The sequence below is a fragment of the Martinezella rhizogenes genome (genome assembly GCF_027460065.1).
Classification (GTDB): Bacteria; Pseudomonadota; Alphaproteobacteria; order Rhizobiales; family Rhizobiaceae; genus Agrobacterium; species Agrobacterium rhizogenes_C.
The window spans coordinates 1-115,343 of the sequence record NZ_JAPYZZ010000013.1; the positions used below are offsets into that span (position 1 = coordinate 1).

101 protein-coding genes, 1 tRNA gene and 2 pseudogenes (1 of these 104 running past the window's edge) are annotated in these 115,343 nt (G+C 59.6%); 63 read left to right on the top strand and 41 right to left on the bottom strand.

Going from position 1 to position 115,343, the window contains the following annotated elements; translation table 11 throughout:
- The first annotated feature begins 89 nt into the window (after window positions 1–89).
- Window positions 90–166 (top strand) — tRNA-Met (locus O8B93_RS18730).
- 493 nt (window positions 167–659) lie between these two features.
- Here O8B93_RS18730 and ggt read toward each other — a convergent pair.
- Together ggt and O8B93_RS18740 are read right to left on the bottom strand one after the other, a co-directional pair.
- Window positions 660–2,417, bottom strand: coding sequence for a gamma-glutamyltransferase (ggt, locus tag O8B93_RS18735; protein ID WP_269711428.1), 1,758 nt, complete (start codon window positions 2,415–2,417; stop codon window positions 660–662).
- 392 nt (window positions 2,418–2,809) lie between these two features.
- Window positions 2,810–3,652, bottom strand: coding sequence for an NADPH-dependent oxidoreductase (locus tag O8B93_RS18740; RefSeq protein ID WP_405049073.1), 843 nt, complete (start codon window positions 3,650–3,652; stop codon window positions 2,810–2,812).
- A gap of 398 nt (window positions 3,653–4,050) precedes the next feature.
- Here O8B93_RS18740 and O8B93_RS18745 point away from each other — a divergent pair, with 398 nt between their 5' ends.
- The 4 genes and pseudogenes from O8B93_RS18745 to O8B93_RS18760 form a co-directional block, all read left to right on the top strand.
- Window positions 4,051–5,658, top strand: a complete 1,608-nt coding sequence (locus O8B93_RS18745; protein ID WP_269711429.1) for an ABC transporter substrate-binding protein — start codon at window positions 4,051–4,053, stop codon at window positions 5,656–5,658.
- A gap of 37 nt (window positions 5,659–5,695) precedes the next feature.
- Window positions 5,696–6,787, top strand: a complete 1,092-nt coding sequence (locus O8B93_RS18750) for a rhodanese-like domain-containing protein (protein WP_269711430.1) — start codon at window positions 5,696–5,698, stop codon at window positions 6,785–6,787.
- 46 nt (window positions 6,788–6,833) lie between these two features.
- Window positions 6,834–7,383: pseudogene (locus O8B93_RS27955) on the top strand (pyridoxal-phosphate dependent enzyme); the annotation flags it as partial.
- A 127-nt stretch (window positions 7,384–7,510) separates the two neighbouring features.
- Window positions 7,511–8,124: pseudogene (locus O8B93_RS18760) on the top strand (ABC transporter permease); the annotation flags it as partial.
- A gap of 89 nt (window positions 8,125–8,213) precedes the next feature.
- Here the strand turns inward: O8B93_RS18760 and O8B93_RS18765 are convergent.
- Window positions 8,214–9,632, bottom strand: a complete 1,419-nt coding sequence (locus tag O8B93_RS18765; RefSeq protein ID WP_269711431.1) for an LLM class flavin-dependent oxidoreductase — start codon at window positions 9,630–9,632, stop codon at window positions 8,214–8,216.
- Window positions 9,633–9,941: 309 nt separating this feature from the next.
- Here O8B93_RS18765 and O8B93_RS18770 point away from each other — a divergent pair, with 309 nt between their 5' ends.
- The 4 genes from O8B93_RS18770 (at window position 9,942) to mgrA (ending at window position 15,248) form a co-directional block, all read left to right on the top strand.
- A complete protein-coding gene (locus O8B93_RS18770) occupies window positions 9,942–11,357 on the top strand; it encodes an FAD/NAD(P)-binding protein (protein ID WP_269711432.1) in 1,416 nt (471 codons plus the stop codon).
- A gap of 216 nt (window positions 11,358–11,573) precedes the next feature.
- A complete protein-coding gene (locus O8B93_RS18775) occupies window positions 11,574–12,842 on the top strand; it encodes an SfnB family sulfur acquisition oxidoreductase (RefSeq protein WP_269711433.1) in 1,269 nt (422 codons plus the stop codon).
- Window positions 12,843–12,852: 10 nt separating this feature from the next.
- The gene (locus tag O8B93_RS18780; RefSeq protein WP_269711434.1) at window positions 12,853–14,115 is read left to right on the top strand and encodes an SfnB family sulfur acquisition oxidoreductase; all 1,263 of its coding nucleotides are present in this window, start codon (window positions 12,853–12,855) and stop codon (window positions 14,113–14,115) included.
- Between the two features lie 89 nt (window positions 14,116–14,204).
- Window positions 14,205–15,248, top strand: coding sequence for an L-glyceraldehyde 3-phosphate reductase (gene mgrA, locus O8B93_RS18785; RefSeq protein WP_269711435.1), 1,044 nt, complete (start codon window positions 14,205–14,207; stop codon window positions 15,246–15,248).
- A 67-nt stretch (window positions 15,249–15,315) separates the two neighbouring features.
- Here mgrA and O8B93_RS18790 read toward each other — a convergent pair whose 3' ends face one another.
- From O8B93_RS18790 to O8B93_RS18805, 4 genes are all read right to left on the bottom strand, one after another.
- Complete coding sequence (locus tag O8B93_RS18790) at window positions 15,316–16,569, bottom strand: LVIVD repeat-containing protein (protein ID WP_269711436.1); 1,254 nt, start codon at window positions 16,567–16,569, stop codon at window positions 15,316–15,318.
- 67 nt (window positions 16,570–16,636) lie between these two features.
- Window positions 16,637–17,680 carry a substrate-binding domain-containing protein gene (locus tag O8B93_RS18795; protein ID WP_269711437.1) on the bottom strand — a complete coding sequence of 348 codons (1,044 nt, stop codon included), beginning with the start codon at window positions 17,678–17,680 and terminating at the stop codon, window positions 16,637–16,639.
- A gap of 32 nt (window positions 17,681–17,712) precedes the next feature.
- On the bottom strand, window positions 17,713–18,747 hold the full coding sequence (locus O8B93_RS18800) for an ABC transporter permease (protein WP_269711438.1): 1,035 nt from the start codon (window positions 18,745–18,747) through the stop codon (window positions 17,713–17,715).
- The gene (locus O8B93_RS18805) at window positions 18,747–20,228 is read right to left on the bottom strand and encodes a sugar ABC transporter ATP-binding protein (protein WP_269711439.1); all 1,482 of its coding nucleotides are present in this window, start codon (window positions 20,226–20,228) and stop codon (window positions 18,747–18,749) included. Before O8B93_RS18805 ends, O8B93_RS18800 begins: the two co-directional genes overlap by 1 nt.
- Window positions 20,229–20,596: 368 nt before the next feature.
- Here O8B93_RS18805 and O8B93_RS18810 point away from each other — a divergent pair, with 368 nt between their 5' ends.
- Window positions 20,597–21,643, top strand: coding sequence for a substrate-binding domain-containing protein (locus O8B93_RS18810; RefSeq protein ID WP_269711440.1), 1,047 nt, complete (start codon window positions 20,597–20,599; stop codon window positions 21,641–21,643).
- 124 nt (window positions 21,644–21,767) lie between these two features.
- Here O8B93_RS18810 and O8B93_RS18815 read toward each other — a convergent pair whose 3' ends face one another.
- Both O8B93_RS18815 and O8B93_RS18820 read right to left on the bottom strand, forming a co-directional pair.
- Entirely contained in the window at window positions 21,768–22,088 is a 321-nt protein-coding gene (locus O8B93_RS18815; protein ID WP_269711441.1) for a 4Fe-4S dicluster domain-containing protein, read from the bottom strand.
- The gene (locus O8B93_RS18820; protein ID WP_269711442.1) at window positions 22,088–23,704 is read right to left on the bottom strand and encodes an FAD-binding protein; all 1,617 of its coding nucleotides are present in this window, start codon (window positions 23,702–23,704) and stop codon (window positions 22,088–22,090) included. Before O8B93_RS18820 ends, O8B93_RS18815 begins: the two co-directional genes overlap by 1 nt.
- Before the next feature lie 89 nt (window positions 23,705–23,793).
- Between O8B93_RS18820 and O8B93_RS18825 the strand changes: the two genes are divergently transcribed.
- On the top strand, window positions 23,794–24,600 hold the full coding sequence (locus tag O8B93_RS18825) for a phosphate/phosphite/phosphonate ABC transporter substrate-binding protein (protein ID WP_269711443.1): 807 nt from the start codon (window positions 23,794–23,796) through the stop codon (window positions 24,598–24,600).
- On the opposite strand, the gene O8B93_RS18830 is transcribed toward O8B93_RS18825, so the two are convergent.
- From O8B93_RS18830 to O8B93_RS18850, 5 genes are read right to left on the bottom strand one after another with little or no spacing between them, the layout of a single operon-like run.
- Window positions 24,582–25,556, bottom strand: a complete 975-nt coding sequence (locus O8B93_RS18830) for an oligopeptide/dipeptide ABC transporter ATP-binding protein (protein ID WP_269711444.1) — start codon at window positions 25,554–25,556, stop codon at window positions 24,582–24,584. The genes O8B93_RS18825 and O8B93_RS18830 overlap by 19 nt on opposite strands.
- A complete protein-coding gene (locus O8B93_RS18835) occupies window positions 25,553–26,530 on the bottom strand; it encodes an ABC transporter ATP-binding protein (RefSeq protein ID WP_269711445.1) in 978 nt (325 codons plus the stop codon). Before O8B93_RS18835 ends, O8B93_RS18830 begins: the two co-directional genes overlap by 4 nt.
- Window positions 26,527–27,360, bottom strand: coding sequence for an ABC transporter permease (locus O8B93_RS18840; protein WP_269711446.1), 834 nt, complete (start codon window positions 27,358–27,360; stop codon window positions 26,527–26,529). Before O8B93_RS18840 ends, O8B93_RS18835 begins: the two co-directional genes overlap by 4 nt.
- The gene (locus O8B93_RS18845) at window positions 27,357–28,337 is read right to left on the bottom strand and encodes an ABC transporter permease (protein ID WP_269711447.1); all 981 of its coding nucleotides are present in this window, start codon (window positions 28,335–28,337) and stop codon (window positions 27,357–27,359) included. The genes O8B93_RS18840 and O8B93_RS18845 overlap by 4 nt, the downstream gene beginning before the upstream one ends.
- Window positions 28,338–28,379: 42 nt before the next feature.
- Window positions 28,380–29,942 (bottom strand): ABC transporter substrate-binding protein, encoded by a 1,563-nt coding sequence (locus O8B93_RS18850; protein ID WP_269711448.1) that lies wholly within the window; start codon window positions 29,940–29,942, stop codon window positions 28,380–28,382.
- 241 nt (window positions 29,943–30,183) lie between these two features.
- On the opposite strand from O8B93_RS18850, the gene O8B93_RS18855 reads away from it, so the two are divergent.
- A complete protein-coding gene (locus tag O8B93_RS18855; RefSeq protein ID WP_269711449.1) occupies window positions 30,184–31,158 on the top strand; it encodes a fatty acid desaturase in 975 nt (324 codons plus the stop codon).
- Between the two features lie 349 nt (window positions 31,159–31,507).
- Entirely contained in the window at window positions 31,508–32,260 is a 753-nt protein-coding gene (locus O8B93_RS18860; protein WP_269711450.1) for a FadR/GntR family transcriptional regulator, read from the top strand.
- Between the two features lie 58 nt (window positions 32,261–32,318).
- Here O8B93_RS18860 and O8B93_RS18865 read toward each other — a convergent pair whose 3' ends face one another.
- The gene (locus tag O8B93_RS18865) at window positions 32,319–33,116 is read right to left on the bottom strand and encodes a carbohydrate-binding protein (RefSeq protein ID WP_269711451.1); all 798 of its coding nucleotides are present in this window, start codon (window positions 33,114–33,116) and stop codon (window positions 32,319–32,321) included.
- A gap of 10 nt (window positions 33,117–33,126) precedes the next feature.
- Window positions 33,127–34,914 (bottom strand): heparinase II/III domain-containing protein, encoded by a 1,788-nt coding sequence (locus O8B93_RS18870; protein WP_269711452.1) that lies wholly within the window; start codon window positions 34,912–34,914, stop codon window positions 33,127–33,129.
- A gap of 246 nt (window positions 34,915–35,160) precedes the next feature.
- Between O8B93_RS18870 and O8B93_RS18875 the strand changes: the two genes are divergently transcribed.
- The 8 genes from O8B93_RS18875 to O8B93_RS18910 all read left to right on the top strand — a co-directional run bounded on the left by O8B93_RS18875 (window position 35,161) and on the right by O8B93_RS18910 (window position 44,911).
- The gene (locus O8B93_RS18875) at window positions 35,161–36,090 is read left to right on the top strand and encodes a carbohydrate ABC transporter permease (protein WP_405049074.1); all 930 of its coding nucleotides are present in this window, start codon (window positions 35,161–35,163) and stop codon (window positions 36,088–36,090) included.
- 3 nt (window positions 36,091–36,093) lie between these two features.
- On the top strand, window positions 36,094–36,930 hold the full coding sequence (locus O8B93_RS18880; RefSeq protein WP_174009308.1) for a carbohydrate ABC transporter permease: 837 nt from the start codon (window positions 36,094–36,096) through the stop codon (window positions 36,928–36,930).
- A 4-nt stretch (window positions 36,931–36,934) separates the two neighbouring features.
- Window positions 36,935–38,107, top strand: coding sequence for a glycoside hydrolase family 88 protein (locus tag O8B93_RS18885; protein ID WP_269711454.1), 1,173 nt, complete (start codon window positions 36,935–36,937; stop codon window positions 38,105–38,107).
- 13 nt (window positions 38,108–38,120) lie between these two features.
- Complete coding sequence (locus O8B93_RS18890) at window positions 38,121–39,230, top strand: ABC transporter ATP-binding protein (protein WP_269711455.1); 1,110 nt, start codon at window positions 38,121–38,123, stop codon at window positions 39,228–39,230.
- An 18-nt stretch (window positions 39,231–39,248) separates the two neighbouring features.
- On the top strand, window positions 39,249–39,953 hold the full coding sequence (locus O8B93_RS18895; RefSeq protein WP_269711456.1) for a DUF624 domain-containing protein: 705 nt from the start codon (window positions 39,249–39,251) through the stop codon (window positions 39,951–39,953).
- Between the two features lie 48 nt (window positions 39,954–40,001).
- Window positions 40,002–41,282 carry an ABC transporter substrate-binding protein gene (locus tag O8B93_RS18900; protein ID WP_405049071.1) on the top strand — a complete coding sequence of 427 codons (1,281 nt, stop codon included), beginning with the start codon at window positions 40,002–40,004 and terminating at the stop codon, window positions 41,280–41,282.
- Between the two features lie 69 nt (window positions 41,283–41,351).
- Window positions 41,352–43,217, top strand: a complete 1,866-nt coding sequence (locus tag O8B93_RS18905) for a DUF2264 domain-containing protein (protein ID WP_269711457.1) — start codon at window positions 41,352–41,354, stop codon at window positions 43,215–43,217.
- 5 nt (window positions 43,218–43,222) lie between these two features.
- Window positions 43,223–44,911, top strand: a complete 1,689-nt coding sequence (locus O8B93_RS18910) for an acyltransferase (RefSeq protein ID WP_269711458.1) — start codon at window positions 43,223–43,225, stop codon at window positions 44,909–44,911.
- A 106-nt stretch (window positions 44,912–45,017) separates the two neighbouring features.
- On the opposite strand, the gene O8B93_RS18915 is transcribed toward O8B93_RS18910, so the two are convergent.
- Window positions 45,018–45,278, bottom strand: a complete 261-nt coding sequence (locus tag O8B93_RS18915) for a hypothetical protein (protein WP_269711459.1) — start codon at window positions 45,276–45,278, stop codon at window positions 45,018–45,020.
- Between the two features lie 136 nt (window positions 45,279–45,414).
- Here O8B93_RS18915 and O8B93_RS18920 point away from each other — a divergent pair, with 136 nt between their 5' ends.
- On the top strand, window positions 45,415–45,846 hold the full coding sequence (locus O8B93_RS18920; protein ID WP_269711460.1) for a PucR family transcriptional regulator: 432 nt from the start codon (window positions 45,415–45,417) through the stop codon (window positions 45,844–45,846).
- Here O8B93_RS18920 and O8B93_RS18925 read toward each other — a convergent pair.
- From O8B93_RS18925 to O8B93_RS18940, 4 genes are all read right to left on the bottom strand, one after another.
- Window positions 45,839–46,567, bottom strand: coding sequence for an ABC transporter ATP-binding protein (locus O8B93_RS18925; protein WP_269711461.1), 729 nt, complete (start codon window positions 46,565–46,567; stop codon window positions 45,839–45,841). The genes O8B93_RS18920 and O8B93_RS18925 overlap by 8 nt on opposite strands.
- Window positions 46,564–47,433, bottom strand: coding sequence for an ABC transporter permease (locus O8B93_RS18930; RefSeq protein WP_269711462.1), 870 nt, complete (start codon window positions 47,431–47,433; stop codon window positions 46,564–46,566). The genes O8B93_RS18925 and O8B93_RS18930 overlap by 4 nt, the downstream gene beginning before the upstream one ends.
- Window positions 47,430–48,425 carry an aliphatic sulfonate ABC transporter substrate-binding protein gene (locus tag O8B93_RS18935; protein ID WP_269711463.1) on the bottom strand — a complete coding sequence of 332 codons (996 nt, stop codon included), beginning with the start codon at window positions 48,423–48,425 and terminating at the stop codon, window positions 47,430–47,432. Before O8B93_RS18935 ends, O8B93_RS18930 begins: the two co-directional genes overlap by 4 nt.
- Before the next feature lie 149 nt (window positions 48,426–48,574).
- The gene (locus O8B93_RS18940; protein ID WP_269711464.1) at window positions 48,575–49,903 is read right to left on the bottom strand and encodes an LLM class flavin-dependent oxidoreductase; all 1,329 of its coding nucleotides are present in this window, start codon (window positions 49,901–49,903) and stop codon (window positions 48,575–48,577) included.
- 383 nt (window positions 49,904–50,286) lie between these two features.
- Between O8B93_RS18940 and O8B93_RS18945 the strand changes: the two genes are divergently transcribed.
- The 9 genes from O8B93_RS18945 to O8B93_RS18985 are packed head-to-tail and all read left to right on the top strand — an operon-like array spanning window position 50,287 to window position 59,780.
- Entirely contained in the window at window positions 50,287–51,786 is a 1,500-nt protein-coding gene (locus tag O8B93_RS18945) for a flavin-containing monooxygenase (protein ID WP_269711465.1), read from the top strand.
- Window positions 51,779–52,423 carry a 2-hydroxychromene-2-carboxylate isomerase gene (locus tag O8B93_RS18950; protein WP_269711466.1) on the top strand — a complete coding sequence of 215 codons (645 nt, stop codon included), beginning with the start codon at window positions 51,779–51,781 and terminating at the stop codon, window positions 52,421–52,423. The genes O8B93_RS18945 and O8B93_RS18950 overlap by 8 nt, the downstream gene beginning before the upstream one ends.
- On the top strand, window positions 52,420–53,421 hold the full coding sequence (locus O8B93_RS18955) for a dipeptidase (RefSeq protein ID WP_269711467.1): 1,002 nt from the start codon (window positions 52,420–52,422) through the stop codon (window positions 53,419–53,421). Before O8B93_RS18950 ends, O8B93_RS18955 begins: the two co-directional genes overlap by 4 nt.
- Window positions 53,422–53,451: 30 nt before the next feature.
- Window positions 53,452–54,525, top strand: coding sequence for an ABC transporter substrate-binding protein (locus O8B93_RS18960; RefSeq protein ID WP_269711468.1), 1,074 nt, complete (start codon window positions 53,452–53,454; stop codon window positions 54,523–54,525).
- Window positions 54,526–54,545: 20 nt separating this feature from the next.
- Window positions 54,546–55,601, top strand: a complete 1,056-nt coding sequence (locus tag O8B93_RS18965; RefSeq protein ID WP_269711469.1) for an ABC transporter ATP-binding protein — start codon at window positions 54,546–54,548, stop codon at window positions 55,599–55,601.
- Window positions 55,601–56,476 (top strand): ABC transporter permease, encoded by an 876-nt coding sequence (locus O8B93_RS18970; protein WP_269711470.1) that lies wholly within the window; start codon window positions 55,601–55,603, stop codon window positions 56,474–56,476. Before O8B93_RS18965 ends, O8B93_RS18970 begins: the two co-directional genes overlap by 1 nt.
- An 8-nt stretch (window positions 56,477–56,484) precedes the next feature.
- Complete coding sequence (locus O8B93_RS18975) at window positions 56,485–57,273, top strand: ABC transporter permease (RefSeq protein WP_269711471.1); 789 nt, start codon at window positions 56,485–56,487, stop codon at window positions 57,271–57,273.
- A 1-nt stretch (window position 57,274) separates the two neighbouring features.
- The gene (locus O8B93_RS18980) at window positions 57,275–58,783 is read left to right on the top strand and encodes a carboxylesterase/lipase family protein (protein WP_269711472.1); all 1,509 of its coding nucleotides are present in this window, start codon (window positions 57,275–57,277) and stop codon (window positions 58,781–58,783) included.
- A 49-nt stretch (window positions 58,784–58,832) separates the two neighbouring features.
- A complete protein-coding gene (locus O8B93_RS18985) occupies window positions 58,833–59,780 on the top strand; it encodes a LysR family transcriptional regulator (protein ID WP_269711473.1) in 948 nt (315 codons plus the stop codon).
- A 493-nt stretch (window positions 59,781–60,273) separates the two neighbouring features.
- Here the strand turns inward: O8B93_RS18985 and O8B93_RS18990 are convergent, their stop codons facing one another.
- On the bottom strand, window positions 60,274–60,768 hold the full coding sequence (locus tag O8B93_RS18990) for an Lrp/AsnC family transcriptional regulator (RefSeq protein ID WP_269711474.1): 495 nt from the start codon (window positions 60,766–60,768) through the stop codon (window positions 60,274–60,276).
- Between the two features lie 92 nt (window positions 60,769–60,860).
- Between O8B93_RS18990 and O8B93_RS18995 the strand changes: the two genes are divergently transcribed.
- Complete coding sequence (locus tag O8B93_RS18995; protein WP_269711475.1) at window positions 60,861–61,775, top strand: EamA family transporter; 915 nt, start codon at window positions 60,861–60,863, stop codon at window positions 61,773–61,775.
- Window positions 61,776–61,807: 32 nt separating this feature from the next.
- Complete coding sequence (locus tag O8B93_RS19000) at window positions 61,808–63,199, top strand: M20/M25/M40 family metallo-hydrolase (RefSeq protein ID WP_269711476.1); 1,392 nt, start codon at window positions 61,808–61,810, stop codon at window positions 63,197–63,199.
- A gap of 48 nt (window positions 63,200–63,247) precedes the next feature.
- Here O8B93_RS19000 and O8B93_RS19005 read toward each other — a convergent pair whose 3' ends face one another.
- A complete protein-coding gene (locus O8B93_RS19005) occupies window positions 63,248–65,284 on the bottom strand; it encodes an NADH:flavin oxidoreductase (RefSeq protein WP_269711477.1) in 2,037 nt (678 codons plus the stop codon).
- 144 nt (window positions 65,285–65,428) lie between these two features.
- Between O8B93_RS19005 and O8B93_RS19010 the strand changes: the two genes are divergently transcribed.
- The 4 genes from O8B93_RS19010 to O8B93_RS19025 all read left to right on the top strand — a co-directional run bounded on the left by O8B93_RS19010 (window position 65,429) and on the right by O8B93_RS19025 (window position 69,193).
- Window positions 65,429–66,061 (top strand): TetR/AcrR family transcriptional regulator, encoded by a 633-nt coding sequence (locus tag O8B93_RS19010; RefSeq protein ID WP_269711478.1) that lies wholly within the window; start codon window positions 65,429–65,431, stop codon window positions 66,059–66,061.
- Between the two features lie 149 nt (window positions 66,062–66,210).
- A complete protein-coding gene (locus O8B93_RS19015; protein ID WP_269711479.1) occupies window positions 66,211–66,885 on the top strand; it encodes a response regulator transcription factor in 675 nt (224 codons plus the stop codon).
- The gene (locus O8B93_RS19020; protein ID WP_269711480.1) at window positions 66,882–68,318 is read left to right on the top strand and encodes a sensor histidine kinase; all 1,437 of its coding nucleotides are present in this window, start codon (window positions 66,882–66,884) and stop codon (window positions 68,316–68,318) included. The genes O8B93_RS19015 and O8B93_RS19020 overlap by 4 nt, the downstream gene beginning before the upstream one ends.
- 239 nt (window positions 68,319–68,557) lie before the next feature.
- Complete coding sequence (locus tag O8B93_RS19025; protein ID WP_269711481.1) at window positions 68,558–69,193, top strand: outer membrane protein; 636 nt, start codon at window positions 68,558–68,560, stop codon at window positions 69,191–69,193.
- Window positions 69,194–69,327: 134 nt separating this feature from the next.
- Here O8B93_RS19025 and O8B93_RS19030 read toward each other — a convergent pair whose 3' ends face one another.
- Together O8B93_RS19030 and O8B93_RS19035 are read right to left on the bottom strand one after the other, a co-directional pair.
- Window positions 69,328–69,717, bottom strand: coding sequence for a hypothetical protein (locus O8B93_RS19030; RefSeq protein WP_269711482.1), 390 nt, complete (start codon window positions 69,715–69,717; stop codon window positions 69,328–69,330).
- A 133-nt stretch (window positions 69,718–69,850) separates the two neighbouring features.
- Window positions 69,851–70,282, bottom strand: coding sequence for a MarR family winged helix-turn-helix transcriptional regulator (locus O8B93_RS19035; RefSeq protein ID WP_269711483.1), 432 nt, complete (start codon window positions 70,280–70,282; stop codon window positions 69,851–69,853).
- A 205-nt stretch (window positions 70,283–70,487) separates the two neighbouring features.
- Between O8B93_RS19035 and graD the strand changes: the two genes are divergently transcribed.
- The 7 genes from graD to O8B93_RS19070 all read left to right on the top strand — a co-directional run bounded on the left by graD (window position 70,488) and on the right by O8B93_RS19070 (window position 77,128).
- Entirely contained in the window at window positions 70,488–71,027 is a 540-nt protein-coding gene (graD, locus tag O8B93_RS19040) for an FADH(2)-dependent resorcinol hydroxylase reductase component (protein WP_080824349.1), read from the top strand.
- Between the two features lie 37 nt (window positions 71,028–71,064).
- A complete protein-coding gene (gene graA / locus O8B93_RS19045) occupies window positions 71,065–72,294 on the top strand; it encodes an FADH(2)-dependent resorcinol hydroxylase oxygenase component (RefSeq protein ID WP_269711484.1) in 1,230 nt (409 codons plus the stop codon).
- A 46-nt stretch (window positions 72,295–72,340) separates the two neighbouring features.
- The gene (gene tsdA / locus O8B93_RS19050; protein WP_269711485.1) at window positions 72,341–73,324 is read left to right on the top strand and encodes a gamma-resorcylate decarboxylase; all 984 of its coding nucleotides are present in this window, start codon (window positions 72,341–72,343) and stop codon (window positions 73,322–73,324) included.
- A 3-nt stretch (window positions 73,325–73,327) separates the two neighbouring features.
- Window positions 73,328–74,383 (top strand): maleylacetate reductase, encoded by a 1,056-nt coding sequence (gene graC, locus O8B93_RS19055; RefSeq protein WP_269711486.1) that lies wholly within the window; start codon window positions 73,328–73,330, stop codon window positions 74,381–74,383.
- A 15-nt stretch (window positions 74,384–74,398) separates the two neighbouring features.
- Complete coding sequence (gene graB / locus O8B93_RS19060) at window positions 74,399–75,286, top strand: hydroxyquinol 1,2-dioxygenase (protein ID WP_269711558.1); 888 nt, start codon at window positions 74,399–74,401, stop codon at window positions 75,284–75,286.
- Window positions 75,283–75,621 (top strand): YciI family protein, encoded by a 339-nt coding sequence (locus tag O8B93_RS19065; RefSeq protein WP_269711487.1) that lies wholly within the window; start codon window positions 75,283–75,285, stop codon window positions 75,619–75,621. Before graB ends, O8B93_RS19065 begins: the two co-directional genes overlap by 4 nt.
- A gap of 220 nt (window positions 75,622–75,841) precedes the next feature.
- Window positions 75,842–77,128 (top strand): MFS transporter, encoded by a 1,287-nt coding sequence (locus tag O8B93_RS19070; RefSeq protein ID WP_269711488.1) that lies wholly within the window; start codon window positions 75,842–75,844, stop codon window positions 77,126–77,128.
- A gap of 45 nt (window positions 77,129–77,173) precedes the next feature.
- On the opposite strand, the gene telA is transcribed toward O8B93_RS19070, so the two are convergent.
- The 3 genes from telA to mprF all read right to left on the bottom strand — a co-directional run bounded on the left by telA (window position 77,174) and on the right by mprF (window position 82,671).
- Entirely contained in the window at window positions 77,174–78,502 is a 1,329-nt protein-coding gene (gene telA / locus O8B93_RS19075; RefSeq protein WP_269711489.1) for a telomere resolvase TelA, read from the bottom strand.
- Window positions 78,503–78,703: 201 nt separating this feature from the next.
- Entirely contained in the window at window positions 78,704–80,074 is a 1,371-nt protein-coding gene (acvB, locus tag O8B93_RS19080) for a lysyl-phosphatidylglycerol hydrolase AcvB (protein WP_269711490.1), read from the bottom strand.
- Complete coding sequence (mprF, locus tag O8B93_RS19085) at window positions 80,071–82,671, bottom strand: bifunctional lysylphosphatidylglycerol flippase/synthetase MprF (protein ID WP_269711491.1); 2,601 nt, start codon at window positions 82,669–82,671, stop codon at window positions 80,071–80,073. The genes acvB and mprF overlap by 4 nt, the downstream gene beginning before the upstream one ends.
- Window positions 82,672–82,948: 277 nt before the next feature.
- Between mprF and O8B93_RS19090 the strand changes: the two genes are divergently transcribed.
- Window positions 82,949–83,242 carry a hypothetical protein gene (locus tag O8B93_RS19090; protein WP_269711492.1) on the top strand — a complete coding sequence of 98 codons (294 nt, stop codon included), beginning with the start codon at window positions 82,949–82,951 and terminating at the stop codon, window positions 83,240–83,242.
- 58 nt (window positions 83,243–83,300) lie between these two features.
- Here the strand turns inward: O8B93_RS19090 and O8B93_RS19095 are convergent, their stop codons facing one another.
- Entirely contained in the window at window positions 83,301–84,341 is a 1,041-nt protein-coding gene (locus O8B93_RS19095; protein WP_269711493.1) for a dipeptidase, read from the bottom strand.
- Window positions 84,342–84,578: 237 nt separating this feature from the next.
- On the opposite strand from O8B93_RS19095, the gene O8B93_RS19100 reads away from it, so the two are divergent.
- From O8B93_RS19100 to O8B93_RS19135, 8 genes are all read left to right on the top strand, one after another.
- A complete protein-coding gene (locus tag O8B93_RS19100) occupies window positions 84,579–86,174 on the top strand; it encodes an ABC transporter substrate-binding protein (RefSeq protein WP_269711494.1) in 1,596 nt (531 codons plus the stop codon).
- Between the two features lie 2 nt (window positions 86,175–86,176).
- Window positions 86,177–87,190: an ABC transporter permease gene (locus O8B93_RS19105; RefSeq protein WP_269711559.1), complete on the top strand. Its 1,014-nt coding sequence runs from the start codon at window positions 86,177–86,179 to the stop codon at window positions 87,188–87,190.
- Window positions 87,187–88,089 (top strand): nickel transporter permease, encoded by a 903-nt coding sequence (nikC, locus tag O8B93_RS19110; protein WP_004433196.1) that lies wholly within the window; start codon window positions 87,187–87,189, stop codon window positions 88,087–88,089. Before O8B93_RS19105 ends, nikC begins: the two co-directional genes overlap by 4 nt.
- 3 nt (window positions 88,090–88,092) lie before the next feature.
- The gene (locus O8B93_RS19115; protein ID WP_269711495.1) at window positions 88,093–88,923 is read left to right on the top strand and encodes an ABC transporter ATP-binding protein; all 831 of its coding nucleotides are present in this window, start codon (window positions 88,093–88,095) and stop codon (window positions 88,921–88,923) included.
- Window positions 88,920–89,660, top strand: coding sequence for an ABC transporter ATP-binding protein (locus O8B93_RS19120; protein ID WP_269711496.1), 741 nt, complete (start codon window positions 88,920–88,922; stop codon window positions 89,658–89,660). Before O8B93_RS19115 ends, O8B93_RS19120 begins: the two co-directional genes overlap by 4 nt.
- A gap of 213 nt (window positions 89,661–89,873) precedes the next feature.
- On the top strand, window positions 89,874–91,385 hold the full coding sequence (locus O8B93_RS19125; RefSeq protein ID WP_269711497.1) for a serine hydrolase domain-containing protein: 1,512 nt from the start codon (window positions 89,874–89,876) through the stop codon (window positions 91,383–91,385).
- A gap of 71 nt (window positions 91,386–91,456) precedes the next feature.
- Entirely contained in the window at window positions 91,457–91,918 is a 462-nt protein-coding gene (locus tag O8B93_RS19130) for a hypothetical protein (protein ID WP_269711498.1), read from the top strand.
- 131 nt (window positions 91,919–92,049) lie between these two features.
- Window positions 92,050–92,946, top strand: a complete 897-nt coding sequence (locus tag O8B93_RS19135) for a LysR substrate-binding domain-containing protein (RefSeq protein ID WP_269711499.1) — start codon at window positions 92,050–92,052, stop codon at window positions 92,944–92,946.
- 65 nt (window positions 92,947–93,011) lie between these two features.
- On the opposite strand, the gene O8B93_RS19140 is transcribed toward O8B93_RS19135, so the two are convergent.
- The 9 genes from O8B93_RS19140 to O8B93_RS19180 all read right to left on the bottom strand — a co-directional run bounded on the left by O8B93_RS19140 (window position 93,012) and on the right by O8B93_RS19180 (window position 101,936).
- Window positions 93,012–93,878, bottom strand: a complete 867-nt coding sequence (locus tag O8B93_RS19140) for a D-amino-acid transaminase (RefSeq protein ID WP_065114128.1) — start codon at window positions 93,876–93,878, stop codon at window positions 93,012–93,014.
- A gap of 20 nt (window positions 93,879–93,898) precedes the next feature.
- A complete protein-coding gene (locus O8B93_RS19145; protein ID WP_269711500.1) occupies window positions 93,899–94,957 on the bottom strand; it encodes a P1 family peptidase in 1,059 nt (352 codons plus the stop codon).
- Between the two features lie 143 nt (window positions 94,958–95,100).
- Complete coding sequence (locus O8B93_RS19150) at window positions 95,101–96,060, bottom strand: sugar kinase (protein WP_269711501.1); 960 nt, start codon at window positions 96,058–96,060, stop codon at window positions 95,101–95,103.
- A gap of 20 nt (window positions 96,061–96,080) precedes the next feature.
- A complete protein-coding gene (locus O8B93_RS19155; protein ID WP_269711502.1) occupies window positions 96,081–97,139 on the bottom strand; it encodes an ABC transporter ATP-binding protein in 1,059 nt (352 codons plus the stop codon).
- A gap of 27 nt (window positions 97,140–97,166) precedes the next feature.
- A complete protein-coding gene (locus tag O8B93_RS19160) occupies window positions 97,167–97,988 on the bottom strand; it encodes a carbohydrate ABC transporter permease (RefSeq protein WP_170985890.1) in 822 nt (273 codons plus the stop codon).
- Between the two features lie 14 nt (window positions 97,989–98,002).
- Window positions 98,003–98,941 carry a carbohydrate ABC transporter permease gene (locus tag O8B93_RS19165; protein ID WP_065114124.1) on the bottom strand — a complete coding sequence of 313 codons (939 nt, stop codon included), beginning with the start codon at window positions 98,939–98,941 and terminating at the stop codon, window positions 98,003–98,005.
- Window positions 98,941–100,272 carry an ABC transporter substrate-binding protein gene (locus tag O8B93_RS19170; RefSeq protein ID WP_269711503.1) on the bottom strand — a complete coding sequence of 444 codons (1,332 nt, stop codon included), beginning with the start codon at window positions 100,270–100,272 and terminating at the stop codon, window positions 98,941–98,943. Before O8B93_RS19170 ends, O8B93_RS19165 begins: the two co-directional genes overlap by 1 nt.
- Window positions 100,273–100,374: 102 nt before the next feature.
- Window positions 100,375–101,031, bottom strand: coding sequence for a GntR family transcriptional regulator (locus O8B93_RS19175; RefSeq protein WP_269711504.1), 657 nt, complete (start codon window positions 101,029–101,031; stop codon window positions 100,375–100,377).
- 20 nt (window positions 101,032–101,051) lie between these two features.
- Window positions 101,052–101,936: a dihydrodipicolinate synthase family protein gene (locus tag O8B93_RS19180; RefSeq protein ID WP_269711505.1), complete on the bottom strand. Its 885-nt coding sequence runs from the start codon at window positions 101,934–101,936 to the stop codon at window positions 101,052–101,054.
- Window positions 101,937–102,237: 301 nt separating this feature from the next.
- Between O8B93_RS19180 and O8B93_RS19185 the strand changes: the two genes are divergently transcribed.
- From O8B93_RS19185 to rutF, 7 genes are all read left to right on the top strand, one after another.
- A complete protein-coding gene (locus tag O8B93_RS19185) occupies window positions 102,238–102,849 on the top strand; it encodes a biliverdin-producing heme oxygenase (protein WP_269711506.1) in 612 nt (203 codons plus the stop codon).
- Between the two features lie 397 nt (window positions 102,850–103,246).
- Entirely contained in the window at window positions 103,247–104,338 is a 1,092-nt protein-coding gene (gene rutA / locus O8B93_RS19190; protein WP_269711507.1) for a pyrimidine utilization protein A, read from the top strand.
- Window positions 104,335–105,075: a pyrimidine utilization protein B gene (gene rutB, locus O8B93_RS19195; protein WP_006312121.1), complete on the top strand. Its 741-nt coding sequence runs from the start codon at window positions 104,335–104,337 to the stop codon at window positions 105,073–105,075. Before rutA ends, rutB begins: the two co-directional genes overlap by 4 nt.
- 24 nt (window positions 105,076–105,099) lie before the next feature.
- Window positions 105,100–105,486: a pyrimidine utilization protein C gene (gene rutC, locus O8B93_RS19200; protein ID WP_003492069.1), complete on the top strand. Its 387-nt coding sequence runs from the start codon at window positions 105,100–105,102 to the stop codon at window positions 105,484–105,486.
- Between the two features lie 12 nt (window positions 105,487–105,498).
- Window positions 105,499–106,290, top strand: a complete 792-nt coding sequence (gene rutD / locus O8B93_RS19205) for a pyrimidine utilization protein D (protein ID WP_269711508.1) — start codon at window positions 105,499–105,501, stop codon at window positions 106,288–106,290.
- A gap of 17 nt (window positions 106,291–106,307) precedes the next feature.
- Window positions 106,308–106,916 (top strand): malonic semialdehyde reductase, encoded by a 609-nt coding sequence (locus O8B93_RS19210; RefSeq protein WP_269711509.1) that lies wholly within the window; start codon window positions 106,308–106,310, stop codon window positions 106,914–106,916.
- A 41-nt stretch (window positions 106,917–106,957) separates the two neighbouring features.
- Window positions 106,958–107,482, top strand: coding sequence for an NADH-dependent FMN reductase RutF (gene rutF, locus O8B93_RS19215; RefSeq protein ID WP_269711510.1), 525 nt, complete (start codon window positions 106,958–106,960; stop codon window positions 107,480–107,482).
- A gap of 174 nt (window positions 107,483–107,656) precedes the next feature.
- Here rutF and O8B93_RS19220 read toward each other — a convergent pair whose 3' ends face one another.
- From O8B93_RS19220 to O8B93_RS19230, 3 genes are all read right to left on the bottom strand, one after another.
- A complete protein-coding gene (locus tag O8B93_RS19220) occupies window positions 107,657–109,102 on the bottom strand; it encodes an NAD(P)(+) transhydrogenase (Re/Si-specific) subunit beta (protein ID WP_269711511.1) in 1,446 nt (481 codons plus the stop codon).
- A 20-nt stretch (window positions 109,103–109,122) separates the two neighbouring features.
- A complete protein-coding gene (locus O8B93_RS19225; RefSeq protein ID WP_269711512.1) occupies window positions 109,123–110,697 on the bottom strand; it encodes a Re/Si-specific NAD(P)(+) transhydrogenase subunit alpha in 1,575 nt (524 codons plus the stop codon).
- A gap of 189 nt (window positions 110,698–110,886) precedes the next feature.
- Entirely contained in the window at window positions 110,887–112,770 is a 1,884-nt protein-coding gene (locus O8B93_RS19230) for an MFS transporter (RefSeq protein ID WP_269711513.1), read from the bottom strand.
- Window positions 112,771–112,937: 167 nt separating this feature from the next.
- On the opposite strand from O8B93_RS19230, the gene O8B93_RS19235 reads away from it, so the two are divergent.
- From O8B93_RS19235 to O8B93_RS19245, 3 genes are all read left to right on the top strand, one after another.
- A complete protein-coding gene (locus tag O8B93_RS19235; RefSeq protein ID WP_269711514.1) occupies window positions 112,938–113,168 on the top strand; it encodes a hypothetical protein in 231 nt (76 codons plus the stop codon).
- 112 nt (window positions 113,169–113,280) lie between these two features.
- The gene (locus O8B93_RS19240) at window positions 113,281–114,315 is read left to right on the top strand and encodes an aspartate-semialdehyde dehydrogenase (protein WP_080824385.1); all 1,035 of its coding nucleotides are present in this window, start codon (window positions 113,281–113,283) and stop codon (window positions 114,313–114,315) included.
- Between the two features lie 214 nt (window positions 114,316–114,529).
- Window positions 114,530–115,343 carry the 5' portion of a lytic murein transglycosylase gene (locus O8B93_RS19245; protein ID WP_269711515.1) on the top strand. 2 nt of this gene lie beyond the right edge of the window, so only the first 814 of its 816 coding nucleotides appear in the window; its start codon is at window positions 114,530–114,532; its stop codon straddles the right edge of the window (only 1 of its three bases is visible, at window position 115,343).

Sequence of the window (115,343 nt, forward strand, 5' to 3'; positions counted from 1 at the left end):
ATCGCCTTCGGCAATTTGCTCCAGCAGTATGCATCACAGCGTCCCTGTGATGCTATCGCGATAAATCCCATAGGGATTTACGCTGGTAACGCGGGGTGGAGCAGCCCGGTAGCTCGTCAGGCTCATAACCTGAAGGCCGCAGGTTCAAATCCTGCCCCCGCAACCAAATTCTACGCTACACTATCCCACATTATCCCAAAGCCACGATCCAGTACGCTAAACAGCTACGATCAAACAGGCTAAATCCCCCGACACAAAACACAAATTCCAAAACCCGCAGGCGCAAAGCGGGCAGGCCGCCGGCGCGGCCATGCTATATGGTCGAGGTACATACAACGTCGCTGTATGCCAATGCCGCTTCTCGATAGGCCGAAAACGCCAACGCCGAATGCATATCTCTTCCCGATGACGCCACAGATGCTCTCGTGAGAATGCGCTGAAACTCGACATCATGCTGGACCTGCAACTTGTCGCGGATCGCGATCAGAATCTGATCGCTGATGTCGGCTCCGCATATAAATTAGGAGTCGTTGGTCCTGACAAGCACCATACGCTCGATTGGCTTGACTCGCGTCTTTTCAAGGCGTGATCAAATTTCCCTTGGCGAAGCACACCTTTCGCACTGGCGCTGCGCTCATGCCATTCAGCGGTCGGAGCGTTCACTCCCCTACAACCACTCCCTCGCGTCGTGGATCGGCGCTGCCGGCCAAGCCTCGCGCGGTCATCTCGATAGCATGCAAACCGGAATTCATCTCACCCGGTTTCACCTCGTAACCCAGCGCCTTCAGCGGCCCGACCAGATCTTCCGCGCTGGTGCCGGCCTCGATGTCGTAGGTGCCGAACCGGTTGATGAGGTGCGGCTGGGCGACTATCACTTCCACCGGCATACCCCAGTCAATATAGGCGATCAACGCCTGTGCCAGGTAGCCGATGATCTGGCTGCCGCCCGGCGAACCAATGGCGAGCAGTGGCTTGCCATCCTTCATCACGATGGTCGGGGCCATGGAGGAGCGCGGTCGTTTACCGGGCTCGACACGGTTGGCGATCGGCAAGCCGCCATCATGAGTCTTGAAGGAAAAGTCCGTCAACTCGTTGTTGAGCAGGAAGCCATTCGTCATTAGACGCGATCCGAAGCCGTTTTCGATCGTCGTCGTCATCGAGACCACGTTGCCATCCTTGTCGACAATGACAAAATGGCTTGTGGAAGGCAACTCGAGCGCGGTATCCCGGCCAAAAAGCAGTGCATGGTCCCATTCCGGCTCGCCGGCCTTGACGACGTCTTTGGCCAAGGCCCTGTCGCCATCGAGCAGCTTTGCCCTTTCGCCGAGATAGGTCTTGTCCAGCAAGCCTTTGATCGGTAGCGGCACGAAATCGTTATCGGCGACGTAACGCTCGCGGTCGGCGAAGGCGAGACGCTGCGCATCGCCGATAATGCGCCAGCTCTCGACGTTTTTCGGTCCTAAGGATTTGAGATCGAAATTCTCCGCCATGCCGAGCATCTGGCCGATGGCGATGCCGCCTGACGACGGTGGCCCCATGCCGCAAACGTCAAGAGCACGATAGATAAAGCAGACCGGCTCCCGCTCGATGACGCGATAGTTGGAAAGATCGGAAAGCGACAGCACGCCGGGATTATCGGTGGCCTCACGCGCAGTCTTGACGATAGCCTCGGCAATTCTCCCCTTGTAAAAGGCGTCTGCGCCGCCTTTGGCAAGTACCGCAAGCGTCTCGGCATAGGCCGGATTCTTCAACAGGGCGCCGGTCTGCAGGGCCGCTCCGGAGGAGTCAAAGAAATAGGAGCGGGCTTCTGGATATTTCTTCAGCCGGTCGCCCTCGGACGCGATGAGGGCGGCAAGACGCGGCGACACTTTGAAACCCTCGGTCGCCAGCTTTTCCGCCGGTTTCAGCAGGCTTGCCCATTCCGCCTTTCCATAACGCTTGTGGGCTTCCTCCAGAAGTCGCACCGTTCCCGGTGTGCCAACGGAACGGCCGCCGACCACTGCATCCATGAATTTTAGCGGCTGACCTTTGTCATCCAGGAAGAGCTTGGGCGTGGCCTCCATCGGCGCCGTCTCCCGGCCGTCAAACGTCGTCAGCTTGCCGCTTTTGGCGTGGTAATAAACGAGGAAGGCACCGCCGCCGAGACCAGAACTCTGGGGTTCAACGAGGCCCAGCACGGTCTGCACCGCCACCATCGCATCGATAGCGTCACCGCCTGCGGCGATCACGTCGCGTCCCGCCTCGGCCGCCAGCGGATTGGCCGCCGCAACCATGAAGCTGCTTGCCTCGACGCGTCTCGCAGTCGCGACACCCGCCGCTTTCTCCGGTGCAACCGTATCGGAGGCCTGCTGGGCGGAGGCGATTGCGGTGGAAAGCAACAAGGCGAGAACAGCCTCAACGAGAAATCTCATTTTCATTCACCTTATCCTCCATACAGGCACACTACTGAGCCAGCGGGCAGGTCTCTTCGATTGACTTGCGACTTTGTTTCAGGCTGATCTGCTCGCAGACGCACTGCGCGACTTGCCCTGCCACGCAGTTTTGATCGGTACCGGATCCTCGCCGGATTTGCCTGTAACACTATTGGGCACACCGCTCTGGGGCGTACCTCTTTTTCGGCACTATGATGCCTGTTTCCCTGCATGTCCATCATGTGGAGTGTCAACATGTCATGGGAAAATGGAAATCCATTGAGGGCATATCGACTTTTTCTGAAATACTTTGAGCCTCTGTTGACAGCGGTGTCGCCGATTGGATTGGTAATGGCTCAGATCAGCCGCTTCGTTGATCCCGGCAGCCACAACAAACTTTATTTGATACCGAAACCGAGGCGGCGCAATGTCTTGCTGAGCTCCGTGCGCCCCTTCAGCGCGGCGGCGTTCTCCACACGCTGGGCAATGGGGGCTGTCCAGCCGTTTTGCGGCAGGCCCTGCTTTTGCTGAAACACCTTCAAGACCTCATCGTAAGAATTGATATCATCGCGTTCCGGTTCCGAATAGGTTTCATGAAATAGAATGGATGATTGCGGCAGGCGCGGTTTGACATCTGTTTTCACCGCCGGGTCGGGATAGCCGACCGTGAGGCCAAAGACGGCCACCGTCTCGGGGGGAAGATTCAGTTCGTGGGACACGTCCTCCGGTCTGTTGCGGATACCGCCCACGTAGCAGGAGCCAAGGCCGAGTGAATCAATTGCGGCAACAGCATTCTGCGCTGCCAGCGCCGCGTCGATGGCGCCGATCAGGAAGCTTTCCAGATAATCCAGTCCTTCGCCCGTGTTCCCTTGGTTTGAAGCGACCGTGCGCAGCCGCTTCAGGTCGATAAGCCAAATGAGGAAAACAGGCGCGCCCTTTATATGGGCGTTGCCGCCCGTGAAGTCCGCAAGACGTGCCTTGCGGTCCTTGTCCTGCACCGCAACCACGCTCCAGGCCTGAAGATTGGAGGATGTGGGCGCAGATTGTGCGGCTGCGACCAGAAGTTCCAAGCTACCCTCCGGCAAAGCTTTCGGCAGATAGGCGCGGGCGGTGCGGTGGTTCAGCAATGCGTCTATGGTGTCATCCCAGAAAGGCGGAGAAAAATAGGCCTGTGCTCCGTAGCGGGCTTCAACACGCTGCTGCGGGATTTCCAATTTGGTGATCGGACTAGACAGGCTGATTGTGTGAAGCTCCGTAATATTGGCGATGAACCGCGAGACCTGCGGCGGGGATTGGAAGGCCGTGCAAGGCGTATCATTTGATATGCTTCCTCAGCCCATCTGCCGAGCAATGTCCTACTCAATCTCGATTTTTCAGTGAAACAACATTTCCAGCGGAGTCCAAAAACAGAACGCCAGTGAGATTTTCTCGCATTCGCGATCGGTCGCGGGGACGCAACGGGGATTTGGAGAAAATAGACGATTCAGCACAAATTTTAGCGGATAGTCGTATACGTACTGGAATAAAATTCTGCAAGAAATGTTTTCTTTGATAGGCGAGAAGAATTTTCTTCTTAAGAACACGCCGCTTTGCCCCGATGCTTTCATCATCGAAACGACGTTTTCCAACGGGGATTTTCATGACGATAGGACGCCGCCAGTTCAACAAGATGCTTCTTCTGGCAACGGCAGGAACGGCCCTGCCGGGTTCGGTATTCGCAGCGAGTGGCGACGCGAGCCGGCCCGTCTCCGGCGGCACGCTCAAGCTGCTCTATCGTGTCGATCCCGGCAACGCGCTTTTCGCCATCAACACATCCTCGGGCACGGGGCAGGCGATTGGCCCGAAGATCGTGGAAGGTCTTCTGACATTCGATTTCGACCTCAATCCGCAGCCTCTGCTGGCCACGGAATGGTCCGTTTCCGACGACCATCTTCGCTATACGTTCAAGCTCCGCTCGAATGTGAAATGGCACGACGGCCGGGATTTCACGTCGGAAGATGTCGCTTTTTCGATTTTCCGCCTGAAGGAGGCCCATCCACGTGGCCGCATCACCTATCAGAACGTCGAGGCGGTGGAAACGCCGGATTCCCTCACCGCCATCATCGTTCTGTCCAAACCGGCGCCGTTCCTGATCGCCGCGCAATCGAGTTCGGAATCGCCGATCGTGCCGAAGCACATTTTCGAAAAACTGAAGCCCGCCGATGGCCAGACGCTGCAGACCGCGATCGGCACCGGTCCCTTCAAACTGACGGAATGGACGCCGGGCAGCCACCTGATCTTCGAAAGAAATCCAGATTACTGGGATGCGGGCAAACCCTATCTCGACCGCATCATCCTGCGCATCATCACCGACCCCGCCGCGCGGGCGGTGGCTCTGGAAACGGGGGAGGTGGATATTGGCGACAATCCGGTTCCGCTGGCGGATCTTGAGCGGCTGAAGCAGAACCCCGATCTCGTTCTGGACACCAACACCTATGCCTATGCGGGGCCACAGCAGCAGTTGTTCTTCAATTACGATAACGAGATCTTCCGCAAGAAATATGTCCGCCTCGCCGTTGCAAAGGCGATCAATCTCGATGAAATCGTCAATGTGGCGCTCTTCGGTTATGCGCAGATTTCGCCAAGCCCCGTCAGCACGGCCCTGCCGAATTGGTACGACGCGTCGGTCAAGGCCCATGCATACGACCCGAAGGAGGCGGAAAAGCTGCTCGATGCGGCGGGATATCCGCGCAAAGATGGCGGCAAGCGTTTTCCAGTGCGGTTGACCTATAATTCCTATCTGACGCCCGGTTATGCCGATGTTCTTCGCAGCCAGCTTGAAAAGATCGGCATCGCGGTCGAAATCCGGAAATACGATCTGCCGACCTATCTGAAGACGGTTTACACGGACCGCGCGTTCGATCTGGTGGTGGAATCCCTTTCCAACACCTTCGATCCGTCGCTCGGCATCCAGCGCGCCTATTGGAGCAAGAATTTCAAGATCGGGTTGCCTTTCTCCAACGCGGCCAACTACGCCAATCCGGAGGCGGATGCGCTTCTGGAGGCGGCGGCCATCGAGTCCGATCCTAAGAAACGCTGGGTGATATGGAGCAAGTTCCAGCGCCTCATCCATGACGAAGTCGCCTCGGTCGATCTTGTGGCGGCGGGCAGCCAGATCGTGGCGCACAAGCGGGTCAAGAATTACGTCACCGGCGCGCAGGGCCTCAACTGGAGTTTCGGTGATCTCTGGCTCGACCCGACGGCCTGAACCTTCACGTAAAACCAATCTTTCAGGAGGAAATGCGATGTCTGTACAGGCACTAACCAAGGATCGTTTCATCGAATGGCTGGGAGATGGCAGGGAGCTTGCCGTTCTCGATATCCGCCCCACTGAAGAGGTGGGATATGCATCGCCGCTATTTGCGACCAATCTTCCGGCAGAACGGCTTGAGGCGGAAATAGACCGCTTCATCCCGCGCCCTGCCGTACGGACCGTCCTGGTGGACGATGGAAAAGGAAGCGCGGAGCAGGCCGCGGGACGGCTTGCCGCAAACGGCTGGAGCGACATTCATTTTCTGCTTGGTGGAATTCCGGCATGGATCGAGGGCGGCGTCGATAACCTGCCGACATTCGATGTTCCTGGCGTTCCTTTCGTCCAGAAGGTGCGGCAGGAAAAGGATACGCCGGTCGTTTTCGCGCGGGAACTGAAGGCCTGGAAGGACGCCGGCGAGGATGTCGTCGTCATCGATACCCGCACGATCGCGGAATATGAAAAGGCGCATGTGCCGGGCGCCATCGGCGTGCCGGGTGCGGAACTTCTGCTGCGTTTCGCCGATGTCGTGCCATCACCGAAAACGAGGGTCGTCGTTTCCTGCGCGGGTTTGCCCCGCGCAATTCTGGGTGCGCAGACATTGATCGATGCCGGTGTCGAAAACGCGGTCAGCTATCTGCACGACGGGACGCGCGGCTGGACGGATGACGGGTTTGAACTGGAAACGGGGCGTTCACAGACATTTCCATCCGCCAGTGACGATGCCAAAGATATTGCGAAGGTGCGGCTCGAAACATTCTCCCGTGACGACGATCTGCTGTTCATCGACCGTCCGACGGCTGAAACATGGCTGCGGGACAAGGCGCGAACGACCTATTTTCTTGATGTGAGAACGCCGGAAGAATTCGCGTCTTCGCATCTTGAAAGTTCTGTTTCTTCGGAGGGCGGGCAGCTTCTCGGTGTCGCCTATCGGACCGTTGCCGTGCGCGGCGCCCGGATCATTCTCGTGGATGACCTGCTGGGCGCCCGCGCCCGCGTCGTGGCGCATTGGCTGAAACGGCGGGGTTTTGAAATCGCTGTTCATCTGCATGATTTCGAACAGGGTGTCGAAGCCGCCGCGGCATAAGCGCGGCTCGAATTTCGCCAGGTCGCTCTACAGACAGGGATTTGTAATGACCAATGCCAGCCAGGCCTGGGGTTCCGCGCCCAGCAAACGCTTCGACACGATAGCTGAGAGATTTCGGGGGGTCCGATATCGGCAGAGACGCCATACGACATGATCTTGGCCGCGAGCTTCGTTTCAATGATTATGATGTTTTGAAAAAGGCCGGCTTTTCCAGGCTGCGCCTCCCGGGAAAATTTGGTGGCCTCGGCCTGACATTGCCTGAACTTTTCGGCTTGATCATCGAACTGGCGGAGGCCGACCCTAATCTCACCAATGCTTACCGCAGCAGACTGAAGCCGGGCGATCTTCTTTTCGATCTCACCAGCGGCAATACGGGCATCGGAATTGCGGCGGTCGCGTCCGCGCGGGGATACCGTACGAAATTTTACCTTCGCAATACGATCAGTGAGGACAAGATCAATATTCTGCGGCAATTCGGATCCGAAATCGAATTGATCGGAAACGAGGAATTGTTCCAGCCCGATGCAATCCATCGCATCATCGACCGGATCAAGGCTGAAAATCCTGGCGCCTTTTATACCGGGCAGCGGTCCAATGATCGAGCCGGTCGTCGACACGGCTGGCACGACCCAGAGCAAGGGTGGGGGAGGAAACTTCGGGGTCGATCTCGGGCAGCGGTCCGTCCGGATCGTAGGAGGACAGATCGCGATTCCATACCTGCTCCACGCCATTCTCATCGCAGGCGTCGGTATTTCGCCGTTTCTCGCCACACTCGGCACGCTGTCTGTTGGTCGCAGCATCCAGCAATTGCTGACCAATGGCGGAAATCCCATCTATCTGCCTCCAGCCGGCGTTCCTGAAACCTTTCGGTTCCTCGGCCATGTAAGCCTGTTCGGCGTCTCCGTCTCTCTGATTGTCGCGCTTGCTGTGGTCATCGCCGCGTGGGCGATCCTGTCTGGCACGCGCTCGGCCGTGTTGCCGTCTCCTCCGGAACCCAGGCCAGCGTCGTCCGTTATTCGGGCATCCGGCTCTCACGTCATGTGGCGGCCATCGCAGGGCTCATCATCACCTCGACGGTCACCGTCTATATTCCTTCATCCGGCAACGCCTTTCTGCTGAACGCCATCGGCGCGACATTCATCGGCACGACCCTTGATGCAAGGGGACGACCGAATGTGCCGGGCACCGTTCTCGGCGTGCTGCTGCTCAGCATTGTCGCCAACGGCCTTCTGCTGTCCGGCCTTAACTTCTACTGGCAACAGGTCGGCACGGGATTGCTGATCTTTCTGGTGCTCGCCATTGGTTTTGCCAATCGCAAGGCCGCCGCAAACGCATGAACCGCCCCTGTGGAACAGGGGCGGGCGCAAGGTGAATGAAACTCTGGTTTACGCCATTTGTAGTGTCGCCGGAAGGGCGACAGCCGCCGTCAGATCGCAGCGCTCTTCGGCAGCGCGCTGGCGGCTTCCGCCTCTTCACGCTTGACGGCTTCGATGTCGCGGTAGCGGTTGGCCGGATGGTTGTCCGCCAGATAGTCGCCATCGCCGAAAAGCTTTTCACGTAATGTGCCCGGCTTGTACGTTGTGGGATAAACGCCGCGTCTCTGGAGTTCGGGCACGATATAGCCCACCACATCCTCGAAACTGTCGGGCGTTACCGCATAGGCGAGGTTGAAGCCGTCGACATCCGTATCATCCACCCATTCCTGCAGGATATCGGCGATGCGGGAGGGCGAGCCGACGAAGACCGGCCCAAGGCCGCCGATGCCGCCGAATTTCGCCAGCTCGTCGATGGTCCAGGATTTGTCGCCGCCAGCGATGTGCTCGACGAAGGAATGGATCGCATTGGTTTCGACCTTTTTGACTTGGTCCGTCGGTGAATATTGGCCGAAATCGATACCGCTCCAGCCGGACATGAAGACCAGCGAGCCGTCATAGGAGACGTAATCCCGATATTCCTCGAACTTCTTCTGCGCCTTTTCGTCCGTCTCATCGGTGATGATGGTGACCAGCGTGTAGATGTAGACCTTTTTGGGATCACGCCCGGCTTCGGCAACGCGGCGCCGGGTTTCCGCGACATGCTGCTTGAGAACGGACCGGGTCGGTGCGGCGACGAAGATGCATTCCGCGTGTTCGGCGGCGAAGGCCTTGCCGGGGCCTGAAGCGCCTGCCTGATAAAGAACCGGCGTGCGTTGCGGGGAGGGCTCGCTCAGATGGTAGCCCGGCACCTCGAAATATTTGCCCTTGTGGCCGATTTCGTGAACCTTGGCGGGATCGGTGAAGATGCGCCGGTCACGATCGCGCAGCACCGCGCCTTCTTCCCAGCTTCCTTCGAAAAGCTTGTAGAGCACCTCGATATATTCGGCCGCGACTTCATAGCGGTTGTCATGGCGGCGCAGACCGCCCTGACCGATATTCTTCGCCCCGCTTTCCAGATAAGAGGTCACGATGTTCCAGCCGATCCGGCCCTTGCTATGGTGATCGGCGGTCGAGAGCCGACGCGCAAATGTGTAGGGATGTTCGAACGAGGTGGAGGCCGTTATGCCGATGCCCAGATGTTCGGTTGCCAGCGCAATGGGGGCGGCAAGCTGCAGCGGATCGTTCACCGGTATCTGTGCGGCCTGATGAAGGGCGTGATAGTTTGACCCCTTATAGACGTCGTAGTAGCCGATGACGTCGGCGATGAAGATGCCGTCGAATACGCCGCGTTCCAGCGTGCGGGCGAGATCCTGCCAATAATCGAGATCCTTGTACTTCCAGGATTTATCACGCGGATGCGCCCAGAGGCCTGGCGACTGGTGGCCAACGCAATTCATGTCGAAGGCGTTGAAGCGAATGGTCTTGCTCATGCTGAACTCCCGGATGTGTCGCAGCCGAGAATAAAGAGCACAGCAGCAGGGTGATAGTTTGTTGATGTTTTTTATGGACTAACTAGAGGAATAAAATTGCGTGCCAGCAGGGACAGGCAGCAGCCTCATCCCGACACCTACTGAAAGAGGTGGAACGGGTGCCGGGATGAAACCGGCGCCGTATGACAGGCGTGGCGGACGAATTTTCCGCACTCAGCGCCAAAATTGGAACTTCAGCAGGCTACTAAATCAACAAATGTTGTAGATTTTTTCAGGGGTCGAAGCGCCGATGGGATTACACGAGTTCAAATGTCAGTAAACGGGAAGAATGCCATTGTCGCCATTATCGGGGGCGGATTTAGCGGCGCGGCGCTTGCCGTTCATCTGCATCGTGCCATTGAAGGGCAGGACGTTAAAGGACAGGAAGAGGCACGGATCATCGTCTTTGAACCGAGGGAGACACTCGGCTCGGGGCTTGCCTATTCCACGCCGGAGCCTGCCAACCGGATCAACGTGCCGGCCGGGCGCATGACGCTTTACCCTGACGATCCCGATAGTTTCGTCCGTTATATCGAGAAAACCAATGCGCTGACGGGTGATGCGGCTGCGGTTCTGCCGGATGGTCAGGCCTTTCCCCAGCGCCGTGTCTTCGGCGCCTATGTCGCCGCCGAGATCGCTCCCTTGCTGGAGGCGGGCGTCATCGAACACAAGCGTAGCCGGGTGGAGCATGTCGCCCGCCACGGTGAAGGCTGGGAGCTGCATACCGCAGATGGAGATAGTCACGTTGCAGATATCGTGGTGGTGGCGACAAGCCATCCGCCGCCGGCCCTTCCGCGGGCGCTGAAGCCGCTTGCCAGCCACCCGAAGCTGGTCGCTGATGTGAATGCGGATGCCGCGCTGGACACTATCGCAGCGTGTGACCGTGTTCTGATTGTTGGCAATGGTCTGACGGCCGCCGATGCTTTTGCCGCGCTGAAGCGGCGCGGCCACCACGGACAGGTCGTTTCACTGTCGCGCCGGGGCTTGCGGTCACGCGGTCATCCGGCCGTGCCGCAGGAGCCCTATGGGGATTTCGTCGATCCGCCATCGACAAGCGCATCTGAGTTATTGAGACGGATTCGTCTGGCTTTGCGAGCGGCGCAGGCCAGCGGGGCGAGCTGGCATGGCGTTCTGGATGCCGTCCGCCTGCAGGGGCGCGATATATGGCGGAATCTTCCCCTCCAGGAACGGCGCAGGATCGTGCGTTGGCTGCGCCCCTTCTGGGATGCGCATCGCTTCAGGATTGCGCCGCAGGTGGAGACATTGCTGGATACGGCCGTCATTGCCGGACAGTTGCAGATCGTCGCCGGTTCGCTCGTTTCCGCACGGCTTGGCCAAAGCGGGTCGTTGCATATCGATCTCAGATATCGTGGTGAAAAGGACGTCACGCCGATTGATGTCGATGCGGTCATTGTCACGACTGGTCCCGCCCACGGCGGAATATTGAAATCGCAGGTCTTTCTTGTCGGTCTGGAGCAGGAGGGACTTCTGACCCTCTGCCCCACGGGGCTGGGAATCCGTTGCGATGAGCAATCGCGCGCCATCGACCAACAGGGTCACGCAATCGAAACATTGCTGATCAGCGGTCCGCTGGCGCGCGGAACCTTCGGAGAATTGATGGGTCTGCCCCAGGTCACGGAACATGCGGTGTTTTTGGCGCAGGAGATAGCGCGCAGTCTTTTGTAGATAGGGGCGAACCCTCGGCTGGCGCCGTCGCAGGCGGTCTCGGATTAGATATTTCACTCTCCAAGGATGGCCTGCTGCTCTTTCCATCTTTTATTTTTTCCCAATTACAGAGAAAAACCTTCCCTTTTTTATAGCATAAAAAACATAGAATTACTGTTCAGTGCCGCGCCTTATGCGATGCTCACGCCATCATTCACCTTGTTTGCGAGGCGTCCCATGGGCACGATTTCCGAGACCAAGATCGACTATAGTGTTCATCCCCGCGTCAATTCGGCGGACCCGATTGCGCCGCGTCCGCGCCCGTCCACGCCGGCACATATCGTTTCCTCGGACGCGGAAGCGATAGAAATCGCGCAGCGGCTGGCGGAAAAATTTAAGGTCGGTGCGGCGCTGCGCGATCGTGAAGGCCTGTTGCCCATCGACGAACTGGACGAATATTCCCAGAGCGGTCTCTGGAGCATCAACGTTCCCAAGGCCTATGGCGGGCCGGAAGTGTCATACGCCACGCTCGCCAGGGTCATCGCGACGATTGCGGCGGCCGACCCTGCGATTGCCCAGATCACCCAGAATCATCTGGCAATTGTCGCCACTGTCGAACTTGATGGAACGGAAGGCCAGAAGAAGCTGTTTTTCGGCTTGGCGCTTCAGGGCATTCGTTATGGCAACGCCTTTTCCGAGCTGAAAAGCAAGACCGTCGCGGATTTCGAGACGAAAGTGGCCCATGACGGCGACAGCGTCATCGTCAATGGCGAGAAATTTTATACGACCGGTGCGCTTCTCGCGCATATCGTGCCGATTGTCGCTCTCGATGAGACGGGGCAGGGATACCTCGTTTTCGCCGACCGTGATGCTCCCGGCCTGACGGTGACCAACAACTGGTCGAGCTTCGGTCAGCGCACCACGGCATCGGGATCGGTGAAGATCGAAAATGTCCGTGTTCCCAGCGAGAGGGCGGTGAAGGTCACGTCCTTCGATCACCCCACCATCGGCGGCCCGGTCTCGCAGATCATCCAGTCGGCAATCGATGTGGGCATCGCGCGGGGAACGATCGACGACACCATCGCCTTTATCGGCAAGCACAGCCGGCCATGGCTCGACAGCGGCAAGCAGACGGCCGGCGAGGACCTCTTCACCATCGCCGCCATCGGCGATCTGAAAATCCGCCTCCACGCAGCCGAGGCGCTTCTGGAAATCGCCGGTCACAGCATCGATGCCGCAAAGCGGAATACGACGCTTGAAACCGTTTCTGAAGCGACGATCAGGACCGGGGAATCGAAGGTTCTGACCACCGAAATCGCCATTCTCGCAACCAACAAGCTGTTCGAACTTGCCGGCACCCGCTCGACGCTTGCCGAGCACGGGCTGGACCGGCACTGGCGAAACGCCCGCGTCCACACGCTGCACGATCCGGTGCGGTGGAAATATTTCCATGTCGGAAATTATTATCTGAACGGCGCGCATCCCCCGCGCCATGCCTGGAATTGAGGCCGTTTCCATGACAACGAACGACCGGAAGCTGCATCGCGAGGCCGCGTTGACCTCGGGAAAACCTGCGCCGCATATCCCGCCGCGCCGGACGAAGGCCCACATCATAAAGGACGATGCGGAAGCGATTGCCGTTGCGCAGGAGCTTGCGCGCGGCTTTGCTGCCGGGGCGGCGGAACGCGACAGGGAGCGGCGGTTGCCGCTCGCCGAAATCGAGCGTTTCTCGCAAAGCGGGTTGTGGGCCATTACCGTGCCGAAGGACTATGGCGGTGCCGGCGTTTCGGCCGTAACGCTGGCGGAAGTGACCGCGATCATTTCCGCCGCCGATGGCAGCATCGGGCAAATTCCGCAAAACCACTTCTACATGGTCGAAGCGTTGCGGCTTGCGGGCAGCGAAGAACAGAAGCGTCATTATTTTGAGCGCATTCTCGACGGAGACCGGCTGGGCAATGCCTTTACCGAAATCGGCACGAAAACCCCGGTCGACTACAAGACGCACTTCGCCGAGCGGGACGGCAGGCTGCTGCTGAACGGACAGAAGTTCTATTCCACCGGTTCTCTGTTTGCCCATATCATCGTTGTCGTCGCCAAGGGGCCGGATGGGCGGGTGAACATCGTCTTTATCGACCGCGCAACGGCTGGTCTTTCCCTTGTTGACGACTGGACGTCCTTTGGCCAGCGCACGACGGGCAGCGGCACAGTCACCTTCGATGAGGTTGAAATCATGCCCTTTCAGGTCGTGGATCACGATATCGTCTTCGAGCGGCCCACGGCCATGGGGCCTTTTGCGCAGATCATTCATGCCGCCGTTCAGGTCGGTATCGCGCGCGGAGCCCTGGCGGAGACGATCTCCTATGTTCGCGCCCATGCCCGGCCGTTTTTCGAACTGAGCATCGAGCACGGTTACGAAGACCCGCATACCATTCACGCCGTCGGAGACGTTTCCATCCGCGTGCATGCGGCCGACGCGCTTCTTGCGAGAGCCGGCCGTATTCTTGACATTGCGAGTGCGGTACCGGACGAAAAATCGGTGGCGGCGGCGTCCATTGCGGTGGCGGAGGTCAAGTCGCTCGGCACTGAAGTCGCTCAACTTGCGTCCACGAAGCTCATCGAACTCGGCGGGGCGCGTTCCACGCTGGAAAGCTACGGGCTGGACCGTTACTGGCGCAATGCCCGAACCCATTCGCTGCATGATCCCGTCCGCTGGAAATATCACCATATCGGCAATTTTTATCTGAACGGCGCGCTACCGCCGCGACACGGGGCCATCTAGCGTCCGGTTTCACAATCACAAATCTCCCACCCGAACCGGCGATCATCAACCGACGGAGCGCCGTTCAACGCCACCAGGAAACACAGACCATGACGTATCATCCAGATCCCAACCGCTATGAAGACGCCACCTTCCGCCGTGTCGGACGCAGCGGCCTGAAACTGCCGGCGATTTCTTTTGGCCTCTGGCACAATTTCGGCGATACGACGCCGCTTGAAACGCAACGTTCCATTCTTTTCAAGGCTTTCGATCTCGGTATCACCCATTTCGACCTCGCCAATAATTACGGCCCGCCCGCCGGCAGCGCCGAACTGAATTTCGGCCATATATTGAAACAGGATCTTGCCAATTACCGTGACGAACTGATCATCTCCACGAAGGCCGGATGGGACATGTGGCCCGGCCCCTATGGACGCGGCGGCGGTTCCAAAAAAGCCCTGCTTTCCAGCCTCGATCAAAGCCTGACACGGCTGGGGCTGGACTATGTCGATATTTTTTATTCGCATCGTTTCGATGCGGAAACGCCGCTCGAAGAAACTGCCGATGCGCTGGCACAGGCCGTTCGTCAGGGCAAGGCGCTCTATGTCGGCGTATCGTCCTATTCCGGCGTGAAGACGCGTGAAATTGCGGCTCTGCTGAAGGAGCGTGGTGTGCCGCTCCTCATCAACCAGCCCGCCTATAATCTCTTCAACCGCTGGGCTGAGAAGGACCTTCTGGACGCGACCGACGAGGTGGGCGCGGGGGTGATCGCCTTCACGCCGCTGGCGCAGGGGCTGCTGACCAACAAATATCTTGATGGTGTGCCGCAGGATGCGCGCGTTAACCGTCCGGGCGGGGATTTCCTGCGGCCGGAGCATCTGAAGCAGGAAAACATCGAACGGGCTCGTGCGCTGAACGACATTGCCAAAAACCGCGGGCAATCGCTGGCGCAGCTAGCCATCGCCTGGGTGTTGCGCGACCAGCGCGTTACCTCGGCACTGATCGGTGCAAGCTCTGCCAGGCAGGTGGAGGAAAATGTCGCCGCACTCAACAACCCGTATTTCACGACGGAAGAACTGGCGGAAATCGATCGTTATGCCGTCGAAGGCGGCATCAATCTGTGGGAGAAACCGTCCCACGACGAAGTGGTTTGATGCATTCTGTTTTACCAGCAATCGCCCGGGTTTTCCCGGGCGATTTCCTTTAAGAAGTCACGCCGTCTCAACCGCCATATTCGATGATTTCCAGCCCGGCATTATAGTCGGTCGCGTAGATCAGACCGTTGGCGTCAACAAAGACATCGGCCGACTGGATGACCTTTGGCCGGCCCGGTCGCCGGTCCGTCATCGTTGTGGGCCCTGCCGGAACGAGCGCGCCGGTTTCAACGGGACGATAGGGATCGGAAATATCGAAGGCGCGGATGCCGGCATTTTGCCAGGTGGCGAAGATCAGCGTTTCCGATACGAAGGAACCCGGCCGGTTTTCATGCAGGTTGTGCGGGCCGAAATGGCCGCCCTTCTTCGCGTAATCGATCTCGTTCGGGATCGGGAATGTCGAGATGCTGACCGGATTTTCCGGAACGCGGATATCAAAGATCCAGGTATGTTTGCGCCCATCCTCCTCATTATCAAGCACGGCCTCGTCGGCGACGACCAGCAGGTCGCGGCCCGGCAGGGGCAGGGGGGAATGGGTGCCGCCGCCATAGGGCGGTGACCAGTTGCGGTGAGCGATCAATCTGGGAGCTGAATGATCGCTGACATCGAGCAGGGTCAGCCCGCCATCACGCCAGCAGGCATAGGCGGTGTCGCCATGCACCAGCGCGTGATGCAGGGCATAGCGTTTTCCCTCGCCCCATGCCGGTTTTTCACCCGCGGCCGTGTTCATGCCCGGCAGCCACCAGCGGCCCAGCAATTGCGGTTTTGTTGGATCGGCAAGATCGATGGTGACGAAGATATAATCGGAAAAGCCGTCCAGCAGCGCCGACGCGTAGGCGTAACGCCCGCCCACATACCACAGGCGGTGGAAACCGATGCCGTCGACATCCAGCTGGCCGATTTTCCTGGGCTTGTCGGGTGTCGAGATGTCGAACACCGTCATGCCCGCAGTCCACACCCGCTCCCTCTTTTCCGCAGCGACCGTCTCACCGACTGATTTGGTGTAATAGGCTCTTTCATCGGTGAAGGACTGGACATCGGCGAAAAGATCGAGCGCATTGATGACCAGCAGCAGGTCGTCATGGGTCTGGAGGTGAATGTTCCAGGTGTTCGCCGGGGCCTGCACGTAGTTGACGGTGACAGGGTTTTTAGCGTCGCGCACGTCGATGATCGAAAAACCCTGCGACCATGGATGCGCCACATAGGCGTAACCGCGATGGACCATCAGTTGCAGGCCATCGCCACGGCCGCCGATATCGCTGTGGCCGATGAGTTTCATGTTGTGGGCAAAATCGGGTGTCGGAAGGTCTGTGGCGGCCATGGTGTGCTCTTGCGTTGCGACGGGAAAAGCGCCGCCTGTGGGCGGCGGCGCATATTGGCGAAGGCGGTCAGTGCTTGACGGCGGGAATCCAGGTGGTGGTGGCAGCATCGCTTTTCAGGAATGCCGGGAATTTCTTCTGGAGATCCTCGATGGTGCTGATGTCGTTTTTCACCAGATCGTCGCGGGTGATGAGGGTCGGCTGCAACAGCACCGACCGGCCGGGGAACTGGCCGGCGATGGAAAGCGCGGCGGCGCGCACCGATACTTCGCCGACGACCGCGGCGTTGGTTGCGGCGGTGGCGACCCATGCGCTGTCCGGCTCGGTGATGAGCTGGATGTCGGCCGTCGAAATATCGACGCCGTAAATCTTCACCTGCTGCGAAAGGCCAAGTTCGTCGATAGCGAGTTTAGCGCCCTTGGCGAACTCATCCCAAGGGGTGAAGATGACGGAAATATCCGGATTGGCGCGCAGGATGGCCTTTGTCTGATCGGCGACTGAGGCCGGCACCGTATCGTTGACGACGCCCCAGACGGCCTTTTCCTTCAGATTGTGTTTGGCGATGAAGTCTTTCCACACGGCGTAACGCCGGTCGAGTGGTGCAAAGCCGGCGACGTAGACCGCTCCGCCGACAAAACCGTCGCCCTTGTCCTTCACAGCCTGGTCCAGCACCAGCCTCGCCATGTCCTTGTCGCTCTGCTCGATCTGCGGGATTTGCGGATTGTCGAGGTCCACATCATAGGCAACGACCTTGATACCCTTATCGAGCGCCTTTTGCGCCACGTCCTTCAGTACTTCCGGGCGGCCATTGTTGATGATGATGCCGTCGACGCCGAGATTGATCGCCTGCTCGACGAGGTTTCTCTGCGTGTCGTTGTCGTTGCGGGCCTGGGAGACGGTGAGCTTGACGCCCAGCGTATCGGCCTGCCGCTTGACGCCGGCCTCAAAGGCCTGCAGCCAGTCGCCGCTGCCGAGGAAGCTGACGACGGCAATATTGACCGTCTTCTTGTCGAAGGGCGCAGGCGCGCCGTCGATGCCGGCGGAAAAGGCGCCGGTGGAGAGGAGGGTAAGCGAGATGACGGCCGCGGCCAGTTTCTTGACGGTCTTGAACATGGTTTCCACTTCTCTGGACGGATATTGAATGGTCAGATTTTCGAGCGGGCAACGCCGTAGGTCAGCGCCAGCGCGCCAACCAGAACGGCGCCCTTGATGAAGTCCTGCGTGTAATAAGGCGCGTTCAGCATGGTGAGGCCATTGAGCAGCACGCCGACGAAAACGGCGCCGACAAGCGTGCCGAGAACGTTTGGACGGCGCAGCGCCAGAACCGCAAAGCCGATCAGCGCGGCGGCGACCGAATCCATCAGCAGCGACGCGCCGGAGGAAACGTCACCCCGGCCGACGCGGGCGGCGACGATGATGCCGCCAAGCGCCGCGAGCGTGCCGGAAAGCACGTAAGCGAAGGTCTTGATCCTGTCGACATTGGCGCCTGCAAGTCGCGCTGCCGTCTCATTGCCGCCGGTGGCGTAGATCAGGCGGCCCAACCTCGTTTTTTCGGTGAGAATGAACAGAACGACGGCGACGATGGCCATCAGCACCACGGGCAGGGGGATGAAGCCGAACAGGCTGGAGCGCCCGATCGTCAGAAAGGCGGGATCGTATTTGCCGCTGGCCGTCGAACCGTCAGGCAGGATGAGGCCGACGGAGATGGAGCGGCCGGCTGTTGGAATGAGCTGGAGGCCGGTCAGCAGGAACATGGTGGCGAGTGTCGCCAGCAGGTCCGGCACCTTGAGCCTGACGATCAGGAAGGCATTGGCAAGGCCGACAAGTGCGCCGAAGGCCAGCACCAGCGGCACCGTCTGCCAGACGTTCAGCCCCAGCACGATCATCGCATAACTCGCGGCCATGACGCTGGATGCCGCCACCGCCCCGACCGACAGGTCGAAACCGTTGATGGCAAGCGTGATGCTGACGCCCGCACCGATGATGGCGACCACGGAGACCGCCTGCAGGATGCTCATGAGATTGTTGATGTTGATGAAGGCGGGCTGCGCGAGCGAAAAGCCGACGACCATCGCCGCCAGCAGCAGGAAAACCGCGCCGCGTCTTATCGCGTTTCGCAGGGTTTCCAATGTCGCCGTTTCTTTTGTTTGTTCTGAAATCTCTCGGGTGCCGTCGACCATCAGGCGGGTTCCTTGTGAAGATGCGGCGTTCCGGCATCGTTGGTTTGTTCGAGAAGGGTGTGGCTATCCATTACGAGAACCCGGTCCGCCACCTCATAGGCTTCTTCCGGGTCGGACGTGGCGATGAGCGTGGCGCGCGCGGAATGGCGGCGGATGGCGGCAATGATGTCCTGCCTCGCGCCCACATCGACGCCCTGGAATGGCTCATCCAGCAAAAGCAGGCGGCTGGGCTCGGCTTCCCAGCGGCCGATCACGACCTTCTGCTGGTTGCCGCCGGAAAGCGACCAGACGGAGGCCTCGGCCGATCGCGCCTTGATTGACAGGCGGTGGATCGCTTTCCGGCCCTCTTCTTTTTCCCGGTTAGATAACAGGAAACCGGAGGGATACCATTGTTTGAGATGCGGCAGGCTGATCGTTGCGGCAATGCTTTCGCCCGGCCAGTCGGCGTGGATGAAGGAGGATCTGTGCCGATCTTCGGCGGCCATCACCACACCGGCGGCGATCGCTTCGGCGGGGCTGCCCGGCGCATAGGCCTTTCCATCCACAAATGCCTGTCCGCCCGAAAAGGCGCCAAGGCCGAACAGCGTGGACAGAAGACGGCTTTTGCCGGCGCCCAGAACACCGGTGATGGCAACCACCTCTCCCTCCCGGACGGAAAGGGAAAAGGGCGCGCTTTCCGGCAGCAGACGGGTATTTTCCAGCCGCAGCACCGTCTTTTCGAAATCGCGTCGCCGGTCCGGGCGCGCCGCATTCAGCGAACGGCCGATCATGGTTTCAATGGCGGCGTTGAAATCGACGGGCCGGACGAATGAACCGACATTGCGCCCGCCGCGCAGGATTTCGACCCGGTCCGCGAGCGCTTCGAGATCGGCAGTTCGATGCGAGATATAGAGCACACCGATCCCGCGCGCCTTCAGGGATCGCACGAGATCGTAGAGACGAGCGGATTCCCGGGCGGAGAGGCTGGCCGTCGGTTCGTCCAGGATGATCAGCCGGGCCTTGTTTGCCAAAGCGCGGGCAATGGCGACCTGCTGCCGGTCGGCGGCGCTCAGCGTTTCGAAATCCCGGTCGAGCGGCAGATCGAAGCCGGTTTCGGCAAGAATGGTCGCCGCCTGCCGACGGACCGATTTTTTCGACAGGAAGAAGGGATGACGGCCATCGACGAAATGGTTGAGAAGCAGCGCGTCCGCGACCGTCAGGCCCGGGATGCCGACGACATCCGTTGATTGGTGAACCGTCACGATGCCCTGTGATGCCGCATCCGCCGGGCTTTGCGGCGAAAATGGCTTGCCTTGCCATATCATCGTTCCGGCATCGGGCGGATAAAGCCCGGAGAGGATTTTGACGAGCGTGGATTTTCCAGCACCGTTTGCGCCCATCAGTGCGACGACTTCACCTGCCTCGATCGTCAGGCGTGCATCGGTGAGGGCCTTGGTGGAGCCGAACGCATGGGAAATGTTCTGAACGTCGAGAAGGGGCATGTGCGGAAATCCATCCTGGAACAATCCAGTTTGGTAATACTTTTGCAGCCGCAGACAAGAATGGGCCTTCTATTGTGTCGCCAAAGCATGGAATAAATTTCCCCGCTCGCCGGTGTATGCTCCAAGGTTTTGAAATTCATCAGTTTTACGCCGTATCGGCCGTCAGTCATCAGTTGTCCTTCAAAGCCACAGGGGGGAACACCCGCCGTCACGGTCATGAGCAAAACCTCTTCCCGCACGCCTCTTGCGGACAAAAGAAAACTCGTTATCCCGAGCAAAATAGCAATTTTAAACCCATAAAAACGATAGATTATATGCTCTTAATTTGATGGCTGATACAGGCGCCATCCAATTGGAGAAAAATCCCGATGTCTTTTAAACCCGGTCATATTGCCCTTGCGGTTTTGCCTTCGCTTCTGGCCGCCGGTGCCGTAAGCGCGGAAGGGCTGAAAGGCGCACCCGATCCCTTCGACAAGGGCGGCGTTAAGATTGCATTGATCAGCTATATTTCCGCCGGCGATTTCTTCCAGGCCTATCAGTCGGGTGCAGAGGCGCAGGCCAAGGCGCTGGGCGCAGACCTCAGGATATTCCCCGGCAGGCAGGATGCGGCGCAGCAGCGTGAGCAGATCCTGCAGGCGATCAATCTCGGTGTTAAGGCCATCATCATCGATCACGGCCAGCCGGAATCGCTGACGGATGTGGTTCAGCAGGCGCTGAACAAGGGCATCAAGGTCGTCGCTTTCGACGTGAATCTCAATAATCCGAAGATCCCTCAGGTCGAGCAGTCGGATCATCGTCTGGCCGAGCTGGCGCTTGATCAGGCCCTGAAGGATAACGGCACGAGCTTTGCGGCCGGTTATGCCTACGTGGCGGGCTTTGCGCCGCTCGACCGCCGCAACGAGGTGTGGGACAAGGTGAAAACAGCCAATAAGGGCATTGTCGAGAAAGCCCGTTTCGGCACGGTGAGCGACACGACCGCGGCAGCCACCGCCGATCAGGCCAAGGCCGTTCTGCGCGCCAACCCTGATATCGCGGTGATTTTTGCACCCTATGACGAGTTTGCGCGTGGCGTGAAACTGGCCGCGGCGGATATTGGCATCAGCGATAAAATCAAGATTTATTCCGCCGATATTTCCACGGCCGATATTCAGGAAATCGTCGAGCCCGGCAGCCCCTGGGTTGCAACTGCGGCGACCAATCCGGCTGTCGTCGGTGCAGTATCGGTGCGCGCCGCTGCACTTGAAATCGCCGGCGAGACCGTGCCGAGAAACATCGTGGTCGATCCGGTGCTGGTCACCCAGGAGCAGCTGCGGACCGCAGACGTGAAAACCATCGAGGAACTTGCGAAGAAAATCCCCGCCTTCTCGACCAGCACGGCCGCCACGGCGAGCTGGATACCGGCAGCAGCCTTCTGAACTGCCTGAAAACGGACATGGGAACGCTTCGACCCGCCGTGTCGGGGCGGTTTCATGCCGGAATATGCGTTGAAAGCGTAGTCGCCAATTGTCAGGTGCACATCTTTGGTGCTGTGACGCCAGATTATGGCGGAAGGCGGAAGTGATCGTCGATGTGGCGGCGTTGACGCGTGTCCTTGTGCCAGCCGATGGCCTTTCTGTAACTGCCGAAGAGGTTACTCTCCCGCACGCTGTCCAGTGTCAGGCCATGCACGGTTTCGGCATCCGGATCGACATAAAGAGCATCCACCGGGCAATAGGCCTCGCACATGAAACATGTCTGGCACGAATCCTGCCGCAGGATGACGGGTGGGCCTTCCGGCATCGCCTCGAAGACATTGGTCGGGCACACCTGAACGCACAGATTGCAGTCCGTGCAGGCATCGTTGTCCAGAACCTCGATCATTATTCCGCCGCCTCCTTGTAAATGCCGGGATCAACGCTTTCCCGCCGGATGGCGATTGCATCGAGGCCGCTGAGAATGAGCCGGTGATGCTGGGCCGGATCCTGCTTCGGAAAATCCTCGCGCCGGTGCATGCCGCGCGTTTCGGTGCGCGCAAGGGCAGCGCGATACATGAAGCGCGCGGTGGCGACCATTGCTTGCGCCTGGCGCAGCGCCAATATCTGGCTTTCATCGGCGGCCGTTGCCGTAGCGATACTCGCCCACAAAGTATCAAGCCGTGCCAGTGCTGCCGAAAGACCGGATTGGGTGCGGAAATAGTTGATGTCGAGAGGAAAGACCTCGTCCTGTACCGCCTTGATGATGGCTGCGGGGTCGGTGGGTTCCTGGGGCAATGCGGTCTGGGCGGTGAGCTGCGGAAGGTTGCTTTCCGGCAGTTCCGACTTCTCGCGGGCAAAGGCCGCGGCCGCGGCGCCGGCGAAGGCGCCCGTGGAAATCGCCCAGGCTGCATTGTGGCTGCCACCGCCGGTGAAACCACCGCAGATCGGCTCGCGCGTGGCATTGTCGCCGGCGGCATAAAGGCCGGTGACCGTCGTTGCGCAGTCGAGCCCAGTCAGCCGCAATCCACCGGTGCCGCGCACCGTGCCTTCCAGCCGGAGCTTCACTTCAAAGAATTCGGTGAAGGGATCGATGCCGCGGCGATCGAATGGCACGAAGAAGTTAGGCTGGGCGCGCCGCAGGATCGCCCTCACCTCGTCGGTTTCCGCAAGGTCGAGGCGGGCATAGACGGGTTGCGAAAGCAGGGTGCGGGCAATGATCGAGCGACCCCTGGCGGAGCCTGCGCCTTCTATGAGGCTGTGGTCCTTGCGATAAAACTGCGCGAAACGGTAGAGCGCCGTCTTGGTAATCGAGGCGAAAGCTGGCGAAATCGCATAGGCCGACGAGAATTCCATGCCGGAAAGTTCTGCGCCCGCCTCGGCGCCCATCAGATAGCCATCTCCAGTCAGGACATCGCAGCCGAGCGCCTTGCTCATGAAGGCGCAGCCGCCCGTTGCCAGCACCACCGCTCCGGCGGCGATGCGCCACTGTCCGCCCTGTTGCCGCCGCAGGCCGGTTGCGCCAACCACCTGCGCATCCGCCATCAGTAGGCCCGTTGCGGGGTGGTGATCGAGAATGGTGACACCGGCGTTTTTCACCCGGCGACGCAAAAGCCGCATATATTCCGGTCCCTGAACGGAGATGCGCTGTTGTTCGCCTTTGTCGTCACGGGGGAAGGGGTAGCCCCAGTCGGCCAGCCGGTTGACGCTTTCGAAAGTCTTGTCGAGGACCGGCGCCATCCATGACCGTTCGGAAAGATAACCGCCCATCGCCTCGCGACTTGCCATGGCGGCGTCCCGCGCGTCCTCATCCGGCGGCACATACCATATCTGTGTACCAGCCGAGGCGGTTGCGCCGGAACTGCCGCAATAGCCCTTATCCACCAGAACAACCCTTGCTCCCGCACCGGCGGCTTCCATCGCCGCCCAGCAGCCGGCCGGGCCGCCGCCGATGACAAGCACGTGGCATGCGATATCGGTTGTGGCTGAAAGCGACGCGTGGGTCTCTTCCAAAGGCAGGCTCATGGCAGGCTTCCTTTCTATGAAGAAATCGCATTGCGATTTAAATCTATGTATTGCATAGGTTTTTGAGTTGCTTCCCCGGAGTTCCGCCCATGCCGCTCGCCAGCCTTGCCATGTATGCCAGCCCTTCGCCGGTCAAGGAGGCGACGACGCTGTTCTGGGCGGCGCTGGGCAAGCGTCTTCGTGCCGGTGGCATTGATGCGCCGGAGGCTCTGGATGATAAAATCCGCTATGATGAGGCTTGGTTGCGGTCGGATCTGCTGTTCGGCCAAACCTGCGGCTATCCCTATGTGCGACATCTGCGTGGCAAGGTTCAATTGGTGGCAACCCCGGTCTATAATCTGCCCGGCTGCGACGGCCCGCTCAAATGCAGCTTCATCATCGTCAATGCGGCGTCGCCGGCGCAGTCGATCGAAGAGCTGCGGGGCGCCCGGGCTGCCATCAACGAGCCGGGCAGCAATTCCGGCTATAACCTCTTCCGTGCTTTCGTAGCGCCAAATGCCAGGGACGGCCGTTTTTTTTCTTCCGTGCAGGAAACCGGCGGCCACTTGGCAAGTATCGATGCGGTTTCCAGCGGAAAGGCCGATATCGCTTCCATAGACTGTGTCACCTTCGGCAATACCCTGCGTTTCGATCCGCAACGGGTTGCAGGGGTGCGCGTCCTTGCCGAGACTGCCAGGGGACCGGGCTTGCCCTTCATCACGGCCGCTGCGACACCGGCAAGGGAGCTGGTGGCCCTGCGGCGGGCGGTGGCGGAGACCATCGCCGACCCCGAACTCGCCAGCGTGTGCGATACGCTCTCCCTGCGTGGCATCAGTCTGCTCGGGGATGCCGACTATGAGGTGCTGGCCGAGTTTGATCGGGATGCCGCGCGTCATGGTTACCCCGTTATCGCCTGAGGCAGGGCTTCCACTTCCGCTGTGAGCGGGAAGTGGCAGGCGACACTACGGCCGGATGAGCCGGCGGAGAGAAGTACTGGAACTTCGGTTGCGCAGCGTGGGCGCGCCAGCGGACAGCGTTTATGGAAACGGCAGCCCGAGGGCGGGTTGCCCGGGCTCGGGAGCTCCCCGGAAAGCACGATGCGCTCCCGCCGGCGACTGGAATCCAGTGTGAGGTTGGCGGAGAGCAATGCCTGTGTATAGGGGTGAGCCGGATCGCGAAAAAGATCGGCCGTCGGTCCGCTCTCGACGATCTGGCCAAGATACATCACCGCGACACGATCGGTAACGCGGCCGACCACATTGAGATTGTGGGAGATGAGCAGATAGCTGAGCTTCAGACGATCGCGAAGCACGCGCAGGAGGTTGAGCAATTCGCCCTGAATGGAGATATCGAGGCCGGCCGTCGGTTCATCGGCAACGATGATCGAGGGTTCGGCCGCAAGCGCGCGCACCAGCGCCACACGTCGCGCCTGCCCACCGCTCAACTGATGCGGATAACGTGAAAGAAGTTGCTCGCCGAGACCGATGCTTTCTGCAAGCGCTGATATCCGCGCCCAGCTCTCGGCCGAATGCACTTTGCGGATTTTAAGCGGTTCTGCCAGAAGCGCGCGCACCTTCATGCGGGGAGAAAGCGAGGCGGCGGGGTCCTGGAACAATAGCTGAATGCGGCGCTGCAGATCGTTGCGGCGGGCCGCCGTCACATTGGCGAGCGTCTCTCCCGCGATGGAAAGAGTACCGGCGGCAAGCGGCTGAAGCCCGACGATGGCCCGGGCGAGAGACGATTTTCCGCACCCGCTTTCTCCGACAAGGCCGAGGGTTTCGCCGGAAAACAGATCCAGCGACACGCCATCAACGGCGGTCAGCCGGTCATAACGGATCACCGCGTTCTTCAGGGAAAGGGCAGGAGTATTCATCGTGCCGCCTCCAGCCAGCAGAAGAAGTTCTGCCCGCTCTTCGCCTGCCGACGCGGCGGTTTTTCGCTACAGCGGTCGTGGCGGGAGGGACATCGCTCGGCAAAGATGCAGCCTTGCGGTCGCTTGGCGGGATCGGGAACGGTACCGGGAATGGTGGCAAGATCCTGCCGGCGGTCGAACGCGGCGTAAGGGTCTATCTCGCAGTTGAGCAAGGCGCGGGTATAGGGATGGTGCGGATGATGCAGGACGTCTGTTACCCGACCGCTTTCCACCACCGTTCCCGCATACATCACGATGACGCTGTCACAGAGTTCGGCAATCAGCCCCATGCTGTGACTGACGACCAGCATGGAAGCGACAGTCCGCTGTCGCAGCCGATGCAGCATCTCCACCACCTGCGCTTCGACAGTGGCATCGAGCGCGGTCGTCGGTTCGTCGGCAATCAACAATTTCGGTTCGACCAGAAGCGCCATGGCGATCACGACACGTTGCCGCATACCGCCTGAAAATTCGTGCGGATATCGATGCATGCGCTGCGCCGCATCCTGCAAACCGACATCGGAGAGCACCGCTTCGGCCCGTGCCCAGAGCGCCCGACGGTTTTCCTTCGGGAATCGCCGGCGCTGGATGTCGACGAGCTGCGTGCCGATCGTGAACATCGGGTTCAGCGCGGTCATGGGGTCCTGAAACACCATCGCTATATCGGTGCCGCGCAGCCTTGCTGTTTCCGCTGATGTCAGGTTCGTCCCGCGTCCGTCGAAAGCTGCGCGGTTCGCGGAGATTTCCGCATTATCGGCAAGCAGGCCGAGCAGGGTGAAGGCGACAGTCGACTTGCCGCTGCCGCTTTCCCCGACGAGGCCGACGGACTGGCCGCGGCCAATGGTGATATCGACGCCGTCGATGATATGCGCTTTCTGCCCGGCGCCCCTGTAAGACACGTTGAGATTTTCGATGAGGAGGAGGGCGTCTGTCACAGGCTTTTCCTCAGTTTCGGGTCAAGCGTGTCACGCAGGGCTTCACCGAGAAGCGCAAAACCGAGTGTCGCGAGGATCAACGCCAGACCCGAAAAAGTGGCGAGCCATACCGACTGGTCGAGATAGGTGTAGCCGTCATTGAGCAGGTTACCCCAGCTCGCAAGCGGCGGGCGCACGCCGAGACCGAGAAAGCTCAACCCCGCCTCGATGGTGATGACGACAGGGATATCCATGCATGCCAGCACGAAAATCGGGCCAATGATGTTGGGCGTGACATGATGCAGGACAACCCGCCACGTTTCCGCACCGAGAACCCTTTCCGCCTCGATGAAAGGGCTGTTGCGGATCGCGATCGTCTGGGCGCGTGCGACCCGGCCGAAATGCGGGATGAAGACGATGCTGACAAGCAGGACGACATTGCCAAGGCCCGGGCCGAATACGGCGACGAGCGCGAGAGCGAGGATGATGCTTGGAAACGACGTCACGACATCGAAGATACCGACGACGAAGAGATCTACGACGCGTGAGGAAAGGGCGGCCGCCACGCCGAGTGCGACACCCGTTGTCAAAGAAATGGCGATGACGGAAAGAGAAATGCCGAGTGCGACCCGTGCGCCGTAGATAAGTCGGCTTAATATGTCGCGCCCGAGATGATCGGTTCCCAGAAGATGTTGCAATGACGGGTCCATGAACCGGCTCGACGGCGCGATTGCGTTCGGCCCATAGGGCGCGATCAACGGCGCAGCGATTCCCACCAGACAAAGCAGCGTGACCGCAAAGAGAGCGAAGGTGCCGCCGGGCCGGCGGGAAAGGTCGTGGAGGACGGTCATGGCTGTTGCCTCCCGGACAAGAGCCGGCCACGCTCGCGCGGATCGAGCAGGCTCTGGGAGAGGTCCGCAATGAGATTGGTCAGGACGTAAAGCAGCACGATGGTGAAGACGCCGCCCTGAACCACCGGGTAATTGCGGGTGCGGATGGCGTCATAGATCAACGAACCGAGGCCGGGACGGTTGAAAATGACTTCGGCAAAGACCGCCCCGCCCAGAAGCTCTCCAAAACCCATGCCAAGCACCGCGACAGTGGGCAATATTGCCGGTTTGAGGGCGTATTTTACCAGGATTTTCGTCTCGCTGACCCCATAGGCCCGCAATGTGCGTATCTGGTTTTCGCCAAGCACTTCCAGCAAGGAGGCGCGCAGCAGACGGGCGATATAACCGATCCAGCCTGCGGCCAGCGCCGCCGTCGGCAGGGCGAGATGCCAGAGCTGGTCGCCGATGTCGCCGGCCTTTCCGGCGCCCAACACCGGAAACCACCGCAGCTTTACCGAAAACATCATCAGAAGAAACACCGAGATGACAAAGCTCGGCGTCGAGATGAAGCCGACACTCAGGAAGGCGACAAGCCGGTCTGTCTTGCCGCCCGGCCAGCGCGCGGAGATGAGGGCAAGCGGTAAGCCGAGCGCGATCGCGCAGAGCATGGCGGAAACTGCCAGCGCCACCGTATTTGGTAATGCTGCCGCGACAAGGCTGATGACCGGGCGGCCGTTAAAGACATCTTCGCCGAGATCGCCGGAAACAAGCCGGCCGAAAAAACTGAACACCTGCTCGATCAGCGGCTTATCGAGACCGATGCGGGCGTTAAGCGCGGCAACGGCCTCGGGCGTTGCGCGTGAACCGAGAATTACCGTTGCGGGATCGCCGGGGATCAGCCGGGTAAGCGCCATCAATAAGACGACGGAGCCGGCCACGGCGAGCAGCGCCGTAACCAGCTTGAAGGCGAGATGAATGTGCAGGGATGCGCTCCTCATCGCAGCGTATCCCTGTCTGTCATTGCGAAAACACGCACCGGATCAGGCCGTCGCTTCCGTAAAGGCTGTATAGAGCCAGTTGTTGCCATTCGGGAGAACACCGGGCTTCAGCCATTTGCGCGAGGCAAAAGCATTCAGATTGTGCGTGATCCAGATGAAGGCTGCGGATTCGTCGAGCAGTTTCTGGGCTTCGATGTATATCTTTTCACGCTCAGCGGGATCGACCGTGACACCCCCCTTTTCGTGCAGCGCATCGTAATCAGCGTTCTTCCAGCGCTGCCAGTTCCATTGGCCGACCTGCGCCGAGGTGAACCATTGTGTCTGGAAGCCAGGGTCAAACTTTCCGTTGAATTTGACCAGCGAGAGTTCGAGATCCTTGCTGGCGTCGTTTTTGCCAAGCGCCCAGTAGGCGGCGGATTCCAGCGCCTCGATCTCCACTTCGATGCCGACTTCGGAAAGGTTGGCCTGAATGATCTGGGCAATGGCCTCATAACGTGCCGTTGCTTCGATGGTGAGTTTGGTCTTGAAGCCGTTCGCATGCCCGGCTTCCGCAAGCAATGCCTGCGCCTTTTCCAGATCACGGGCATAGACCGGGGCTTCTTTCCAGTATCCGAGCAGGCTTGGTGCCAGCAGCGAATTGGCGCGCGGATAGATGCCGGAATAGGCGCCCTGCAGGATCGCGTCGACGTCTACGGCATAACGGATCGCCTGGCGGACGCGGATGTCGTTGAAGGGAGCCTTCTCGATATTGGGGCCGAACCAGACGTAATCGATGGCCGGAATTTCCGTCACGCTTGCATCGGGCAGGTTCGCCAGGGCCTTGCCGTTTTCGGGATCGATCGCGGTGAAGTCGATCTCGCCGGACTGGAAGGCGATTTCCGAGGTCTTCTGTTCTCCGATCGGTTTGCCGACGATCTCTTGGAAATGCGGTTTGATCGGTCCCTTGTAGTTGGGGTTGATTTCCAGAGTGAAATGCTCGCGCGGAACCCATTCCTTGAGAACATAAGGGCCGCTGCCGATCAGTTTCGTGGCAATATCCTTGCCCAGTGCTTCGAACGCCTTTTTCGAAATGATCCGGCCAGACCCATCGGCGAGTGCGATCGTATAGAGCGCCGGTGCCGGCTGCTTCAGGATGATGCGGCCTTCAAGCGGGCCGGTGACCTCGACGCGATCAAGGGCCGACCAGTCCTTGGCATAGGTAACGGGCTTGCCTTCGGCATCGGGCTTGAGGAAACGCTCGAAGGAGAATTTCACGTCTTCGGCGGTCAGTTCGCCATAACCGTCGGTAAAGGTGAGGCCACTGCGCAGTTTGAAACGGATTTCGGTGTCGCTCACCTGTTCCAGTTCTTCGGCGGCATCGAGTTCCCAGTCCGTCGAGCCCGGCTTGAAGGAGATCAGGCCCTGCTGTACCGACCAGAGGACGTTGAGATCGATCGGGCCTGAACGATTGGCCGGATCGAGATTTGAAAGGTCTTTCTCGACGCGGACGACAATCCTGGAGCGGTCGGTATTGGCGAAGGCGGGATGAATCCCGGCAAGAGCAGCAAGGCCCACAATGGAGGCGCCGCCGACGAGTACCTGCCGGCGTGTGGTGTTGAATGTCACGTAATGTCCCTCCGGTATGGAGCACTTGCCAACGGTTGGCGGCGCTCATGAATTCGATGGAGGGATTAAAGCCAATAGCCTACAAATTTTATAGAATAAATATTTTCCGTATAACGCTGCCGCAAAACCATTTTTCCCTTTTTAGCGTCTCTGCTGCAAACCCGTGCGGCGCGGCATCCGGGACCTGTCTTTATAGTGGTGCGCGAAACCCATTGCTTATCGCTCCAGCCGGAACCTCTTCATGTCCCGTCTCCCACTCCCCGATCCTTTTCGCTCGCCATCTACGCCCTTTGCCATAGCCCGTATCGAATGGCAGACGGTGGCCTTGGCGGTTGTTATTTACGGTGGTTTCCTTACGGTGACATGGTTCTGGCAATCTTTGCCGGTTGTCGTGGTTATCGCCGTTGGCGGATGGCTGATCGCCTGGCATGGATCGCTCCAGCACGAGGTCATTCATGGGCATCCGACCCGCTATCGCACCATCAACGACGCAATCGGCTGGCCGCCTTTATCCCTGTGGTTGCCCTATGCCATTTACCGGGAAGGACACCTGACCCACCACCGGGACGAACATCTGACCGATCCGATCGAAGATCCGGAATCCTCTTATTTCACCCAGGCCGCCTGGGAGAAAATAGGGTTGATCGGTCGATATCTGGCACTCTGGAACACCACCTTGCTCGGGCGACTGACGCTTGGCCCGCTGGTCATGATCGTTAATTTTCTGGCGCAGGAGGCTTATCTGGTCTTTAAGGGCGACAGGCCACGCGCGGCACTTTGGGCGCGGCACGCGATTGGAGTTGCGGGTGTTCTGATCTGGGTGGTGGGGATTTGCGGAATGCCGCTCTGGCTCTATCTCTTCGGCTTTGTTTATGTCGGCGCGGCGCTGAGCAGGCTCCGGTCCTATGCGGAGCACCGTTATGCCGACAATCACGATGAGCGCACCGCGATCGTTGAGAATAGTCCGCTGTTCGGGTTGCTGTTTCTCTACAATAATCTGCATGTGCTGCATCACAAATTGCCTGCGGCCCCCTGGTACAGCATCCCCGTTCTCTACCGTCGCCATCGAAACACTCTTGTTACGATCAATGGCGGTCTCGTTTATAATGGTTATCTCGATGTCGCCCGCCGCTTCTTCCTGAAACCCCATGACGATCCCCGTCATCCTCGCCATCTTGACGCATTGCCCGTTGATGCTGCGACGAAGGATGTTTGATTGTAACGGGTAAGAGGAACATCACCCACCCCAACAGGCGGCATCAAAATCAATGCGTGCCATCAAGGTCATTGTTGCGGAAGCCGGCTACCGCCCACCGATTGATCCCCCGATGACCACAACCTGATAGTATAGTAATGGATCGATTGCTCGAAATGCGTGTTTTTAGAAAAGGCAATTGCTTATTTTTTGAATTGTCGGCACGGCGTTGCTCTTGACGGAAGTGATGGCTTCGCTGGCCTCTTTTTCCGCGCCACGCCTTGCGGGTAAAATTGGTATGATCATTGAGTTTTCTTAGAATTCATCATACATATTTTGCAGGCTTCGCGCCTGACCCCTATTTTAATGCATGGTGATCGACGTGGCTGAACAGCAAAAACAGCGCAGCAAATCTTCCGGCTCTCTGGTTACCAAAGTCAGCCTGAGCCTTAGACATGCGATCGCGTCAGGGCAATATGGCCCCGGCGACCGCTTGCCCAGCGAGATCGAAATGACCGAAACCCATGGTGTCAGCCGCACAGTGGTGCGCGAGGCGGTCACGGCCCTGCGCTGCGACGGGCTGGTGGAAGTTCGCCAGGGGGCGGGCATTTTTGTGCTGAAGCGTGAAAAGGAGACGTTACCCACGCCCGGTATCGATCGTGCCCGGCTATCGTCCGATCTGGAGGTTCTGGAAATCAGAACGCCGCTTGAAATCGAGGCGGCGGGGCTGGCCGCCCTCCGTCGTTCACCGTCGCAGGAAGAAGCCATTTTCGACTGTCACGCCCGGCTTCTCAGATGTATCGACGAAAATCGGTCCATTCGCGAGGCGGATCTGGCGTTGCATCTGGCCATTGCGGCGGCCACCAACAATCCGCTCTTCACGCAGTTCCTTGAGTTGCACGGTCAGGCCGTGATCCCGCAATCCCGCGTGGTGCCCGAGACCCGGGAAAACGACCAGACGGCCTATCGACGGCTGATCCATAGGGAACATGAGGCCATCGTCATCGCCATATCGGACAGGAATGAACAGGATGCCAAACTGGCCATGCAGGCGCATCTGCGCGGCAGCCAGAACCGCTATCGCGACATGATGCGTGACCTTCGCGGCATTTCGCACAGCTAGAGCATTTCCTGCGAAGCCGCATCGCGGGTTGCGGCCAAAAACCCAGGTAATCAGGGATTTATGATGCTTCCCGCAAATCCGCGCCCCAGACCTCGATTTGTGTCAGTGCGGGGAAAGGCGAGGGGTCATCCGCTTTTTTCAGATCGTGCAGGCGGATCCATTCCACCCGACGCGGCGCGACCGGGAACGTCTGGGCGGCGCCGGTTTTCTGCAGGGTGAAGCGCACGCTCTCGCCGTCGGAAAATGTGACGCTCGCTTCTTCCCACCAGGCGTCATGGGGAAAATCCGCCCTCAGATAAAATGTCAGCTGGTCGATCAGAACCGCGCGACCGAAAACAAGCGTCAACGAGGCTTCAGGATCACGGTTGATGCCCCAGCTGGTATAGGGCCAGAAACCATGGCCAGCGCTGACCTTTTCGCCATCGATGACATTACGGGCCGCAAACGCGGCTTCCCCCCGCGTTTCGGTACTCGCGTGGACATGCGGAAACAGCGCGGTGTTTTCGGAATCGTCGAACGGGTTAAGGGCAAGGTTCCTGCGAGCGCCGATCTCACCTGCAAGCGCACAACGCGCCGCAATCCGGTGAATATTCCCGTTGAAAGCCTGCGGCGGATAGGACTTGCGCTTCGCCGCGAAAGGAACCGGCAGGACAAATTTGGCCTTCTGCAAAAAAACCAGCGTGGGCGGCATGCCGGCATCAAGGCCAAGCCAGATATGGCCCGGCTGCGAAGCTTCGACGACGAGCCTGTCGCCTTCGCAATATTCGGCACGATAGACGAGGAACACCTCGTCCTCCGCCCTGGCCTCCGCCAGAATAGCGCCAGCCGCATTGATGACCTTGAGTGTAAGCTTCATCGGCATTTCCTTAACTGATTGTCAGACACAGACGCTCGGCTTTGATGGGAACAAGAATGCGATAGATCATCGGTGGCAAAGACTGGCGAAGCCTGATGTCGTCGATGGTGATGGTCTCGATGGCAGGCTCGCCCGCGCCTTCGCAGACCACCTCTCCGAGATCCGGAAAGATCAGGCTTCCCGGCGTGACATTAGGCTTTTCGGCAACCATCAGTGACAGAACCGCGTCTCTCGTGCCCCGATAATCATCGGTGACCTCGACGCGGCTGCCGCGCAGCAACCGGACACGCCGACGGTAATGTTCGACACCCGCGTCGGCCGGATAAGCTCCCGCTATGTCGAAGGTAATTTCCGCCTGTTTTTCCGAAAACTCCGCGACAAAATCCCGTGCCGCAAACTGTGGCCCTGCGGCCTGCATGACGCCGCCGAAGGTCGGCAGATTGTGAAAGGCCGACTGCATCGTCCAGATTTCGTACCGTCGCGGTGAAAAGGTTTTTGCGGTGTAGGTTTCCACCCCCGCATCGATGATGAATGCCCGGCCATTCTTGTAAAGCGTGAAACTGCCGACATCATTGTGGTTGTGGCTCTCGCCATTATTGCCCGCCTTCACGGCAAGATCGAAAACCCCGTCACGGGCGATCGCCAATCCGATGCCGGGATAGGCAATGTCGGTCTTCGTGGGGTCTGCAACCGCAAGTGCGGACAATTCCGGCGTGGTGAGGGCCGCCTGAACGCGATACCAAAGGTTCCACTCTTTCCCGATCAACCTGTCCGGCGAGCGGTTCCAGCAGGCGGCGGCGAAAGCCTGAAGCGGCAGCGAAGAGACGGCTTTACCGAAGAGATATTCACGAACGCCTGATATCGCGACCTTCGCCGGTGCATCGGCGAAGTTGAAAAAACTGTCTCCCGCTATATGCATGTTGAGGATGAATTCGGCCATGTTGCGCAGTTTCGGCGTTTCGAAAAGCGGCGTCATCGAGCCGGGCGCGCTGGCCTCCAGAATGCTCATCGCGCCGAACAGACACAGCGCCGCATGGCCGTAATAAAGGACGCCTTCTTCGCAGGCTCCGTCTTCCGCATAGTCCTTCTGAAACGCATCGAGACTCTTGAGCGCCTTTTCCACGACCGAACGCCGCGTCGGCTGGTCGATGGGCAACAATAGAGTGGAAAGCAGGACGTTCTGGGTGATCCAGGCGGTCCAGTTATTCATTCGCTCGTCGCCATTCCCCATCCACCAGAAATGCCGTGCAAGATAGGGCTGCGTGATCCGTCGGTCGATCTCGGCGCGGATACGGGATAAGAGTGTCGCATTTGTCCGTTCAAGTTCCGGTGTGAGCAGGTGCAGGCACAAGGCAAGATTGGCGCCCGTTTCGGCGGCGAACAGGTCGATCACCGGATTTTGCGGATCGGGCAGAGAATCTCTTGGGCCGCCGCGAACATGGGAATTATGGGCAGGCAATTGCCAGCCGCTCTCTTCGCATATCAGCCAGAGACCATCGATGATCGCATCGAGAAAACGGCCCTGTCCCTCGGCGCATTCTGCCAAAACCAACGCGTTCAGCTTCAGCCGGCGGGAAAAATAGAGCGCTTCGAAACGATCGCGATTGCCGCTTCGGCCGTATTCCCGGTAATCGCCCGCCAGAATGACGGACCAGGGTTCGCCAAGGGCCTGTTTCGCAGCCTCGACGAAACTGTCGCGAACCGCATCCGGCATTGAGGAGCGAATTTTTTCCGCCGTCAGTTCCGAGCCGAAATCGGCGAACCGATTGGGTAGAAACCGCATCATTTCGACAAACACGCCCGCAAACCTCCCGCGCGTTCCGTAATCCGATATGGCCTCCTATCATACGTATTTTTGAAAAACCAGAAAATTTGTCTGACTTTGTGCAAAGTTGTTTGACCAATATCGATATTATGTTATCCAGAGCGCGGGAGGCGGCAGGGAGAAAATCCGGGTCGCAATGGGAAATGCAGGCTACCGGCGCCAATGCAGTGGTGAAACGGCAGCAATGGGAGGTATGCTGTGGCAATCGCAACCGCGACCATGTCCGACAAGCAGGCGGCTCCGTATCGCAGGAAGAAAGTCCGTATCGTTTCCAGACGGCGGCGCAGGATCGAAAACGCGCTTGTCGCCTATTCTTTCATTGCGCCCAATTTTTTGGGCTTTGCGATTTTCACGCTCGGACCAATCGTCTTTGCCTTTGCGCTGGCCTTCATGCACTGGGACGGCTCCAATGCGATGCGTTTTGCCGGTCTCGATAATTTCTGGCGGCTGTTCGAAGACAAGGCGTTTATTGCGGCCTTCTGGAATACGGTCATTTACACCGTCGCATCGGTGCCGGCCACGCTTGCCTGCGCGCTGGGGCTTGCGATCCTGCTCAACCAGAAAATCCGCGGTCGCAATTTCTTCCGCACGGCCATGTTCTTTCCCTATGTCGCATCGCTGGTCGCGGTGGCCGTCGTCTGGAACATGATTTTCAATCCGGAAATGGGTCCGGTCAACATGCTGCTCTATACGCTCGGCCTTGATCCCGCCGACATGCCGGGATGGGCGGCAGACCGGCACTGGGCCATGGTGACGGTCATCCTTTTCGGCGTGTGGAAGAGCATGGGTTATTACATGGTCATCTATCTCGCCGGGCTGCAGGGCATCAATGCGGAGCTTTATGAAGCGGCGGGGCTGGATGGCGCCAATGCCTGGCAGAAATTCATCCACGTCACCCTGCCGCAGCTTGCGCCGACGACCTTCTTCGTCACCGTCATGCTGACGATCCAGTCCTTCAAGGTTTTCGATCAGGTCTACATGATTACACAGGGCGGCCCCGGCACCTCGACGCTGGTTCTCGTCTACCACATCTACAATGAGGCCTTCATTTCCTGGGATCTCGGCTATTCCAGCATGATCGCGCTCGTCCTGTTCTTCCTGGTTCTGATGGTCACCATCATCCAGTTCAAACGGCAGCGGGAGGATTGATCCATGCGCATCATGGGCCGGAAAATCCCCGCCGCCACTGTTGGCATCTATCTGACGGTCATAGTCGTCACCATCGTCATGCTTTTGCCCTTCGCATGGATGCTGTCGGCGTCGCTGAAACTCAGCCGCGACGTTTTCGCGTTTCCGATAGAGTGGGTCCCCTCCCAGCCGCGCTGGGAGAACTACGTGGAAATCTGGACGAAAATCCCGCTGGCGCTGTTCATCTACAATACGTCGAAGCTGACGATCATCGTCACTTTGCTGCAATTGCTGACGTCAAGCTTTGCGGCTTATGCCTTCGCCAAGCTGCATTTTCCCTATAAGAATACGCTGTTCCTCGGCTATATCGCCACCATCGCCATGCCCTGGCAGGTCTATATGGTGCCGCAATTCCTGCTGATGCGTGAATTCGGGCTCAACAACACCCATCTCGCACTGATTTTCCTGCAGGCCTTCACCGCCTTCGGCGTTTTCCTGATGCGGCAATTCTACATGTCGATCCCGAACGAGCTTTGTGAGGCGGCGCGCATCGACGGTATGAACGAATACCAGATCTGGGCGAAGATCATGCTGCCGCTTTCCAAGCCGGCGCTCTCCACACTCACGATTTTCACCTTTGTCACGACCTGGAACGACTTCATGGGTCCGATGATCTATCTCACCAAGACCGAGCTGAAGACCATCCAGATCGGCCTGCGCATGTTCATTTCGCAATATTCGGCGGAATACGGGCTGATCATGGCCGCTTCGGTCGTGGCGCTCATTCCGGTTCTCGTCGTTTTCCTGGCATTGCAGCGCTTCTTCGTTGAAGGCGTCGCCTCCACCGGCCTCAAGGGTTGATTTTATGCTCGATTTGACCACGTCCGTTCCAGCCCCGATCACAACAGCGGAAATCGATGCCGCGCTTGAGGCCGCCGTCGCGCAGGTCAGGCGCAACCTGCCGCAGTTCACCTACGCGGCACAGAACCATTCGAGCGTGAAGAATTTTTATCCGGCCGTCGCCAACGACCAATGGACCGCCGGTTTCTGGCCGGGGCAGATATGGCTTGCCTTCGAACATACCAGCGACAGGACCTTCCAGCATGCGGCGCAAATTCAGGTGCAGAGTTTCTTGCATCGTATCGAAAACCGTATAGAGACCGATCACCACGACATGGGCTTCCTCTATTCGCCCTCCTGCATCGCCGCATGGAAACTGGTGGGAGATGAGGACGGCAGACGCGCGGCGCTGATGGCGGCCGACCAACTGATGGAGCGCTTCCAGCCGGTCGGGCAATTCATCCAGGCCTGGGGTCGCAGGGACAACCCCAACGAATATCGCTACATCATCGACTGCCTTTTGAACCTGCCACTGCTTTATTGGGCAAGCCGTGAAACGGGCCGGGAAGAGTACCGTACCGTAGCACTTGCCCATGCCCGCACCACGCTTGCCCATTCCGTCCGGCCGGACGATTCCACCTATCATACATTTTACATGGACCCGGAGACGGGGGCACCGGTGCGCGGTGTGACAAAGCAGGGTTATAGCGACGAGAGCTACTGGGCGCGCGGGCAGGCCTGGGGCATTGCCGGCATGGCCATCTCATACCGTTACGAGCGCCTGCCAGCCTATCGAGACACCTTCGAGCGGCTTCTTTCCTTCTACCTCAAACGACTACCGGACGATCTCGTGCCCTATTGGGATCTGATCTTCTCGGACAGCGATGGGGAACCGCGCGACAGCTCGGCAGCAGCCATCGTCGCCTGCGGTCTTCTGGAAATGGCGGAGTTGGAGATGCCGGAAAAGGCGGAGGAATACCGCGAACTGGCAAAACGCATGGTGAAAAGCCTTGCCGATATCTACGCCGTCCGGGATCCGGAAATCTCCAACGGGCAGCTTCTGCACGGCACCTATTCCAAGAAGACGCCGCACAATACCTGCCGGGGCGAAGGCGTCGATGAGTGCGTCTCCTGGGGCGATTATTATTATCTGGAAGCGCTGATCCGGCTTTCGCGCAACTGGTCTTCCTATTGGTGAGCGCGAGGAACAGATGGCAAGCATTTCCCTGAAAAAACTCAACAAGACCTTCGGCGCGCTCAAGGTCGTTCACGATATCGATCTGGATATTGCCGACAAGGAATTCATCATTCTCGTCGGCCCTTCCGGATGCGGTAAATCCACGACACTTCGGATGATCGCCGGGCTGGAGGAAATTTCCGGCGGCGAATTGCGCATCGGCGAGGACGTGATGAATGACGTACCCTCCAAGGATCGCGACATCGCCATGGTGTTCCAGAATTATGCGCTTTATCCGCATATGACGGTCTATAAGAACATGGCCTTTGGTCTGGAACTCAGAAAAGCGCCGCGCGATCTCATCGACAGCAAGGTCAAGGATGCGGCGAAAATTCTCGACATCACCCATCTCTTGAACCGCAAGCCGAAGGCACTGTCCGGCGGTCAGCGCCAGCGTGTCGCCCTCGGCCGGGCCATGGTGCGCAATCCGGAGGTCTTTCTGCTCGACGAGCCGCTTTCCAATCTGGATGCCAAGCTGCGCGGCACGATGCGGTCGGAAATTTCCAAACTGCACAAGCGGTTGGACGCCACCTTCATCTACGTCACCCACGATCAGGTGGAAGCCATGACCATGGCGGACCGCATCGTGGTGATGAAGGACGGCCACATCCAGCAGGTGGATACGCCGCAAAATCTCTATGACCGGCCCATCAACATGTTCGTGGCGGGTTTCATCGGCGCGCCGCAGATGAACATGCTGCCCGTAACGCTGCGCCGCGATGGCGATCGCTTCATCGCCCTGTTCGATGGCAATCCTCTGCCTTTGCCAGCTGATATCGATGCCGGGCGTCTGCAGCCTTTCGAGGGAAAAGACCTTGTTCTGGGCATTCGCCCCGAAAATTTCCATGAATTTGCCCCGGCGGATATCGATGCCGCCAATGTCTCCCCCTTCAGGGCGACGGTGGAGCTCGCGGAGCCCATGGGGTCGGAAGTGCATATCAACCTTGTCTCCGGCGGCCGAAACCTCGTCGCACGGGTCTCACCGCGTTTCAGGGCGAAGATCGGCGATTCCGTCGAACTGGTGGCTGATCTGACGAATGCGCAGCTTTTCGATCCCGTCACCGAACGATCGATCCTTTACTGAGACGGTGGGGAGAGCGCGATGCAATGGCTGGAAGGGTTATGGACGAAAGAAGGAGCGGGGATCGACAAGAACGCCCCGCCGCTGACCGGCCTTGCCCAGTTCCTCGATATCATCAAGCGCGAATGGTGGGAGATGGTGAAGCTCAATCTCCTCTTCATCATCGCCAGCCTGCCGGTGGTGACGATGCCGGCGGCGATGCTGGCCATGGCCCGTATCTGCGTTTCCTTCGCGAAGGACGAAAATACCTATCTGCTGCGCGATTTTCTCGAAGCCATGCGGAAATTCGCCCTGCGCGGCACCGCACTAACAGCTGTTAGCGGGCTGCTGGTCAGCGGCGGTGTCTATGCGACCGTCAGTTATGCCGGGGCCGTCCGGCTTCAACTCATCTATAGCCTGCCCTTTGCGATCAGTCTGGCGGCAACGCTGTTCCTCATTCTCGTCTTTGCTTACGCCACGGTTCTCATGGCGAGACAGGACCTGCCGCTTCGGGAGACGCTACGGCGGGCAGCATTTTTTGCCCTCACCAGGCCGCTGCCGATGCTGGCGGCACTTGGTTTCGTCGCCGCGCTCTGGATCGCGCATATCCTGTTTTATCCGGTGTCCGTGTTCATGCCGGCAACCATCAATTTTTCGCTCGGCATGTTCGCCCTGTGCTTTGCGGCAAGAAACGCCGTCGCGCAAAAGCGCCTGCGGGTGCCCGAACCGGCGGGGAGCAGCACTTAAAGCATACCGAAAATCAAACGACATCAGTCAGGGAAGGAGAAACGGGCTATGGAGTTCAAGACAACCAGACGTGCATTTGCTCTCGCAACCGCCGGTCTCGGCATTGCCATGGGCATGGGAGGAACGGCATTCGCTGCGGGCGATGCACCAGTCACGCTCAAATGGGCGCTGTGGGATCTGGATAAGGGCGCTTATTTCAAGCCCTTGATGGAGGCCTACAAGCAGAAACATCCGAATGTGACGTTCGAGGTGGTGGACCTCGGCTCGCAGGACTATACGCAGATGATATCCACGCAGCTGACCGGTGGCTCCAAGGATATCGATGTCGTCACCATCAAGGATGTGCCCGGTTACGCCAATCTGGTGCGCGCCGGCAACATCATCGATCTCAGCGGCTTCATCAAGGACCAGAAGATCGAGACGGCTCCCTATGGCGGCCTGATCGAGGAACTGACCATCGACGGCAATATCTACGCCCTGCCGTTCCGCTCGGATTTCTGGGTGGTCTATTACAACAAGGATATTTTCGACAAGGCAGGTGTGCCTTACCCCACCAATGACATGACCTGGGCGCAGTTTGATGAAATCGCCGGCAAGCTGAAGGGCGGCATGGGCGCCAACCGCATCTATGGCGCGCTCTTGCACACATGGCGTTCGACGGTGCAGCTGCCCGGTATTCAGGATGGCAAGCACACGCTGGTGGATGGTAATTACGAATTCCTGAAACCCTGGTATGAGCGGGCGCTCGCCCTGCAGAAGAGCGGCGCGATACCGTCCTATGCCTCGCTGAAAACATCCAACACCCATTATTCCGCCCTGTTCTTCAACGGAACGATTGGCATGCTGCCGATGGGCACATGGTTCGTCGGAACCCAGATCGCCAAGGTGAAATCGGGCGAGTCGAAAAGCGTCAACTGGGGCATCGTCAAGTTCCCGCATCCGGATGGCGTGGCGGCAGGCGCGACCGCCGCTCAGATTGCCGGATTGTCGGTCAATGCCAATTCCGGTCATAAGGAAGCGGCTCTGGATTTCATCAAGTTCGTCACCGGCCCTGAGGGTGCGGCCATCGTTGCCTCCACCGGCACTTTCCCCGCGCTCAGAACCGATGACGTGAGCGAGAAGATCGCAGCGCTGCCGGGCTTCCCGCAGGATCAGGCCAGCAAGGACGCGTTGCAGGCGGGCAAGGCCTATCTGGAAATGGCGGTCAATCCTAATGCGGCCAAGATCGAAGTCGTCCTGAACCGCGTGCATGATGCGCTGATGACCGACAATATATCCATTGATGACGGCATCAAGGACATGAATGACGGCGTCAAGGCCATCAAATAATTGCCACGGGGCCGCAGGTGATGAGCCTGCGGCCTTTCCCTTTGACCATGATTCCGGACATTCGTAACCGTGCCTCACGAGACCGCAGCAGCCAATCCGCTCTTTCACAATCCGCTTCTCAGCAGGGATGATCTCGCAAAGGCGGTGATTGATCTTTTCAACCCGCTGCTTGGCTGTTTTTCCCGGGGTGGGGCGCGTGTCCGGCTTGGTGCGACGGGAGCGATTTTCGATTTTCCTGCGGCGGAACTTGAGGGCTTTGCCCGGCCACTATGGGGCATCGTCCCCCTTGCCGCCGGCGGTTATGACTTTCCGCACTGGGATCTCTACCGACGCGGGTTGGCCAACGGCACCAACCCGGCCCACCCCGAATATTGGGGTGACACGGCCGACCGGCACCAGAGGCTGGTTGAGCTGGCGGCCATAGGATTTGCGCTTGCCATGGTTCCCGAACACATCTGGGAGCCGCTTGCCGAAACGGACAAAAAGACTGTCGCCGCCTATCTTCTGGCCGCACGCGAGCGGGAATTCGTCGACAATAACTGGAAATTCTTCCGTGTCCTGATCGATCTCGGGCTGGAGCGCGTCGGTGTGGAGTTCGACCTTACCAAGACCCAGACCTATCTCGACGAGCTTGAGGCTTTCGATATAGGCAACGGCTGGTATCGCGACGGGCCGGTGCGGCGCGTTGACCATTATATTCCCTTCGCCATGCATTTTTACGGCCTGATCTACACGGTGCTGGCTAAGGACGACGAGGCCCGCAAGACACGACTTATCGAACGCTCGCGTATTTTCGCCCACGACATGCGGCACTGGTTCGGACCGGACGGCGCCTCGCTCGCCTTCGGACGCAGCCAGACCTATCGTTTTGCGGCCGGCGGTTTCTGGGGCGCTCTCGCCTTTGCCGATCTAGAGGCACTGCCATGGCCGGAGATTAAGGGTTATTACATGCGCCATATCCGCTGGTGGTCAAAGCGGCCCATCGCCGATCGCGATGGCATTCTCTCCGTCGGATATGGCTATCCGAACCTGCTGATGAGCGAGAGCTACAATTCTCCCTGCTCCCCCTATTGGGCGCTCAAATTTTTCCTGCCACTGGCGCTTCCGGCCGACCATCCCTTCTGGATGGCACCGGAAGCGGAGCCGCAGGAATTCGCCGAGCCGATACCATTGCCGGAACCCGGCATGGTGGCCTTTCATACGCCGGGCAATGTCGTGGTCTTATCCTCCGGACAACAGCATGACAGGATGCGCGGCGCGCAGGAGAAATATTCGAAATTCGTCTATTCCACCCGTTATGCCTTCAATGTCGAAGTGGATGACCGGCATTTTGCCGCCGCAAGTTTCGACGGCATGCTCGGCCTTTCCGATGATGGCGTGCACTTCCGCACGCGCGAGACGATGGAAGAGGCGTTGATTGCCAGAGACTGCCTCTATTCCCGCTGGCGGCCCTGGGCGGATGTCGAGATCGAGACCTGGCTCGTGCCGCAAAACCCCTGGAATATCAGGCTGCACCGCATCCGAACCCCGCGGACGCTGCAAACCTGCGAAGGTGGTTTCGCCATAGAACGCGCCGACTTCAACCGCGACCGAACCCGGGCGGAAGAAGGGCGCGCCGTGTGTTACGGGCATAGCGACACAAGCATCATTGTCGACCTTTCGGCCGGAATTCATCGCGAAGGACTGTGCCATCAGGCCATCGCCAACACCAATCTCATCCATGCCAGAACCCTTGTTCCGCAATTGCGCGGCACCGTTGCCTCCGGCGAAACGTTGCTAATAACGGCCGCCGTGGCGCTACCGGCCGGCACGGCCGCAGAAGCAGCATTCGCAACCCTGCCGGATGCTCCCGATCTTCCATGGCTGGAAGACATGTTCAGGCGTGAAGGACGACGTGTTCCGGCCTTTGCCCTCAATGAAAACCACGCGGGCTGACGGAGATGACAGACGAAACACCAAGTGTTTCCCAAAGGCCCGATCGGCTGAACATCCTGACGTGGGAGCGGAAACAGGAGGATATCGACAGTCCCGACCATCAGGCTCGCTTGCGCGGTCTTGAGCGCTCTGCCAACGCCGTTCTCGGTCAAGGCGTTTATATTGCTGCCAGGGCAGAAGTACATACGGACAGGTTGCTGATGGGCGCACAGTCCTGGATTGCCGGTTACGCAATCGTGCGTGGCGATATCGAACTTGGGGAAAACGTCTCGATCAATCCCTATGCCTGCCTTTCCGGCAAGGTGACGATCGGTAACGGGGTGCGCATCGCCTCCCATGTCAGCATCGTCGGTTTCAACCACGGTTTTGACGATATCGACACCCCCATCTATCGTCAGCCGCTGACCTCGCTTGGCATCGAGATCGGCGACGACGTCTGGATCGGCGCCAATGCCGCGGTGCTGGATGGCGTGACGATTGGACGCGGAGCGATTGTCGCGGCAGGCGCAACCGTGGTGAAGGACATTCCCGCCATGGCCATTGCCGGCGGCGTTCCCGCCCGGGTTCTGCGATATCGCGGAGAAAACGCAGCGGTGTCAAACCTCCCGGAAACCGAACGCCTTCTGCGGAAGTTCGGTGAGGAAATCGCCGGCGACTGGCTGGCCGCTATACGTTCCTATGAGGAAGAGGGCGCCTATCATTCAGCCGATGCATCCGGGCAGGTCGTGGAAAGTGCTAGGCATCTGTGCGATGCAATCGAGATAGCTGCGGCCTTCGGACAGGAAGGAAATGCCTTCGACGCCGAAAAGACCGTGGCAGGCCTGCAAGCCATGCAGGATGCACAAAGCGGGCTGTTTTTTACCGCCAATCATCGACACACGACACCGCCAGAACGGGATCCCTCCATTCTCTACAATATTCTGGCCATCGGATATGCGCTGGAATGTTTTGGCGCTGCCCCGAAACAGCCAATCGCCTTTGTCGAGCACATGCGCGCCGGGGAACTGACCCGTCTGCTGGAAGAATTGCCATGGCAAAACCGGGCGTGGCATTGCGGCGCAACCATCGACGCCCTCGGCACAGCGCTTTATTTTAACAGGCGCTATTTCACATCCGGCGACAATCTCGCTTTGCTCTTCGGCTGGCTTGCGATGAACGCAGACAGGACAACCGGGCTTTGGGGTCAACCGACCGCCGCGCAGGGCCTGCTGCAACCGGTCAATGGCTTTTACCGTCTCACGCGCGGCACTTACGCCCAGTTCGGCCTGCCTGTTGCCTATCCGGAGGCGGCAATCGACTCCGTCATCGCCAATTATCGCGCCTATGGCGGCTTTCAGGGCGCGGAATTTAACGCCTGCAACCTGCTCGATACGATCCATCCCCTGCTTCTCTGCCTGAAACAGACGGATCACAGACGAGATGAGGCGAAAGAGATCGCTCGCGAAATTCTGAGCCGAAACGAGGGGCGATGGCAAAAGGGAAAGGGATTTGCGTTCGCCGAAGGGCATCCGGCCGGACTGCAGGGCACGGAAATGTGGATGTCGGTCCTCTGGCTTGCCGCGAAACTTCTCGGAGCGGAGCGGTTCCTGCCGTTCCAACCCCGCGGTATTCATCGCTTTGAACCTGCGGAAATCACTCCGAAATCAGCGATTTCAGGAGAGATCGCGCTGCTCCCAGCCGCCGCTCCCTTATAGCTCATAAAGATGTATCTGCATTCGAGGCTGGCGGCGGGTGACGGGAGGCCACGATAGTTCCTCCCGCGTGCGCGGTTGAGGGCGGCCAAGGATACCGCCCGGAATCTCACCGCAGCCGTTGCGGGGTAGCGTCTGCCGGTATCAATGGCAGATAGCTCTCACCGTTCAGTTGTTCGCGATGCTCGGCTTTTGCCGCAGAGATCAGGGCAGGATCGAGCATTGCCTGCACGGCGGAGGCGGCCATGACCTTGCCGGCCTGCAACATGCCTTTATGGGCGTAACCGGAGGTATCCTGCGCCACCATCTGCCATGTGTGTGGCGGTGTGCCGTAAGCCTCGGTCGCGACATAGACCTGTCCGGTAGGCACCAGCCAGCTGACATCGCCGACATCGGTTGAGCCGTGGAGGAACGTTGGCTCTTCCTCGAAACCGTTCAGGTCCTCCGAAAGAACCTTGCCACGCCTGGCGACGCGGGTCTGTACCTCGGCCGAGAATGTCTTTTGAATGGAGCTGGTTTATGAGGGGAACGAAGGCCACCTTGCTTCGCGCGATCTGGCGGCTCAGGCCAGCGAGGCGGTGTTGCGGCGCGGCCAGGCGGGGCTTCTGCGGCATCGCGACATGCGCGTGGAGCTGTTGCTGGAAGGACGGGCGCGGCAGGACATTCTCGAATTCACGCGGCAGATCCTCGCGCCGCTGCTGCGCGATGCGAAACATCGCGCCCTGCATGAAACCCTTTCGCGGTACATTCAGGAGGGGAAGTCCGTTGCCCGCACGGCGCAGGCACTGAACATCCACGCCAACACGCTTTACCAGCGGCTGCAGCGGGTGGAGACGCTGACCGGCCGCAGGCTTGCCGATGCGGCCGATTTTACGCTGCTCAGCCTCGCCTGCCAGCTTCACGCTGACTATTCGGGGGAAGCCGCAGCCGTCAGATGATGTGGGCGTTGTGCAGGGCGGTCAGCACCTCGTTCTTGAGGCTGGCGAGTTGCGGCGACCTTCGGTCGCGCGGGCGTGGCACGTCAACCTCTATCCGCTGCTGGATGCGGCCGTCATGCGCGCCCATCATGTAAATGCGGTCACCGAGATAGAGTGCTTCGTCGATGTCGTGGGTGACGAGCAGGAAGGAAATGCCGCGCTGTTCGACGAGCTTCAGCACGAGGTCCTGCAATTTCATCCGCGTGAAAGCGTCCACCGCACTGAACGGCTCGTCGAGCAGCAATATGCGCGGCCGGGTATAGAGCGCTCTTGCAATAGCGACACGTTGCGCCATGCCACCTGACAGCGCTTTCGGCAGTGTGCCGCCATGGCCGCTCAGGCCCACATCGTCGATCAACCCTTCCACGCGCCCGACATCGTATTTCTTGCCGGCGGCGTAACCGATGTTTTCGGCGACCGTCAGCCAGGGCATCAGGCGGGGTTCCTGAAAGACGAAGGCGATGGGCGGAGAGGTCTGATCTTCTTCCGCATGCTCAACCTTGACCGCGCCTGAAAAACGTCGGTCGAGACCGGCGGCGATGCGCAGCAAGGTGCTCTTTCCGCTGCCGCTGGGGCCGAGAAGAACAGCCGCCTCACCATCGCCGAGCGTCAGATGGATATCCTGAAGGATCACCGTATCGCCGAAGGCCTTTTCGCGCACATCGACATTGAGCAGGCTCATCGCAGGCGTCCTCCTTCGTGAAGGGAATAGGTGTCACGCCAGCGCAGGCAGCGGTCCTCGACGATCTTGAACAGGCTGTCGGAAATCTTGCCAAGCACCGCAAGGCAGATGATGGCGATCATCACCAGATCGGGCCGCGAGAGTTCCCGCCCGTCGGACAGCATGTAGCCGATGCCTTCGGAGGCGGCCAGAAGTTCGGCCGCGACGACGCTCAGCCAGGCGAGCGACAGCCCATAACGCAGGCCGGTGAACAGATGCGGCAAGGAGGCGGGAATGAAAATCCGCCACACCAGAACGGGTAGCGGCTGGCGATACATCTCGCCCACTTCCACCAGCTTGCGGTCGACATTTCTGATGCCGGAGAAGAGGTTGAGATAAACAGGGAAAAACGCGCTTTTGGCGATAAGCACGATTTTCGAGGTCTCACCGATGCCGAACCAGATCATCAGCAACGGCACCCACGCAAGGCTCGGAACGGCTCGCAGCGCCTGAAATGTCGGCTCGAGATAGCGCTCGGCGGCAATGACCAGCCCGACCAGCGAACCGACGACGATTGCAAGCAGGGAGCCGATGACGAAACCGACGAAGACCCGCGCGGTGCTGGCCGCGACATTCGTCCATAAAGGCCCTTCCGCAAGCCGCAGAAACGTCTCGTAAAGCTCGGAAGGCGGCGGCAGCACATAGGGGCTGACCCAGCCCAAACGGACGAAAAGCTCCAGCAGCAGCAGTGAGCCGACCGGCACGATGGCACCGCGCAGGTCGAACCGCCCAAGGAAATTCCCCGCCCGCTGCAAGAGCGGCAATCGGGAAGGGAATTGTTTTTCAGTCTGCTTCACGCGCTGAAATTCGCGCGGATGGGAATTCATGCGCCAAGCGCCTTTTTGGCCGGAGCCGGATCGATCAGCGATGAAAGGACATTATCGACATTGACGCCCGGGCGCAGAACATCGTCGTCCAGCAACGGGGTAACGATGCGGATCGAGTTCAGCAGTTCCTCGCCGGGAACGGGATCCTTCCAGTCGCGCTTTTCGATCGTCAGCTTGGTAATCTTGGGATCGTTGCCGGTGACCTGCGTAACGAAATCGATGAATTCGCCATTGCTTTCACGGATCCACTTCTGCGTCTCCACCCAGACACCGAGCAGCCGCTCGACCGCTTTCGGGTGCTTCGCCAGAAACTCTTCCGATACGCTGAAGACGCTGCCATCGCGCCAGCTGCGCTCGTCGAAAATCGCCCTGTCGCCGGCAAGCTCAGCCTGGGAGGTGTGCGGATCGATGCCGACCCATGCGTCGACCTGTCCCTGCTGGAGTGCATTGAAGCCTTCCGGATGCTGCAGGTTCACCACCTTCAGGTCATCGATAGACAGCTTGTTTTGGGCAAGGGCGCGGAGGAGGGTGAAATAGGGCGCGGTGCCCTTGGTGACCGCTATGGTCTTGCCCTTGAGATCGGCAACGGTCTTTACCGGCGAGTCCGGGCGCACCTGGATGATGGAGGAACCGCCCCAGCTTGCCACATAGATGACCTTCAGCGGCACGCCATTGGCACGGGCGAGAAACGCCGAAAGTGCGGCCGCACCGGCGAAATCCGTAGAGCCGACCTTCAGGAATTCCAGCGAATTATTGCTGCCGCGGGATTGCACCCAGGTGATCCTGGTGCCGACATCCTTGAAAGCTTCCTCAAGCCAGCCCTTGTTCTTTATCAGAAGCGTATGGGAGGAATAAAAGCCCCAGTCCAGCTTCAGCTCCGCAGGAAAGTCCGGTGCGCTCTGGGCCAGCGCGCCGCGCGCGACAAGCGGCGCCGCGAGCGCGCCGGCAATGCCGAATTTGAGGATCTGGCGACGGGAATGTTCAGCCTTCATATTAATTCACCTAATTTATGTATTTTATGTACTTAAAGGGTATGGGCGGGTGTTTTTGAGGTCAATCCATGGCTCTGGAACCTCATGCCAAACTTCAGGGCCGGCGTGGAAAATCTCCCTACTGTGAGCCGGATCGGCGCGACGGCGCGTTATTCAGGGAAAAAACGATTGGCCGGCCGTTGCAGGCCCAGATGATCGCGCAGTGTCGGTCCTTCATAATCCTTTCGGAACAGACCGCGTCTTTGCAGTTCCGGCACCACCAGCGTCGTGAAGTCGTCAAGGCCGGCAGGCAGGAAGGGGAAGGTGATATTGAAGCCGTCCGAGCCTTCTTCATGGAGCCATTGCTCCATCTCGTCGGCGATGGTTTTTGGCGTGCCGACGAAGGCGAGACCGGCATAGCCGCCCAGCCGCTGGGCAAGCCGGCGCACCGTCAGGCCTTCGCTTCTGGCGAGTTCGACGACCCTTTCACGGCTGGATTTGCTCGCATTCGTCTCAGGGATGTCAGGCAAGGGGCCATCGGGATCGAAGCTCGAAGCATCGTGGCCGAGCGCGATCGAAAGCGAGGCGATTGCACTTTCATAGTGGACGAGACTGTCGAGTTTGGCGCGTTTGGCCTTCGCCTCGTCCACGGTATCGCCGACCAGCACGAAAGCGCCCGGCAGGATGACAATGCCGTCGCGGGAACGGCCTGCGGCGACGGTCCTGTCCTTGACGTCCTTATAAAAGGCCTTTCCCGCCGCAAGCGTGGGTGTCGCCGCAAAAACCACCTCAGCGGTTTCGGCGGCAAGCTGGCGTCCCGGCTCCGATGCCCCGGCCTGAACGATGACGGGCCAGCCCTGCACCGGGCGGGCGATATTGAGCGGCCCGCGCACGGAAAATTCCGGTCCCTTGTGGTTGAGCACATGCATCTTGTCAGGATCGAAGAACAGCCCGCTATCGACATCCCGGATAAAGGCCTCGTCGGAGAAGGAGTCCCAGAGGCCGGTGACGACATCGTAAAATTCCCGCGCCCGCGCATAACGCTCGGTGTGATCAGGCTGATCGTCGCGGCCGAAATTGCGCGCCGCATCCGGGTTGGACGTGGTGACGATGTTCCATCCGGCGCGGCCATTGCTGAGGTGATCGAGCGAGGCGAAACGCCGGGCGACGTGATAGGGCTCATCGAATGTGGTGGAAGCGGTGGCGACCAGCCCGATGCGGGAGGTGACGGCGGCGAGCGCCGAAAGCAGGGTGAAAGGCTCGAAAGACGTCACGGTATGGCTGCGGCGCAGGGCTTCCGTGGGCATGTTCAGCACCGCCAGATGATCGGCCATGAAGAAGGCGTCGAACTTCGCGGCCTCGAGCTGTTGGGCGAAATGCGCCAGATGGGCGAAGTTGAAATTCGCGTCCGGGAAGGAGCCCGGATACCGCCACGCACCCGTGTGGAGACTGACGGGCCGCATGAAGGCGCCGAGATGCAGTTTGCGATCATTTGCCATTGGGCTTCACTCTCTGGTCGATGTTTCTGATCCGGGCGGCTTGCATTTCTATCGTCTTGAGAAGCAAATGCTGGCCCGATCCTTCTCGCGACGATATCCGCGTGGCGGGATTGGCGCGGCAAAGACTATTCCGATTATGATTTCCAAACCGAAAGATTTTTCCTGAAATCCTTCATTTGGCGATGATCCCGTTAACGGCGCTGGCTTTGTTTCAGCCTCGGTTGCAGGGAGAATCGACGAGATGAACCCCGCATCCTGCCGCTCGTGCCAAAATTTGCTGAAAACCACGAATGATTAGAAGAATTTTGCTTTCCGCTTTCCCGCTTCTGTGTTTCTTATAATGCTTAAATAGAATTTTTAACGCGTGTTAATTCAGAAATAACATGATTGAAGATCGCAAAACCAATGCTTTGTCGGATGAGTTGAGCGGCTTGCCGGCGCTCGAGGCTCAGCTTGCGCGGGAACTCGCCCTGCTTGAGCGGCCGGCAAAGCCGTGGGTGCCGCGCATGCTGCTCGACCGTGTCGAGGTGCTGGATGTGGTGGTCATCGGTGCGGGACTTTGCGGGCTGACCGCGCTCGCCGCTCTGTCATTTACCGGAATCGATAATATCAGGGCTTTCGACAGGGCTTCCAGCGGGCTGGAAGGGCCGTGGGTGACGAGTGCCCGCATGGAGACATTGCGCACTCGCAAGGAACTCGCCGGGCCGGCACTCGGCGTGCCGTCCCTGACATTCCGGGCATGGTTCGAGGCGCAGTTCGGTGCGCGTGCCTACGACGATATGGAACTCATCCCGCGTGAAATGTGGATGGCCTATATGGTGTGGTATCGCACTGTGCTGGCGCTGCCGGTGAGCAATGATACCGCGCTTGTCAGTCTCGTTCTGCGAGAGGATGGCCTGCTCGATCTCGATTTGCAGGGGCCGGAAGGTCGCCGCAACATTCTGGCGCGGCGGGTGATCCTGGCGACGGGGCTTGATGGCCTCGGCGCGCCGCGATTGCCGGATGTGGCGAAAACGGTTTCCGCCCGCTTCGTGCGCCATAGCGGCGATATATTCGACGTGAGCGCATTGCGCGGCAAGCGTATCGCCGTGGTCGGGGCCGGTGCTTCGGCGATGGACAATGCGGCCGCGGCGCTGGAGGCGGGGGCTGCGCGCGTCGATCTTTTCATTCGCAGACCCGATGTTCCGCGTGTGGAGAAATTCGGCGGTATCGCCAGCCTTGGCATGACCCACGGTTATATCGGTCTGCCTGACGCCGACCGCTGGGCCTTTATGGTCGAGGCGGAGCGGACGCAGATACCGCCGCCGCGCCACAGCGTGCTCAGGGTCTCGCGCCATACCAACGCCTTCTTCCATCTGGCCAGTCCGCTTCTCAGCCTGACGGAGGTTGGCGATGCGGTGGAAATCGAAACGCCGAAGGGGCGCTATCCGGCCGATCTCGTCATTTTCGCCACCGGTTTTGATGTCGATTTTGCCCGGCGCCCCGAATTTGCGGGCTTGAGCGACCGGGTCCTGCTCTGGCGCGACTCCTACCAGCCGCCCGCTGAGCAGAGTAACGATGCGCTGGGGTCCTATCCCTATCTCGGACCGGCCTTCGAGTTCCTGCCAAAGCCCGATCTGCCGGCCAGAGAGGCGGAAACGATTTCCCGTATCCACTGCTTTGCCTATCCGGCCGTTCCCTCGCACGGAAAAATCACCAGCGGCATTCCGGCCGTCAGCCAGGGGGCGGAGCGTCTGGCGCAAGGCGTTGCCCGCTCGCTGTTCGTTGAGGATCGCGCCCGCCATTTCGATACTTTCATGAACCACGACGCCGCTGAAATCACCGGCGACGAATGGCGCGACGCGGACGCGCAGGACAAAATCAAGGAGCATGCCAATGGCTGAACCGGCGCTGAGACTGGAGATATTTTACGGAATTTCCTCGCCATGGGCCTATTTTGGCGCGCCACGGGCGGTCGAGGTCGCCCGCACACAGGGCGCGGAAATTGTGCTGCGCCCGATCCGCATCATCGAGGCCAATGGCGGTATTCCGCTGCGCAGCCGTCCGGATGCGCGGCAGAATTATCATGCCGTGGAGCTGGACCGGTGGCGGCGTTATCTCGATATGCCGCTCAACCTCACGCCGAAATTTTATCCCTGCGCCACCATCGAACGCGCGGCCCAGCTCATCATCGCCGCGCAGAAGGCGGGGCTTGACGCGATCGGCCTCTCTTTCGCCATCCAGCGCGCCCTGTGGAGCGAAGACCGCGACATCGCTGATCTCGAGACGCTCCGCGCCATCGCACAGGCGGTTATCGGCCCCGAAGGTGCCGCGCTCGTTCGCGATCCGCAGCCGCAGGACATCGTTGCGGAGTGGCAGGGAAATCTTGCCGAAGCCGAGCGTCTCGGCATTTTCGGAACACCGACCTATGTGGTGAACGGCGAGCTTTTCTGGGGGCAGGACCGTCTGGAATTCGCAAGCCGCGCCCTTGCCGCCCTGAAGCAGCAAGTTTCACCACCTGCAGTGAGGACATCCGTATGAGCGACGCCGCAAAACTCCACAATCAGGCCATCGTCATCGACGGTCTGCAAACCTGCCAATGGAGCAGGTCGATTTTCGAAGACATGCGCGCGGGCGGCCTCACCGCCGTCAACGTATCGAGCGTGATCTGGGAGAATTTCCGCGAGAGCATCGGTTATGTCAGCGAGTGGAAACGTTTCCTGCGGGAAAATGACGACCTGATCCGCCCGGTGCGCACGGTGGCCGATATTCACGCGGCCAAGGCGGAAAACAAAACGGGCATCATCATCGGCTGGCAGAACACCTCGCCGCTCGAGGACAAGCTGGACTATGTCGAAATCTTTAAGGATCTCGGCGTCGGCATCATGCAGCTCACCTATAATACCCAGAATTATTCCGGTGCCGGCTATCTCGAGGAAAACGACAGCGGCCTCACCGGCTTCGGCCGCGAGGTGCTTGGGGAGATGAACCGCGTTGGCGTGCTCTGCGATCTCAGCCATGTCGGCGACAGGACCACGGCGGATGTCATCGCCCGCTCGAAAGCGCCGGTCTGCATCTCGCATGTGCTGCCGCGCGCGCTGCGCGACGTGAAACGCAACAAGCCGGACGAACTCTTGAAGGCCTGCGCCGAAAAGGGCGGCATTATCGGCATCAGCCTTTTTGCGCCGGGTCTTGCCGCCGGCAATGATGCGACGGTTGAGGATTATCTCGACGCCATGGCCTATGTCATCGATCTCGTCGGTGAAGATCATGTCGGCATCGGCACGGATTTCTCGCAGGAGCGGCCGCGCCCCGGCCCTTGGCAGCTCTGGGCCAACCGCGACAAGGGCACGGCCCGCACATTGACGGAATTCGCGACGGTCAAGATTTCCAAGCCGAAGGGCATCGAGCGCATCGGCGAGGTTCCCAATATCACCGCCCGCATGCTGGCGCGCGGCTGGAGCGAAACGCTCGTCTTGAAACTTCTCGGACAGAACTGGCTGCGCGTGCTGGACGCTGCTTGGCGGCCTGCAATCTGACAACACCAAAAACAAACGGAGGCAACTGAAATGAAAAATGCTCATCAGCGCCGCAAGGCCGCTATCTTCGCCGGCATCATTGCCGCCGGGATCGCATCGCTCTCGGGAACCGTCTTTGCGCAGGATGCGACGAAAGGCACGGTCAATATCGTCGGTTTTTCTGGTGTCTTTGCGGATAATTATCAGAAATTCATCATCGACGCCTTCAAGGCCGAACATCCCGGCATCGAGGTGAACTATCAGCAGAGCAAGAATTCGGCCGAAACGCTGGCGCTGCTCACCCTTCAGCGCGCTGACCCCAAGGTCGACGTTGCCCTGATCGACGTCTCGGTCGCCATCAAGGCGAATAAGGAGGAATTGTTCACAAAGCTTGACCCCGCCAAGGTGCCGAACCTTGCCGAGCAGCCGGAATGGGCGCGCATCGACAGCGACCGCGCCGTCGCCTTCTCGCAGGACAATCTCGCCATCCTCTACAATACCGATGCCGTGAAGGAACCGCCGACAAGCTGGACCGATCTCGCTGACCCGAAATACAAAGGAAAGATCGCCGCCAAATTGTCCGATACGCGCGGCGTCATTCTGCTGCCGATCCTCACCAAGCTGAAGGGCGGCGATTACAAAACCTCCGTCGATCCGGCCATCGATTTCCTGAAACAGGTCGCGCCGAGCGTTTCGACTTTCGAACCGGCACCGGACTGCTATGCGGTGGTGCAGAGCGGCGAGGTTGATCTTTCCGTCTGCTGGAATGGCCGCGCGCAATATCTGCATGACACGCAGGGCGGCAAGATCGGCGTGGCGCTGCCGAAGGAAGGCTCCATCGGCCAGACGAACACCATCGGGCTGGTCGAGGGTTCGAAGAACAAGCAAGCCGCCGAACTCTTCGTCAATTATGCGCTGAGCGCCAAGGCGCAGGCGACATTCGCCGAAAAGAGCTTCTATGGTCCGGTCAACAGCAAGGTTTCGCTCAGCGAACCCGTCGCCGCCCGCATCTATGGCAGCAAGGAAGCCCAGGCCGCGCAGTCTTCCCTCGACTGGAACTTCGTGGCGGACAAATATTCGGCGTGGATACAGCGGATCAACCGCGAGGTCATCGCGGCGAATTGAGACAGGAAGCAGAGGACGCCATGGCCGATCATCATGTCGAGATCGACAATCTCGTGAAGACCTATCCGGGCGCCCTCAAGCCCTCCGTGGATCACGTCAGCCTTTCACTGCCGCGCGGGGAAATGCTGGCGCTGCTCGGCCCCTCCGGCTGTGGCAAGACCACGATCCTGCGCATGGTCGCCGGGCTTATTCCTGTAACGTCAGGCCAAATCCGGCTGGATGGCCGCGATATTTCCGCGACCCCGGTTCACAGGCGCAATATGGGCATGGTCTTTCAGGCCTATGCCCTGTTTCCGCATATGAACGTCTCCGAAAACATCGCCTTCGGACTGGAAATGCGCGGCATCGCCAAATCCGAGCGCAGGGAGCGGGTGGAAAAGGCGCTCGATCTCGTCAAGCTTTCCGGCTTCGGCGAAAGACGCGTCTCCCAGCTTTCCGGCGGCCAGCAGCAGCGGGCGGCGATTGCCCGCTCGCTCGTCATCGAACCCGCGCTGTTGCTGTTCGACGAGCCGCTCTCCAATCTCGACGCGAAATTGCGCGATGAGATGCGCGATGAAATCCGCGACATCCAGAACCGCACCGGCGTCACCAGCATTTTCGTGACCCATGATCAGGACGAAGCGCTGTCGATGGCCGATAGGCTGGCGGTGATGTCTGAAGGGCGGCTGGAACAGATCGGCACGCCGCGCGAGATTTTCGACAGGCCGAAAACGGATTTCGTCGCCTCCTTCATCGGGGCCGGCTCCATCCTTGCCGGTGCGGTCGTCGCGCCGGGCCGCGCGGAAATCCCGGGTCTCGGTTTCCTGCATTTTTCGGGCGCTGTTCCGGCCGGGAACAAGGCGAGGTTTCTGGTGCGTCCGCATCGCTTCGTGCTGGGCGAGGGCGTCAATGCCTTTTCCGGCATTGTCGAGCATGTCACCTATCGCGGGCAGGTGCTGACCCTCGGCGTGCGCGCGGGCGAACATCGCCTTCAGGCCGATCTGCCCACCCATGCGGGCGCCTTGCCCGCAAAGGGCGAGCGGGTCACGCTTTCCGTCGCGCCGGAGGATGTGACGCTGATCGGGGAGGCGGCCTGATGGCGGCGGCAGGCCATTCATCGGGTAACGGCGTATCGCATCGCGGCGTCCTGCTGCTTCTGTTGCTGCCGGGCCTCATCGCGTTGCTGACGACCTTCCTTTTGCCGCTCGTCTGGCTGGTGCGGGCGTCCTTCGCATCTTCGGCCATGGCCGCACTTCGCGGCGGCGACTGGACGCTCGAATCCTACCGAACCGTATTATTCGACCCATTTTACTGGAAAATCGCCTGGAACACGCTTTATCTCGGCGTGAACGTCGCGGTTCTGGCGGTCGTTCTTTCCTATCCCATCGCGCTTTTCCTTGCCCGTACCACAAGCCGCTGGCGTGGCGTGCTGACGGCGCTTGCCGTCGCACCGCTTCTCACCTCCTCGGTGGTGCGCACCTATGGCTGGATGGTCATTCTGGGGGACAGGGGCGTCATCAACACGGCGTTGCAATCGTCCGGGCTGACGGACGGCGTCATCCGGCTCACCAACAATTACTTCGGCGCTACCGTCGCGCTGGTTGAAATCCTCATGCCCTATGCGATCCTTGCGATGCTGAGTGGGTTTGGCCGGTTGAATACGCAGTTCGAGGAGGCCGCCGCCATGCTCGGCGCGAACCGTCTGCGCGTGTTCACCCGCATCGTGCTGCCGCTTTCGCTGCCCGGCGTGCTCACCGCCGCCCTTCTGGTTTTCGTGCTCGCCATCTCGTCCTTCGTCACGCCGCGCCTGATGGGCGGCGGCCGCGTTTTCGTCATCGGCACGGAGGTTTTCAACGAGGCGACGGTGACGCTGAACTGGCCGCTGGCGGCCGCGCTTTCGGTGTTGCTGCTTGTGCTGTTCGGCAGCGTGATCGTGATTTACCAGCGCGCCATGCGCGCGCTTGAGACGTGAGGCCGGCCATGGACGCAAAATTCGGACGTCTCGCCCACGCGCTGCTGCTGACGCTGCTTTACCTGTTTCTTCTCGCGCCGATCATCGTCGTCCTGATCATTTCCTTCGATACGCGGCAATATCTGGCCTTTCCGCCGGAAAGCCTGTCCTTCGGCTCCTATGCCAAGGTCTTCGCCAATGTGAAGTTCATCTCCGCTTTCTGGCGAAGCCTCGGTATTGGCCTGCTCGTCGGTTTCGTGTCGATCTTCGCGGGGCTGCTTTTGTCGCTGGCGCTGTCGCGGCATGAATTTCGCGGCAAGGGTGCCGTCAATTTCCTGATTCTTGCACCGTTCCTCGTGCCGCATATCGTGCTTGCCGTCGGTGTGATGCTGGTGCTGGGGCCGCTTGGCCTGCTCGACAGTTATACCGGCATTTTCCTCGCCCATCTCGGCATCACCACGCCCTATACGGTGCGCACCATCACCATGAGCCTGATGGCGGTGGATCGCCGTATCGAGGAGGCGGCGCGCGTTCATGGCGCTTCGCCCGCCATGGTGCTGTGGCGCATCACGCTGCCGCTGGTGCGGCCCGGCCTCATCGCCGGCGCGGTCATCGCCTTCCTGATTTCCTTCGACGAGGCGACGATCTCGCTCTTCATCGTCTCGGTCAAATCCTCGACGCTGCCGACTGAAATCTATCATTATCTCGAATATTCCACCGATCCGCAGATTGCCGCGCTCTCCGTCATCCTTATCCTGATTTCGGTCGGTGTGGTGGTGGCGGTCGAGCGGTTGATCGGATTGCGCAAGGTGCTGTGACATGACGATCGTAAATACTGCAGCCGGCGCGCTTCGGGGTATCAGGGAAAATGGCATTAACGCCTTTTTGGGCGTGCCCTATGCCGCACCGGTCACGCCCGAGCGCCGTTTTGAAGCGCCGCAGCCGGTTTTGCCGTGGGCGGATGTGCGCGATGCCACCCGGCTCGGCCCCGTCTGTCCCCAAATTCCCACCTACGGTCCGGTCGGCACCGCCGCGACCTCGAAACTGGCCTTCGGCGAGGATTTCCTGACGCTCAACATCCGCACGCCCGATCCCGCGGGCCGGGCGCCGGTGCTGTTCTGGATCCATGGCGGCGGTTATGCGGTCGGTTCCGCCAATGAGCCGGTGCTGCAGAGCGGCGCTTTCGCGGCAAGCGGTATCGTTGAAGTCACGGTCAATTATCGCCTCGGCGCGCTCGGTTTTCTCCATATCGACGGCAAGCCCGACAATCGCGGTCTGCTCGACCTCATTGCCGCGCTCGAATGGGTGCGCGACAACATTGCCGCCTTCGGAGGTGATCCTGATCGGGTAACGCTGGCGGGGCGCTCGGCCGGCGGCTTTGCGGTCGCGACGCTAATGGCCATGCCCCGCGCTGCGGGGCTTTTCCACCGGGCCATGCCGCAAAGTGGCGCAAGCACGGCAATCGCCTCCCTTGAGGACGCCGCCAAGCTTTCGCACCGCTTTCTGGTGGCGGCGAATGCGGATGATGCTCGCCTCGCCGCTCTTCCCATGGAGAGGCTGCTCGAAATCCAGCGCGATCTTTGCAACCAGTCCTATGAGCAACATGATTTTGCCCGCGATGGGACGGCGGCGATGCTGGGGGTGCCCTTTGTTCCCGTGGTCGATGGGGTGAGCCTGCCTGAACATCCCGAAATTGCGGCACAGGCGGGGCGTACCGCCGCCGTGCCGATGATGATCGGCTGCACGACCGGAGAATACGTGACCCACGCAACGGCGCAGCCGGACATGGATTTTACGCTCTGCGCAAAACTGCTGCATGAGCGTGTTCTGCCCTGCGGTCTCGAAGGTTCCGGCATTGTCGCATGCTATCGCGCCGCCTTGCCGGACCACAGCCCACGCGGCATCTGGCGCGCAATTGCCGGCGATCTGGTTTTCCAGCTTCCTGCGATCCGTTTCGCCAAGCTGCATGCTCGTTTCAGCCGGGTTTATAAATATCTCTACGGCCCGCTGGAGGCGGATGAATTGGGCGCGCCGCACGGGGCGGAAGTCGGTGCCGTCTGGTATCGCGATGGCTCGAACAGCCGCGACCTGCCGGAGCGCCAGCGTATGACAGATGCGGGTTTTGCAAAGGCGATCCACAATCTGTGGGTCTCATTCATAAGGGATGCGCGACCCGTCGCGCCGAATGGCAGTTGGCCGCTTTATGATGCGGAAAGAGCAATGGTTCTGCAGCTGGCCCCGGCCGGATCGCACATTGTTCCCGATCCCTTCAACGGGCGCGAAGCGCTCTGGTTGCCGGCTGGCCATGAGGATCGCGGGCCGGTATAGCGCTTGGTGACGATGAGGAAGAAACATATGTCTCGGGGTGGAGTGGAAAATGGTGTCTGACTATCTCGATACGCGGCAGCTCGAGGCTTTCGTGGCCGTGGTTTCGATCGGCAGCATAACGGGCGCGGCAAAGGCGCTGGGCAAGTCCCAACCCGTCGTCACGCGCCTTATTCAGGACCTCGAGAGCGAAATCGGTTTTGCGCTGCTGCATCGCAACGGCCCGCGCATCACCCCCACCGAAAAGGGTGTCGCCTTTTTTGCCCAGGCGGAACTGTTCCTCAGCGGCCTCAGAACGATCAGCGAAAGCGCACGGCACATCCGGGCCGCGCGCCGCACGGCCATCGAGGTTGCCTCCATTCCGGCGATTGCCGCCAGTCTCCTGCCGAGGGCGCTTGCGGCCCTGCCAGCCGACAGGTTTCCCGACCACGTGCATCTGCAGAGCATTTCCTCGGAAAATGTCGTGCAGGCGGTGATGGCAGGCACGGCGGATCTCGGCGCCGTCAGTCTTCCGCTCGACAATCCCGGCATCGACATCCATTGGCTGGGAGAGGTGCCGTGCGTGGCCGTGGTGGCGGAGGATCATCCGCTGGCGCAAAAGGCGGTGATTTCTGCGGGAGACCTTGCCGGACACCGGCTCATTGCTTCCGCAAACCCGTTTCGCCTGCGCATGCGGATCAACGATGTGCTCTCAAATCTCGGCGTCGATCTTTCCTCTGTGATCGACAGCAATGCGACCTATGTTTCCCTGTCGCTTGCCCGTATGGGGCTTGGCATCGCCATCGTCGAATCGATTACCCTCTGGGGCCTGCCGGTGGAGGGGGTTCGTGTTCTGCCTCTTTCATTCCACATACCGTTCCAGTGGGGGCTCGTCACGGCGGCCGGCCGGCCGGTCATCTTCGAGGTGGAGCAACTGGTGGCCACTGCAAGACGAATGGTGGCAGATATGCCGCAAGCCGTGGTGTATGATAAAATATCGCAAATCCAACTACTTGAATGAATTCTTCTGGATGCGGTCATTTCGACTGGCCAGTTCGACGCTGGCGCCGCGATCACGCGGCGCCGACGGTTTGTGCCCTTTCAGAGCGAAGGGAAAGTCCGTACCGATAAGCGATCCACAAGCCGATAGTTGCGCCGCCATCACACTGACGGCAAGGATCGGCCAGGCGAGAGAAGGGCGTTCGCCAAGACGCGCCGTTCTTCGAAGCGAAAGCGCGTCCTACGGAGCGTTGCGACCCTGGGTCGGCGGAGTGCGTCCGCCCTGGTGAAGCAGCAGAATTCCTCGATGGCCTGCGGTCTGCCCAACAAGTATCCAGAAGATCGAGTGCTCGCTCAATGACCCGGCACAGTTGCAGGAGGACGCTGAACATTTCGCGCTATGACGCTAAAGGCGCGCTCCACGCAGCCGCTCGTCTTCTTTATCTGTCCTGCCGGCCCCGGGCATCACCACCAACACGATCGGTTCCATCGCTCGGCAGGTTTGAAAAACCAGCCTAGCGCGGGATTTTGTCCGCTTCCGCAAATGCCCCCAATCTGGCTTCGAAGGGCGCGGACTGGACGATTGCCGAGTTGGTTGATCCGTATGGAACTATTCGGTCAATGACAGCCTCCATCTGCTGCACGTCACGAACATGTGCGATGGCAACAAAACAGTCGTCCCCCGAGACGCGGTCACACCTTACGATTTCAGGCGTGTCGCGGATCGCCTCAATCATGTTCTTCATCTCGCCGGGCAGGGGACGCGCCCGGATCATGATGGTAAGCGCAAGCCCCAGCTTGCTATGATCGACACGAGCGCCGTAGCCGGTGATCACGCCCCGATCTTCCAACCGCCTGACCCGCTCTGAAACGCTGGGAGCCGAAAGTCCGACCTGGCGTGCCAGTTCCGCATTCGACAGGCGGGCATTTTTATACAGAGCGGTCAGCAGGCGCGCGTCTATCTCATCAAACCCGGCCTCCAACGCCCCCTTTCTGTTTTGAAAGTACATTGTCATTTTTACCTTTGATCATGAGGCATTATTAGTCATTTCGGAGTTCAACCGTTATTCCGAAGGCTGAATTGCCTTGGTATCATGCTGGCATGAACAATCAAGTCTCACCCGCTCCCCCTTTACAACGGTCAACCCACATTGCCCAGCGGGTTCCACCGCATGCGTGGTTCGGCGTTTCCGCTATCTTTCACTATCTTGGCCCATCATTTGCCGTGCTGCTGTTTCCCGCTGTCGGTGTCCTCGGTGTTGCCTGGTTCCGAATTGCCGCGGCCGCACTGATTTTTGCCCCGTTTACCAAGCCGTGGCGCACCTTCGCGCTTGCCTCGCCAAGGGAGCGACTGCTCCTTCTCTCGTTGGGTGCGTGTCTCGCGGTCATGAACTCCGCATTTTATCTGGCACTTGATCGCCTGCCGATTGCGCTCGTCGCGGCAATAGAGTTCGTCGGGACGATTGGAATAGCGCTTTGGGGCCTGCGAACGGGCAGGAACTGGCTCGCCTTTGCACTGACAGTCTTCGGCGTCGCACTGTTGATTGACGTGCCCTGGCTCATTGGCATGGGTGGGGGCAGGGAATGGTCTTCCGATCCGCTTGGCCTCGTCTGGGCATTTGTGAACGGCGGTCTCTTCGTTCTCTATATCGTGCTTGGGCACAGGATTTCGCAGAGCGGAGCATCGAAGGGCGTGGAACGCCTGGGCGCGGCGATGGCGGCGGCCTTCGTCTTCGTGATCCCGATCGGATTTCTCGATGCGCTCAATGCCTTCGGTGCGCCGCTTTTGGTTCTTGCGGGCATCGGCGTCGGGATATGCTCCTCGGTGATCCCTTATGTCTGTGATCAATTTGCAATGTCGCGCCTGCCACGCTCCAGCTTTGCGTTGCTTCTGGCGCTCCTGCCGGCAACGGCGACAATCATCGGCGTGATCGTCTTGCGCCAGATACCCGAATTTATCGATCTCGCGGGCGTTGGCCTCGTCATGCTCGGTGTCGCGATACACAAGCCGAATTAGCAGGAAATTTAAAGAAAGGAGATCGCTGGATTATGCCCGATACAGCCACAGTCGATACCGTCCTCGCTTATGTCGATGCCGGACTTGAACAAAGCGTGGAACGTTTGCAGGACTTGTTACGGATTAAATCGATCTCGACGGATCTCGCCTTTGCGCAGGACTGCAAGGCAGCCGCACAGTGGCTTGTCGACGATCTCACGGCATGTGGCTTCGAAGTCGCGACGCACCTGACGCCCGGCCACCCGATCGTCGTCGCCCATGATCGTGATGGGGTAGATCCACATGTGTTGTTTTACGGCCATTACGACGTCCAACCCGTCGACCCCCTCGATCTCTGGAGCACTGACCCGTTCGCGCCGCAAGTCAAGACCGTTGCCGACGGCACCAAGGTCATTACCGGCCGCGGCGCTTCCGATGATAAAGGGCAGCTTATGACTTTCATCGAAGCATGCCGTGCCTGGCGTCAGGTCGTTGGCAAGCTGCCGATCAGGGTCTCCATCCTTCTCGAAGGCGAGGAAGAGAGCGGTGGCAAGAATTTACCCGCTTTCATCGAAGCGAATAGCGAAGAGCTTAAGGCAGACGTCGCGCTCGTGTGCGATACCGACATGTGGGACCGCCAGACACCTTGCGTCACCACCATGCTGCGCGGGTTCGTGGGCGAGGAGATGACCGTCTTCTGCGCCAACAGGGATTTGCATTCGGGTACATATGGCGGTGCCGCGCGTAATCCGAACCGAATCCTGGCGGAGATCATTGCATCGCTGCATGATGCGGATGGGCGCGTTGCGATCGAAGGCTTTTATGAAGACGTCGCTGAACTGCCGACCAACGTCAAAGAGCAGTGGCGCGGCCTCGGCTTCGACGACAAAGCGTTTCTTGCTGATGTCGGCCTCTCCCTGCCATCCGGCGAACGAGACCGCTCGGTAATCGAGATGCTCTGGAGCCGTCCCACCTGCGAGATCAACGGTATCTCCGGCGGATATATCGGTGAAGGGTTCAAAACAGTGATACCCGCCAGGGCCGGTGCAAAGATTTCTTTCCGCCTGGTCTCCAACATGGACCCTCGAAAGATCCGGGAATCCTTCAGAACGCATGTGCGCGCCCGCATCCCTCCTGATTGTTCAGTGACCTTCACTGATCATGGTGGGAGCCCGGCGCTCACCGTTCCCTCCGACGGCTCGCTGCTCAACAAAGCCCTTGCTGCGCTCACGCGCGAGTGGGGCAAACCTGCCGTCATCATCGGAGATGGTGGCTCAATTCCCGTTGGAGGTGAATGCAAGCGCATTCTGGGCATAGACACCCTCTTTATCGGTTTCGCCCAAAATGATGACCGAATTCATTCGCCCAACGAGAAGTACGACCTGATGAGTTTTCACAAAGGCATTCGCAGCTGGGTTCGCTTGCTTGACGCTTTCGCCAGATAGACGCGTTTGGTGCTCTTGCTCTGATTGCTCCGATCCGGACCGGTCACCTCAAATATCCTTGGCCAGACGCAGCGCATCGTAGATCGCGGCATGGGTGTTGCGCGCGGCCACGGCGTCGCCGATCCGGAAGAGCCTGTATGTGCCGGCCGGGTTGCGCTCAATTGTCTGGACCGCTCCCGCGAGCAGGGCGTCGTAGGAGGTTTCGCCGAGGTTTTTCGAGCCGGGTTTCAGCTCGAAATAAAGCTCGTCCAGCGGCACCGTGCCGTGATTGACGACGATCTGGTCCACGGTTCTTGATTTTGTCACGCCGCCATAGTCGCTGCCGACATGGGCGATGAGCTGGTTACCGTTTTTTTCGGCGGCTTCCAGCCGGTAGGTGACGGTGAAGGTGACATCGAGTTTCTGCAGCGCGCGCATGTAGGGAACGAGGTTCATGGCCATGACCTCGGGTGCAAAGGCGCGATCCGGCGTCATGATCTCAACCTTCGCGCCCGTCTTTGCAAGACATTCGGCGGCCTGCAGGCCGGCATGATCGCCGGCATCATCGAAGACCAGCACATTCGTGCCCGGTTTGACGTCACCGGAGATGATATCCCAGGCGGAAACGATGAGATCGTTGCCCTTTGACAGTACCTCGGTATGCGGTAATCCGCCGGTGGCGATGATGACGACGTCAGGGTTTTCCGAAAGCACCGTGTCGGCTTCCGCCCAGCTATTGAAGTGGAAGGTGACGCCGAGCCTTTCGCACTGGCTCATGCGCCAGTCGATAATGCTGATCATTTCGCGGCGGCGCTCGCTTTGCGCGGTCAGGCGTATCTGGCCGCCGGCATCGTTCGCAGCCTCGAAGACGACAACGTTATGGCCGCGTTCGGCGCAGACACGCGCGGCCTCAAGCCCGGCCGGACCGGCGCCGACGATAACAACCTTGCGGCGCTGCTCCGCTTTGGTGATCTCGTGCGGCATGGTTTCTTCACGCCCGGTCGCCGCATTGTGGATGCAGAAGGCGAGGCCGCCCTGGTAGATGCGATCGAGACAATAATTGGCGCCCACGCAGGGGCGAATATCGTCCTCCCGCTTTTCCATGATCTTGCGCACGATATGCGGGTCCGTCATGTGCGCCCGCGTCATGCCGACCATGTCCACCTTGCCGGACGCGATCGCATGGCGAGCGGTCGCGACGTCCTGGATCTTGGCCGCATGGAAGGTCGGGAATTGGGTTGCCGCGCGGATTTCGCCGGCAAAATCGAGATGCGGGGCGTTGGCCATGCCCTGAATGGGAATGACGTCGGTCAGGCCGGGATCGGTGTCGATATGGCCCCTGATGACGTTGAGATAGTCGATCAGGCCGCTGTCCTTCAGCCGTCTGGAGATTTCGAGACCCTCTGCCTTGCCCGTGCCGCCCTTAAGACATTCGTCGGCGGTATAACGGACCCCAAGGATGAAATCGTCGCCCACCCGTTTCCGCATCGCCGTGAAGACGTCGAGACAGAAACGCATGCGGTTTTCCAGAGAGCCGCCATAGGGTCCATCAAGCTCGTTGGTCAGCGGGGAAACAAACTGGTCGATGAGATGACCATAGGCCTCCAGTTCCACCCCGTCCATGCCACCGGCCTTCATGCGCTCCGCGGCATCGGCGAAGTCCTTGATGACGCGCTCTATATCCCAATCCTCGATTTTCTTCGGGAAAGCGCGATGCGCCGCCTCTCGCTGGTGGGAAGGGGCGAGAACCGGCAGCCAGTCGCCCTTGTCCCAGCGGGTGCGACGCCCAAGGTGCGTCAGCTGGATCATGATCGCCGCACCCTGTTCATGCACGGCGTCGGTCATTTCCCTGATCCAGGGAACGATTTCATCCTTGTAGGCGAGCAGATTGTTGAAGACCGGCGGGCTGTCCCTGGAAACGGCGGCGGAGCCGGCCGTCATCGTCAAGGCGACACCGCCTTTTGCCCGCTCTACCGTATAGGCGCGGTAGCGCCCCTTCGGCATGCCATCTTCGGGATAGGCGGGCTCGTGCGAGGTGACGATGATGCGGTTTCGCAGGGTGAGGTGTTTCAGCTGATAAGGCTGAAGAAGGGGATCATTCGACATGCGCCATGCTCCACAGACGTTTCATGGGAGGAGGCTAAGCGGAAATGTACATATGTGTCAATTAAGAAAACACAGGTGTTTATCACGTCGACACAGCTGAACATTCGCCTTGTCGCGTCTAGGCTGATTTGATAGGAAATCATCATGGAAGCGACATTGAACGAGACAGGCTGGCGCGGTTCGTATGAGGGGTGGCTTGAGGCCGCCTATCAGGCCCTGCTGGAATCGGGTGTGGATTCCGTCAAGATTCTGCCCCTGGCTAAAAAGCTCAACCTGTCGCGCACGAGCTTTTACTGGTTCTTCAAGGACAGGGAGGAGCTGCTGGCCGCGCTGGTCTCACGCTGGCGTGAGAAGAACACCGGCAGTATCATCAGGCAGTCGGAGGCTTATGCCGAAACGCTGGCCGAAGCCATGCTGAATATTTTCGACTGCTGGCTGGATCCCTCGCTTTTCGACAGCCGCTTTGAATTTGCGGTTCGAAGCTGGGCTCTCCAGTCGGATGAGATTCTCGCGGAAGTCGGCAAAGCCGACGACATGAGGATGGCGGCGCTTTCCCGCATGTTCATGCGTTTCGGCCATGGTGAAACCATGGCGGATGTGCGGGCCCGCACCACCTATCTCGTGCAGATCGGCTATATTTCCATGCAGTCAGAGGAAGATGTGGCGGTGCGGATGCAGAGGATTCCCGACTATATCGCTATCTATACCGGTGAGGTGGCGCAGCAGCGCGAGCTTGACCGGTTTTATGCGAGACATGGTTACAGGCCGGGTTCGTAGGCTGAGAGCCTGTTTGCCGGAAACGTCTGTTGCAGCGCTGCCCCAGCCATGTAGAGAATGACGCACCGACCCTCTGGCTTCCTGCAATGTAGCTGCAACATTCACCGACCAGTGGTGGGAATGGCAAGAATTCATCTTGGGGAACGTCATTGCGCATCTTGCTTCTTGAGGATGAACCCGAAATGGCGCGCGCGCTTCTGGAAGCCTTGCGCCGGCGGGATGTGCTTGCCGATCATGTCAGCACCATCAGCGACGCCGATGCTCTTGCGCGTGACGGCTCCTACGATGTGCTGGTTCTGGATCGCCGTCTTCCCGATGGCGAGGGGCTGAACCTCGTGGCTTCACTTCGCCGCAGCAAACATTCCGTGCCTATCCTTGTTCTGACGGCACTCGGAAGTGTCGATCACCGTGTCGACGGGCTCGATGCCGGGGCGGATGATTATCTTGCCAAGCCTTTTGCAATCGAGGAACTGCTCGCCCGTCTGAGAGCGCTTCACAGGCGTGGCCCCTCGCTTTCCGACAAATATGAGCATTTCGGAAATCTGAGCATCGATCCCCGCAGCAATGAAGTCAGCGTCGCCGGTTCCGTCATCGAATTGCGGCGGCGGGAATATCTGGTGCTGGAGGCCCTGATGCGCCGTCCGAACCGCATTGTCACCCGGTCAAACCTGATCGAGGCCGTCTACACGCTGGATGACGAGATCGAGTCCAATGCTCTCGACGCCCATATTTCCCGCATCCGTAAGAAGCTGGCACAGGCGGAAGCGACGGTGGAGATAAGAGCCGTGCGCAATATCGGTTACCTCGTCCGGTTGAAGACATGAAGAAGGCACATGATCGATCCCTGCGATGGGGGCTGATGAAGCGTCTTTTCGCCTTGCAGGCCTTCCTGCTCGTCCTTTTCGTCATCCTTCTCATCGGCTGGATATGGATCATTGATCCGCGGCTCGAAGGTGCGAATGAAGAGTCTGCCCGCATTGTCGCGGAGAGCGTGACAAAGGATGGACAGGGCAGGCCGCAACTATCTGCGACGCCGGAACTGGCGGAGCTGAAACGGCGATATCCGAATCTGTGGTTTGTGGTGCGGGACACCAAGGACATCGTCCTGCAATATGGTGTTGTTCCGGCACCTGTCCTGTCGGCGGCCTTTCCATGGAGTTTTGACCGCGCGCGGCTGGAGGCTGCCGGTACAGTGCGCGCCACCGTGGAAAACCGCGATACATCCGCCGGGCGGCTTCAGTTCATTGCCGGAACAGAAGAGGGAATCCCCAATGACGGCCTGAGTATCTGGATCAATGTCCAGCTTGATCTGGAAAAGGATGCCGAGGGCGCCATTCGCTGGCTGACCGTGCTGCCGGCGCTCGGCTTCATCATTCTGATCGCCGTCGTGCCGATGCTGATCCTGACGGGCATCGCGACACTGCTCGTGACCCCACGGGCGGTCGGGCGATCCCTAAGCGGACTGATGGAGACCGTGAAGCAGGCGCAGTCCATCGATTTCGAGAACCGTTCCGCCCGCATCGACCGTTCGAAAGTCCCGCTTGAAATCATCCCGCTGGTGGATGCCTTCAATGTTGCGCTTTCGAGGCTTGATGACGGGTATAATCGCCGTAACCGCTTTCTGGCCGATGCGGCGCATGAGCTGAGGACGCCGATCGCAATCGTGCGGACCAGAGCCGATCTTTTGCCCGATGACGCGCTGAGCCGTCAGATCCGGGCGGATATCGATCGCCTCACCCGGGTCGCGCATCAATTGCTGGAAATGCAGGCCGTGGGTGCGGTGGAACTGCCTGCGGAGCCGTGCGATCTCAATCAACTTGTCGAGCGCATCGCGACCGATCTCGCACCGATTGCGATGGACGCCGGTTACGAGTTCGATTTTGAACCAAGCGTGGGTACGGCGATCTTTACCGTGCAGGCGTCGATCATCGAGATGGCGGTCGTCAACCTCGTTCGCAATGCAATTGATCATGCCGGTGGCAGGGGGGCAATCACGATCCGGATCGACGCTGCGGGTGCCATCGAGGTCTGCGACGAAGGGCCGGGTATACCGGTTCCGGAGCGCAGCCAGGTATTCGAGCCGTTTCACCGCATCAACACGAATTCGCCGGGGGCTGGCCTTGGGTTGAATCTGGTCCAGAAGGCGGCCGAGCTTCATCGTGGCCGTGTTCTGTTCCTTGATCTCTATCCCGGCTTCTGCGTGCGGCTGGAAATCCGTTCCGCTGTCTCGAAAGGTGCGGCGATCGGAAATCCTTAAAATATGGTTAAAGAAATTCTTCTAACCATATTAAATAAATCAATTATTTCTAATAAAACTGGTCGCGTGCAATGCAGGCGCAATTCTCGCGGGGAAAATGCCCGTATCTGCTGAGCTCATCGGCATGTCATGCCGATTGGGCGCAGGAGACGAACGGGAACCGGTTTCCGGTTCTTCAACGCGAACTGAAACCTTGCGGGCGCCAGACCTTGGCGCAGCGGTTTCGTCTGGAGTCATTCATGCCGATCATCAAGAAATCGCTTGCCGCCGTCACTATCGCCGTCGCGGTCGCGGTTGCGGGCAATGCATATTCCGCCGATCTCACCAACTACAATACGCAGCAATCCTTCGACTACGGCAATCAGCCGGCTTTCTCATGGAGCGGAGCCTATGTCGGCGCGCATGGTGGCGTCGCCTCTCCGAAATTCAGTCCACTGGCCAGCGGCCGTGGCCTGACGGGTGGTGTTCAGGCGGGGTATAATTTCCAGTTCGGCTCCGGCGTCGTCGGTGCGGAAGTGGAAGGCTCCTATCTTGGAAACGATGCGCGTGTGCCGAACGGCCGGTTGCGTGAGCGTTTCCGGGGTGCGGCCAAGTTAAAGGCCGGTGTGGCGCTCGACCACACGCTTCTTTATGGTACGGCCGGCCTGACCACGACGAAGTTTAAGGATGGCAATGGCGTGACGGGTCCCGACGGCTGGAAACAGGGGTATCTGGTTGGTGCCGGTGTCGAACAGAGCTTTGGCGGCGGCCTGTCGGCAAAGTTTGAATATAATTATGTGAATACGGGAAATGTGGCCACGACGACATCCAGCGGCAGGTCGAAGACCGATGTCAGCGATCACGTCATCAAGGCCGGTCTGAACTATCGCTTCTGATCGGCCCGTTCCATGGAGGCTTCCAGGGAGAATTCAAAAAATACCGCCGCTTTCAACGTGGAAGCGGCGGCAGAACGCCGCGGAGCGCAAAACAGGCGGGCGGCGGCGGACCGAAATCGGAGACGCAGGAAGGATCACTCGCATTCGAGTGAAGGCTGCCGGAAACTCGTCACATACCATTCGCTGCCGGAATTGCGGGTGTAGAATGTATAATAACAATCGATGCGCTCGACATAACCGGGTGTTTCCGACACTTCATAACGTTCGCCACGCCGTGTCGTCCGCACTTCTCCGCTTGAGGAGCCGGCGACAACCTGCGTTTTGTTCTTGCGCCATTGATAGGCCTGCTGGCCGGGGCCGAGGCTGTAAATATTGTCCGGCGGGCCGTAATCCAGCATCACGCTGGTGATGGGCGCGCCGATATAGCTTTTCATGACGGTTGACGCGCAGGCCGTCAGCAGCAGCGATGCGCCGGCGACGAGGAAGATTGCTGCCGGGACGGCCACTGACGATCTCTCAGGCATGGGATTCCTTTCATCCGCGTGAGGTTTCGCGAGGATAGGAATCGGCCATTGCAGATACATTGCATGCAAAGACCCTGCGGGGGTTTGGTTTGCTGTTTCCGGCTCCAGCGACAGCAGCGCTCTGGCGCCGCTCTCAGAGACCGGCGATATTGAGGCCGATATGGCGCAGGATGCTCTTGAAAAGCTTCACCTCGGCCGGGTCGAGGCCTTCAATCGCGGTTTTTTCGAACATGGCTGCGATGGGCATGAGCTCGTCCGCAAGTTCCTCGCCCTTTGTCGTCAGGGTGATGCGTACGATGCGGGCGTTGTCGGCAGGCCGCTCGCGGCTGACGAGATTGCGCCGCACCATCAGCCCCACCAGTCGCGACAGGGTGGAAATTTCCACCGACACCATGTCCGAAAGCTCGGTCAGCGTCTTGCTTTCCTGTTGTCGCAATGTCGCCAGCACGCGGTACATCGGCAGCGTGATGTCGTAGGACGTCAGCCTCACGGAAAAACGCTCGCCCAGCCGAACGCCCACCCAGTTGAGCAGGTAGGGTACCGAGTCGGTGAAGTGATAAGACACGAGCAAATCCCCGTTTGAGAACCATCTGCGCAGATGCTGATGTGCGCTTATCGGCTGTACCGGCACAATTCATCCGTTTCAATAGCTTCGCTCCAAAACGCCGGGGAATGGCTGGATTCCCGGCCATATAAAATGACGAAAAACATTTGCATTGACAAATGTTGCAAATGAAAATAAATAGAAACACAGGATTTGGGAGGATCTCATGACATCAGCATTGTTTGGCCTCAGCGGCCTTGCGCCTGAAGGCGTCGGCCAGAATTTCCGTTCGACGATGCGCCGTTTTCCGGCAACCGTGACGGTTATCACCGCCTGCGCCGCGGGTGATCAGCGCGACCATGGCATGACGGTGACGGCTGTCACTTCGGTCTCGATGGAGCCGCCGTCTCTGCTGGTTTGCCTGAACAATCGTACCCTGCTGCATGAATTGCTGCTGTGCCGGCCAGATTTTATCGTCAACGTGCTGACGCAGGACCAGATCGCGCTTTCGGACGGCTTCAGCGGCAAGGTGCCGCCGGAGGAACGTTTCCGTGACGGCAGCTGGCAGCGCCACGATAATGGCGTTCTTTACCTGCCGACGGCCCATGCCGCCATCGCTTGCCGCCGGGTTGCGGCCATGCCCTATGGAACCCATACCGTCTTCATTGGACAGGTCGTTTCGGCCGATGTCAGCGAGACGACACGGCCGCTGCTTTACGAGAACGCTCAATATTGCGCCGCAAGCCCCGCGCACGAACCCGTCTGAATTTCAACGGTCAGATCATTCCCGCAAGGAGACAATCATGAACGACATGAGCCATGCGCCGCAGCCGGTGCAAACGAACCCGCATGTCCGCCTCGCCAGCCGCGTTGCCGGCATAGCTGATCTCTTCCGTTCAAGCGCCCGGCAAACGGAAGAGGCGCGGCGTGTGCCCGCCAGCCATATCGAGGCGCTGCGTGGCATCGGTTATTTCGATATCGTCAAGCCCCGCGCCTTCGAAGGCAAGGGTGGCGATTTCGCCGAGCTGGTGGAAGCCAATATCGAGCTTTCGGCGGCCTGTGCGTCGACGGGCTGGGTCGCCGGCCTGCTATCTGCCCATCAATGGCTGCTGGCGATGTTTCCGGAACAGGCGCAGGCCGATGTCTGGGGTGAAAATCCCAACGCGCTGCTGTGTGGCTCCTATGCGCCGGTGAAGATGGCGGAGGCTGCCGATGGCGGTTATCGCCTCAGCGGCAAATGGGCCTTCGCCTCTGGCTGCGAGAATGCACAATGGTCTCTCTGTGCCGCCATTCTGCCGCCGAAGGGTGAAGGGAAGCCGGTTCCCGCCTTTCTGCTCGTTCCCGCCAGCGAATATGTCGTTGAAGACACCTGGCATGTGGTGGGGCTGGCCGGCACAGGGTCGAAGACACTGGTTCTTGATGACGTCGTCGTGCCTGAACACCGGGTTCTGACCTTTCCGGACGCCACCAGCGGCCGCACGCCCGGTGGACGCTATTATGCGGAAGAGGGCCTGTTCAACATGCCGCTTCTGACCGGCATTCCCTCCTGTCTCGCGGCGGCCGGTGTCGGCGCGGCCAAGGGTGCGCTTGCCGCCTATGTCGATCATGTCGGCGGCCGGGTCACGCGAGGCGCGGTGGCGGGTGGCAATAACCGCATGGCGGAATTCCCGACCATCCAGCTACGTGTTGCGGAAGCGGCGGCGAGCGTTGACGCAGCCTGCGAAATCCTGCTGCGCGATGTGGCGAGGGCACAGGCGCTGGCGCAGGCCCGGATCGAAGGCCGGGCGGAATTTACCGTGGATGACCGCCTTTTGAGCCGTCGTGGCCAGTCCTTTGCCGTGTCTCTCTCGTTGCGTGCGGTGCAGGCGCTGAATGACTCCACCGGTGGCGTCGGGCTCGATCTGGCGAACCCGGTACAGCGCGCCTGGCGGGATGCCAATGCGGTGGGCCGCCACATCAGCATGAACTGGGATGCCGTCGGCACCATGATTGGCCAGAGCATGCTCGGCCTCGAACCCAAGGGCCAATTCTGATCGCCACTCAGGCGGCAAATCGACAGTGAAATTTGGAGGAAACTACATGCAAGGCAAGGTCGCTCTCGAGGAGCATTTCGCAATCCCGGAAACACTTCAGGATTCTGCCGGTTTCGTGCCCGGCGACTACTGGAAGGAACTGCAGCACCGCCTGCTCGACATTCAGGATACGCGCCTGAAGCTGATGGATGCGCATGGCATCGAGACCATGATCCTGTCCCTGAATGCGCCTGCGGTGCAGGCCATTCCCGACAAGACCAAGGCAATCGAGATCGCGCGGCGCGCCAATGATGCGCTGGCCGAAGAATGCGCCAAGCGGCCGGACCGTTTCCTCGCCTTCGCGGCCCTGCCTTTGCAGGACCCCGATGCGGCGACGCAGGAATTGCAGCGCTGCGTCAACGATCTCGGTTTCGTCGGCGCGCTCGTCAACGGTTTCAGCCAGGAGGGCGACGGCCAGACGCCGCTTTATTACGACCTGCCGCAATATCGCCCTTTCTGGGGTGAGATCGAAAAGCTCGACGTGCCGTTCTACCTGCATCCGCGTAATCCGCTGCCGCAGGATTCGCGCATCTATGACGGCCACCCCTGGCTGCTCGGCCCCACCTGGGCCTTTGCGCAGGAAACGGCCGTGCATGCGCTGCGCCTCATGGCATCCGGCCTGTTCGATGAGCATCCGCGCCTCAACATCATTCTCGGCCATATGGGCGAAGGCCTGCCTTACATGATGTGGCGCATCGACCATCGCAATGCCTGGGTGAAGCTGCCGCCGCGTTATCCGGCCAAGCGCCGTTTCGTGGATTATTTCAACGAAAACTTCCACATCACCACCTCGGGCAATTTCCGCACCCAGACGCTGATCGATGCCATTCTGGAAATCGGTGCGGATCGCATCCTGTTCTCCACCGACTGGCCCTTCGAGAATATCGACCATGCCTCCGACTGGTTCCATGCGACGAGTATCGCCGAGGCGGACCGGGTGAAGATCGGCCGCACCAATGCGCGCCGCCTGTTCAAGCTCGACGGGGCCTGAGCCATGCAGCCGTTCGTCTACACGGCCGCACCTGCCCGCATCGTTTTTGGGGCGGGCAGCTCGGCGGGGGTGGCGGAGGAAATCCGACGCCTTGGCCTCAAGCGAGCGCTGGTGTTGTCCACGCCGCAACAAAAGGCCGACGCGGAGGCGCTGGCGGTTCGGCTCGGCCAGCTCGCGGCCGGCGTCTTTTCCGATGCGACCATGCATACGCCGGTCGAGGTGACGAAAACGGCGGTTGAGGCCTACCGCGCCGTCGGAGGTGATTGCGTCGTCTCTTTGGGTGGCGGTTCCACCACCGGTCTCGGCAAGGCGATTGCGCTACGCACCGATGCGGCGCAAATCGTCATACCCACGACCTATGCCGGTTCGGAAGTCACGCCCATTCTCGGCCAGACGGAAAATGGCGTGAAAACCACCCTGCGTGGTCCGGAGATCCTGCCGGAGGTGGTGATTTATGATGCGGGACTGACGCTTGGACTGCCGATCTCTATCAGCATGACGAGCGGGCTGAACGCCATGGCGCATGCGGCGGAAGCGCTTTATGCGCAAGATCGGAATCCGATCGCCAGCCTGATGGCGGTCGAGGGGCTGCGGGCGATGATCGAGGCGCTTCCCGCCGTGCGGGCTGCGCCGCAGGATATCGGCGCGCGTGAGACGGCACTTTATGGCGCGTGGCTCTGCGGCACGGTGCTGGGTGCGGTCGGCATGTCGCTGCATCACAAGCTTTGCCACACGCTGGGCGGCAGTCTCGATCTGCCGCATGCGGAAACCCATGCGGTGCTTTTGCCGCACACCATCGCTTATGTGGAAGAGGCCGCGCCGGATCTGCTCGCACCATTGGCTGCGCTGGTTGGCGGCCGGGCCGGGGCGGGGCTTTTCGATTTTGCCGCGCGGCTCGGCGCACCTTCGAGCCTGGCGGCCCTGGGCGTCGGGGCTGACGATCTCGACCCCATGGCCGAGCTTGCGACGGCCAATCCTTACTGGTGCCCGCGGCCGATTGAGAAAACCGCGATCCGCGACCTGCTGCAGCGCGCCTTCGAGGGCGCACGGCCAGCGTGATGGGAGGAAGACATGATGCATACGAAGATGACCGTTGACGACGGCTATTTCGTCGAAGAGCGCTCGGCCGAAACCGTGATTGCCCGCATGCGCGATTGTGACGATCCGCGCTTGAAGGAGATCATGGCGGTCGTGACCCGCAAGCTGCATGAGGCGGTGAAGGAAATTGAGCCGACCGAGGAGGAGTGGATGAAGGCCATTCATTTCCTCACCGAAGTTGGCCAGATCTGCAACGAGTGGCGGCAGGAATGGATCCTGTTTTCCGATATTCTCGGTGTTTCCATGCTGGTCGATGCCATCAACCACCGCAAGCCGAGCGGCGCGTCGGAATCCACTGTTCTCGGCCCCTTCCATGTTGCCGATGCGCCGGAAATGCCGATGGGGTCGAACATCTGTCTCGATGGCAAGGGTGAGGACATGGTCGTCACCGGCCGTATTCTCGATACCGAAGGGGTGCCGGTTGCCGGCGCGCGTATCGATGTCTGGCAGGCCAATGACGAGGGCTTTTATGACGTGCAGCAGAAGGGCATCCAGCCTGATTTCAACCTTCGCGGCGTCTTTGTTACCGGCGAGGACGGGCATTACTGGTTCCGGGCGGCGAAACCCAAATATTACCCGATACCGGATGACGGCCCGGTGGGGCGGCTGTTGCGGGCGATGGGGCGGCATCCATACCGCCCGGCGCATCTGCACTACATCGTTTCGGCCGAGAGCTTCACTACGCTCGTCACCCATATTTTCGATCCCGACGACCCCTATATCCGCTCTGACGCGGTGTTCGGCGTGAAGGAAAGCCTGTTGGCGAATTTTGACCGGGTGGAGGATCGAGAGAAGGCGCAGGAGCTTGGTTTTGCCGGCGACTGGTTCTGGTCCGTGAACCACGATTTCGTGCTTGCCCGATGAAGGGCGGCAGCGATCAATCCCGGCTTTACGTGCGGTTTGCCGAAAGCGATCCCAATGCGACGGAGCAACGGGTGGCGCAGCTGGAGGCGCATAAGGCCCATTTGCGCAATGGCGAGGTCAAGCCCGAGGGGTTTCGTATCCTTGCGTCCGGCCCGATGAGCGCCAGTGACGGCAGTCCAGCTGCCGCACTCATCATCGCCGAGGCGCGTTCTCTTGATGACGTCATCGCCTTCAGTGACGCCGATCCCTTCGTTGTTCACGGGGTCTACAATCGCATTCGTATTTTGAACTGGACGCCGACGCTGTCGATGATTTCCGGGCTGGAATCCAGCTGATTTCAGCGATCGCAGGGCAATTGGCATTTATCAATATTTCATTTGCAATTTTTGCAAATGCAACATTTAATCGAAGACGAGTGATATCGGCGACATGTGGCTTGACAGGAGCAGGGCACATATCAGGGTGGAGCCAGCCGGGCACTCACGCAGGATAATGCAGGGACGGGGAGACGCTGATCCATACCGGATGGCGCGTTCATGCGTGAAAGGGAGGAATATGTCCACGAATTATCTGAGCGCCGCTTCCGTGCGGACGAAGAACCCGGCCGGCGTCATCGCGACATGCGGCCTGATGATCATGTTCGACGGTTACGATCTGGTCGTTTATGGCGCGGTCGCACCGGCGCTGCTGAAAGAAGGCGCCTGGGCGCTTAACCCTGCTATGGTCGGGCGCGCTGCCGCCTTGACACTGGTGGGCATGCTGCTCGGCGCACTGTTTGCCGGCACCATGGCCGATCGCATCGGCCGCCGAAAGGTAGTGCTGCTCAGCCTCGCCGGTTTTTCGGCGATGATGATTGCTTCGGCCATGACGCCGAATTTTCTCGCCTTCGAAATTACCCGCTTCTTCGCTGGTCTCGGACTTGGCGCATTGTTGCCGACGGTTACCGCACTGGTGCTGGAATTTTCGCCGCCGCAGCGCAGGGCGCAGGCCAATTCCCTGTCTTTCCTCGGTTATCTTATCGGCGGTATCATTTCCGGCGTCATGGGCATGCTGCTTCTGGAAAGCTATGGCTGGCGACCGTTGATGCTGATCGGCGGCCTGCCACTCATCCTGCTGCCGATCTTCATGCGCTTCCTGCCGGAATCGCCGGAGTGGCTGGCGAGCAAGGGTCGGCAGGCGGAGGCTGACGGCATCTGCGACACTTATGGTCTGCAACGCATCGTGCCGCACGCAAAAACGCAGAAGGGCGGCGTCGGCGCGCTGTTTTCGGAAGGCAGGCTGGCCTCGACGCTGAATGCCTGGGGCATTCACTTCTGCTCGCTGCTGCTCACCTTCGGCATGGTCAACTGGCTGCCCACCATCATGAACAAGATGGGTTACGACATCAGCTCAGCGCTCAGCTTCGCCGTCATGCTCAATGTCGGCGCCGCGATCGGTATTCTTATCGGCGGACGCTTTGCGGACAAGGGCAACGTCAAGGTGGTGGTGGCGATCCTGTTTGCCATCGGTGCCGCATCGATCTTCGCCCTGACGGTCAACAAGGGTCCGCTTCTTTATGTGTTCGTGGCGCTTGCGGGTGCCGGCACCATCGGAACCCAGATTCTCGCCAATGTTCTGGTCGGGCGGCTTTATCCCGTCCATATTCGCGGCACTGGTCTCGGCTTTTCGCTGGCGGTTGGACGGCTTGGCGGCATTGCCGGTCCGATGATCGGCGGCCTAGTGCTGCAAAGGGGGCTGGCGCCGGAGTGGAATTTCTACATTTTCGGCTCGGTCGCGGTCGTTGGGCTGATGCTGACGGTATTGACCCTGCTTTACCGCACATCGGGCGACACGCGGGTTTGACAAACAAAGCGCCGGTTGCGGGACTGAAAACCCGCGGCTGGCGCTTCATGCCTTGCGGGATACCGGCGCGATCGTCGCCATTTGCTGCAATGTCCGCTCATTGGTCCGCTTCAAGCGCGCCAACGCATTGTCGCGGTCTTCCGGCAGCGTATAGGTCATATAGGACAGCGACGTTTCGAGGTCGTTATTGTTGTGCCCGAGAATGGCGGCAAAGTAGCTGTTCTTCGTCACATGGGGCGGCGCGAAATTGTGATAGGCCACTTCGGCATAGAGGTGTCTGAGGCCATAGGGTTTGGGAAGCTCTTCTTTCGGCCAGATATCCTCGAACAGGTTAAAAACCGTGTCGCGCAGCAGCAGGCGGGTTTCCGAGGAAAAATCGTCGATCGACATGCCATGCCATAATTTTCCCTGGCCGCTTTCGCGCAGCCGCTTATAGGCGGCCAGCACGGTTTCGGAGCGTGTCAGGACCGGAATTTCATAGGTAATCCCGAATTTCGTACCCTCGCCCTGTTTCGTCTTGGCCTGGCCGTTGAACAGGATGCTCCATTTGGAGATGCCCTTGCCATAGGGGGCAGGTGTAAACTCCGCCTGGGTGAAGACTTCATAGGGGCGGCGTCCCGTCATGCCGATGAGGCCGATGCCGATCATCAGGGGATCGCTCGACTTGAGGCAATCCTCGCAGATCTTCAGAACCTGCCGGTAGTTTTCAAATGTGATGAGTGCGCCATGCTTGTTGGCGATCTTCTCCATCTTCACCCGGCGGGCCTCGTCATACATTGCGGCATCGCCAGTAGCGATCTTCAGCATCGGATGGTCGTCACCGAAGGCTTCGCGGATGGCGTTGCGATATTTGGTGATGTAGGAAATGATCGTCGTCTGGGCCCGGCCCTTCATGATGGCGATTTCGGCGTCCCACAGGGCCTGCATCTCCTGCTTTGCGCCCATGCCGTTCATCGCGGCAATGAAATCGGCGATGCGAAGGAGAACCGTGGGTTTGCGGCCGGCGGTGTTGAATTCCGCCCGCTCGATTTTTTCGACAATCGATGTCGCCACGCCTGTCTTCGGATAATCGCCCTGGGCGATATAGGTGTTCAGCCGCTCGCGCAGCTTCTTCATATTGCAGATGGCAAGCGGGGTGCTCTTCGGGCCAAACTCGGCCTTCAGGGCGTTGCGATATTTCATGATGTAAAGTTCGAGCGTCTTTTCCGTACGGCCATTGTCGAAATGATAGCGGACCTCGGCATCCCAGAGATCGCGGATTTTCCTGTTTCGCGAAGCATCGTCGCTTTTCATCGCCGCTTTGACCTGGCTGACGAATTGATCGATGCGTTCCACGAGGACCGGTGTTTTTGTTTTTCGTTTTGCGGCGAGCATGCGGCGGCTCCCTGAACCGGTCCGGAAATATAAAATCCATGGTTGGCGATCAACGACAGAACGGTTGCGGGAATGTGATGAACATTCGCCGCAGGCCGGTTTCTTTTGAATAATAGTTTGATCGATTCCGCAAGCTTCACTGCCAGCGGGAACTACAGGTATAGCCAGTAATATGCTGCTTGTGGCGCCGGTTGCGGCGGGTTATTTCGCCAGCCTGGTTTTCAGCGAGGCGACGATGCGTTTGGCAAGCGCCTCGTAATCCTCGTCGAAATGGTGCCCGCCTTCGATGCCGATGGTTTCGACACCCTTTGCCTTGAGGCCGGGGCAGGGATCTTCATCCTCCTCCTCGGTGCCATAAACGCATTGCACCAGCTTGGGATCGATCTTGGCGATGTCATCGACGGTCTTGCCGCCCTTGCCTTCGCCGGCCACGCCAAGCCATCCCTGAACGGAGATTTCGAAATCCACCTGGTCGGAAAGGCCGAGCAGAGACAATTGCGCAACGGAGGATTTCACCCGGTCGGGCAGGAGATTATAGGTGGCGGGAATGATGTCGGCGCCGAAGGAATAACCGATCAGTACCACATTGCGGACTTTCCATTCCTTGCGATAGGTGTCGATGATGCGGGCGAGATCACTCGCCACTTCCTTCGGCTCCTTCTCTTTCCAGAAATACCGCAGGGCATCGACGCCGATGACCGGCACACCCTGTTTCTGAAGGGCGCTGCCGACTTCCTCATCCAGGTCGCGCCAGCCGCCGTCGCCGGAATAGATCACCGCCATGGTGTCCATGACAGGTTTTGCTTCCAGAACCGTGATTGGAAGCCCGAGCGGGTTGTCGCTGTCGCCAGCTGCATCGACCTTGTCGGAAAGGGTCTGGGTCAGCACCTCGTCCGCCTTGTCGGTAACGTCGGTTACCTCGATGTCGGAATGCAGTTTTACGAGCGCGTTGACGTGATCGCGGCCTTTCTGGTCGGCGTCAGGGGTGAAGATGACGCTGACCGGTGCCGGCAGGGCGCCATCGGTGAGGCCATAAACGGTTTCACCATCCACCTTGTTCTTGGTTGCGGGGGTGCAGAGAATCTTTTCCAGCGGCAGGCCCGCCTTCGGGTCCACCGCCACCGCCTCCCGCACTGTGGAAACTGGGCTTTGCGCGATCATGGCGAGCGCAAGCGTGCCGCCCTTGCCAATGCCCGTGACGATCGGCAGACGGTAACTGCCGGTGCCGGCAGTGCGCTGGATCTGCTGCGACAGGGACTCGATGTCCGAGATCATGTAGATGCATTCGTCATCATCGGCTTCGAGCGCCTTTAAATATTCCTTGAAGTCGATGCCGACGACGGCGGCGCCTTTTTCGACCAGCGCCTTGGCGCGGGTCTCGTCAGCTTCCGTCCAGCCATTGGCATCCGAAATCAGGAAAATACTGGCCTGAATATCGCCATCCGGCACCATGATGTGGTCGGCCGGGATCATGCCGGTTTCATAAGCCGGCTTATCCTGGGAAAAGGCGACGGACGAGGAGAGTAGCGTCGAAGCGGCAATGAATGCCCCTACCAGGTTGCGTTTCATCATTTTCCGATCACTCCTCTGACGCCGCCGCTGATCAGAACCGTCGCATCCATCAGTGCCAGAGCGGCGTCTGCGCCGTTCTGCACGGCAAGGTAACGCGGTTCCCATTTCGGGTGGAACTTTGCCTTGAAGGCGCGAAGTCCCTTGAAGTTGTAGAAACGTTCGCCATGCTCGAACAGCGTGCTGCCGATACGGTCCCAGACGGGAGCGGCATCACGTTTCGACATGCCGGACATCGGCGCCATGCCGAGATTGAAGCTTTCATATCCCGCCTCGCGCAGATGCTGCATGATGCTGACGAAGAGGAAATCCATCGAGCCGCGCGGCGCATCCGCCGAAAAGCGCATGAGGTCAATGGTGGCTTCCTTTTTCGTCTCCGTCACCATCAGATTGGCAAAGGCGGTGATTTTTCCGTCCTTGCGCAGCACGGCGACGGGTTGCGACAGAATGTAATCAGGTTCGAAAGCGCCGAGCGAGAAGCGCTTTTCCCGCGTATTGTGGTGCGCAAGCCAGCCATCGGAGACCTGCTGCAACTCACCCATGATATCGGGCACCTGAGATTGCTCAACGACATCGAAGGTGAGGCCGTCGCGCGCGCCGCGGCTCAGCGACTGGCGAAGGGTCGCAAGCTTGCCGCCTTTCAGCTCGAAGGCGGTGAGATCAACCAGCGCCAGTTCGCCGAGCTTGAAGGCACGCAGGCCCGCATCGGCGCAATGGGAGAGAAGGAAGGGCGAAATCTGGTAGAAGGCGGCGCGGGCGCCGGCCCCGCGGGCGGCTTCCACGAATTGCCAGACGAGGTCGGGAAAATCCTCCTCGTCGCCGACGGGATCGGCAAAGGCGATCCACGAGCGGCCCTGGATGCCGTACATGATGAAGGCATTGCCGCTTTCGGAGAACATCACATGCTTGTCGCCCATGCGTACCAGATTGGCGTCGGCCGAATCCTGTTGCATGACGATATCGGTGGCGCGTTCCACGTCCTCCGGCTGGATGGAATCCGGCTTGAAGGTAACAGGCCGCATCAGGCTGAAAATTGCGATGGTGGAGGAAGCGAGCACCAGACCGAGCAGGGCGCGCAGTCCGCGGGGGGCTTCTTCGGAGAACTCGAATTCCCACCACAATGCGTGGCTGTAATCGGTATCACGATAGACGAACAGGAGGATGGTTGCCGCACCGGCGATGATGACGGCCATTGCCGCCAGCCAGCTTGGTCCCAGCGCCTGTTTTACCAGCGAGGCGTGCCGGTTGAAGCTGCGCACATTGAGGGCGAGTGCGGCGATGAATATGCCGAGGAATACCGCCTCGAAGACCGCGATGGCCTTGAGGATGGAGAGGATGAGGGCGAGAGAGGCCGCAATGAGGGCAATCCACCAGGCGCCGTCCAGCCGCTGCCCGAGGCCACGGGAGGCGACGACGAGGCCGAGGCCGAGAATGCTCGTGAGAAAATGCGCGGCTTCGATGATCGGCAACGGCACGAAATTGGACAGGAAATCGAGGTTGCTATCCGGCGTCGGCGTCACGCTCGAAAAAATCAGCATGGTGCCGAGAATGATCGCGAAGGTGGAGAGCAGCGGCGGTGCGAGCTTGACGGCGAGCTGGCTGATATCGGAAACCACCGGCTTGGCCGCGAACTGCTTCGTTTCGGAAACGATCATGACCAGAATGGCGACTACCAGCGGCAGGACGTGGTAGATGACGCGATAAAGAACGAGGCTGCCGAGCAGCTGATCGACGCTGATGGCATTGCCGAGACCCGCGACCATGACGGTTTCGAAGACGCCAAGGCCTGCAGGGACATGGCTGAGCACGCCGAGGCCAACGGCCGTGGCATAGATCGCGAAGAAGGTCGGCCAGCCGAGATGGGTTTCCGGCAGCAGCACATAGAGAACGGAGGCCGATGCGGCGATATCGAAGGCGGACACCAGAAACTGGCGCGACGATGTGCGGCTGTCGGGAAGGCGCAGTTGCCATTTGCCGAGCCGGATCGCCTTGCCGTTGCGCCCGACATAGGCTGTCACCACGAGGATGGCGATGACGGCGAGCGCGCCGCCCCTCAGCACCAGCGGATCGAAACCGATGATCGCAGCGATGCGCGGCGCGACGATGAAGGTTGAAAGCGCGCTGACCGAGAGTAGCCCGAGGCCGAACGAGAGCGTGACGAAGGCGATGACGCGGGCGATATCACCCGGCGAAAGACCGAGCCGGGAATAAGCGCGGAAGCGGATGGCGCCGCCGCTCAGCGGACCGAAGCCGGCGGTATTGCCGATGGCATAGGCCGCAAAGGCCGTGACCGCCATTGACGGAAAGCGGACTTTCTTGCCGACATATTCGATGGCATTCGCATCGTAGAAAATCAGCGAGAGGAAGCTCAGCGCCGTAAACACGATGGCGAGCAGAACAGCGGATAACGACGTGCCAAGAAGAGCGGCGATGACATCGTCATATCGTACTTCCGACGTGAGACGGTAAATCGCAAACGTCATCATCACGAAGATGAGCGTTATGGCAATGGCCGTCAGATAGGGCCGGTTTCTGGCGAAAAAGCTTTCAACCGGGGATTCTGTAATATCCGTCTCTATAACTTCGCTCTTGTCTGCCATTTACTTTTTCCAGCGCCAGTCCCGTTGGTTGGCGAACCACAGGATTGTGTCGCTAATTCGTTTCGGTTGAGGAAATTTGCTTAGCAGAATTGCGTGACGTGTCGATGTGAAGTTTGTGCAGATTGTCGCCAGATTCTGCCAAATTTAACAGCCGCAATGCAACTTGAAAATGTGAGACCTTCGTTGCTCGCGAAAACATGATTAAATTAAACGTGGTGGTTGCCTGGTGGCGGCGTTTAATGCAACTACACGCTCCTTTCGATGCAAGGAGATACAGATGAACCTGCCGACTAGAATAGTGATTGCGCTCGTCGTCGCCCTCGTGGCGGGAGGCGGCTACATGACGTTCGACAAGATGCGCGGGGCCGAATGGGTAGTTTCGCCGCAACAGATCGCCGAGGCGCAGGGCAAAGGTCAGGCGGGTTATGAATCCCGTCCGGGCACCGTGACGGTGCGGCCGATCCGCAGCGAGACGGCGGACGTGCTGCCGATGAAATGGGCGCTGATCGGTCTTGTTGCCGGGCTTTTCGCTTTCCGCGCCATGGGCAAGAAAAAAGCGGCCAAGGCCTGAGGCCCCGCCGCTTCCTGTCTCCGGCGCTTTGGCGCCGGAGTGCAGAAACGAAGTGTCTTTATGCGCCCCAGGTTTTTTCCAGCACGCGGATCCAGTTGCCGTGGCAGATTTTGGCCAGCGCCTCATCGTCATAACCGCCCTTGCGCAGCGCTCCGACCAGCAATTGCAGATCGCCCGCATCCTTCATGGCGGCCGGAATGGTGGTGCCGTCGAAATCCGAACCGAGCGCGACATGGTCGATGCCGATGCGATTGACGATATAATCCACATGGCGGACCAGTTCGCCAAGATCGGTATCCGGGTTCTTTACGCCGTCCTGGCGCAGGAACAGCACGCCGAAATTGATGCCGGCAAGGCCGCCCGTATCGCGGATGGCGTCCAGCTGGCGGTCCGTGAGGTTGCGGCTGTGATTGCACACGGCATAGGCGTTGGAATGTGACGCCACCAGCGGCGCATCTGAAATCCTGGCGATGTCCCAGAAGCCCTGTTCGTTCATGTGCGAGAGATCGACCATGATCTTCAGCTCGTTGCAGGTCTTTACCAGCCGCTTGCCGGCATCCGTCAGGCCCGGGCCGATATCCGGCGTCGAGGGGAAACGGAAGGGAACGCCATAAGCGAAGATATTCGGACGGCTCCAGACCGGTCCGAGCGTGCGCAGGCCCGCCTCGTGCAGAACATGCAGCGCATTCAGATCAGCGCCGATCGCTTCCGCGCCCTCGATATGAAAGACGGAGGCGAAGGCCCCTTCAGCCATGGCGCTACGGATATCACCGGCGGTGCGGCAGACTTTGAGTGCGCCTTTGGATTGTTTCTCCGCGCGGAACAGCAGGGCCGCCATGCCGAGTGTCGCCTTCAGCGCGTCTGCCTCGTCCGGTGTCGAGAAATCGCCGTTGGCGTCCTTTTCCATGCTGGGCGAGGGTACGTAGATGGCGCAGAGGCCGCCGGCCAGGCCGCCCTTTCTGGCGCGCGGCAGGTCGATGTGGCCAACCGTATCGCCTTCGATCAGAAGCGTTTCGGGAGAGGCATTGCCCGATCGCCATAACCGCAGAAGTACGTCGTTGTGGCCGTCGAAGACGGGTACGGTTTTTTCATCGGTCATGGTCATTCACCTTCGGATAGGGGGAGGGCGCGGATGCGCGTCTATTCAGACTTTTGGGAATTGGTAGAGGAAAGGTCAAGGCGGGAGCAAATGCAATCCGTGCATAGGCTCTGCCAAATTTGGAATTGGTCGGGCCTCGTTTGCTCGTGTTAATCGCGGGAAAACATAAAAAAAATGACTGGATTGGGGCAGACCCATACCGTTTTCCGAAAAATAAGGTCCGAAAGGGGATTTTCGATGATTTCAAGACGCAACCTGCTGATTGCCGGCGCTGCCGTTCCGTTCCTGTCCTATGCGCGCATTCCGGCCTTTGCCGCGACACCGAAGGATATTCTGGTGGTCGCGCAGCAGCTGGACAATATGACGAGCCTCGATCCGCATGAAGGTTTCGAAGCCGTCGGCGGTGAAATCATCTCCAACATGTATCAGAAGCTGGTGCGCGCCAACCGCGAGGATTCCACCAAGGTTGATCCGGTTATCGCGAAATCCTGGGAAGCCGATGCGGACAGCAAGGTCTTCACCTTCGTGATCGGTGACGAAGCTACCTTCTCCAGCGGCGCGAAAGTGACCGCCGAAGACGTCGCCTTCTCGCTGCAGCGCGCCATCAAGATGAACAAGAGCCCGGCCTTCATCATCAGCCAGTTCGGCTTCACGCCTGAGAATGCCGAAACGACCATCGTTGCCGCCGACGACAAGACGGTGAAGCTGACGACGGCAAAGCCGACCGCCATCTCCTTCCTGCTTTATTGCCTCTCCGCCAATATCGGCGCGATTGTCGAAAAGAAGGCGGTTCTTGCCAATGCGTCCGGCGAAGACCTCGGCAATGGCTGGCTGCAGAAGAACAGCGCCGGCTCCGGCGATTTCATGCTGCAGGCCTGGAAGCCGAGCGAAAGCGTCGCGCTCGCGGTCAACCCGAACGGCCCCTACAAGGGCAATATCAAGCGTATCGTGCTGCGTCACGTCACCGATCCGTCTTCCCAGCTGCTGATGCTGCAGAAGGGCGATATCGACATTGCCCGCGATCTGACGTCGGAGCAGCTGCGCACCGTCAAGGACGATGCCAATATCGAGCTGGAGCGCAAGTCCATCGCCTCGCTGGTGCTGATCTCGCTCAACCAGGGCAATGAGAACCTTGCCAAGCCGCAGGTCTGGCAGGCGATCAAGTGGGCGCTGGACTATAAGGGCATGCAGGAAAACCTGGTGTCGCTGACGCACGAGATCCACCAGAGCTTCGAGCCGAAGGGTTTCCCCGGCGCCGTTAACGACATTCCGTTCCAGCGCGATGTCGAAAAGGCGAAGGCGCTGATGGCCGAAGCCGGCCTTGCCGACGGTTTCGAGATCAGCATGGACCACTATTCCGCCCAGCCTTACCCAGATCTGGCGCAGGCCATTCAGGCCAACCTTGCCGATATCGGCATCAAGGTGCGCCTGCAATCGGCTGAAAACCGTCAGGTTCTGACCAAGATGCGCGCTCGCGAACACCAGATGGCGCTTTCTGCATGGGGCACGGATTATTTCGATCCGCATTCCAATGCCGATGTTTTCAACATCAACAAGGACAATGGCGACGACGCCAAGTCGAAGCCCTTCCTGTGGCGTTCGCGTTTCAAGAACGACGACTTCGCCGCCAAGGCGGAAGCCGCCCGTGACGAGAAGGACCCGGCAAAGCGCGTGGAGCTTTATGAAGCCCTGCAGCGCGAGCACATGGAAAACAGCCCGTTCGTGTTCATGTTCCAGACCACGAAGACGGCAGCTTTCCGCAAGGGCGTTTCAGGCTTCGAACTCGGCGTTCTCTCCGAGGGCAATTCCTACCACGATGCGAAGAAAGCGTGACATTGAACAAGCGCGTTAAAAGCATATCGTCGATACTGAGCAGCGTCCTCCTGACGCTGTTCGGTTTGATGGTCATCACCTTCATGATCGGGCGCGTCATGCCCGTCGATCCCGTCATCGCGGCGGTCGGCGATAACGCGCCCGAAGACGTCATCGTGCGGGTGCGGGCCGAAATGGGCCTCGACCAGCCGCTGGTCGTGCAGTTCTTCCATTATGTCACGCAGGTCCTGCATGGCGATTTCGGCAATTCGATCCTGACCCGCAATCCGGTCTGGATCGATATCAAGCGCGTTTTCCCCGCCACGTTCGAACTTGCCACCGCGGCTCTCATTCTGGCCGCGCTGATTGGCATTCCGCTGGGCGTCTGGGCCGCCGTGAAGCAGGGTAAGCTGACGGATCAGGTGATCCGCGTCATCTGCCTTGCCGGTCACTCCGTGCCTGTCTTCATGCTGGCGCTGATCTCGCTGCTCGTCTTTTACGCCACGCTTGGCGTTGCACCGGGACCGGGCCGGCAGGACATCATCTATGACGGCATGATCACGCAGGTCACTGGCCTGATGACGGTCGACACGCTGCTTGCCGGTGATTGGGACGCCTTTTACGACGCCATTGCCCATATGGTGCAGCCCGTCTGCATCCTCGCCTATTTCAGCATGGCCTATATCACCCGCATGACACGCGCCTTCATGATCGACGCGCTGAAGGGTGAATATGTCATCACCGCCCACGCCAAGGGGCTTTCGGCCATGACCGTGATCTGGGGACACGCCTTCCCGACGGTCGCCGTGCAGCTCGTCACGGTTCTGGCGCTCACCTATGCCGGCCTTCTCGAAGGTGCCGTGGTGACGGAAACCGTCTTCAGCTGGCCGGGCCTTGGTCAATACCTCACCGTCTCGCTCATGAACGCGGACATGAACCCGGTCGTCGGAGCAACCCTGTTGATCGGCTTCATCTATGTCGCCCTCAACCTGCTTGCAGACGTGCTTTACAGAGTTATGGATCCTCGCGTTCGATGATGTTAGCTAATTTCAGAAACTGGGCTCTGGATGAGACGCCGCATTCCCGCACACAGGCTGCCTGGGGAAACCGGTATCGCATCTGGCTCAACCTCAAGTCCAATCCGCTGGCGGTGATCGGTCTGACCATCATCGTCCTGTTCATCGCGCTGTCGCTTCTGGCACCGCTGCTCGCGCCCTATGATCCGGCGACGCAGAATCTCGGCAATCGCCTGGCATTCCCCAGCGCCGAACACTGGTTCGGCACGGATGAGCTGGGCCGCGACATTCTCTCGCGTATTCTTTACGGCGGCCGCGTCACGCTCGGCATGGTCATTGCCGTCGTCGTTCTCGTGGCACCCATTGGCCTCGCCATCGGCTGCATCGCCGGTTATTTCGGCGGCATTGTCGATACGGTGCTGATGCGGGTGACGGATGTGTTCCTGGCTTTCCCGCGCCTCATCCTCGCGCTCGCCTTCGTCGCGGCACTGAAGCCCGGCGTTGAAAGTGCCATTCTCGCCATCGCGCTTACCGCATGGCCGCCCTATGCGCGTCTCGCCCGCGCCGAAACCATGACGGTGCGTGGCAGCGACTTCGTCGCGGCCTATCGGCTGACCGGCGCTTCCGCCTGGCGCATCATTGCGCGTCACATCGCGCCGCTCTGCGTGCCGAGCCTTATCGTGCGCATCACGCTCGACATGAGCTCGATCATCATCACCGCCGCCAGCCTCGGCTTCCTCGGCATGGGCGCACAGCCGCCTTCGCCGGAATGGGGTGCGATGATTGCGACGGCCAAGCGCTTCATCTTCGAACAATGGTGGGTCGCCACCATTCCCGGCATCGCCATCTTCCTCGTTTCGCTCGCCTTCAACTTCCTTGGCGATGGCCTGCGCGACGTTCTCGACCCGAAGGGACATTGAGCCATGCTGGTCGAAATCGAAAATCTGAAGATCGCTTTCCAGACTCGCACCAGCCGTTTTGAGGCGGTGCGCGGTGTATCCATGAAGCTCGGCACTGAAAAGCTCGGCATTGTCGGTGAATCCGGTTCGGGCAAGAGCCTGACGGCGCGGGCGCTGATGAAGCTTCTGCCCTCCAATGCGGATATCCGTGCTGACAAGCTTGCCTTCGACGGCATCGACGTGCTGTCCGCCAGCGAAAGGCAGATGCGCCAGATCCGCGGCAAGCGGGCGGGTTTCATTCTGCAGGACCCGAAATATTCGCTGAACCCGGTGAAGACCATGGGTGCGCAGATCGCGGAAGCCTGGCGTGCCCATAAGGGCGGCAGCAAGCGGGCCGCCATGGAAGCGGCGATCGGCCTGCTTGATCAGGTGAAGATCCGCAATCCGCGTCAGGTGGCTTCATCCTACGCGCATGAGGTTTCCGGCGGCATGGGCCAGCGCGTGATGATCGCCATGATGCTGGCGCCCGATCCGGAACTCCTGATCGCCGACGAGCCGACCAGCGCGCTTGATGCGACGGTGCAGGCGGAAATCCTGCGGCTGATCGAGGAGCTGGTGTCGGAACGCGGCATGGGCCTTATCCTCATCAGCCACGACCTGCCGCTCGTTTCGCATTTCTGCGATCGCGTCGCCGTCATGTATTCCGGCCGGGTGATGGAGGAGCTGAAGGCGTCCGAACTCCTGAAAGCCGAACATCCCTATACAAAGGGACTTCTGAACTGCATTCCCTCGCTGACGCATCCGCGCGAGCGTCTTCCCGTTCTCAACCGTGATGCAGCGTGGTCCAGCCGATGATCGACGTCGAAAACCTCCGTATCAAGTTCGGCGACCGCGAAGTGGTGAAGGGCGTCTCCTTTTCGGTGGAAAAGGGCGGCAGCTTCGGCATCGTCGGCGAAAGCGGCTCGGGCAAGTCCACCATCCTGCGCGCCATGGCCGGCCTTAATGAAAGCTGGGAAGGGCGCATTGCCTTTGCCGGCAAGGACGCACCGCTGAAGCGCACGCCGGAGTTCTTCCGGCAGGTGCAGATGGTGTTTCAGGACCCCTATGGCTCGCTGCATCCGCGCCAGACCATCGACCGTATTCTCAGCGAATTGCCGCTGGTGCACGGCATGGACAATATTGAAAGGCGCATCCAGCAGGCCTTGTCCGACGTGGCGCTGCCGCAGGCGGTGCGGTTCCGTTTTCCGCACCAGCTCTCCGGCGGCCAGCGCCAGCGCGTGGCGATTGCCCGCGCGCTGATTGCCGATCCGCAGGTGCTGCTGCTCGATGAACCGACTTCGGCGCTCGATGTGTCGGTGCAGGCGGAAATCCTGAACCTGTTGCAGGACCTGCGCGCGGCGCGCAACCTCACCTATATTCTCGTCAGCCACAATCTCGCGGTCATTGCGCATCTGTGCCCGCAGGTTGGCGTGATGCTGAATGGCGACATGGTGGAGCAGCTGAGTGCCGGCGATCTGCGCGAGGGCCGGACCAAACATCCGCATACGGAAGAGTTGCGTAGCCTGAGTATCCGGCTGGAAGAACCGGCCTGAGTCTACGTTGCCAATAAATCGAGCGGGTGCCACGAGTTTCTTCTCCCCGAGGGGGAGAAGTCCGCGGCAGCGGGATGAGGGGGCAAGCTTCCCGTAAATCTCTACCGTTGCCCCCTCATCCGACCCTTCGGGCCACCTTCTCCCCCTCGGGGAGAAGAAACAAGCGGCGATGCTGAGGCTTTCTGTAGAGACGACAAGACACGAGATCGAACAATGTCACAGCAATTCTACTGGAACGCCGCTTCAACCCTTTCGCAAAGCTTCGTCTCGCAATGGGCGGACAATGAGCCGGGCGGGGCGGTCATCGGTTTTGATCTCGATGGCATCCGTTTCGCCCATGCCGGCGGTGTCGAAAGCCTCTCGACCTTTGCGCCCTTCACGCAGCAGAGCGTGGTGCGGTATGCCTCCGTCACCAAACATGCCTTCTGCGCCATGGTGCTTGCGCATTCCGATCTGATCGGCCTTGACGACCCACTCGGCAAACATCTGCCGGAGTTGCAGCCGCCGCTCCGCGACGTCACGGTGGGGCAGGCGCTGGATATGAGCGGCGGGCTGCCGGATACGCGTGAATGCCTCTCGCTGCTTGGTCTTTCCGTTTATACCGAAACGAAGGCCGAACCGCTTCTCGAATATCTGTCGCGGCTCACCCGGCTGAATTTTCCTGCCGGCAGTGAGGTGTCCTATTCCAATACGGGTTACCGGCTGGTGGAAGCTGCGCTGGAGCGTCGCGGTTTCCGTTTCGATGATTTTGTGCAGACACAGATTTCCGGTCCCTTTGGCGTGTTCCTCAAGGCGCCGGATGTCTGGAACGATCCAGTCGACGGGCTGGTGCCGGGTTACTGGAAAGCCGAAGACAACTGGCAGCTGTCGGTCGCCGGTCTGCATATTTCCGCTTCGGGTAGCCTTGCGGGCAGCGCCGAAGCACTTACCCGTTGGTTGCAGGGTGTGATGCGGGGCGAGGGAAGCTTCGCGGGTATTCTTGACGCGCTTTCGGCTGAGCGGCCGCTCGCCGATGGACGGATGAGCGAATATGGTCTCGGCCTGCGCTGGTCGCATCTCGGTGACAGGCGTTTCGTTGGTCACGGCGGTTCGCATCCGGGTTACAAGACTTACTTTCTGCTTGATCCGGAAAACGGCACTGGCTTCGTCGTGGTGTCGAACCGTGAGGATACCAATGGTTTCAAGATCGCGCTGGAAAGCATGGCGGCTTTGACCGGCCTGCCTTTGCCCAAGCCTGCCGCCAGCCTGCCGGAAGGCCTCTATGTCACCGAAAGCGGGCCGTGGTGGCTTGAGATAAAGGGCAGCACATCCACCTTTATCGATGGTGACGACACGCTTTATGAAGATGTCGATGGCTGGGTCTCCTCCCGTTCCGCATCCTCTCCAATGCGTCTTAGGCTGGATGGTGCCGCCATTGTCGGCGAGGCCGGTCACGCCGCCCGCCGCTTCCTGCCGGTCGGCCAGCATGTCGTGCCGGACGATCTTTCGGGCTTGTGGCGCTCGGATGAGGGAGCGGAATTTTCGATCAGCGGTTCGTCACTGACGATGGGGATCGGCCCCACGCGCTGCAGCATGCCCTTGAAGGCGCTCGGCAATGGCCGCTTTCTGTTCACGCTCATCGATGGGCCGTGGACGAAGCGCGTCTGCCTCAACCGGCTGGGTGACGACCGGATCGAGCTGGTGTCCAGCCGGGCGCGGATCATCGAATATTCGCGAAGCTTTTAGCCGCTGTTAAATTGTGACCATGGCGGTCCTGCGACCTTTCTTGCCGTCCGTTTAGCACCTATAGTTCCTGTATGGTAAAAGGTGTTCTGAGGTTCTTTTTTGACTATGGCGCAGGTGGTTGCCTCTGGGCAGGCGACAGCGAAACATGCGCGAGATTGGATGTTGGACCCGTCGATGCGGCTTTCTTTGGCCTCGAAGGTCAGATGCCTTCCAAGCCAAAGCTGGTTCTCTCCGAGACGGCGCAGCAACTGCGTGATCGTCTTGATTTTGAGCATTCCGGATATCTTAATCCCTTATATCCACTCGATCCGAGCCTATGGACGCAGGGTGTTTGTGACCGCTTCAACACAGATGTAGATAAGCTCCTCGTACTTTTGCGTCAGGAGTTGGGAGCCGACTACAGCATCGTAGATGAGCAATACCGCTATGAGGAAGATCCACGGCTTGACGAATATCTAGCTGAAAATCCCAGCCTTGCTCGTATCGATGAAGTGAAGGTGTCGACTGTGGGTTGGGTCCGAGGGGAGACCTAAAATATGCTAAGGTGTCATTTTCTCCCAATCAGAACCCCGTTATGAAGAGGGTTTCAATCGGCTTCCATTGCTCCTAATAAAGACCCGTGTTCCCGCAGGCCGGGACAACATCTTTGTGGGAGAACAGGCCCTTGGAAGTCAAATGGCTCGAGGATTTCCTGGCGCTGGCCGGAACGCTCAATTTCTCGAAAGCGGCGGATGAGCGGCATGTGACGCAATCCGCTTTCAGCCGGCGCATCAAGCAGCTGGAGGCCTGGGTGGGCGCGACGCTGGTTGACCGCGCCTCCTATCCTTCCCGGCTGACGGAGGCGGGGGCGAAGTTCGTGCCGGTGGCGCAGGAGACGCTGAAACAGCTTTACCATGCGCGGCGCACCCTGTTGCAGGAAGAGGGAGCCGATGCCAAAACCGTTCGGCTGACGGCGCTGCATACCCTGTCCTTCACCTTCTTTCCCGACTGGCTGAAACGGGTGAACGAGACGGCCGGACCGCTGTTTTCAGTTCTGCGACCGGATTCCGGCAGCATGGAGGAAAACCTCAATTCGCTGGTGGACGGGCAGAGCGATTTCCTTCTGACCTATGCCCATCCCGAAGTGCCGATGCTGCTCGATGCGCAGACTTTTGAGTTCCGAGTGCTGGGTGCAGAAAACATCATTCCGGTTTCCGCGCCGGCGAAAGATGGTTCACCGCTGCATGCGCTGGTAGAAAATGCGCGAAAACCCTTTGCCTATCTGGATTATGAAAAGGCCTCGTTCTTCGGGCCGCTGCTGCGCGATCTCCTGAGCGCGCGGCTGCCGCAATTCGAACGGGTGCATGAGGGCAGCATGTCGGTGGGGCTGAAAGCCATGGCGATGGCCGGCTGGGGTGTCGCCTGGGTGCCGGAAAGCCTGATGCGGCACGAGCTGGATAGCGGCGCTCTGGTGCGCGCCGCTGATTCAAGTTTCGATATTGCCGTCGATATCAGGCTTTATCGTTCCAAGGAGAACCGCCGGCCCGTGGTTGAGCGCATCTGGGCGGTTCTCGAAGGTTAGAGCATTTCCGGGGAAAGTGGCCCCCGGTTTTCCATCCGGAAATGCGACAAACAAAACGCTTTCGATCAGATGGCGGTGCGGCGGGCGTTTTCGAGGTAGAGCGCGCGCAGGCGGCTCACCATCGGGCCGGGCTTGCCGTTACCCACCGGCTTGCCGTCGATCTTCGTCACCGAAACCACGAAGTTGGAGGCGCTGGTCAGGCAGGCCTCGTCGGCATTCAGCGCCTCTTCCAGCGTGAAAGGCCGCTCTTCCAGCGTGAAGCCGGCTTCCTTGGCCAGCTGCAGGGCGGCAAGACGCGTGCAGCCGGGCAGGGTCTTGTTGCTGTTGCCGCGGGTGATGATCTTTTTGTCGGCGGTGACGATGTAGGCGGTCGAGGACGCGCCTTCGGTGACGAAACCATCCTCGATCATCCACGCCTCGTCACAGCCTTCGGCCTTGGCGATGCGTTTGGCCATGACCTGCGGCAAAAGGCAGACGGTCTTGATGTCGCGACGTTCCCAGCGCTGGTCGGGAACCGATTTGACGGCGATGCCGGCTTCTTCGACCGGGGTGCCGATCAGCTTCTTGGCCTGGGTGAACATGACCAGCGTCGGCTTCAGATCAGCGGAGAACAGGAAATTGCGGTCTTCGGCGCCACGCGTCAGCTGCAGGTAGATCATGCCTTCGACGAGGTTGTTGTCGGCAATCAGGCGGCGCTCTGCCTCGACGATCTCTTTCGTGGTGACCGGCAGCGGCACGTCGATCTCGCGGGCGCTGCGCTCCAGCCGAGCCATGTGCAGGTCGCTGTCGATCAGCTTGCCTTCCAGAACGGAGGTAACTTCGTAAATGCCGTCGCCAAACAGGAAACCGCGGTCGAAGATGGAGAGGCGGGCGTCCGCTTCGGGCAGGAATTCGCCGTTGACGTAAACGATGCGACCGGATGGGCTAGTCATGAAAACTCCGTCTGGAAAAATCAGGCTGAAAGAAGGGTTTTAAGGGCGTCGATGGAAATGGCCTCGACCGTGGAGGCCTTGCCGGTGCCGGCATTGAAGCCCGTCGTCGTGGTTGCTGCGCAGAGCGAATTGAAGATCGCCTCCTCCGTCGCCTCGATCGCTGCTTCGAAGAGCGGCGAAATCGCATCGTTGGAAAGTTCTGGATAGTCTGCGACGGCCTTGCGGCGCGCGGGCGTGCGGCGCAGCCGCTCATCGGTGGAAAAGGCCAGAGCGTAATCGCCGGAGCCATTGCTGAGTGCTGCACCCGTGCGCGCCAGCCCGCCGAAGCTTCTGGCCGCCAAACGCTTCAGATTGCGGGAGGAGAGCGGCGCGTCGGTGGCGACAATGATGACGATCGAGCCGTCCTTGTCCTTATGGTCAGGGCTGGCATAGGGCGTGCCGCAGACCAGCAAATGGCCGCCGTAATTGGACTGGACAAGAATGCCGAGCGTATAGGTCGTTCCGGCGATGGTGACGATGCGGGATGCGGTGCCGATGCCGCCTTTCATGCCGAAAGCGACCGTACCGGTTCCGGCACCAACGCCGCCCTCGGCCACCGGGCCTGTGGCCGCATTTTTAAGCGCGGCTGATATCTCATCGACCGTCGGGCGGCCGGCACGGATGTCGTTCAGGCGGGAATCGTTGGTTTCGCCGACGACGGCATTGATCGAGACGACTTTCTCATTGCCCGGCTGTGCCAGCGTATGGTGGTTGATCGCCTCGATGGCCCGGCCTGTCGCCAGCGTATTGGTGAGGATAACAGGTGTTTCGAGCTCGCCGAGTTCCTCGATCTGGGTGGAGCCGGCAAATTTGCCGAAGCCGTTATAGACGGCGAAGGCGGCGGGCACCTTGTCCTGAAAGAGATTGCCGCCATGCGGCAGGATCGCGGTTGCGCCGGTGCGGATCGTATCGCCTTCGATGACGGTCGAATGGCCGATGGTCACGCCTTCGACATCGGTGATGGCGTTGAGCGGGCCGGTCTCGAAATGGCCGGGCCGGAAACCGATATCGCGCAGTCTCGGGCGGGTCGTCTGATGCATCGGGCGATCACTTTTGCGGAATACGGGCTCAAGGTGGAACAGGCGCGGCTTGCGAAAAGCTTTGCTCTGACTTGACGTTAGACTACTTCGCCGGGAAACGGCATCGCAAAAATGGAATAGTTTTATGCGGGCAATGGATGCGCTCAGGAGGCGCGCAGCGCAGCTTCGCCTTCACGCTCCAGCCATTGCCGCATCGCGTCTTCCGTCTCTTCGCGCGTCGGTGCGCCGATGCGGCCGCCGAATACGGTGCATTTCAGCGCGGCGGCGACAGAAGAGAGGCGGATGGCCGCGCGGCTTTGCATGCCTTCAGCCATCGCCAGCGCAAAGGTGCCGTGGAAGATATCGCCCGCCGCCAGCGTATCCACCGCCTTGACCTGCATGGTCGTCTGGAAATGCACCGTGGGATCACCGGCCTCCGTCCACCAGCAGCCATGCGGACCGGCGGTGACGGCGATGAAGGTCTGCGGATAGCGCGAATGCAGCACCGGCAGCATGTCCTTCACCGTTTCAAGTCCGGTCAGCCGGGCGGCGGCGGGTTCGGAAAAGACGATATGGGTTGCGGCGGGCGCAAGCTTCTCCAGCGTTTCCACCGGCGCAACGTCACCATCCAGAATGGCGGGTTTGCCAAGTGCGCGCGCCACGGTCAGCACATCGAGTGCCAGTTCCGGCCAGCGCACATCCACCAGAACGGCATCGAACGGGGCAATATCTGCCGGCGTGCAGGAGCGTTTTTTCTCGTGCAGGCGATGATCGTAAAAAGGCACGATCAGCCGTTCTCCCCGGTCATCGATGATGATCGTCGACAGGGCCGAGCGCGCGCCAGCGGCGATGGTCATGCCCGCAACATCGATGCCGCTTTCGGCGAGATCGCGCAGGATGCGGGTGCCGGTTTCGTCGTCGCCCACCGCACCCCAGAGGCTGGCGCGGCCGCCCATGCGATGGGCGGCATAGGCGGCGCTCGACGCCATGCCTTCGGCGATCTGCAACATCTCATAGGGCAGGACCTTGCCTTCGCCCTTCGGCATGTCATGCACACGAAACAGGGTGTCCAGCACGGCGGCACCCACGCAGAGCACATGCTTGCCGCCCGCTTCCTTTACCATTCTCTTCGCTCCTGCCCTGTTCAGATGCGCTTGCCGCTGTCCTTGTCGAACAGATGCACGGTTGCCGGATCGATGGTAATGTGGATCGTATCGCCGAAGCGGACATTGAGGCGCTCGCGGAACAGGCAGGCGATCTCGTCACCCTTGCAATTGAGCTTGGCGTAGATTTCCGAGCCGGTACCTTCGACCAGTTCGACCCGGCCTTCAATGCCGGTCTCGGCGGCCCGGATGTGTTCCGGCCGCACGCCGTAGACGAGGTCGCGGCCGCCCAGTTTGCCGATCTCGGCATTGGCGGGCAGCGGCAGGCTGAGGCCCTTTGCGGTGCGGAAGACGCCTTCCTCCACCCGACCACGAATGAAATTCATGGCCGGCGAACCGATGAAACCGGCAACGAAGAGATTGGCGGGATTGTCGTAAAGCTCGAGCGGCGCGCCGATCTGCTCGATGACGCCATCATGCAGCACCACGATCTTGTCGGCCATGGTCATGGCTTCCACCTGGTCGTGGGTGACATAGATGGTGGTCGTGCCGATGCGCTGGTGCATGGCCTTGATCTCGCCGCGCATCTGCACGCGCAGCTTGGCATCGAGGTTGGAAAGCGGCTCGTCGAACAGAAAGACCTGCGGATCGCGCACCAGCGCGCGGCCCATGGCGACACGCTGGCGCTGGCCGCCGGAAAGCTGGCGCGGATAACGGTCCAGAAGCTTTTCCAGTCCCAGAATGGCGGCGGCCCTGTCGACCTTGGCCCTGGTTTCCTCGGCGCTGACCTTCTTCAGCTTCAGCGCGAAGCCCATATTGTCCTTGACCGTCATATGCGGATAAAGCGCGTAGTTCTGGAAGACCATGGCGATGTCGCGGTCACGGGCGGGCAGGTGGCTCACCTCCCGCGCGCCGATGTGGATTTCGCCGTCGCTCAGTTCCTCTAGCCCAGCGATCATGCGTAGCAGGGTAGACTTGCCGCAGCCGGAAGGGCCGACGAGGACGACGAATTCTCCGTCCTTGATGTCGATATCGATACCGTGGATGACGTTGACCGAGCCGAAGCGCTTCTGGACATTTTGAATATTGACCGGTGCCATGTTTTTGGTTCCCGTTATAATTTGAATTCAGCCGCCCTTGACGGCGCCGGCGGTGAGACCCGCCACGATCTGTTTCTGTGCGAACATGGTGAGCAGCAGCACCGGCAGCGTGACGATGAGCGCGGCTGCGGCCAGCGGTCCCCAGCTGACCTGTTCGAAGGACAGCATGTTGTAGACCGCGACCGGCAGGGTGCGCGTTTCACGGCTGGCCAGCACGATGCCGAAGACGAAGTTGTTCCACGAGAAGATGACCGCGAGGATGAAGGAGACGACGATGCCTGGCTTGGCAATCGGCAGCGCCACCAGCCGGAACACCTGCCAGGAGGATGCGCCATCGATGCTTGCCGCCTCTTCCAGTTCCTTCGGCGTGGTCTCGAAATAACCGATCATGATCCAGACGACGATCGGAACCGTCACCACAAGATGGATGATGATCTGCGGCCAGAGCGTGCCCAAGAGGTTCAGCCATTGGAACAGCAGGAACAGCGGAATGAGGAATGAGAGGCCCGGCGTCATGCGGGCGATCATGATGACGACGGCGGATTTTTCCGCCTTCAGTCGCGCAATGCCGTAACCGGCGGGTACGCCGATGACGAGCGCCAGAATGGTGGCCGCACCGGTGACGAGGACCGAGTTCCAGAAATAGAGGAAGAAATTATTCTCCTCGAACACCTTCACATAGTTCGACCAGGCGAAACGTTCGGGAATGAGGATCGGCGGATAGGCGCCGTTGTCGATCTCATATTTCAGCGAGAGCGAGATCATCCAGATGAAGAACAGGATGACCGGCGAGATCATCACCAGTGCCACGAAGAAAAGGCCGATGCGGTCGAGATTTTTACGTTTCAGGATTTTTCCAGACATCAGCGATCCTCCATCTCGTTCCACTGCGAACGCTGGCGCACCATCAAAAGCACGAAGGACAGCGCCACGATGATGATGAAAAAGACGACGGCCATGGCCGAGCCGTAACCGATGTCGTAATAGGAAAACGCCGTATTATAGAGATAGATGTTGATGGTTTCAGACGCCGTGCCAGGCCCGCCCTGCGTCATCGCATAGATGATGTCGAAGCTTTTGACGGCATCGATGGAGCGGATGATTACGGCGATCATCAGAAACGGCGCAATCATCGGCATGGTCAGGTAACGGAATTTCTGCCAGGCGTTGGCACCGTCGATTTCAGCACTTTCATAGGGTTCGCGCGGCACTGCGGCCAGCCCGCCGAGCACGATCAGCATGACGAGCGGCGTCCACTGCCAGGTTTCCACCAGCACCAGCGAGGGAATGACGGTCGACTGGTTGTAGATCCATTCCAGCGGCCCGATGCCGATGAGCGACAGCAGATAGTTCAGGACGCCGAGCTGCGGGTGGAACATCATGGTCCAGACCAGCGCGATGGCGACCGGGGTCGCCATCATCGGCATGACGAAAACGCCGCGCAGAAAACCGCGCAGCGGAAACTGCGCATCGAAAACCAGCGCCGCCAATGTTCCGAGAAACAGCGGGGCGACAACCGACAGCACGGTATAAATGAGCGTGTGCCAGAGCGATTCCCAGAACCTGATATCGCCGGCGAGCCGGATATAGTTCTCGAAACCGATAAAGCTCTGCTCCTGTCCGAGCGTCCAGCGGTGCACGCTCATCCACAGGGTAAAGACCCATGGAAAAACGATGACAGCCAGAATGACGATAAGTGCCGGTATGACGAAGGGCCAGTAGTTGGGAGCAAGCCTTGCAGGCCTGCTCCCTTCTCTACGACTGACGCCTGTCTTGGTGTTTTCGATGCTCACGGAGGCCATTATCCCTCGCTACGTGCCAGAACGGGTGCGAACTGTTCCGTCGCCTTTTTCAGCTCGGCCGCCGGGTCCGCGCCGCCGATCATGTTGGTGAGGCCGACGCCGTAGATGTCGCGGAATTCCGTCACCGGAATGATGACGGGAAGCGCAAGCTGCGAGACCTTGCCGGAACCGACAACGGCGTCCAGCCAGGCGGCCGGCATCTTCACGCCTTCGCGGACCTTCTGGTCTTCGAGGATGGACTGGCGGAATGGAACGCCGGCGCCGGCCTGCAACAGACGCGCGCCCATTTCATGCGAGATCGCCCATTGGCAGAAGAGGTAAGCGGCTTCCTTCTTGCTGCTGGCTTCGACGACGCCGAGACCATCGCCAAACGTGCCGGCGGCCTGAACTGCCGGGCCTTTCGGCATGACGCCGTAACCGACCTTGCCGACGACGCGGGATTTTTCCGGGTTCTCGATCGGCGGTGCAAAACCGACGCCATCGAACCACATGCCGATCTTGCCCTGCAGGAAGGCCGATTGCGCTTCCGCCCAGTTGAAGCCCGAGACGCCGGGAGGTGCTGCCTTGGTCATCAGGCGCTGATAAAGCGCTGCCGCTTCCACCGCTTCCTTGGATTCGGTGTCGATCTTGCCGTCGGCGCTGATGGGCTTTGCACCATAACCCAGCATCAGCGAGGTCCAGACCGGGGTATTGGCGTTCTTCAGGCCGCGGGCGACGAAACCATAGGTGTTGGTTGCGGGATCGGTGATCTTCTCCGCCGCCGTTACCAATTCCTCGAAGGTTTCAGGGTATTTCAGGCCCTTGGCCTCGAAGAGTTCCTTGTTCCAGTAGACGATCCAGTAATCCACCGAGAAGGGCAGCGAGCGCAGCACGCCGTCGCTATCCTTGGCAAACAACATGCCGGCTTCGGCGAAGTCCTTTTCGACGAGCGACGGATCGGTGAGCGACGGATCCTTCAGGAAGCCGCTGATATCGGCCAGCCATTTGCCCTTTTCGAACTGGCGCTTCTGAACGTGGTAGCTCAGATGCACCACGTCGAAGCTTGGCTTGCCGGAGGAAAGCTCGATGACGACCTTCTGGCGCTGCTGCTGTTCAGGCGTGGCTTCGGCATTGACCTTGATGCCGGTCAGTTCTTCGAATTCGCCGAGATATTTGATCAGCGTTTCGCTGCGCGGGCTTTTGACAAGATTGACCTCAAGCGTGGTGCCTGCGTGTTTTTTCCAGTTCACCGCCGCCGATGCCGGGCGAATGCCGAGCATCGCGCTGCCGCCAATCGCGGCCGTGCCAGCCAGAAAGGCGCGGCGTGTAGGGTTGAGCAATGAATGCGTCATGTCAGTTCTCCTCCAGTTAGCCGGAAATTCTCCTCACCCCGGCCTGTTGCTTATTTCCTGCAAGTCCAGCGCAGACCATCATTAGTCCCTGCCGGAGTTGCCTTACACCGCCAGCGCCCTGTCCCTTGCGTTGCGGATATGGGCGGTCAGCCGTTCCACAGCGTCTTCCACAGATCGCCTCTCGATGGCTTCGAGAATGGCGAGATGTTCCTTCATCACCGATTTCACATGGCCGGCGATGCGAAAACGCTCCTGATTGATCAGGCGCATCTTGATGGAATTGACGCGGTAGGCGTTAGAGATGATCGAATTGCCAAGACTGTCGATGAAGGCATCGTGCATGCCCCAGTCCACCTGCTGGGCATGCTGATCCAGCTCCGGCGATTCCTCGCCATTCTCCGCTGCTTTGGCGATATCGCGGTGCTGTTTCAGAAGCGTCGCGATGGCCTCGTCGGAAGCCGAACGGGTAAAGTTCGCCACAGCTTCTTTTTCGAGAAAGATACGGAACTGGAACGCCTCGCGGATGAGGTTGATGTCGATATGGGCGACCTGCAATCCCCGCTGCGGCACGGTCTTGATCAGACCTTCAGCCTCCAGCCGTGGGATTGCCTCCCGGATCGCGCCGAGCGGCAGACCCGTCAGTTCCACGAGCCGGCGTTGCGAGATGAATTGCCCCGGACGAACGTCACGCGAGAGAAGGTGATGCGTAAAGCTCTCATACGCCCGTTCCCGCAATGTCTGTTCGCCGGTATCGTCCATGCTCAACCTTTCAGCTTTGTTCAGGCGGCCTGCCTGCGAAACAGCGCGTCGAATGCGCCTTCGATCTGCCGGCGGTCTTCCGGTGAAATGGCGATGAGTGGTGCACGCACATCCGACCAGATCGTTTCCCCTGTCGTGTGTGATACCAGCACCTTGACGGCGGGCGTAACCGGGAATTTCAGAAGTTCCACAACAAGATCGACAATGCGCGGATCGTCCTTGCCGTCGACCGCCATGGCGCGCACTTCCTGCGTCAGGAAATTGGCAACGCCTGAGATGGCGCCCTGGCCACCGAGGCGAACGCCCCTGGCGAGATCACGCTCGTCGCCGATAAGGATGGCAAGGTCACCGTGTTCCTTGAGGAGACGCTCGGTATGGCTCCAGTTGCCGGAGGAATCCTTGACACCGGTGACGATGCGCGGAAACGCCGCCTTCAGCCGTCCCACCAGTTCGACGGACAGCGTTACCATGGTCACGGAGGGGATGTTGTAGACGAGAATGTCGCGTGCATCCTTGCCGATCTTTGAAAAGACCGCCGAGAACCAGGCAAATAGGCCGTCATCGCTGACGTTCTTGAAATAGGAGGGCGGGGCGAGCAGAATATTGCTGGCGCCGGCTTTCAGGGCTTCGGCCGACTGGTCTGCCGCATCCTCGATAGAATCGACCAGAACACCGGTAACGATGCGCGACGGCGCAATGCCTTCTGCAATGAAGCTGGAGAGGATCGCCTGCCGTTCGCGGCTACCGACGGAGCAGCCTTCACCTGTCGTGCCGAAGAGGGTGACGCTGTCGCAGCCGTTAGACAAGCAGCGGCGCGCATGGGCGATCATGGCATCGATATCGACCGTTCCGTCCGTTTTGAAAGGGGTCGTCAAGGCTGCCGAAAGGCCGAATTTCTGGGTCAATTAAGATGCTCCTCCAAGGTGACGGCAGATTGATGGCATACTGACATGTTAGTTGTAAAGAGGTAATTGCAATATGATTGTTCGGAAGGCGAAGGCAAGGAAATTTGCTTTGGTGGTGGTCTGGGCGAGGGCCCCGTGAGGTGGGCGGCGCGCGATTGTGCCGTTTAGAGGCGCGCCGGTTCAGGGAGACCGCAAATACCAATCCTTTTCCGGGAGGAGGCTGCATGCCAAAATAAAATTTGACTGTTGGAGTAAAGATTTTTATCAGGCAGTCTGAATATAGGGATAAGGGACCATCATCATGACCATTGTGGAGCCGGCAGCGCCTGTAACAGAGATCGAGCAGAGCCGCGTCAAGCGCCTGAAAGCAGCGACGCGTGGCGCGCATGGCGATCTCGATAGCTTCATCATGGCGTCGAAGCCGTTCGAGAGCCGCGAGAACTTCGGCAAATTTGTCGAAACGCAATATCTTTTCCATCGCGATCTCGATGTCTTTTTCGCCAATGCCACGCTTGATGGCCTGCTGCCCGACCTCAAGGGCCGCCGTCGTCTTTCCATGATCGAGCAGGATCTTTCCGATCTCGGTCTTGCCATTCCCGAAACGGTCGAGCCGCGTTTTACTGCCGAGACAGCTTTCGATCTGCCGGAGGCCATGGGCTGGCTTTATGTTGTCGAAGGCTCCAATCTCGGCGCGGCGTTTCTGCTGAAAGACGCGGCGAAGCTCGGACTTGGCGAGGAATTTGGCGCCCGCCATCTGGCCGGCGCGCCGGAAGGACGCGGCCTGCACTGGCGCACCTTCACCGCAGCACTCGATGAAATTTCGCTGACGGTCGAAGAGGAAGAGCGCGTCGTCGCCGGCGCCGAAGAGGCCTTCCGGGCGGTTCATGCCTATGCGCAGCAGCGGCTGGGTTGAGGTTTTGGCATAGCTTGATCGCGGGAAGCCCCGTTGTTCTTTGCATGCCGTCGACAGCGCTCCATACGCGACGTCATTCTCGGGCTTGACCCGAGGATCCATTGGTTTCAGTGGGTTATGGATCCTCGGGTCAAGCCCGAGGATGACGGCAAAAAAGTCGGGGCTCTTCCGTCCCAAAATTCAAGGCCATCGAAGGATCGACTTTTCCTTTTATTTCTGCCGAATAAACAGGCAAATATTTTGACCAAATGATAAATTTTTTATCTTTCGGTCAAGGCTCCCTCACGCCCCAAAATTTTATCCATTTGATAAAATTATTTTATTTGGTCTGGCACAGAACCTGCTACTCTTTTTGTCAAGTCAGGAGATACCTGACGTTAAAAAAGGGAACTGCAAAATGGAAGTTGGTGTTTTTATCCCGATCGGGAACAATGGGTGGCTTCTTTCCGAAAACGCGCCGCAATACAAGCCGAGCTTCGACTTGAACAAGGCGATCACGCTGAAGGCGGAGCAATATGGCTTCGACTTTGCGCTGTCGATGATCAAGCTGCGCGGCTTTGGCGGCAAGACAGAGTTCTGGGATTACAATCTTGAATCCTTCACCCTGATGGCGGGCCTCGCCGCCGTCACCTCCAAGATCAAGCTGTTCGGCACGGCCGCTACGCTGGTCATGCCGCCGGCCATCGTGGCCCGCATGGCGACGACAATCGATTCCATTTCCGGCGGACGTTTCGGTATCAACCTGATTACCGGCTGGCAGCGGCCGGAATATAGCCAGATGGGGCTCTGGCCAGGTGACGATTATTTCGGTGATCGCTACGAATATCTTGGCGAATACACCACCGTTCTGAAAGAGTTGTTGACGGACGGGCAATCGGATTTCAACGGCAAGTTCTTCAAGATGGAGGATTGCCGCATGAAGCCGGTGCCGCAGGGGGATGTGAAACTCATCTGCGCCGGATCCTCCAATTCCGGCATGGCGTTTTCGGCCAAGTTTGCCGATTACAGCTTCTGCTTCGGCGTTGGCGTCAATACGCCGAAGGCCTTTGCGCCCACCAATGAGCGCCTGCTGGCGGCAACGGAAAAGTCCGGCCGCGAGGTTAAATCCGTCGTGCTGACGATGGTGCTTGCCGAGGAAAAATCGGAAGACGCCTGGGCGAAGTGGGAGCATTACAAGGCCGGCGCGGATGAGGACGCCATCAAGTGGCTTGGCCTGCAAAGCGCGGTCGACACCAAATCCGGCTCCGACACCAATGTGCGGCACATGTCCAATCCCGTCTCGGCGGTCAACATCAACATGGGAACGCTGATCGGCTCTTACGAGGAAGTGGCGGCCATGCTGGATGAGATGAGCGAAGTGCCGGGAACGGGCGGCGTGATGCTGACTTTCGACGACTTCCTAGAAGGCGTCGAAAAATTCGGCAAATATGTGCAGCCGCTGATGAAGAGCCGGGCGCATGTTCAGGCGGCACTGGAGGCAGCGGAATGAGTGAAGCCGTCGTTGCGGGTTACAAAGGGCCGGAAAGCCGCTCGGAAAGTGTCACGCTTCCCGCAAGGCCGGAGCCGATCACCCTGAAACCCAGCGAAACCGCCGTTGTCGTGGTCGACATGCAGAATGCCTATTCGACCGAAGGCGGTTATGTCGATCTGGCCGGGTTCGATATATCCGGGGCCAAGGGCACCATCGCCAACATCAAGAAGACGCTGGATGCAGCGCGGGCGGCGGGTGTTCAGGTCATCTATTTCCAGAATGGCTGGGACAAGGACTATGTCGAGGCGGGCGGACCGGGTTCGCCCAACTGGCATAAATCCAACGCGCTGAAGACCATGCGCAAACGCCCGGAATTGCAGGGCCAGCTCCTGGCCAAAGGCACGTGGGATTATGCCATCGTCGACGAGTTGCAGCCGCAGCCCGGCGATATTCTGGTGCCGAAGACGCGTTATAGCGGTTTCTTCAATACCAATATGGATAGCGTTTTGCGTGCTCGCGGCATCCGTAATCTGGTCTTCGTTGGCATCGCCACCAATGTCTGCGTCGAAAGCTCGCTGCGCGATGCTTTCCATCTCGAATATTTCGGGGTGATGCTGGAGGATGCCACCCATCATCTGGGGCCGGATTTTATCCAGCAGGCGACGGTCTACAATGTCGAGAAATTTTTCGGCTGGGTCGCCACCGTCAATGATTTCTGCGGCGTCATCTCGCAGGCCGCACCCGTCAGCGCTTGATATTCAACACAAGAGGAGAACGAAATGCCGAAAAAGATCGTCGTGCCTGCCGGTACCAGCAAACCCATCGCTCCCTTTTCACCGGGAACCCTTGCCGATGGCGTGGTTTATGTGTCCGGCACGCTGCCCTTCGACAAGGACAATAATGTCGTGCATGTGGGCGATGCCAGCGCCCAGACACGCCATGTTCTCGAAACCATCAAGTCCGTCATCGAAACCGCCGGCGGCACGATGGAAGACGTGACGATGAACCACATCTTCATCACCGACTGGGCGAATTATCAGGCCGTCAACACGGTCTATGCCGAATATTTCCCCGGCGACAAGCCGGCGCGGTATTGCATCCAGTGCGGGCTTGTGAAGCCTGACGCGCTGGTGGAAATCGCCACCGTTGCCCATATCGGCAAATAGGCGAGACGGCAGATGATGCATTTCGAGGTTCATGGCCGGACTGATACTGAGGCGCCCACCATCCTTTTGTCTTCGGGGCTGGGCGGATCGGGTGCCTATTGGGTGCCGCAGATCGAAGCCCTTTCCCGTCATTTCCGCGTGGTTACGTATGATCATCGCGGAACGGGAAGGACGGGCGGCGAGGTGCCGGTGGAGGGGGGCATATCGGCCATGGCGGATGATGTGCTGGAGATTGTCTCGGCGCTAAACCTCGAAAAATTCCACTTCATCGGCCATGCGCTTGGCGGTCTGATCGGCCTCGATATCGCGCTCAGCCGGCCCGGCCTCATCGACAAGCTTGTGCTCATCAATGCGTGGAGCAAGGCCGATCCGCATTCCGGACGCTGCTTTGACGTGCGGATCGAGCTTCTGGAGAAATCCGGTGTCGAGGCCTTCGTGAAAGCCCAGCCGCTGTTTCTTTATCCGGCGGCATGGATGTCGGAACACCAGGAGCGTCTGGCGCGGGATGATGCCCATGGCGTTTCGCATTTCCAGGGCAAGGCAAATGTGCTGCGGCGTATTGCGGCGCTTCGGGCTTTCGATGTCGATAGCCGGCTTGGCGAGATCGACAATCCGGTGCTGGTGGTGGCGACGAAAGACGATCTTCTGGTGCCCTATACCCGCTCGCAGCGCCTCGCCGATGGCTTGCCGCAAGGTGAGCTTTGCCTCCTCGATTTCGGGGCGCACGCGGTCAACATCACCGAGCCTGAGCTTTTCAACACGCGGCTTTTGCAGTTTCTGCTGCCGAGCACCCAAACATTCTGACAGGATTTTAAAGTAACATGACGAAAGCACTTGATGACGCGGCCCCCCTGGACAACAAGGCACTGGCGACGCTTTTCACCGAGGCACGTACCCACAATGGCTGGACGGACAAGCCGGTCAGTGACGAAACGCTGAAGGCGCTTTACGACCTGACGAAGATGGGGCCAACCTCGGCCAATTGCTCGCCGGCGCGCTTCGTCTTCGTGCGCAGCCCGGAAGCCAAGGAAAAATTGAGGCCGTCGCTTTCGTCGGGCAATCTTGAAAAGACCATCGCCGCGCCGGTCACGGTCATCGCTGCCATCGACAGCGAATTTTACGAGAAACTGCCGGAACTGTTCCCCCATGCTGATGCGCGTTCGTGGTTCACCTCCAGCCCGGCGGTGGCCGAAGAAACGGCCTTTCGCAACGCCACGCTTCAGGCCGGATATCTGATCCTTGCCGCCCGCGCGCTGGGGCTGGATACGGGCGCCATGTCCGGTTTCGACAAGGGCAAGGTGGATGCGGCGTTTTTTGCCGGCACGACGTGGAAATCCAATTTTCTGATCAATCTCGGTTATGGCGATCCGTCAAAACTCTTCGGCCGTCTGCCGCGCCTTGGCTTTGAAGACGCCTGCGTGCTGGCTTGATGTGTGCTGGCTTGATGGCCTGTTAAGGAAGGATGGGTTAGATGCGGATGATGTCTCTTGAAAAGGAAGCGGAAATGGAGACGAAGACTGCTGAGCAGCGCAGCCTCGAATATAGAAACGCCATGGCGCGGCTCGGTGCGGCGGTCAACATCGTCACGACCAATGGTGCAGCCGGCAGGGCGGGCTTTGCAGCGACAGCCGTTTGCAGCGTTTCCGACAATCCGCCCACGCTTCTCGTCTGCCTCAACCGCAATGCCTCAGCCTACAAGGTGGTGAAGGCTAATGGCGTTATCTGCATTAACACGCTTGCCGCCCATCACGAGGTGCTGAGCACGCTTTTTGGCGGCAAGACACCCGCCGATGAACGTTTTGCTGCCGGCAGCTGGGGCGTGCTCGAGACCGGTGCTCCGGTTCTGGAAGACGCACTGGTTTCTTTCGACTGCCGTATTCGCGAGGCGCATGACGGCGGCACGCATGATATTCTGATCTGCACTGTCGTGGATATGAAGATCAATGCGGGTGATGAAGCGCTGATGTATTTCAACCGGCGTTACCGTGTGCTTTGAGGGCGCTCCTTCGAGCCGACGGCGGGTTTCTCCTCCGTCATCCTCGGGCTTGACCCGAGGATCCACAACCTGACGCGCGATGGATCCTCGGGTCAAGCCCGAGGATGACGTTGAGGTGGAATAGCGTCTCGGAAATCGAAGGGCGTTTCCGGTTTCCCGGAAACGCCCTTTTCATTACTTGATCAGCGGCAGAAGATCGTTGATCGACTTCTTCGCATCGCCATAGAACATGCGCGTATTGTCCTTGTAGAACAGCGGGTTCTCGATGCCGGAGTAACCCGTGCCCTGACCGCGCTTGGAGACGATGACGAGCTTCGACTTCCACACTTCCAGAACCGGCATGCCGGCGATGGGTGAATTCGGATCGTCCTGCGCCGCCGGGTTGACGATGTCGTTGGAACCGATAACGATGACGACGTCGGTATTGGGGAAATCGTCGTTGATCTCGTCCATTTCCAGCACGATATCGTAAGGCACCTTTGCCTCAGCCAGCAGCACGTTCATGTGGCCGGGAAGACGGCCGGCGACGGGGTGGATGGCGAAACGCACGGTCTTGCCATCGGCGCGCAGCTTGCGGGTCAGTTCCGACACGGCCGATTGCGCCTGCGCCACCGCCATGCCGTAACCGGGCACGATGATGACGCTGTCGGCGTCGTTGAGTGCTGCGGCCACGCCCTCGGCGTCGATCGCTACCTGCTCGCCCTCGATCTCCATCACTGGGCCCGTCGTGCCGCCGAAGCCGCCGAGGATGACCGAGATGAAGGAGCGGTTCATCGCCTTGCACATGATGTAGGAGAGGATCGCACCCGAGGAGCCGACCAGCGCGCCCGTGACGATCAGGAGATCGTTGCCGAGCGTGAAGCCGATGGCGGCGGCCGCCCAGCCGGAATAGCTGTTCAGCATCGAAACGACGACAGGCATGTCGGCGCCGCCGATGCCCATGATCAGGTGGTAACCGATGAAGAAGGCGGCAAGCGTCATCAGGACGAGGGTCCATGCGCCGGCGCCATTGCAATACATGATGAGCAGCACGAGCGACAGGATCGCAGCGCCGGCATTGAGCAGATGTCCGCCCGGCAGCTTCTTCGCCTTGCCGTCCACCTTGCCGGCAAGCTTGCCGAAGGCGACGACCGAGCCGGTGAAGGTGACCGCGCCGATGAAGACGCCGAGGAAGACCTCGACCTTCATGATCGCCAGTTCGACCGGAGTCTTGTGGGCGAGGATGGCGGAAAAGCCTGTGAGCAACGACCGCGCCGTCTCATCGAGAGAGGCGACATGCGCTTCCTCGATATGGGCGTTGAAGCCGATGAAGACGGCGGCAAGGCCGACGAAGGAGTGAAGGGCTGCCACAAGCTGCGGCATTTCGGTCATCTGCACGCGGCTTGCGACGAAATAGCCAAGAACCGAGCCGCCGGCGAGCATCAGGAGCACGACGAGCCATTGCCCGACGCCTTTGCTGATTTCAGGACCGAAGACGGTGGCGACGATGGCGAGGCCCATGCCTGTTATGCCGTACCAGACGGCGCGCTTGGCGCTTTCCTGGCCGGAAAGGCCGCCGAGGGAAAGGATGAAAAGAACGGCTGCGGCAACATAGGCCGCGGAAACGATACCAATGGTCATTTATTTAAATCCCCGCACGCTCAGGACTTCTGGAACATGGCGAGCATGCGCCGTGTCACGAGGAAACCGCCGACGATGTTGATCGTCGCGATCAGGACGGAAAGCGAGGCAAGGATCACCACCACCCAGTTGCCGGAACCGATCTGCAGCAGCGCGCCGATGATGACGATGCCGGAAATGGCATTCGTCACCGCCATCAGCGGTGTGTGCAGCGAATGGCTGACGTTCCAGATGACCTGGAAACCGATGAAGCAGGCGAGCACGAAGACGATGAAGTGGCTCATGAAACTTGCCGGTGCAAAAAGACCAACGAGAAGCAGAGCCAGGGTGCCGATGACCAACAGCCCGACCTGACTTTTGGTCTGCGCCTTGAACTCGGCCCGTTCTTTCGCGTGTTTTTCCTCGGGCGTAAGCTCTTTGACCCGTTCCTTCGGCTTCTGCGCGGCAATGGCCTGAATCTTCGGCGGCGGCGGCGGGAAAGTGATCTCGCCCTGATAGGTCACGGTCGCGCCACGAATGACGTCGTCTTCCATGTTGTGAACCGGCTTGCCGTCCTTTGCGGGCGTCAGATCGGTCATCATGTGACGGATGTTGGTGGAATAAAGCGTCGAGGCCTGTGCCGCCATGCGGCTCGGAAAATCTGTATAGCCGATGACGATGACGCCGTTGTCGGAAACCACACGCTGGTCGGGCACCGTCAGATCGCAATTGCCGCCGCGCTCGGCAGCGAGGTCGATGATGACAGAACCTGGCTTCATTGCCGCCACCATGTCGGCGAGCCAGAGTTTGGGGGCGTCGCGGCCGGGGATTAGCGCCGTGGTGATGACGATATCCATCTGCGGGGCGAGTTCGCGGAACTTCTCCAGTTGCTTCTCGCGGAATTCCGGCGAGGAGGGGGCGGCATAACCGCCGGTCGCGGCACCGTCCTGAGCCTGCTCGGCGAAATCGAGATAGACGAATTCTGCGCCCATGGATTCGATCTGTTCGGCCACTTCCGGACGAACGTCGAAGGCATAGGTGATGGCGCCGAGTGAGGTGGCCGTGCCGATGGCGGCAAGACCGGCAACGCCAGCACCGATCACCAGAACCTTGGCGGGCGGCACCTTGCCGGCGGCGGTGACCTGACCGGTGAAGAAGCGGCCGAAATTGTTACCGGCCTCGATCACCGCGCGATAACCGGCGATATTGGCCATGGAGGACAGCGCGTCCATCTTCTGGGCGCGCGAAATGCGCGGCACCATGTCCATGGCGATGACGTTTGCGCCCTTTTCCTTCGCCTGCTCCAGAAGGTCCTTGTTCTGGGCGGGATAGAAGAACGAGATCAGCGTCTTGTCCGAAGACAGGCGATCAATCTCCGACGTTTCCGGCGGGCGAACCTTGGCGATGATATCGGAGCCGGAATAAAGCGCGTCCGCACTCTCGACCACGGTAACGCCGGCCTTGCGATAGGCATCGTCAGAAAAGCCGGCCGCCTTGCCGGCGCCGGCCTCGATCACGCAATCATATCCGAGTTTCTGTAGTGCTTGCGCGCTGTCGGGCGTCATGCCGACGCGCGCTTCGCCCTCATATAATTCCTTAGGCGTTCCGATTCTCAAAACTGCTCTCCCATTTCCCGTCCTGATAAGCCGTCATAGCCCATTTGGGGCGTTTTTGTCTTGTTATTGCTGTTTTTCTACCTGCGGCGGATTGACATCAGGGAAAAGGCCATTTCGGGCGGTGGCGGTACGGCGGCAATAAAAAACCCGGCGCCATGGCGCCGGGTGGTTGTTTCGGGTGCTTTTCACTCAATCCATGGTGTGGATGTCGCGATCCTTGGTTTCCGGCAGGAACAGCAGGCCGATGACCAGCGTGATGCCTGCAAAGACGATCGGGTACCAGAGACCGTAATAGATGTCGCCCTTCGCCGCGCTCATCGCAAAGGCGGTGGCGGGCAGAAGGCCACCGAACCAGCCGTTGCCGATGTGGTAGGGCAGCGACATGCCGGAGTAGCGGATGCGGGTCGGGAACAGCTCGACCAGAAGCGCCGCGATCGGGCCATAGACCATCGTCACATAGATGACGAGGACGGTCAGGACCGCGATGATGACGACCCAGTTCACGGCTGCCGGGTCGGCCACCATGGAGAAGGCGCCGCCGCCGGCAATGGTGTAGACGGCCATTTCCGCCGCACCACCGGTCTCGGCCGGCGTCAGCAGCTTGTCCGCCACCAGCTTGTCGGTTGCCACCATCTTCTTGTCGGTGGCGCGAACGGCTTCAGCATTGAGGCTGAGTTCCGGGTTTGCGGCGATGAAGGCGTCCAGTTTTGCGTCCGGAACCTGCGCTGCGCCGCGCACCAGCGGATAACCGCTGTCATGCAGTGCGATGTTGACCTGCTTCTGGAAGGCCTTGTCCTTGGCCGCCGCATCCGCACCGGCTGCGATCGCGTCGTAGCTGGCGATGGTGGCGTCGCCGAGCTTGACGCTCGCCGGCTGGCCGGCCGTTCCGGCAACCACGTCATAGGGAACGGAGTTGCGGGTCAGGAACGAGGTGGCGATATCGCAGGATGTGGTGAATTTCGCCGTGCCTGTCGGGTTGAACTGGAATTTGCAGTCGCCGGGGGCGGCGGTCACGGTGGCGCGAACGGTGGACTGTGCTTGCGCAAGTGCCGGATTGCCCGCCCAGGTGAGCGCTTTAAACAGCGGGAAGTAGGTCAGCATCGCAAGAACGAGGCCGGCCATGATGATCGGCTTGCGGCCGATCTTGTCGGAAAGCCAGCCAAAGAGCACGAAGAAACCCGTGCCGAGGATGAGGGCTGCCGCAACCATGATATTGGCTGACTGACCGTCCACCTTCAGAATGCTCTGCAGGAAGAACAGCGCGTAGAACTGGCCGGTGTACCAGACGACGGCCTGACCGATGACGGCGCCGACGAGGGCAAGCAGGGCGATCTTGGCGTTTTTCCACTGGCCGAAGGCTTCGCTGAGCGGTGCCTTGGAGGTCTTGCCCTCTTCCTTCATCTTCTTGAAGGCGGGGGATTCGTTCATCTTAAGACGAATCCAGACCGATACGCCGAGCAGCAGAACCGAAACGAGGAAGGGAATGCGCCAGCCCCAGGCGGCGAAGGCTTCCTTGCCGAGCGCGAACTGCACGCCGAGAATGACCACCAGCGACAGGAACAGGCCGAGCGTCGCCGTCGTCTGAATCCACGAGGTGTAATAGCCTCTGCGGCCGTTCGGCGCGTGTTCGGCCACGTAAGTTGCGGCACCGCCATATTCACCGCCGAGCGCCAGACCCTGCAGCATGCGCAGGATGATCAGGATGATCGGAGCGGCGATACCGATCTGCGATGCACTGGGCAGGACACCGACGAGGAAGGTGGAAACACCCATGATGAGAATGGTGATGAGGAAGGTGTATTTACGGCCGACGATATCGCCGAGACGTCCAAACACCAGCGCGCCGAACGGGCGCACGAGGAAGCCGGCGGCAAAGGCCAGAAGCGCAAAGATGTTGCGCGTCGTTTCCGGATATTGGCTGAAGAAGTTCGCGCCGATATAGATCGCGAGCGAGCCGTATAGATAAAAATCGTACCATTCGAAAACCGTTCCGAGAGAAGAGGCGAAAATCACCTTCTTCTCCTCGCCCGTCATTGGACGGGCGGGGCTGCTCACGGCTGCAACATTTGCCATTGTCTGTCCTCCACAGATGTCCCAATCGGCGCATTGCGGAGCCCGTCTCTCTCCTCCGGACTCACCTTGCGGCTGCAATGCGCATGACGTCAGAGTGACAGAAAATTAACCCCGATAAGAGCGATGCTTTCGGATTATGACTTTAGTCTAATGTATAACGTGCAAAAATGTCGCAGGCCGGTTTTCGCCTGCCCCGGCCGGGTGACCTGAAACGCGCCTTTTTTCTTGACACAATCGCGAAACCTTCTAATAGCTTTTCGCGAAGAAGGAGCATCACCTTGCGCATGCATGTTGCAGACATGTTCGTCATGGAAGGACCGGCACAATCCGCCGGCGATGATCCGCGTCTTTCTTATTCTATCCGAATTACGGCCAAAACGACGATTAAAACCGTCTGACGTCTCTGGCCCGCCGCTCTCTCCCCGGTTTGGCTGGGGATCGAGGAAGCCGCGATGCGATGCGGTTTCCCCACCTCACCCAAAAGAGGAGAGACAGAAAGAGAGCTTGATCATGGGTTTCAAAGTTGCAATTGCAGGCGCCACCGGCAACGTCGGTCGCGAAATGCTCAATATCCTGGCCGAACGCGGTTTTCCCGCCGATGAGATCGTGCCGCTCGCTTCCGCCCGTTCGCAGGGCACGGAAGTCTCCTATGGCGATCGCACGCTGAAGGTTTCCAACCTCGAAAATTACGATTTTTCCGACACGGATATCTGCCTGATGTCGGCCGGTGGCGATGTGTCCAAGAAGTGGTCGCCGAAGATCGGCCAGCAGGGCTGCGTCGTCATCGATAACTCGTCTGCATGGCGCTACGATCAGGACGTTCCGCTGATCGTTCCGGAAGTCAATGCCGATGCGGTTGCGGGCTTCACCAAGAAGAACATCATCGCCAACCCGAATTGCTCCACGGCACAGCTCGTCGTCGCGCTGAAGCCGCTGCATGACTTCGCCAAGATCAAGCGCGTCGTTGTCTCCACCTATCAGTCCGTCTCCGGCGCCGGCAAGGAAGGCATGGACGAGCTGTTCCAGCAGACCCGCGCTGTCTTTGTGGCCGATCCGGTCGAAACCAAGAAGTTCACCAAGCGTATCGCCTTCAACGTCATTCCGCACATCGACGTCTTCATGGAAGACGGCTACACCAAGGAAGAGTGGAAGGTTCTGGCCGAAACCAAGAAGATGCTCGACCCGAAGATCAAGGTAACCTGCACGGCCGTGCGCGTTCCTGTCTTCATCGGCCATTCGGAATCGGTCAATATCGAGTTTGAAAACGAGATCACCGCCGATCAGGCGCGTGACATCCTGCGCGAAGCGCCGGGTTGCCTCGTTATCGACAAGCATGAAAATGGCGGCTACATCACGCCGGTTGAATCCGCCGGTGAAGATGCGACCTATATTTCGCGTATCCGTGAAGATGCAACGGTTGAAAACGGCCTCAACATCTGGGTCGTCTCGGACAATCTGCGCAAGGGTGCTGCCCTTAACGCCATCCAGATCGCCGAACTCCTGGTCAATCGTGGTCTCATCAAGCCTCGCAAGGCGGCTGCGTGATACGATTTTTTAAGGTTCGTTAAGTATAACCCGTCTGTTCTGTGTGGGGCAGACGGGTTTTCCATTGGTGACGATCACGGCCAGTTTATTTGCAGGCCTTGCTGCCGAAAGGCAATTTAAGCCGCCAAAAGACAATTTGGCACCCGAACCCCTACAACGGCGACGTGTTGGTTCTCGGGATGAATTCCCCAAAGGATATCGAAGGCAGATTTTGATGCGGGCAATGAAGGCAATTCTGGCTGGTGTGGCCATGGTCTCGGTTTTGGCAGCGACGCCGGTTATGGCTGCGCAATGCGGTAACACTTCGGCAGGCTTCGATGCCTGGGTCGGCGCCTTCAAGCAGGAAGCGGCAGGCCGCGGCGTCAGCGCTTCGGTGCTCGATCGCGCCTTCTCCGGCGTCTCCTACAATCAGGCGACCATCCGCGCCGATCGCGGCCAGCACAGCTTCAAGCTGTCCTTCGAACAATTCATGCAGAAGCGCGGCGGTCAGACGATCATTTCGCGCGGCAAGACCATGAAGAAGAACAATGCGGCTCTCTTCGCCTCGATCGAAAGAACTTACGGCGTTCCGGCCGGCCCGCTTCTGGCCATCTGGGGCATGGAAACCGGCTTTGGCGGCTTCATGGGCAACCAGCACACGCTTTCCGCCGTGGCGACGCTCTCCTTCGACTGCCGCCGTTCGGATTATTTCACCGAGCAGCTTTACGCGGCGCTTAAGCTGGTCGGCAGCGGCTCGCTTAACGTCAACGCCAAGGGTGCCGCCCATGGTGAAATCGGCCAGACGCAGTTCCTGCCATTGAATGTCGTGCGCTACGGTGTGGATTTCGACCGCGACGGCCGCATCGACCTCGTCGGTTCGCGCGCCGATGCGCTGGCCTCGACGGCAAACTTCCTCGTCGGCCATGGCTGGCAGCGTGGTGCGGGTTACCAGCAGGGACAGGCGAATTATGCCGCCATCCAGGGCTGGAACGCGGCAAGCGTCTATCAGCAGGCCATCGCCTTCATCGGCAAGGCGATCGACGGCCAAT

Bases quoted from the DNA above. Each gene is read 5' to 3' on its own strand.
- ggt (WP_269711428.1), bottom strand. From the start codon at position 2,417: ATGAAAATGAGATTTCTCGTTGAGGCTGTTCTCGCCTTGTTGCTTTCC.
- O8B93_RS18745 (WP_269711429.1), top strand. From the start codon at position 4,051: ATGACGATAGGACGCCGCCAGTTCAACAAGATGCTTCTTCTGGCAACG.
- O8B93_RS18750 (WP_269711430.1), top strand. From the start codon at position 5,696: ATGTCTGTACAGGCACTAACCAAGGATCGTTTCATCGAATGGCTGGGA.
- O8B93_RS18765 (WP_269711431.1), bottom strand. From the start codon at position 9,632: ATGAGCAAGACCATTCGCTTCAACGCCTTCGACATGAATTGCGTTGGC.
- O8B93_RS18770 (WP_269711432.1), top strand. From the start codon at position 9,942: ATGTCAGTAAACGGGAAGAATGCCATTGTCGCCATTATCGGGGGCGGA.
- O8B93_RS18775 (WP_269711433.1), top strand. From the start codon at position 11,574: ATGGGCACGATTTCCGAGACCAAGATCGACTATAGTGTTCATCCCCGC.
- O8B93_RS18780 (WP_269711434.1), top strand. From the start codon at position 12,853: ATGACAACGAACGACCGGAAGCTGCATCGCGAGGCCGCGTTGACCTCG.
- mgrA (WP_269711435.1), top strand. From the start codon at position 14,205: ATGACGTATCATCCAGATCCCAACCGCTATGAAGACGCCACCTTCCGC.
- O8B93_RS18790 (WP_269711436.1), bottom strand. From the start codon at position 16,569: ATGGCCGCCACAGACCTTCCGACACCCGATTTTGCCCACAACATGAAA.
- O8B93_RS18795 (WP_269711437.1), bottom strand. From the start codon at position 17,680: ATGTTCAAGACCGTCAAGAAACTGGCCGCGGCCGTCATCTCGCTTACC.
- O8B93_RS18800 (WP_269711438.1), bottom strand. From the start codon at position 18,747: ATGGTCGACGGCACCCGAGAGATTTCAGAACAAACAAAAGAAACGGCG.
- O8B93_RS18805 (WP_269711439.1), bottom strand. From the start codon at position 20,228: ATGCCCCTTCTCGACGTTCAGAACATTTCCCATGCGTTCGGCTCCACC.
- O8B93_RS18810 (WP_269711440.1), top strand. From the start codon at position 20,597: ATGTCTTTTAAACCCGGTCATATTGCCCTTGCGGTTTTGCCTTCGCTT.
- O8B93_RS18815 (WP_269711441.1), bottom strand. From the start codon at position 22,088: ATGATCGAGGTTCTGGACAACGATGCCTGCACGGACTGCAATCTGTGC.
- O8B93_RS18820 (WP_269711442.1), bottom strand. From the start codon at position 23,704: ATGAGCCTGCCTTTGGAAGAGACCCACGCGTCGCTTTCAGCCACAACC.
- O8B93_RS18825 (WP_269711443.1), top strand. From the start codon at position 23,794: ATGCCGCTCGCCAGCCTTGCCATGTATGCCAGCCCTTCGCCGGTCAAG.
- O8B93_RS18830 (WP_269711444.1), bottom strand. From the start codon at position 25,556: ATGAATACTCCTGCCCTTTCCCTGAAGAACGCGGTGATCCGTTATGAC.
- O8B93_RS18840 (WP_269711446.1), bottom strand. From the start codon at position 27,360: ATGACCGTCCTCCACGACCTTTCCCGCCGGCCCGGCGGCACCTTCGCT.
- O8B93_RS18845 (WP_269711447.1), bottom strand. From the start codon at position 28,337: ATGAGGAGCGCATCCCTGCACATTCATCTCGCCTTCAAGCTGGTTACG.
- O8B93_RS18855 (WP_269711449.1), top strand. From the start codon at position 30,184: ATGTCCCGTCTCCCACTCCCCGATCCTTTTCGCTCGCCATCTACGCCC.
- O8B93_RS18860 (WP_269711450.1), top strand. From the start codon at position 31,508: ATGGTGATCGACGTGGCTGAACAGCAAAAACAGCGCAGCAAATCTTCC.
- O8B93_RS18865 (WP_269711451.1), bottom strand. From the start codon at position 33,116: ATGAAGCTTACACTCAAGGTCATCAATGCGGCTGGCGCTATTCTGGCG.
- O8B93_RS18875 (WP_405049074.1), top strand. From the start codon at position 35,161: ATGTCCGACAAGCAGGCGGCTCCGTATCGCAGGAAGAAAGTCCGTATC.
- O8B93_RS18880 (WP_174009308.1), top strand. From the start codon at position 36,094: ATGCGCATCATGGGCCGGAAAATCCCCGCCGCCACTGTTGGCATCTAT.
- O8B93_RS18885 (WP_269711454.1), top strand. From the start codon at position 36,935: ATGCTCGATTTGACCACGTCCGTTCCAGCCCCGATCACAACAGCGGAA.
- O8B93_RS18890 (WP_269711455.1), top strand. From the start codon at position 38,121: ATGGCAAGCATTTCCCTGAAAAAACTCAACAAGACCTTCGGCGCGCTC.
- O8B93_RS18895 (WP_269711456.1), top strand. From the start codon at position 39,249: ATGCAATGGCTGGAAGGGTTATGGACGAAAGAAGGAGCGGGGATCGAC.
- O8B93_RS18900 (WP_405049071.1), top strand. From the start codon at position 40,002: ATGGAGTTCAAGACAACCAGACGTGCATTTGCTCTCGCAACCGCCGGT.
- O8B93_RS18910 (WP_269711458.1), top strand. From the start codon at position 43,223: ATGACAGACGAAACACCAAGTGTTTCCCAAAGGCCCGATCGGCTGAAC.
- O8B93_RS18920 (WP_269711460.1), top strand. From the start codon at position 45,415: ATGGAGCTGGTTTATGAGGGGAACGAAGGCCACCTTGCTTCGCGCGAT.
- O8B93_RS18925 (WP_269711461.1), bottom strand. From the start codon at position 46,567: ATGAGCCTGCTCAATGTCGATGTGCGCGAAAAGGCCTTCGGCGATACG.
- O8B93_RS18930 (WP_269711462.1), bottom strand. From the start codon at position 47,433: ATGAATTCCCATCCGCGCGAATTTCAGCGCGTGAAGCAGACTGAAAAA.
- O8B93_RS18935 (WP_269711463.1), bottom strand. From the start codon at position 48,425: ATGAAGGCTGAACATTCCCGTCGCCAGATCCTCAAATTCGGCATTGCC.
- O8B93_RS18940 (WP_269711464.1), bottom strand. From the start codon at position 49,903: ATGGCAAATGATCGCAAACTGCATCTCGGCGCCTTCATGCGGCCCGTC.
- O8B93_RS18945 (WP_269711465.1), top strand. From the start codon at position 50,287: ATGATTGAAGATCGCAAAACCAATGCTTTGTCGGATGAGTTGAGCGGC.
- O8B93_RS18950 (WP_269711466.1), top strand. From the start codon at position 51,779: ATGGCTGAACCGGCGCTGAGACTGGAGATATTTTACGGAATTTCCTCG.
- O8B93_RS18955 (WP_269711467.1), top strand. From the start codon at position 52,420: ATGAGCGACGCCGCAAAACTCCACAATCAGGCCATCGTCATCGACGGT.
- O8B93_RS18960 (WP_269711468.1), top strand. From the start codon at position 53,452: ATGAAAAATGCTCATCAGCGCCGCAAGGCCGCTATCTTCGCCGGCATC.
- O8B93_RS18965 (WP_269711469.1), top strand. From the start codon at position 54,546: ATGGCCGATCATCATGTCGAGATCGACAATCTCGTGAAGACCTATCCG.
- O8B93_RS18970 (WP_269711470.1), top strand. From the start codon at position 55,601: ATGGCGGCGGCAGGCCATTCATCGGGTAACGGCGTATCGCATCGCGGC.
- O8B93_RS18975 (WP_269711471.1), top strand. From the start codon at position 56,485: ATGGACGCAAAATTCGGACGTCTCGCCCACGCGCTGCTGCTGACGCTG.
- O8B93_RS18980 (WP_269711472.1), top strand. From the start codon at position 57,275: ATGACGATCGTAAATACTGCAGCCGGCGCGCTTCGGGGTATCAGGGAA.
- O8B93_RS18985 (WP_269711473.1), top strand. From the start codon at position 58,833: ATGGTGTCTGACTATCTCGATACGCGGCAGCTCGAGGCTTTCGTGGCC.
- O8B93_RS18990 (WP_269711474.1), bottom strand. From the start codon at position 60,768: ATGTACTTTCAAAACAGAAAGGGGGCGTTGGAGGCCGGGTTTGATGAG.
- O8B93_RS18995 (WP_269711475.1), top strand. From the start codon at position 60,861: ATGAACAATCAAGTCTCACCCGCTCCCCCTTTACAACGGTCAACCCAC.
- O8B93_RS19000 (WP_269711476.1), top strand. From the start codon at position 61,808: ATGCCCGATACAGCCACAGTCGATACCGTCCTCGCTTATGTCGATGCC.
- O8B93_RS19005 (WP_269711477.1), bottom strand. From the start codon at position 65,284: ATGTCGAATGATCCCCTTCTTCAGCCTTATCAGCTGAAACACCTCACC.
- O8B93_RS19010 (WP_269711478.1), top strand. From the start codon at position 65,429: ATGGAAGCGACATTGAACGAGACAGGCTGGCGCGGTTCGTATGAGGGG.
- O8B93_RS19020 (WP_269711480.1), top strand. From the start codon at position 66,882: ATGAAGAAGGCACATGATCGATCCCTGCGATGGGGGCTGATGAAGCGT.
- O8B93_RS19025 (WP_269711481.1), top strand. From the start codon at position 68,558: ATGCCGATCATCAAGAAATCGCTTGCCGCCGTCACTATCGCCGTCGCG.
- O8B93_RS19030 (WP_269711482.1), bottom strand. From the start codon at position 69,717: ATGCCTGAGAGATCGTCAGTGGCCGTCCCGGCAGCAATCTTCCTCGTC.
- graD (WP_080824349.1), top strand. From the start codon at position 70,488: ATGACATCAGCATTGTTTGGCCTCAGCGGCCTTGCGCCTGAAGGCGTC.
- graA (WP_269711484.1), top strand. From the start codon at position 71,065: ATGAACGACATGAGCCATGCGCCGCAGCCGGTGCAAACGAACCCGCAT.
- tsdA (WP_269711485.1), top strand. From the start codon at position 72,341: ATGCAAGGCAAGGTCGCTCTCGAGGAGCATTTCGCAATCCCGGAAACA.
- graC (WP_269711486.1), top strand. From the start codon at position 73,328: ATGCAGCCGTTCGTCTACACGGCCGCACCTGCCCGCATCGTTTTTGGG.
- graB (WP_269711558.1), top strand. From the start codon at position 74,399: ATGCATACGAAGATGACCGTTGACGACGGCTATTTCGTCGAAGAGCGC.
- O8B93_RS19065 (WP_269711487.1), top strand. From the start codon at position 75,283: ATGAAGGGCGGCAGCGATCAATCCCGGCTTTACGTGCGGTTTGCCGAA.
- O8B93_RS19070 (WP_269711488.1), top strand. From the start codon at position 75,842: ATGTCCACGAATTATCTGAGCGCCGCTTCCGTGCGGACGAAGAACCCG.
- telA (WP_269711489.1), bottom strand. From the start codon at position 78,502: ATGCTCGCCGCAAAACGAAAAACAAAAACACCGGTCCTCGTGGAACGC.
- acvB (WP_269711490.1), bottom strand. From the start codon at position 80,074: ATGATGAAACGCAACCTGGTAGGGGCATTCATTGCCGCTTCGACGCTA.
- mprF (WP_269711491.1), bottom strand. From the start codon at position 82,671: ATGGCAGACAAGAGCGAAGTTATAGAGACGGATATTACAGAATCCCCG.
- O8B93_RS19090 (WP_269711492.1), top strand. From the start codon at position 82,949: ATGAACCTGCCGACTAGAATAGTGATTGCGCTCGTCGTCGCCCTCGTG.
- O8B93_RS19095 (WP_269711493.1), bottom strand. From the start codon at position 84,341: ATGACCGATGAAAAAACCGTACCCGTCTTCGACGGCCACAACGACGTA.
- O8B93_RS19100 (WP_269711494.1), top strand. From the start codon at position 84,579: ATGATTTCAAGACGCAACCTGCTGATTGCCGGCGCTGCCGTTCCGTTC.
- nikC (WP_004433196.1), top strand. From the start codon at position 87,187: ATGATGTTAGCTAATTTCAGAAACTGGGCTCTGGATGAGACGCCGCAT.
- O8B93_RS19115 (WP_269711495.1), top strand. From the start codon at position 88,093: ATGCTGGTCGAAATCGAAAATCTGAAGATCGCTTTCCAGACTCGCACC.
- O8B93_RS19120 (WP_269711496.1), top strand. From the start codon at position 88,920: ATGATCGACGTCGAAAACCTCCGTATCAAGTTCGGCGACCGCGAAGTG.
- O8B93_RS19125 (WP_269711497.1), top strand. From the start codon at position 89,874: ATGTCACAGCAATTCTACTGGAACGCCGCTTCAACCCTTTCGCAAAGC.
- O8B93_RS19130 (WP_269711498.1), top strand. From the start codon at position 91,457: ATGGTAAAAGGTGTTCTGAGGTTCTTTTTTGACTATGGCGCAGGTGGT.
- O8B93_RS19140 (WP_065114128.1), bottom strand. From the start codon at position 93,878: ATGACTAGCCCATCCGGTCGCATCGTTTACGTCAACGGCGAATTCCTG.
- O8B93_RS19145 (WP_269711500.1), bottom strand. From the start codon at position 94,957: ATGCATCAGACGACCCGCCCGAGACTGCGCGATATCGGTTTCCGGCCC.
- O8B93_RS19150 (WP_269711501.1), bottom strand. From the start codon at position 96,060: ATGGTAAAGGAAGCGGGCGGCAAGCATGTGCTCTGCGTGGGTGCCGCC.
- O8B93_RS19155 (WP_269711502.1), bottom strand. From the start codon at position 97,139: ATGGCACCGGTCAATATTCAAAATGTCCAGAAGCGCTTCGGCTCGGTC.
- O8B93_RS19165 (WP_065114124.1), bottom strand. From the start codon at position 98,941: ATGGCCTCCGTGAGCATCGAAAACACCAAGACAGGCGTCAGTCGTAGA.
- O8B93_RS19170 (WP_269711503.1), bottom strand. From the start codon at position 100,272: ATGACGCATTCATTGCTCAACCCTACACGCCGCGCCTTTCTGGCTGGC.
- O8B93_RS19175 (WP_269711504.1), bottom strand. From the start codon at position 101,031: ATGGACGATACCGGCGAACAGACATTGCGGGAACGGGCGTATGAGAGC.
- O8B93_RS19185 (WP_269711506.1), top strand. From the start codon at position 102,238: ATGACCATTGTGGAGCCGGCAGCGCCTGTAACAGAGATCGAGCAGAGC.
- rutA (WP_269711507.1), top strand. From the start codon at position 103,247: ATGGAAGTTGGTGTTTTTATCCCGATCGGGAACAATGGGTGGCTTCTT.
- rutB (WP_006312121.1), top strand. From the start codon at position 104,335: ATGAGTGAAGCCGTCGTTGCGGGTTACAAAGGGCCGGAAAGCCGCTCG.
- rutC (WP_003492069.1), top strand. From the start codon at position 105,100: ATGCCGAAAAAGATCGTCGTGCCTGCCGGTACCAGCAAACCCATCGCT.
- rutD (WP_269711508.1), top strand. From the start codon at position 105,499: ATGATGCATTTCGAGGTTCATGGCCGGACTGATACTGAGGCGCCCACC.
- O8B93_RS19210 (WP_269711509.1), top strand. From the start codon at position 106,308: ATGACGAAAGCACTTGATGACGCGGCCCCCCTGGACAACAAGGCACTG.
- rutF (WP_269711510.1), top strand. From the start codon at position 106,958: ATGCGGATGATGTCTCTTGAAAAGGAAGCGGAAATGGAGACGAAGACT.
- O8B93_RS19220 (WP_269711511.1), bottom strand. From the start codon at position 109,102: ATGACCATTGGTATCGTTTCCGCGGCCTATGTTGCCGCAGCCGTTCTT.
- O8B93_RS19230 (WP_269711513.1), bottom strand. From the start codon at position 112,770: ATGGCAAATGTTGCAGCCGTGAGCAGCCCCGCCCGTCCAATGACGGGC.
- O8B93_RS19235 (WP_269711514.1), top strand. From the start codon at position 112,938: ATGTCGCAGGCCGGTTTTCGCCTGCCCCGGCCGGGTGACCTGAAACGC.
- O8B93_RS19240 (WP_080824385.1), top strand. From the start codon at position 113,281: ATGGGTTTCAAAGTTGCAATTGCAGGCGCCACCGGCAACGTCGGTCGC.